The sequence below is a fragment of the Rathayibacter sp. VKM Ac-2805 genome (genome assembly GCF_009834265.1).
Lineage (GTDB): Bacteria > Actinomycetota > Actinomycetes > Actinomycetales > Microbacteriaceae > Rathayibacter.
The window spans coordinates 1,525,864-1,641,206 of sequence record NZ_CP047185.1; the positions used below are offsets into that span (position 1 = coordinate 1,525,864).

Sequence of the window (115,343 nt, forward strand, 5' to 3'; positions counted from 1 at the left end):
GCGAGGTCGGTGCACTGGTCCGCGCCGAACTCGCGGGCCGTCTTCTTGAGGACGTAGAACCAGGAGCGCTTGGTGATGTCGGTGACGTCGTCGGGCTTCCGGGAATCGTCGGGATCGGGCGCTGTCTTCTCGCGGGTCGTGCTCTGCTCGGCCATGCGGACACGCTACGGGGCCGACAGTCGTCGGACGGCCCCCTTGACGGCGCGGCCGGTCGTGTCGCGGGTCAGGCCCGGCGCTGGCGCGCGGCGGCGAGGGTGCCGAAGAGGAGGAAGGAGCAGGTCGCGGCGAGGACGGCCAGCAGGGGCGCCTCCCAGCCCCCGCTCGCGTCGTGCGCGAAGCCGATGACGGTCGGGGCGGTGGCGGCCACGGCGTAGCCGATCCCCTGCACAGTGGCCGAGAGCCGCGACGCGTGGGCGTCGGAGCGGGAGAGCCGCACGACGAGCACGAAGACCACCGTGAATCCTCCGCCCTGGGCCGCGCCGCCCAGCACGCACCAGAGCGCCCAGAGCTGCGGGGCGAGCAGCAGCCCCGCCGGCACCGTGCACCAGAGGAGGCCGACGAGCACGATGCTCCCCAGCGGTCCGAGCCTGCGGACCAGGAGCGGGACGCCGAGGGCGCCGGCGACCGCGGCGAGCTGGAACACCGAGGCGCTCGCGCCCGCGGTCGCGATCGAGAAGCCGTTGCGGTCGACGAGCAGCGAGGGGAGCCACGCCGTCACTCCGTAGTACGAGAACGCCTGGCTCGAGAAGCAGAGCGCGAGCGCCAGCACGGTCGCGCTGCGGAAGATCCGCGGAGCCGGTGCGGCCGGTGCGCGGTCGGCGCGGGACGGGCGGGGAGTCGGACGCAGGGCCGCCCGAGGCCCCACGGCCACGAGCCAGCCGGCCAGAGCGAGGGCGTTGAGGGCGAGCCAGACGAGCAGGGCGCCGCGCCAGCCGAGGGCTAGAGCGAGCGGAGCGGTGCCGAGCGAGGTGATCGTCGAGCCGATGTTGAGGGCCGCGGTGTAGACGCCCGTCGTGAGGTCGACGCGCTCGGGAGCGACGTCCCGCCGGATCACGACGGGGAGGACGACGTTGCCGATCGTGATGGAGACGCCGATCAGGATGGTGCCCGCCACGGCCGGTCCCACGTCGCCGATCGAGCGGACGATCGTGCCGAGCGCGACGCCGATCACCGTGACGGTCACGGCGGCGTCGGGTCCCGCGCGGCGGATCACCAGGAGGGCGAGCGGAGTCGCCAGGGCGAAGCAGAGCACGGGGATGCTGGTGAGGATCCCCGCCTGGCCCGCGGACAGCGCGAGGTCCTCGCGCACCGCGTCGATGATGGGCGCGACGGCGACGATCGGACCGCGCAGGACCAGCGCGACCAGGGCGACCGCCACGACGAGGAGCCAGGGAGCGCTCCGGCGCGCGGTCATCGGGGCGTCGAGGGCCGCGGCACCCCGGTCAGCCGGCCAGGCCGGGGACCCCGGCCGAGAGGTTGCCGACGATGGTGAAGACGCCCGACACCAGACCGAGGATCCCGGTGACGAGTCCGGCCGTCGCGAGCCCGCGACCGCCTCCGACGAGCGGTGCGGCCGCCCGGCCCTTCGCCGAGAAGACGATGGCGAGGATCGAGGGGATCAGCAGCGGATTGATCAGCAGGCTCAGGACGCCGAGCACGAGGCTCGCGATCGCCATGGGGTTGCGGCCCGCCGCGGAGGACGGGGCGGACGGATAGGCGTACAGCTCCTGCTCCGGAGCGCCCGGGGGCGTGCCGTAGGCGGGAGCGGGCGCCGAGGAGGACGGGCGGGACCGGTCGGTCCACGCCGCGCCGTCCCAGTAGAGCTCCGAGCCGAGGTCGGCCGGGTGCGGGTACCACCCGGGCGCGGGCAGCGGAGCGGAGTCGTCGGGCATGGGGCGAGTCTAGAGCGGCACCGATCAGCTCTTGGGCTGCTCGATGCCGAGCGCGTTCCCGTCGGGATCGAGGATCCAGGCCGCCCAGACGCTGCCGCGGTCGGCCACGCCGTTCTCGGTGCGCAGCTCGTCGCTGTCGTAATCTTGCGGAGCCACGCCCCGAGCCGCCAGCGCGTCCAGCTCGGCGCGCAGGTCGGCCACCCGCCAGGCGGCCTTGGTCTGCTCGTCCTTCGAGCCCGTGGTGCTGGCGGTGACGGTGAGCCGCGTGCCGCCGCAGGAGTAGGCGATCGCCGACTCGCTCTCCTCGAGGACCTCCAGCCCCAGGGAGCCGGCGTAGAAGGCGCGGGAGGCGGCGAGGTCGCGGGTGAGCAGAACGGGGCCGATGGGGGAGTCGGAGAGCACGGTGCGTCCTTTCGTCGGTGGGCCTCCAGTCGACGCCCGCTGCGGTTCGGCGCGGAAGGGGTTGCCACCGGGCGGGCCGGAGGGGGGCGGGCGCGGCAGAATGGCCTCGGCCGTGCCCGCCGCGCGGCCGGGAGGAGCCCTCATGAGCTGGACCATCGACGAGGTGGCGTGGACCCACCCGGACGCCGAGCGTCTGCGCGACGCGCAGCGGCGCGAGCTCGACGAGCGCTACGGCAACGACGACCACGAGCCCGGCACGCCGCCCTCGGCCGACGACGTGCCCGTCTTCCTCGTCGCCCGCGACGCGAGCGGCACGGCGGTGGCCTGCGGCGGACTGCGGCCTCTCGACGACGACGTCCTCGGACCGGGGGCGATCGAGGTGAAGCGGATGTTCGCCGACCCCGCCGCCCGCGGCACCGGAGCGGCCACGGCCGTCCTGCGCGCGCTCGAGGCGCGGGCGGCCGCTCTGGGCACGACGCGCCTGGTGCTGGAGACCGGGACGCTCCAGCCCGACGCGATGCGGTTCTACCTCCGGGAGGGCTACCACGCCATCCCGCCGTTCGGCGCCTACATCGGGTCCGAGCACTCGGTCTGCTACGCCCGCGATCTCGATCTCGGCGACTGAGCGTCAGCGGCGCAGGGTCTCCACCGGGTACTCGCCGAAGCGGCGGTGGTACGCCCCCGAGAAGCGGCCCTGGTTGAGGAAGCCCCAGCGCGCGGAGACGGCGCGCACGGTCTCCTCGCCCGGAGCGCCCTCGCGCAGCTCGACGCGCGCCCGGTCGAGACGCACGCCGCGCAGGTAGCCGAGCGGAGTGTCGCCGAAGTGCCTCCGGAACGCGGCCTGCAGCGCCCGCGGAGTGAGCCCCGCCGCTGTCGCGATGTCGGACACGGTGACGGGCGACGCGGCGAACGCGTGCAGGAACTCGGCGGCACGCAGCAGGTGCTCGAGCCCCGGCCGCAGCACCTGCGCCGGAACGACGACCGGCCGGTGCGCGAAGGTCGCGAGCAGGTGCAGAGCGACGCCGCGCTCCGCCGCCACGAGCTGCAGCGCGGTCGCCTCGCGGCCCGACCGCAGGACGCCCGCGAAGTCGTCGACCGCCCGCCACCAGCCCGGGAGTGCCGACGCGGAGGCGATCGAGCGGTGGTCGAAGACGAGCGGCAGCGGCACGCCGTCGCCGGCCTCGGACGCGACCTGCTCGAGGAGGCCGGCGGCCACGTGCACGAGCCGCTGCTGGAAGTCGCGGCTGACGAACTCGAACGGACGCGCGCTGGGGAACACGACCGGCCGCCCCGGCAGGTGGACGATCCGATCGCCCTCCGGGTCCACCACGCTCGTGCCGGAGAGGAACCACGAGACGACGTACTCGCCCTCCGGACGCAGCCCCCCGGACACGGAGCCCCGGAACACCGACGTCCGCAGGCTCACGCCCTCGCTCCCGGAGACGTCGTAGCGGAAGGAGAAGGGCCGCTCGACCGGTTCCGTCCGGAATCCCGACCCGCCGTAGCCGTCCGAGTAGAAGCGCTGCGCCTCCTCCAGGTCGGCCCCGGAGCGCGTGAAGCGCTGCAGCGCAGGACCGGCACCCATCGGACCAGGATGCCACCTGGACGGATTGCGCACCGGTCGCCCCCGCGCCCCTCTCCGGGGCACGTCCTGTCGGCAGGGTGACGGGGTCGGACGACACGGACGGAGACGCATGGAGATCAGCGCACGCAGACTCGCGGCACGCGACGCCGTGGCCGTCGTCGCCGTGCTCGCCGCACTCGAGGGGGCGCTCGCCGTGGACTCCCTGCCGCCCGGCCTGGAGGAGGTCCTCCTGCACCAGCTGGAGCGCAGCTCGCTCGTGCTGCCCGGCGCCGACCGGGACGAGCTCGCCTCCGCCCTGCGCGCGCTCGGCGCCCGCGTGCGCGACGCGCTCGGGTAGAGGCCGCCGCCGACTACAGTCGAGGGGTCAACCGAGCCCGAGGAGTGCCCGCACGTGTCGAACGAACCGTCGAATCCCGCAGAGAACGAGTCCCACTCGGTCGTCACCGAGGCGGGCACGGGATTCACGCACTTCACCGACCGGGCCGTGGTCGCGATCCGCGTCAACGGGGAGCTCAAGGACCTCGCCGCCGACGTCGTCCCGGGCGACCGCATCGAGCCGGTGCTCATCTCCTCGCCGGACGGGCTGAACATCCTCCGCCACTCCGCGGCCCACGTCCTCGCGCAGGCGGTGCAGCAGATCAACCCGGAGGCGAAGCTGGGCATCGGCCCGCCCGTCACCGACGGCTTCTACTACGACTTCGACGTCGAGGAGCCCTTCACGCCCGAGGCGATGAAGGCGCTCGAGAAGGCGATGGACCGCATCGTGCGCCAGGGCCAGCGGTTCGTGCGCCGCGTCGTCACCGAGGAGGAGGCGCGCGCCGAGCTCGCCGGCGAGCCCTACAAGCTCGAGCTGATCGGGATCAAGGGCGGGGGAGCCGAGGACGAGAGCGTCGAGGTCGGCGGCGCCGAGCTCACCATCTACGACAACGTCGACCCGCGCTCCGGCGAGACGGTCTGGAAGGACCTCTGCCGCGGCCCGCACCTGCCCAACACCCGCATGATCGGCAACGGCTACGCCCTGACCCGCAACGCGGCCGCCTACTGGCGCGGCTCGGAGAAGAACCCGCAGCTGCAGCGCGTCTACGGAACCGCGTGGCCCACGAAGGACGAGCTGCGCGAGCACCAGGCCCGCCTCGAGGAGGCGGCGCGCCGCGACCACCGCAAGCTCGGCCATGAGCTCGACCTGTTCTCCTTCCCGGACGAGATCGGCTCCGGCCTCGCGGTCTTCCACCCCAAGGGCGGGATCATCCGCTACGAGATCGAGCAGTACATGCGCGAGCAGCTTCTCGCCCACGACTACGAGCTCGTCTACACGCCGCACATCACCAAGGGCGACCTGTTCCTCACGAGCGGGCACCTGCAGTGGTACTCCGAGGGGATGTTCCCCCCGATGCACCTCGACGAGCTGCAGGACGAGGACGGCAACGTCACCCGCCAGGGCCAGGACTACTACCTCAAGCCCATGAACTGCCCGTTCCACAACCTGATCTTCCGCTCGCGCGGCCGCAGCTACCGTGAGCTCCCGCTGCGCCTGGCCGAGTTCGGCACCGTGTACCGCTACGAGAAGAGCGGCACCCTGCAGGGCCTCACCCGCGTGCGCGGCCTGACCCAGGACGACGCCCACATCTACGTCGCGCAGGAGGACGTGTCGGCCGAGCTGACCCGCAACCTCGAGTTCGTGCTGCAGGTGCTGCGCGACTACGGCCTCGACGACTTCTACCTCGAGCTGTCCACGAACGAGGAGGGCAACCCGAAGTTCGTCGGTGCGCCCGAGCAGTGGGAGGAGGCGATCGAGTCGCTGCGCGCGGTCGCCGTCGCCTCCGGTCTCGAGCTGGTGCCGGATCCGGGAGGAGCGGCGTTCTACGGTCCGAAGATCTCGGTGCAGGCGCGCGACGCCATCGGCCGCACCTGGCAGATGTCGACCATCCAGCTCGACTTCAACCAGCCCGAGCGCTTCGAGCTCGAGTACACGGCCTCGGACGGCTCGAAGAAGCGGCCCGTGATGATCCACCGCGCGCTCTTCGGCTCCATCGAGCGCTTCTTCGCGATCCTCACCGAGCACTACGCCGGGGCGTTCCCGGTCTGGCTGTCGCCGGTGCAGGTCGTGGGCATCCCGATCGCCGACGAGTACCTGCCCTACCTCGAGGAGGTCGTCGGCGAGCTCAAGCGGTCGGGCATCCGCGCCGAGATCGACTACTCCAGCGACCGGATGCAGAAGAAGATCCGCAACGCCACGCTGCAGAAGGTGCCGTTCCAGATGATCGTGGGGGAGAAGGACCGCGACGCCGGAGCCGTCAGCTTCCGCTTCCGCGACGGCACGCAGGAGAACGGCATCCCGGTCGCCGACGCTGTCGCGCGCATCCGCGAGGCCGTCGCCTCGAAGGCGCAGGTCTGAGCGTGAGCGACGGCGGGGACGGCTTCGTGCCCGAGGGTGCGGAGGGCTCGGCGCACCTCGCCGGGGTGCCCGACGAGTTCCAGCGCCTGTGGACCCCGCACCGGATGGTCTACATCCAGAAGGGTCAGCCCGGAGCCGACGACTGCCCCTTCTGCGTGGCGCCGACGCTGAGCGACGAGGAGGCCCTCATCGTCGCCCGCGGGGAGCACGCCTACGTCCTGCTCAACCTGTTCCCGTACAACTCCGGCCACCTCCTGGTCTGCCCGTACCGGCACATCCCGCTCTACGACGAGGCCACTCCCGAGGAAGTGGCCGAGATCGGAGCGCTCACGCAGACGGCGATGCGCGTCGTCCGCTCGGTCTCGAACAACGACGGCTTCAACCTCGGGATGAACCAGGGCGCGGTCGCGGGAGCGGGGATCGCCGCCCACCTGCACCAGCACGTGGTCCCGCGCTGGGCGACCGACGCGAACTTCTTCCCGATCATCGCCCGCACGAAGGCGCTCCCGCAGCTGCTGGGCGACGTCCGGGCGAGCCTCTCGGCGGCCTGGCCGAGCCTCTAGACCGCCGCCCGGCCCCCTGTCCAGCGCCGCGGACGGTGGGCGCCGTCTCGTAGACTCGGAGCTGCCGTCGGCGGAAGTCGCCGCACAGAACAGGACTCGCGAACATGACCGACACCACCACTCCGTCCTCGTCCGCTCCCGAGCAGTTCGGCTCGAGCCGCGTCAAGCGCGGTCTCGCCGAGATGCTCAAGGGCGGCGTCATCATGGACGTCGTCGACGCCGATCAGGCCCGCATCGCGGAGGACGCCGGCGCGGTCGCCGTCATGGCGCTCGAGCGCGTCCCCGCCGACATCCGCTCGCAGGGCGGCGTCGCACGCATGAGCGACCCCGACCTGATCGACGGCATCGTCTCCGCCGTGTCGATCCCCGTCATGGCGAAGGCGCGCATCGGCCACTTCGTCGAGGCGCAGATCCTTCAGGAGCTCGGCGTCGACTACATCGACGAGTCCGAGGTCCTCTCGCCCGCCGACTACGTGAACCACATCGACAAGTGGAACTTCACCGTCCCCTTCGTCTGCGGAGCGACCAACCTGGGCGAGGCGCTGCGCCGCATCACCGAGGGCGCTGCGATGATCCGCTCGAAGGGCGAGGCCGGTACCGGCGACGTCTCCGAGGCGACCAAGCACATCCGCACGATCTCCGGCGAGGTCAACCGCCTGAAGGCGATGACCAAGGACGAGCTCTACGTCGCCGCCAAGGAGCTGCAGGCCCCCTACGACCTGGTCGTCGAGATCGCCCGGACCGGCAAGCTCCCCGTCGTCCTCTTCACCGCCGGCGGGGTCGCGACTCCGGCCGACGCGGCGCTGATGATGCAGCTGGGCGCCGACGGCGTGTTCGTCGGCTCCGGCGTCTTCAAGTCGGGCGAGCCCGCCAAGCGCGCGGCCGCGATCGTGAAGGCGACCACCTTCTTCGACGACGCGAAGGTCGTCGCGGAGGCGTCCCGCGGACTCGGCGAGGCGATGGTCGGCATCAACGTGGCCGACGTGCCCGCGCCGCACCGCCTCTCCGAGCGTGGCTGGTAGCGCCGAGGCGCCCGTCGCGGGAGAGGGCGAGACGCGGGAGTCCCTCGAGGGGCTCCGCGTCGGCGTCCTCGCGCTGCAGGGCGACTTCCGCGAGCACGCGCACGTCCTGCGCGAGCTGGGCGCCGAGGTGGTGCTCGTGCGCCGCCCGGAGGAGCTCGCCACCGTCGCGGGGCTGGTCATCCCGGGCGGCGAGTCCACGGTGATGGACAAGCTGTCGCGACTCTTCGGCCTCGCGGAGCCGGTCGTCGAGGCGATCAGTGCGGGGATGCCCGTCTACGGGACGTGCGCCGGGCTGATCATGCTCGCCGACCGGGTCCTCGACCGCATCGACGGCCAGAGCAGCTTCGGCGGCCTGGACGTGTCGGTCCGGAGGAACGCGTTCGGCAACCAGCTCGACTCCTTCGAGACCGATCTCGACGTGCCGGCCATCGGCGATCCGCCGGTGCACGCGGTCTTCATCCGCGCACCGGTCGTGGAGGAGCTGGGGGAGCGGGCGACCGCTCTCGCCAGCGTCGCCGACGGGCGGGTGGTCGCGGTCGAGCAGGGCAACCTCCTCGGGACGGCGTTCCATCCCGAGATCACCGGCGACTACCGGTTCCACGAGCTGTTCCTGCGGAAGGTCGCGGCGACGCGCTTCGGCGACTGACCCGCTGCCGTCCCCTCCGCCAGGGGTGGACGGTACGGGACCCGCGGGCCAGGGTGGTCGCATGCCCGAACTCCCCGAGGTCCAGGCCCTCGCCCTCCATCTCGACGCGCGCCTGGGCGGACGCGTCCTCGAGCGGCTCGACGTGTTCGCGATCTCCGCGCTCAAGACCGTCGCCATCCCGCCGTCGGCTCTGTCCGGCGAGACCGTCCACGGAGTATCGCGGCACGGCAAGTTCCTCGACATCGCAGTCGGCGAGGCCCACGTCCTCCTGCACCTCGCCCGTGCCGGCTGGGTCCGCTGGCGGCCCGAGCGGCCGACGGCGCCGGCGAAGCCCGGCCGGGGACCGCTCGCTGCGCGGCTGGTCCTCGACGACGGGTCGGGGTTCGACGTGACGGAGGCCGGCACCAAGAAGAGCCTCGCGCTCTCGATCGTCGCCGATCCGCTCGACGTCCCGGGCGTCGCCCGGCTGGGTCCCGATCCGCTGGACCCGGAGTTCACGGAGGAGATCCTCGGCGCGATCCTCGCCACGGCGGGCCGGGCGCAGGTGAAGGGCGTCCTCCGCGACCAGTCCCGCATCGCCGGCATCGGCAACGCCTACTCCGACGAGATCCTCCACGTGGCGCGCATGTCGCCCTTCAAGCCCGCCGCGCTCACCGCCGACGAGCTGGACCGCCTCTATGCGGCCCTCCGCTACACCCTCGAGGAGGCGCTCGCCCGCGCCGAGGGCCTGCACGCGGCCGACCTCAAGCGCGAGAAGAAGCTCGGCATGCGCGTCCACGGCCGCACAGGAGAGGCGTGCCCCGTCTGCGGCGACACGATCCGCCAGGTGGTCTTCCACGACTCCACGCTCCAGTACTGCCCCACCTGCCAGACCGACGGCAGGATCCTCGCCGACCGGCTGCTGTCGCGGCTGATCAAGTAGCGAGCCGGTCCCTGCCCGGCTCGCCGCGGTCGGCTTCCGGAGATGGCGGGGCGGGTGGAGCGGGTCGCGTTCGCCTACAGCGATCCGCTGGCACGCGGATCACTGGTTCGGCTGTGCTTGTGGCGAGCCGGTCCGCGCCCGGCTCGCCGCGGTCGGCTTCCGGAGATGGCGGGGCGGGTGGAGCGGGTCGCGTCCGCCTACAGCGATCCGCTGGCACGCGGATCGCTCGTTCGGCGGTGCTTGTGGCGAGCCGGTCCCTGCCCGGCTCGCCGCGGTCGGCTTCCGGGGGTGGCGGGGGTGGGTGGAGCTGTGGAGCGGGTCGCGTCCGCCTAGCGCGATCCGCTGGGACGCGGATCGTGCGTTCGGCGGTGCGGGGGCGCGCCGGGAGGGCGGCTCGTCGTCGGCGAGACGGGCGCGGAAAGCTCGGTGCTCGGGCCGAGACGGGCGCGGACCGGCTCTCGAATAGACTGGCCCCTGCCATCAGCGGCGCCCTCGGGGGCCGCACGCAACGAGATTTCCGAGGGAGCACCGTGTCCGGGCATTCCAAGTGGGCCACGACCAAGCACCAGAAGGCGATCAAGGACTCGCGCCGCGCGAAGTCCTTCGCCAAGCTGATCAAGAACATCGAGGTGGCCGCCAAGATCGGCGGCGCCGACCTCTCCGGCAACCCGACGCTCGTCGACGCCGTGCAGAAGGCGAAGAAGACCTCGGTGCCGAACGACAACATCGACCGCGCGATCAAGCGCGGTGCCGGCCTCACCGGCGAGGTCATCGACTACACGACGATCATGTACGAGGCCTACGGCCCCAACGGCATCGCCCTGCTCGTCGAGTGCCTCACCGACAACAAGAACCGCGCCGCGGCGGACGTCCGCACCGCGATGACCCGCAACGGCGGCACCATGGCCGACCCGGGCAGCGTCGCCTACAACTTCGCGCGCAAGGGCGTCATCTCCGTGCCCCACGGAGAGAGCGTCACCGAGGACGACGTGCTCGGCGCGGTCCTCGACTTCGGCGTCGACGACGTGCTCGACCACGGCGAGAGCTTCGAGGTCCGCGTCGAGCCGAGCGAGCTCGTCCCGGCCCGCTCGGCCCTGCAGGAGGCGGGCATCGACTACGACTCCGCCGACATCGAGTTCGTCGCCTCCCTCCAGGTCGAGGCCGACGCCGAGACGGCTCGCAAGGTCTTCCGCCTGATCGACGCGCTCGAGGACTCGGACGACGTGCAGAACGTCTACACCAACCTCGACATCACCGCCGAGGTGCGCGCCGAGCTCGAGAACGAGGAGTGACGCGGTGAGCCCGGCCCGATCCCGGAGGGCGGCCTGATGCGCGTCCTCGGGATCGACCCCGGGCTCACCCGCTGCGGCGTCGGCATCGTCGACGTCTCGCGCGACCGCCGCGCGACCCTCGTGCACGTGACGGTCCTCCGGACACCGCCCGACGACGCGCTGGAGCGCCGCCTGCTGGCCCTGGGCGACGGGCTCGAGGCGCTGCTCGACGAGCACCGCCCCGACGCCGTCGCGATCGAGCGGGTCTTCGCGCAGAACAACGTCAGCACCGTGATGGGCATCGCGCAGATCAGCGGCGTCGCCCTCGTCGCGGCGGCCCGGCGCGGGCTCCCGGTCGGGATGCACACGCCGAGCGAGGTGAAGGCCGCCGTCACCGGCTACGGAGCTGCGGACAAGCGCCAGGTCACCGCGATGATCCAGCGCGTCCTCCGGCTCGACGCCCCGCCGCGGCCGGCCGACGCGGCCGACGCTCTCGCCCTGGCCGTCTGCCACGCCTGGCGGGCCCCTCTCGCGCCCTCCTCCGGGTCGGCCGGAGCCGGTGCCGACGGAGCGGCGGGAGGCACAGCAGCGCAGCGGGCATGGCGCGCCGCCGAGGCCGCGAGTCGAACGCCTGTTCGAGCATCTAGACTGACGCGGTGATCTCCTCCCTCCGCGGCACCGTCCTCTCCGCCCGCGGGAGTCTCGCCGTCCTCGACGTCCACGGCGTCGGCTACGCGGTGAACGTGACCCCGCAGCACGCGCTCGAGATGCGCGTCGGCGACGAGACCACGGTCAGCACCGTGCTCGTCGTCCGCGAGGACTCGCTCACCCTCTACGGCTTCCCCGACGAGGAGCAGCTCGAGATCTTCGAGCTGCTGATCGGCGTGACCGGCGTCGGCCCGAAGTCCGCCCTCGGCGTGCTCGGCGCGGTCGAGCCGGACCGGATCGCGCAGGCGGTCGCCGACGAGGACGACGGGGTGTTCCGGAAGGTCAGCGGCATCGGCCCGAAGACGGCCAAGCTGATCATCCTGTCCCTCGCCGGCAAGGTGACCGTCCGTCCGCGCGCCGCCCGCGGCTCCGGTCCCGCCGCCACCGCCGCGCAGAACGTGCTCGCGGCGCTCGTCGGCCTGGGCTGGCCCGAGCGCACCGCGGCCGATGTGGTCGACGAGATCCTGCTCGACGCGCAGGCCTCCGATGCCGCGAACGTGCAGGCGCTGCTCCGGCTCGCCCTCGCCCGCCTCGGTCCGGCGGCCCGCTCGTGAGCGACGACGTGCTGGGCGCGGAAGTCGCCTCGGAGGCCGAGGTCGCCTTCGAGGGCGCCCTGCGGCCCAGGAACCTCAGCGAGTTCGTCGGCCAGCGCAAGGTGCGCGGCCAGCTCGAGCTGCTGCTCAAGGCCGCGGCCATGCAGGGCCGGACCCCCGACCACATCCTGCTCGCGGGCCCGCCCGGGCTCGGCAAGACGACTCTCGCGATGATCGTGGCGGAGGAGAGCTCCTCGCCCCTGCGGCTCTCCAGCGGCCCCGCGATCCAGCACGCGGGCGACCTCGCCGCCGTCCTCTCGTCGCTGCTGCCCGGCGAGATCCTCTTCATCGACGAGATCCACCGCATGGCGCGCTCCGCGGAGGAGATGCTCTACCTCGCGATGGAGGACTTCCGGATCGACATCATGGTCGGCAAGGGGGCGGGAGCGACGTCCGTCCCGCTGGATCTCGCCCCGTTCACGCTCGTCGGCGCCACGACTCGCTCCGGCCTGCTGCCCAATCCGCTCCGCGACCGCTTCGGCTTCACCGCGCACCTCGAGTTCTACGCGGAGGACGAGCTGCGGCAGGTGCTCGCCCGGGCGGCACGGCTGCTCGAGCTCGACATCGACGCGGACGCGATCGCCGAGATCGCCGGCCGCTGCCGAGGCACCCCGCGCATCGCGAACCGCCTGCTCCGGCGGGTGCGGGACTTCGCCCTGGTCCACGGCGGACGGGCCGACGTGACCGCCGTCCGCGCGGCGCTGGAGCTCTACGACGTCGACGCGCTCGGACTCGACCGGCTCGACCGCGCGGTGATGGAGATCGTGCTGACCCGCTTCGACGGCGGGCCGGTCGGCCTGAACACCCTCGCCGTGTCGGTGGGGGAGGAGGCGGAGACGGTCGAGGCCGTCGTCGAGCCGTTCCTCGTGCGGATCGGATTGCTGACGCGGACGCCGCGGGGCCGCGTGGCGACCCCCGCCGCCTACCGCCACTTCGGCATCGACCCCCGGGGGACGGCGGCTCAGCCGCCCCTGTTCCCCGATGATCTATGATTCTCTAGGCCCGACGGGCCACTCGATCCGCTCCGCCTCGACCTGAGGCCGCGCGGCGGATCGCCCATCCACTCCGGAAGGCCCACCCATGGATCCGACGATCATCCTGCTCGTCCTGCTGCTCGCCGTGATGATCATCTTCATGTTCCGCAACAACAAGAAGCGCCAGCGCGACGCGGAGAGCATGAAGAACAACCTCCAGCCGGGGGTGGAGCTGATGACCGGCTCCGGCCTCTTCGGCACCGTCGTGTCGATCGACGACGAGGCGAACAAGATCGTCATCGAGTCGACCCCCGGCACGCTGCTGACCATCCACCGTCAGGCGATCGCCCGGCTCATCGACCCGAGCGAGAACGCCGTCGTCGTCGAGACCGAGGACGAGGCCGACCCGCTGACCGCGACCGGCTCGCCCGAGTTCGGCGAGCGCGACTCCGCGCACCGCGACCCGCTGGTGGACCCGGTCGAGCGCGACCGCCGCCCCGACGCGCAGTAGTCTCCTGGGCGGGCCGGGCGCATCGGCGCCCGCCCGCCCTTCTCCACGCCCGGGCGACCCCGGGCCGATCACCGTCGACCGAAGAGAAAGCTGAGCCCTGGGTGGCCGCATCAACCCCCGTCCGGAAGGCCCGCCGCTCCCTGAGCTGGCTCGGTGTCCTGATCCTCGCTCTCGTCGGACTCAACACGGCGGCCGTCCTCTGGGGCGGCGGCTCCTGGACGCCCAAGCTCGCCCTCGACCTCGAGGGCGGCACGCAGATCGTCCTGCAGCCGCAGCTGAACGACGGCGACACCGTCTCGTCGGAGCAGCTGACCCAGGCCGTCTCGATCATCCGCCAGCGCATCGACGCGTCCGGCGTCTCCGAGGCCGAGATCACGACCCAGGGCTCGAGCAACATCGTCGTCTCGATCCCGGGCACGCCCGACGACGAGACGCTCCAGCGCATCGAGGCCTCGGCGAAGCTCGACTTCCGCCCGGTTCTCGTCGCGAGCCAGGCCACCAACAGCTCGGTCGGCGGCGACGCGACGTCCTCGCCCACGCCGACGCCCGTCGACCCGTCGCTCTCGACGGAGCCGACCGCCTCGCCGACGAACGCGAGCGACCTCGCCTACCTCACGCCGGCGCTCGAGGCCCAGTACACCTCGTTCGACTGCGCGTTCCTCAACGGCCAGGACCCGAACCTCGCCCCGGCCGACCAGCCGCTCATCACCTGCGACGACAGTGGGACGGTCAAGTACGTCCTCGGCCCGGTGGAGATCACCGGCGAGGACATCTCGGACGCCTCGAACGGCCTGATGACGACCTCCTCCGGCGCCAGCACCGGCACCTGGGCCGTCAACCTCTCGTTCGACGACCAGGGCACGCAGGCCTTCGGCGACGTGACCTCGCGCCTCGTGGCGCTGCAGGGTGCGCAGAACCAGTTCGCGATCGTCCTCGACGGCCGGGTCATCTCGGCCCCGTCGACGAACGCCGCCATCACCGACGGCAACGCGCAGATCTCGGGCTCCTTCACTCAGGAGTCGTCGAAGACGCTCGCCGACCAGCTCAAGTACGGCGCGCTGCCGATCGGCTTCCAGGTCCAGAGCTCGGACAGCATCTCGGCGACGCTCGGCTCCGCCCAGCTCGCCAGCGGCCTGCTCGCCGGCCTCATCGGCCTGATCCTCGTCATCGTCTACTCCATCGCGCAGTACCGCGTTCTCGGAGCCGTCACGATCGCCTCGCTGCTCGTCGCGGCGATCGTCACCTACCTCGTCGTCACGCTGCTGTCCTGGCGGGAGGGACTGCGCCTCTCGCTCGCAGGAGTCGCGGGTCTCATCGTCGCGATCGGCATCACGGCCGACTCGTTCATCGTGTACTTCGAGCGCATCCGCGACGAGCTCCGCGACGGACGCGGCCTCGAGTCCGCCGTCGAGTCCGGCTGGCGGCGCGCGCTGCGCACCATCTTCGCGTCCGACATGGTGAATCTGCTCGCCGCGGTGGTCCTCTTCCTCCTCGCCGTCGGCAGTGTCCGCGGCTTCGCGCTCACCCTCGGGATCACGACGATCATCGACCTGATCGTGGTGGCGCTGTTCACCCACCCGATCCTGCAGCTGATGGCCACGAGACCGTTCTTCGCCGAGGGGCACAAGGCCTCGGGCCTGGATCCCCGGGCGCTCGGGGCCGTCTACCGCGGCCGTGCCGCCTTCCGTCCGCAGGACCAGGTGGTCGCCGGCAAGCGCGCCTCCGCGTCCCGCGAGGCGGCCAAGCGCCAGACCATCGCCGAGCGGAAGGCCGCCGAGGCGGCCGGCCTGCGCGACTCCAACGACTCGAACGGGAAGGACGCGTGATGGCCAGCTTCTCGCAGTTCGGAAACGACCTCTACACCGGTGCGCGATCGATCGACTTCGTCGGCCGGCGCCGCACGTGGTACCTCGTCTCGCTCGCCCTGATCCTGATCACGCTGCTCGGGACGGTCGCCCGCGGCGGCTTCAACTTCGGGATCGAGTTCACCGGCGGCTCGCAGTTCACGGTGTCCTCGCCGTCGAGCCTCGAGCAGGCGACGGCGACGGATGCGGTGACTTCGGTCGCTCCGGAGACCGTGCCGCGCGTGTCCATCGTCGGCGACGACTCCATCCGCGTGCAGACCGGGCAGCTCTCGACCGACGAGTCGACCGCGGTGCGGAACGCCCTGTCGGAGGCGTACGACGTGCCCACCGACCAGGTCGCCTCCTCCTTCATCGGAGCGGCGTGGGGCAACGACGTGACTCAGCAGGCCCTGCGCGGCCTGGTGATCTTCGTGGTCCTCGCGGCCCTGGCCATGTGGGCGTACTTCCGCACCTGGAAGATGTCGCTCGCGGCGATCGTCGCGCTCCTGCACGACCTCGTGATCGTGGCCGGCGTCTACGGCATCACCGGCACCGAGGTGTCGCCGGCGGCGGTGATCGGGCTGCTGACGATCCTCGGCTACTCGCTCTACGACACAGTCGTGGTCTTCGACAAGATCCGCGAGAACACCGTGGAGGCGCTCGGCAGCACGACGCGCACCTTCTCCGAGACGGTGAACCTGGCCGAGAACCAGACGCTCGTGCGCTCGATCAACACCTCGATCGTCGCCGCCCTCCCGGTGGCCGCGATCCTCGTGATCGGCGCGTTCGTCCTCGGCGCGGGCACCCTCCGCGACATCTCGCTCGCCCTGCTGATCGGCATCATCGTCGGCACCTACTCGACGATCTTCGTCGCGGCGCCGCTGTACGCGCAGCTGCGCAGCCGGGAGCCCGAGATCTCCAAGCACGACAAGCGCGTGGAGTCGGCCCGGGCGAAGGCGACCGCTCCGGCCGCGCCGGCCGTGCAGGGCTGAGCCGTGGCCGACTACGCACAGGTCACGGCGGCTGACGCCGTCGGGCTCGTCGAGCGCGACGAGGTCTGGCTGCTCGACGTCCGGGAGCCGCACGAGTGGGCGGCGGGGCATGCTCCGGCCGCCCACCACATCCCGATGGGGGAGATCGGCGCCCGGCAGGACGAGCTCCCGGCCGACACGGCGATCCTGGTGGTCTGCCACTCCGGAGTCCGCTCCGCGATGGTGACGCAGGCCCTCGACGGCGCCGGCTACGAGGTCGCCAACGTCGACGCCGGCATGACCGCCTGGGCCGCGGCGGGCGGCGACGTGGTCGACGGCGAGGGGCGCCCGGGACGCATCGGCTGACGCCGGCGCCGTCCGCCCCGGGCGGAACGGTCATCGGCACCGTCCGCACGGGCGATAATGGGGCGATGGAGATCCTCGCGTGACGGAAACGACGACGACGTCCTCGACCGCTGCCCTGCGCAGACTGGTCCCGCGGATCTTCTCGCGCGCGCAGCCCTCCGGTGCTGTCGACACCCTCGTCCGCACCGTCCGGATGCACCATCCCAAGAGCGACATCGCGCTGATCGAGCGCGCGTACTCGGTCGCGGAGCGGGCGCACGCGAATCAGAAGCGCCGCAGCGGCGAGCCCTACATCACGCATCCGCTGGCCGTCGCGCAGATCCTCGCCGACCTCGGCATCGGCTCGAAGACGATCGCCGCCGCGCTGCTGCACGACACCGTCGAGGACACCGACTACCAGCTCGACGAGCTCCGCGCGGACTTCGGCGACGAGGTCGCGATGCTCGTCGACGGCGTCACCAAGCTCGACAAGGTCAAGTACGGCGACAGCGCGCAGGCCGAGACCGTCCGCAAGATGATCGTGGCGATGTCGAAGGACATCCGCGTCCTGATCATCAAGCTCGCCGACCGCCTCCACAACGCGCGGACCTGGGGCTTCGTCCCCGCCGAGTCCGCGGCCCGCAAGGCCACCGAGACCCTCGAGATCTACGCGCCGCTGGCGCACCGCCTCGGCATCCAGGCCATCAAGTGGGAGCTCGAGGACCTGTCCTTCGCGGTGCTCTACCCCAAGATCTACAACGAGATCGAGAGCCTGGTGAAGCGGCGGACGCCGCAGCGCGAGGAGTTCGTGCAGAACGTCATCGACCTGATCAGCGAGGACCTGCGGGCCGGGCGGATCCGCGGTCGCGTCGTCGGCCGGCCGAAGCAGTACTACTCGATCTACCAGAAGATGGTCGTCCGCGGTCGCGAGTTCGACGAGATCTACGACCTGGTCGGCATCCGCGTCCTCGTGAACTCGGTGCGCGACTGCTACGCCGTGCTCGGCTCGATCCACGCCCGCTGGACGCCGATGCCGGGCCGGTTCAAGGACTACATCGCCACTCCGAAGTTCAACCTCTACCAGTCGCTGCACACGACGGTCGTCGGGCCGAAGGGCCGCGCGGTCGAGATCCAGATCCGCACCAACGAGATGCACCAGCACGCGGAGTTCGGCATCGCGGCGCACTGGAAGTACAAGGAGCAGATGGCCACCGGCAAGGTGCCCACCTCCGGATCGAACGACACCGACCTCGCCTGGCTCGCGCACCTCTCGGACTGGCAGTCGGAGACCACAGACCCGAACGAGTTCCTCGACTCCCTCCGCTTCGAGATCGGCGCCAAGGAGGTCTACGTCTTCACCCCGAAGGGACGCGTGATCGGCCTGCCGACCGGTGCGACCCCGGTCGACTTCGCCTACGCGGTGCACACCGAGGTCGGGCACCGGACGATGGGCGCCAAGGTCAACGGGCGCCTCGTGCCGCTGGAGTCGGCTCTGACGACGGGCGACGTGGTCGAGGTCTTCACCTCGAAGAACCCCGACTCGGGGCCGAGCCAGGACTGGCTCCACTTCGTGCAGAGCCCGCGGGCCCGCAACAAGATCCGGCAGTGGTTCACCAAGGAGCGGCGCGACGAGGCGATCGAGCAGGGCAAAGACTCCATCGCCCGGGCGATGCGGAAGCAGAACCTGCCGCTGCAGAAGCTGATGAGCCAGGACACCTTCACCGAGGTGGCCAGCCAGCTGCGCTACAACGACGTCGAGGCGCTCTACGCGGCCGTCGGCGAGGGCCACGTCTCGACCCAGTCGGTGCTCGAGAAGGTCGTCTCCTCCATCCAGGGCGATCCGGAGTCGGACGAGAACGAGGTCACCCTCCCGCGCTCGCCCCGGCCTCGGAGCCGGAGCAGCGAGTCGGGCGTCCTCGTGAAGGGCGCGCCGGACATCCTCGTGAAGCTGGCGAAGTGCTGCACTCCGGTTCCGGGCGATCAGATCGTCGGATTCGTGACGCGGGGAGCCGGCGTCTCCGTGCACCAGGCGAACTGCCACAACGTGCAGGAGCTGCTGAAGGAACCGGAGCGGATCGTCGACGTCGAGTGGGCGCCGTCCTCCAAGAGCATCTTCCTTGTGCAGATCCAGGTCGAGGCGCTGGACCGCTCGGGCCTGCTGAGCGACGTGACGCGCGTGCTCTCGGAGCACCACGTCAACATCCTCTCGGCGACGGTCTCGACCTCGAGCGACCGGCTGGCGATCAGCCGGTTCGTCTTCGAGATGGGCGACACCACCCACCTGGACCGCGTGCTGAACGCCGTGCGCCGGATCGACGCCGTCTACGACGTCTACCGGGTGAACGCGGGCTGATCCCCGGGCGGCGCCTCGCCGAGCGCCGCCCGCAGCCGTCGTCCGACGATCCTCCGTCCGGCGACGGCGCTGCCCTCCTCCAGCCTCGCGAGGACGGCGTCGAGGCCGGTCCGGGTGCTCCGAGAGAGCGCTCGGAGGATCGCGCCCGTGTCCTCCGTCCGGGCGAGGTCGATCAGCGTGCGAGCAGGCGACGTGACCGGCGCGCCGCCGAGGAGGACGACGTCGTCCTCGTCGAGCAGGACCTCGTGGCAGCGCAGGCGGGGGTTCGACGGCGCCTGTCGGCGCTTCCGCCGGTCGATCGAGGCGCTGTGCACCCGCGGCGGACGGTGCGTCGCTCCGTGCACCCACGCGGCGGAGAGACGATCGGCGACGGCGCCACGGGGGAGCAGCGAGCGCAGGGAGGCGGCCCGCTCGGACGCCCCCAGGGGCAGGTCCGCGACGAGGAAGCCCTCGTCGAGCGCGACCAGCTCGCCGTCGAGGCGGGCGGCGCACAGCTCCGCGAGAGGGAGGTGCCCGGGGAGGAGCACGGAGGGGAGGCGCATCCGGCCATGCTGGCCGATGCGCCTCCCCTCCGGAGCGTCGCGAGCGGATCTGTGGAGGGATCCGCCGGAGCGGGTCTAGCCGATCGCGTCGAGCCAGACCTTGCGGGCGTCGAGCGCCTCCTGAGCCTGGGCAATCGCGTCGCGGTCACCGCGCGCCTTCGCCTCGTCGAGCTCGTCCTGGAGCTTCTGGATCGCGGCGGTCAGCTGCGAGGCGAGACCCTCGGAGCGGGCCTTGCGCTCCGGGTTGCTGCGGTTCCAGTGCTCCTCGTCGAGCTTGCGGACGTGCGCCTCGACCTTGCGGAGGCGGTCCTCGACGGTGCGCACCTGCTCGCGCGGCACGCGGCCGACGGCGTCCCAGCGCTCCTGGATCGAGAGCAGCACCCGCTTGGCCTTCTCGCGGTCCTGCTCCTGCAGGAGCGGCTCCGCCTCCTCGAGGAGGGCGAGCTTGAGGTCGAGGTTCTCGGTGTACTCGACGCTCTCCTGCGCGACGATCTCGGCCTTGGCGCCGTAGATCGCGTCGCCGGCGGCCTTGAAGCGCGCCCAGAGCGCGTCGTCGAACCGCTTGCCGGCACGGCCTGCGACCCGCCAGCGCTCGAGCAGCGCGCGGTAGTCCGGGATGGCGTCGGCGCCCTGGGGCACCAGCGCCTCGGCCTGGTCGATGAGCGCCTGCTTGGCCTGCTTGGCCTCGCGGTGCGCGGAGTCGAGGTCGGCGAAGAACGCCTTGCGGTTCTGCTCGATCGTGGTGCGCGCTCCGCGGAACCGGCGCCACAGCTCGTTCGCGTCGTTCTTGGGAAGGCGCGGGCCCTGCTGCTGGTGGTTCTGCCAGCGGGCGAAGAGGTCGTCGATCGCGGCGCTGGCCTGCTTCCACTGCGTCTTCGCCGGGTCGACCGCCGCCAGGGCCTCGGCCTCGGCGACGATGGCCTCGCGGTAGGCGAGGGCCTCGGACAGCGCGGCCTTCGACTCGGCCGCCTGCTGCTCGGTCAGATCCTCGACGGAGCCGCTCAGCGCGTCGACCCGGGTCTGCAGCGACTCGAGGTCGCCGACCGCGTTCGCCTGCGCGATGGCCGCGGACAGCGACTGCACCGTGCGGGCGACGTCTCCGGCGGGTGCGCCCCGCTTGGCGCGCTGCTCGAGCAGGGAGACCTGCCCGGCGAGCTCCGTGTACTTGCGCTCGTAGTAGGCGAGCGCCTCCTCGGGAGTCGCATCGGGGTACTGGCCGACCTCTCGCTCCCCGTCGCCGACGCGGACGTAGACCGTCCCGTCGTCGCCGACCCGTCCCCACGGCTGCTGGTCACTCATCGCTCGGAGCCTCACCTTGCTGTTCGATGTCGTGCTTCTCGGTGCCCGTCGCGTCGTCGGCCGGTGGGGCTCGACGGCCGGAGGGCCGAAGACCGCGCTCGGCCGCGAACGGGCAGTGACGACAAGCCTATTGCACTCCCCGCGCGGGCGGACCGTGACGACGCCGCGGGTGCGGCTACTGGACGGAGACGGAGGTGATGGTCACGGGCTCGGCGGGGGCGCCGTCACCCGATCCGTCGGCCGTGCCCTTCGACACGACGTCGCTGACGAGGGCGTCGAGTCCCGAGGTGACCTGCCCGAGCACGGTGTACCCGCCGGCCGCGTCGGCGGGCAGGGTCGTGTCCTGGTAGACGACGAAGAACTGGCTGCCCTGGCTGTAGCCGTTGCCGCCCTGGCGGGCCATCGCGATGGTCCCGGCCGGGTAGACGCCGTCCTCGGGCGCGTTCTCGACGGGGCCGTAGCTGTATCCCGGTCCGCCGGTGCCGTCGCCGTCCGGGTCGCCGCACTGGAGGACGTAGAGGCCCTCCGTGGTGAGGCGGTGGCAGGAGACGCCGTCGTAGAAGCCGGACTGCGTCAGCGAGATGAAGGAGGACACCGCCTGCGGGGCGGCGGCGCCGGCGAGCGTGATGCCCAGCGGGTCCTCGCCGATCGTGAGCGTGCCCGTCCAGTCGCGGCCCTCGGCGATGTCGGAGGAGGGGACGTCGCCGGTGTTCGACCCCGTCGCCTCGGGCGTCGGGGTCGCGGAGGAGGAGGAGGTCGGCTCGGCGACCGGGGTGCCGGGGCCGCCGGAGAAGTAGAGGATCTGGGCGACGACCGCGAGCCCGATCACGACGACGGCGGCGATCGCCGCGATCACGTTGTCGCGCACGCGCCGCTTCTGCCTCGAGCGGTGGAGGCTCTGACGGGCCTGGTAGGCCCGGAGCCGGGTGCGCGCCTCGCGGTCGTTCGACTTGCCCTGGGCCACGTGTTCCTCCGACGTCCTCGTCCGCGCGGCTTCGGCGCGGCGGCCCGCGCACGCAGGCCGCGTCGAGCCTACGAGAACCGCCGGAGGCGCGACAAACGCCGCTCCGTCGCGCCGGGCAGTCGGGCCGGGGCTCTGTCGGAGGCCGTCGTTACGCTGGGGGCATGACCATGCAGCAGGCCGGACTCCGCTCCGGGGCGACTCCGCTCGCCGTGCGGATGCGGCCGCGCAGCCTCGAGGAGGTCGCCGGCCAGCGCCACCTCCTGACGCCCGGCTCGCCCCTGGTCGCCCTCGCCGCCGACACGACGGGGGAGCGGGGAGCGGTGTCCGTGATCCTCTGGGGCCCTCCCGGCACGGGCAAGACCACGCTCGCGCAGGCGGTGGCCCACTCCAGCGGCCGCCGCTTCGTCGAGCTCTCCGCCGTCACGGCGGGCGTGAAGGACGTGCGGCAGGTGATGGAGGAGGCACTCTCCACCCGCGACCTCTACGGCACGTCCACCGTGCTCTTCCTCGACGAGATCCACCGCTTCACCAAGGCGCAGCAGGACGCACTGCTGCCCGGGGTCGAGAACGGGTGGGTCATCCTCATCGCGGCCACGACCGAGAACCCCTCGTTCTCGGTGATCGCGCCGCTGCTCTCGCGCTCGCTCCTGCTGACCCTCGAGCCGCTCAGCGACGACGACCTGGGCGTCCTGGTCGACCGCGCCCTGCACGACGAGCGGGGTCTGCGCGACTCGGTGACGCTGGAGGAGGAGGCCCGGGCGAGCATCGTGCGGCTCGCCTCCGGAGACGCCCGGCGGGCGCTGACCGCGCTCGAGGCCGCCGCCACCTCCGCCCGCTCGGAGGCCCGCGAGGCCGACCGGGTCGCCCGCGCCGCCGCCGCGGAGGACCCGGACGAGGAGGACGAGGACGACGAGGACGACGAGGGCGCTCCCGTCGAGGCCGCCGCCGAGGAGCCCGCGCTCCCCGTCATCACGACCGAGGTCGTCGCGCGCGCCGTCGACCGCGCCCTGCTGCGCTACGACCGCAACGGCGACGAGCACTACGACGTCATCAGCGCCTTCATCAAGTCCATCCGGGGCTCGGACGTCGACGCGGCGCTGCACTATCTGGCCCGGATGATCGAGGCGGGGGAGGATCCGCGGTTCATCGCCCGCCGCATCATCGTCTCCGCGTCCGAGGACATCGGCATGGCCGACCCGCAGGCGCTCGTCGTCGCGATCGCCGCGGCGGACGCCGTGCAGTTCATCGGCATGCCGGAGGGGCGCATCCCGCTCGCCCAGGCGGTCGTGCACCTGGCGACCGCCCCGAAGTCGAACGCGTCCTACTCCGCCATCGACGCGGCCATCGCGGACGTGCGCGCGGGCCGCGCGGGCCGCGTGCCGGCGCACCTGCGCGACGCGCACTACCCCGGCGCCAAGAAGCTCGGCCACGGGAAGGGCTACCGGTACCCGCACGACGCCGACCTCGGCGTCCTCGAGCAGCAGTACCTCCCGGATCCGCTCCAGGGCGCGCGGTACTACCGGCCCACCGAGCACGGCAACGAGCGCGACGTCTCCGCGCGCCTGGCGAAGCTCCTGCGCATCATCCGCGGCGACCGGGGCTGACCGCGCCGACCACGAGCTCGCGCGACCCGCACGGGAGGCCGTGGCCTGATAGTCTTGCGAGGTTGCCCACCGCTCTGTAGCCGAGCGGAGCAGCGCATCCCTCTGAATCGCGCAGCCCGCCACTGCGGTCACCCTTCCCCCGCACCCGCGGAGGACACGACCGCGGCGACCGCCCTCCTCCCGGAGCCGGCGGTCGAGAGCTGCGACCGAACCTCTCAGACCTTGGAAGGACCACTGTGTCGACCACGTCCCGTACCCGCTCGAAGACGCGCCTCTCGCGCGCCCTCGGCATCCCCCTGACCCCGAAGGCAGCCCGCTACCTCGAGAAGCGTCCCTACGCTCCCGGCGAGCACGGCCGCTCGAAGCGCAAGGCCGACTCCGACTACGCGGTCCGCCTGCGTGAGAAGCAGCGTCTGCGCGCCCAGTACGGCATCCGCGAGAAGCAGCTCCGCATCGCCTTCCAGGAGGCGCGCCGCACCCAGGGCCTGACCGGTGAGAACCTGGTCGAGCTCCTCGAGATGCGCCTCGACGCCCTCGTCCTGCGCTCGGGCTTCGCCCGTACCACCGCGCAGGCCCGCCAGTTCGTCACCCACCGCCACATCATGGTGGACGGCAAGACGGTCGACCGCCCCTCCTTCCGCGTGAAGCCGGGCCAGGTCATCCACGTCAAGACCCGCTCCGAGGGCACCGAGCCCTTCCAGGTCGCCGCCGCCGGTGGACACGTCGACGTCCTCCCCAAGACCCCGGGCTACCTCGAGGTCGAGATCGACAAGCTGCAGGCGACGCTCCTGCGCCGCCCGAAGCGCGCCGAGGTCCCCGTGACCTGCGAAGTGCAGCTCGTCGTCGAGTACTACGCGGCCCGCTGAGTCCAGCCCCGCAGAGAAAGGCCCCGGTGTCCGCACCGGGGCCTTTCCCGTTCCCGGGGTCGCGATCCGGAGTACCCGCCGCGCTCCGAGAGTCGCGCGCTGCGCCCGATCCGGCCGTCGCGCCCGAGCCGAGCGCCCGTCCCCGCGTCCGACCCTCTCGCGGCCCGTCGGTAGGCTGGAGTGCCGCGCTGGGCGGCATCGAACGGAGGTCACCGTGACCGGTGGAGACATCGCAGGGCTCATCGCCGCGGGGGTGTTCGCGATCCTGGTGGCGATCACCGCCGTCCCGCTCTGGAAGCTCGGGCGCGTCTTCGACAGCACGAGCGAGGCCATCAAGCAGGCCAGCGACGGCCTGACGCCGATCCTCGACGAGTCGGCCTCCACCCTCCGCGAGGCCAACCACCAGCTCGCGCGGGTGGACACGATCACCAAGGACGTCGCCGAGGTCACCGGCAACGTCAACGCGCTCGTCGCCCTCACAGCCGCGACCGTCGGCGGTCCGCTCATCAAGCTCGCCGGCTTCACCGCCGGAGTCCGCGCCGTGCTCGTCGCCGGACGCACGGCCGACAAGGCCGGAGCCGCGGTCGGCCGCTCCGCCGCGAAGCGCACGAAGAGGCCGCGCTCGAAGTAGCGCCGCGCCCGCGCCCTAGAATCGAACGGGTCGTCGCGCCGTCGCGCCCGCCCCGCCGCTGTGGAAGGACACCCCGTGAAGAACATCCTCCTGATCGTCATCGGGATCGGCCTCGGATTCGCGGTCGCCCACCAGGTCTCGCGCACCGAGGCGGGCGCCCGGCTCTTCGCCGACATCAACCGCACCGCGAAGGAGCTCGGCGAGGCCGTCTCCGAGGGCTACCACCAGCGCGAGGCCGAACTGAAGGCCGCCATCGGCGAGGGCTGACGCCCCGCCGCCCGACATCCGCGTCGTCACCGACCGAACCGTAACGGAACCCATGCAGACCGCAGACATCCGCAACCGCTGGCTCGACTTCTTCGGGAGCCGCGGCCACACCGTGGTCCCCTCCGCCTCCCTCGTGAGCGAGGATCCGAGCCTCCTCTTCACCGTCGCCGGCATGGTGCCGTTCGTGCCCTACCTCACCGGAGTGGTCCCCGCGCCCTACCCGCGTGCCACCAGCGTGCAGAAGTGCATCCGCACCAACGACATCGAGGAGGTCGGCAAGACGCCTCGTCACGGCACCTTCTTCCAGATGAACGGCAACTTCTCTTTCGGCGACTACTTCAAGGAGGGGGCGATCGGCTACGCCTGGGAGCTGCTCACCGGCGCCGAGAGCGACGGGGGACTGGGCTTCGACGAGAAGGACCTCTGGGTCACCGTCTACAAGGACGACGACGAGGCGATCGCGCTCTGGAAGACGATCGCGGGGCTGCCGGACGAGCGCATCCAGCGCCTGGACAAGGACACCAACTACTGGTCGACCGGCCAGCCCGGCCCCGCCGGCCCCTGCTCCGAGATCTTCTTCGACCGCGGACCCGCCTACGGGATCGACGGCGGCCCGGCGACGGACGACGACCGCTACGTGGAGATCTGGAACCTCGTCTTCATGCAGTACCTCCGCGGCGAGGGCACGAGCAAGGTCGACTTCGACATCCTCGGCGAGCTGCCGCGCAAGAACATCGACACCGGCATGGGCCTCGAGCGCGTCGCCTTCCTCAAGCAGGGCGTCGAGAACATGTACGAGATCGACCAGGTCCGTCCTGTCCTCGATCGCGCCGCCGAGCTCTCGGGCCGCCGCTACGGAGCCGTCCACGAGGACGACGTCCGCATGCGCGTCATCGCCGACCACGTGCGCTCCTCGCTGATGCTGCTGTCGGACGGCGTGACGCCGTCCAACGAGGGGCGCGGCTACATCCTCCGCCGCCTGATGCGCCGCACCGTGCGCGCCATGCGCCTGCTCGGAGTGGACACCGCGACGTTCCCCGAGCTCTTCGCCGCCTCGCGCGACGCGATGGCGTCGGCCTACCCCGAGGTGTCCACGGAGTTCGAGCGCCTCTCGACCAGCGCCTACGGCGAGGAGGAGGCGTTCCTGCGCACCCTCGCGGCCGGCACCGAGATCCTCGACCTCGCGGTCCTGAAGACGAAGAAGGCCGAGTCGCCGACGCTGCCGGGCGACACCGCGTTCCTCCTGCACGACACCTTCGGGTTCCCGATCGACCTCACCCTCGAGATCGCCGAGGAGTCGGGTCTGACGGTCGACCGCGAGGCGTTCGACTCCCTCATGACCGCGCAGCGCACGCGTGCGAAGGCCGACGCGAAGTCGAAGAAGTCGGCGCTGGCCGATCTCTCGGTCTACGCCGACTTCCGCGCCCACGGCGAGACGCTGTTCACCGGCTACGACGTGCTCGACACCGAGACGCGCATCCTCGGCCTCATCGTCGGCGGGCACTCCGTCACGAAGGCGGTCGCGGGCGACATCGCCGAGGTGATCCTCGAGGCGACCAGCCTCTACGCGGAGTCGGGCGGCCAGGAGGCCGACGCCGGCCGCATCGTCGGCTCCGGCTTCGATCTCGAGGTCCTCGACGTGCAGAAGCCCGTCAAGGGGCTCATCAGCCACAAGGTCCAGGTCGCCAGCGGCGAGGTCGGAGTGGGCGACGCCGCCACCTCCGTCGTCGACCGCGACTGGCGCCGGGGCGCCACGCAGGCGCACTCGGGCACGCACCTCATCCACGCCGCGCTGCGCCAGGTGCTCGGTCCGCAGGCGCACCAGTCCGGCTCCTACAACAAGGCGGGCTACCTGCGCCTGGACTTCTCGTGGAACCAGGCCCTCTCGCTCGAGACCCGCAGCGAGATCGAGGAGATCGCCAACACGGCGATCCGGGACAACCTCGAGGTCGTCACGCGCGAGCTCCCGATCGACGAGGCGAAGGCGCTCGGCGCGATGGCCCTCTTCGGCGAGAAGTACGGCGACGTCGTCCGCGTGGTCGACATCGGCGGGCCCTGGTCGCGCGAGCTCTGCGCGGGCACCCACGTCGGGCGGTCGTCCGAGGTCGGCGTGATCAGCCTGGTCAGCGAGTCCTCGGTCGGATCGACCAACCGCCGCGTCGAGTCGCTCGTGGGCCGCGAGGCCTTCCAGGAGCTCGCCGCCGAGCGCGCCCTCGTCAGCACGATCTCGTCCTCGCTGAAGACCCCGCGCGAGCAGCTCCCCGAGCGGATCGGCGAGCTCGTCGCGAGCCTCAAGGCCGCTGAGAAGCGGATCGCCGCGTTCGAGGCCAAGGCCCTCGCCGACCGGGTGCCCGCCCTCGCCGCGACCCGCCGCACCGTGGGCGGCACGACCGTCGTCGCCGAGAGCATCGGCTCCGCCGGATCGACGGACGAGCTGCGCTCCCTCGTGACCTCCGTCCGCGAGCGGCTCGGCCAGGAGCCGGCCGTCGTCGCGCTGGCCGCCGACGTCTCGGGCAAGCCCGCGGTGATCGTCGCCACCAACCAGGCCGCCCGCGACCAGGGCCGCCGCGCGGGTGCGCTCGCCAGGCGCGCCGCCGGGATCCTCGGGGGCGGCGGAGGCGGCAAGGACGACCTCGCCCAGGGCGGCGGCTCCGACGTCTCCGCCATCGGCGCGGCGCTCGAGGCCGTGGTGCAGGAAGCGACCAGCTGAATGGGCCGGTTCGGCGTCCGGCTCGGCATCGATGTGGGCCGTGCCCGCATCGGGGTCGCCCGCTGCGACGCCGACGGCCTGCTCGCGGTGCCCGTCGAGACGGTCGCGCGGGCGGGCACTGACGGCGGATCCTCGGACGTCTCCCGGATCGCGCACCTCGCCGCCGAGTACGATGCCCAGGCGATCATCGTCGGACTGCCGTTGTCGCTGTCGGGGGCCGAGACGGCCTCGACGGAGGACGCGCGCGGATTCGCTCGACTGCTCGCCGAGGCGGTGCCCACCGCTCCGGTGCGGCTCGTCGACGAGCGGCTGTCGACGGTCACCGCTCAGAGCGCCCTGCACCGCTCCGGACGCACCACCCGCGGCTCCCGAGCCGTGATCGACCAGGTCGCCGCCGTGGTGATCCTGCAGCACGCCATCGATTCCGAGCGCTCGGCCGGCACCCCGGCCGGGGTCCTGCTCGAACCGAACGAAGGACCTCCTCGTGACCGACGTCCCCCCGAGCCGCCGCGACGCCCGCGCCGCCGAGCAGGCGCAGCCGACTCCGCCCGACCCGACTCCGGAGCAGCAGCCCGCGCCGACTGAGGCGCACGATCCGCTGGGCCGCCTCTTCACCGGGCCCGACGTGCCCGAGCCCCGTGGCCGCGACGACGCGGCCGCGTTCGACCCGGACGCGCGCCCGAAGCGTCGCCGCGCGGCTCGCGCGACGGGCGGCGCGAAGAAGCGCCGCAGCCGCCGCGGGCTCATCGGCGGGCTTCTGGCCTTCGGCGTCTTCGCCGCGCTCGTCGCCATCGCCGTCACGATCTTCCTCGAGCCCGTGCGCGGCCTGTTCGCCGAGCCCGAGCCGACCGACTTCACCGGCACCGGCTCGAGCGAGGTGCTGTTCACGATCCACCAGGGCGACGGCGGCAGCGACATCGCCAACAACCTCGTCTCGGACGGGGTCATCAAGTCGTACGACCCCTTCTACGACCTGCTCCTCGCCCAGAGCCCGGAGCCCGTCTTCCAGCCCGGCGCGTACTCGCTCAAGGCCGAGATGAGCGCCAAGGCCGCACTGTCGGCGCTGCTCGACTCCGAGTCGACGCGCCTCGCGAACACCTTCGTCATCCCCGAGGGGACGGCGCTCAAGGAGGCGCTGCCGCTCATCGCGGACGGTACCGGGGTCGCGCTGACGGACCTCGAGGCGGCCGCCGCCGACTGGGGCTCGTTCGGGCTCCCGGCCGGGGCGACGAGCCTCGAGGGGTTCCTGTTCCCCGCGACGTACGACATCGACCCGTCGACGCCGGCGCACGACATCCTGAAGACGCTGGTCGACCGGATGTACCAGTCGCTCGACCAGGCCGGCGTGCCGGTGGACGACCGCTACCGCGTCGTGGTGTTCGCGTCCCTCGTGCAGCGCGAGGCCCGCGTCGCCGAGGACTTCCCGAAGGTCGCGCGCGTGTTCCAGAACCGCCTCGACCAGGGGTGGCGCCTGCAGTCGGACGCGACCGTGGCGTACGGCACCGGCGCGACCGACCGCGTCTCGACCACGGACGCCGAGCGGAACGACGCCGGCAACGTCTACAACACCTACCAGCGCGACGGTCTGCCGCCCGCGCCGATCTCGAACCCGGGGGACGTGGCGATCGACGCGGTCATGCACCCCGCGGACGGCACCTGGATGTACTTCGTCACGGTGAACCTCGAGACGGGCGAGACGGTCTACTCCACCACCGACGCCGAGCACAACGCGGCCGTCGACCAGTGGCAGGCCTGGATGCGGGACCACCCGGAGTACCAGTGACGGCCGCCGGGTACCGCCTCGCGGTCCTCGGCGCGCCGATCGCGCACTCGAAGTCGCCCGCGCTGCACGCGGCCGCCTACCGGGTGCTCGGACTCGACTGGAGCTACCGTGCCGTCGAGACGACGGAGGCGACCCTCTCCGAGGTCGTGTCCGGTGAGCCCTGGCACGGCCTGTCGCTGACCATGCCGCTCAAGCACGCGGTGCGCCCGCTGCTGGCGGAGGAGGACGCGGTCGCCCGGGTCACCGGCGCGGTCAACACCGTGCTGGTCGACCGCTCCGGTCCGGCACCCCGCCTCCGCGGGTTCAACACCGACGTCGCGGGCATCGTGCGCGCCCTCGCCGAGGCGGGCGTCGTCTCGGCGGAGCGCGTCCAGGTGCTCGGCGGGGGAGCGACCGCCGCCTCCGCCCTGGCCGCCGCCGCCGAGCTGGGCGCGGCGCGGGTCGACCTCGTCCTGCGGACGGCGTCAAGGGCCGTCGAGCTCGCTCCGCTCGCGGAGTCGCTCGGCGTCCTGATCTCGGTCCGCTCCTTCGCCGACTGGTCCACCGGAGCGCCGCTGGTGATCTCGACGCTCCCCGGCGGAGCGGCGGACGGCCTCGACGTGCCCGACGCGGCGGTCGCGGGCTCGACCCTGTTCGACGTGGCGTACTCCCCGTGGCCGAGCGCTCTCGCCCGGCGCTGGGAGCAGGGCGGCTCCCCGGTCGTCTCCGGGCTCGGGATGCTGCTCCACCAGGCCCTCGTGCAGGTGCGGATCTTCGTCGGCGGCGACCCGGCCCTGCCTCTCGATCGCGAGGACGAGGTGCTCGCGGCGATGCGCCGAGCAGTCTCGGCGGGTCCGGCGCACTGACCTCGTGTGCCAGAATCGGAGGATGCTCCGTTGGCTCACGGCCGGGGAATCCCACGGTCCCGAACTCGTCGCCGTCCTCGAAGGACTGCCGGCGGGCGTCCCCGTCTCCCTCGACGACATCCGCGCCGATCTGGCGCGCCGGAAGCTCGGCTACGGCCGCGGAGCCCGGATGAACTTCGAGCAGGACGAGCTGACGATCTCCTCCGGCGTCCGGCACGGAGCGACGATGGGCAGCCCCATCGCCCTGCGCATCGGCAACACGGAGTGGCCGCGCTGGGTCGACGTCATGTCGGCGGAGCCCCGTGACCCCGAGAGCCTGCCCAAGGGCCGCGGCGCCGCGCTCACACGGCCCCGCCCGGGCCATGCCGACCTCGTCGGGATGCAGAAGTACGGCTTCCCCGAGTCCCGCAACGTGCTCGAGCGCGCCTCCGCCCGCGAGACCGCGGCCCGCGTCGCCCTCGGCGCCGTCGCCCGCCGCTTCCTCGGCGAGCTCGGCGTCTCGCTCGTCAGCCACACCCTCGCCATCGGGCCGGTCCGCGTGCCCGAGGGCTCGCCGCTGCCCGGCCCGGCCGACGTCGCCGCCCTGGACGCGGATCCGCTGCGCTGCCACGACGCCGCGACCAGCGCCCTCATGGTCGCCGAGGTGGATCGCGCCCACGACGACGGCGACACTCTCGGCGGCGTGGTCGAGGTCCTCGCGTACGGTCTCCCGCCCGGACTCGGCTCCTACGTGCACTGGGACCGTCGTCTCGACTCCCAGCTCGCGGCGGCCCTGATGGGGATCCAGGCGATCAAGGGCGTCGAGGTCGGCGACGGCTTCCTCACCACCACCCGCCGCGGCTCGGAGGCGCACGACGAGCTCTTCCAGTCCGACGCCGGCATCTCCCGGTCCAGCGACCGGGCCGGCGGCACCGAGGGCGGGATGAGCACGGGGACCGTGCTGCGGGTCCGCGCCGGCATGAAGCCGATCGCGACCGTGCCGCACGCGCTGCGCACCGTCGACGTCGCCACCGGCGAGGCGGCCGGCGCCCACCACCAGCGCTCCGACGTCTGCGCGGTGCCGGCGTCCGGTGTCGTCGCGGAGGCGATGGTCGCCCTGGTGCTCGCGAACGCCGTGCTCGAGAAGTTCGGCGGCGACAGCGTCACCGAGACCCACCGCAACCTGCAGGGCTACCTCGCCGCCATCCCCGACGAGCTCCGCACGGCCGCCGCGAGCGACCCGGCTCTCGGGCTCGCCTGATGGCCGCATCCGCGGCGGCCCGCTGATGGCGGGTCACGATACCGGCGCGGCCCGCGCCCGCCTCGTCCTGATCGGCCCGATGGGGGCCGGCAAGACGACGATCGGCAAGCGGGTCGCGAAGGCGCTGAGCGCCGGCTTCGTCGACTCCGACGCGGAGTTCGTGCGCACCCACGGCCCGATCGCCCCCTACTTCGACGCCCACGGCGAGCCGGCCTTCCGCCGCGAGGAGCGCCGTGTCGTCGAGCGCGCCGTCCGCCGCGACGTGGTGCTGAGCCTCGGCGGGGGAGCGGTGCTCGATCCCGCGACGCGCGCCGACCTCGCGGACGTCCCCGTCGTGCTCCTCACCACCACGGCCGAGGCCGTCCGCGACCGGCTCGGCTCCGGCTCCCGCCCGCTGGTGCGCGGCGGGGTCGGCGACTGGGTCCGCATCTTCGACGAGCGGCGCCCGGTCTACGAGTCCCTCGCGGACACCGTGGTCGACACCTCACGGCGGCCGATCACCCTGATCGCCGCCGAGATCGCGGAGTGGGTGCGCGCGCAGCGCCCCTCCGCCACCCCTGCACCATCGGACCCGGCGGCCGCGAGCCGCCCGAGCGGAAGACAGTCATGAACGACGGCACCACCGCCATCCCCGTCGCCGGAGAGAACGGCTACGACATCCACGTCGGGCGCGGACTCCTCGACGGCCTCGCCGACGCGATCGGCCCCCGGGCCGCGAAGGTGCTCATCGTGCACCCGCCGACCCTCGCTGTCCTCGCCGCCGAGATCCGCGAGAGCCTGCTCGAGCGCTACGAGGTGCTGCTCGCCGAGGTCCCGGACGCCGAGGCCGCGAAGCGCGTGGAGGTGGCGGCCTTCTGCTGGCAGGTGATGGGGCAGTCGGACTTCACCCGCACGGATGTGGTCGTCGGCTTCGGCGGCGGCGCGATCACCGACCTGGCCGGTTTCGTCGCCGCCACCTGGCTCCGCGGGGTCGACCTGGTGCAGGTGCCGACCACCGTGCTCGGGATGGTCGACGCGGCCGTCGGCGGGAAGACCGGCATCAACACGGCCGAGGGCAAGAACCTCGTCGGCGCCTTCCACGCGCCGCGGGCGGTCGTCGCCGACCTCGACGTGCTGACCAGCCTCCCGCGCAACGAGATCCTCGCCGGATTCGGCGAGATCGTGAAGTACGGGATGATCGCCGAGCCGCGCATCCTCGACATCATCGAGTCCGACATCGACCTGGCCACCGACCCGACGTCGGAGGAGTTCCGCAGCCTGGTCGAGCTGTCGATCGGGATCAAGGCGCGGGTCGTCGGCGAGGACTTCACCGAGAAGGGCCTGCGCGAGATCCTGAACTACGGGCACACCCTCGGGCACGCGGTCGAGCACGCCGAGCGCTACCAGTGGCGCCACGGCGCGGCCGTCTCCGTCGGGATGATGTTCGCGGCCGAGCTCTCGCGCCTGACCGGCTCGCTCAGCGACGCGGTCGTGGACCGCCAGCGCCGGGTCCTCGAGTCGCTGACCCTGCCGACGAGCTACCCGCTCGGACGGTGGGAGACGCTCCTCGCCGCGATGCAGCGCGACAAGAAGACCCGCGCGGGGATGCTCCGCTTCGTGGTCCTCGACGACATCGCCCGCCCGAGCATCCTGCAGGGGCCGGAGACGTCGCTGCTGTTCGCGGCGTACCAGGAGATCGGATCGTAGGTCCGTCTCGGCCGAGCCCGGGCGGCGCCGTCAGCCTCCACCCAGGGCGGCCCTCCGCGCCTGTGCGTACTCGGCCTCGGTGATCGTGCCCGCCGCTCGCAGCGCCTCCAGCTCGGCGAGCCGGTCCGCCAGCGGGCGGGCGGAGCCGGGACCCTCGCGCGCGAAGCGGGCCGCGACGTCGGTCCGAAGGGTCAGCGGATCCACTCCGAGCGAGCGCGCCCGGCGCACGTTCACGACGATCAGCACCACGACGAGCACGATCACGACGGCGATGACGATCGGCGCCGCGGTGAACGCGATCGAGTACCAGGGCGGCACGACGGTGTCGGCGGGAACGGCGTCCATGCGCTCCTCCTCGGGGTCGGTCCTCCACCGTCTCGCGCTCCGGCGGACCGGTGGGGCGATTCGCACGCGGCGTCCAGACTCCTCTGCCGACGGGGCCGCGTCGACTACACTCGACGGGTCAGCCGGACCGGCCGATATCGCCGCGCCCGCGTACCGGGCTCGCCGGCGCAGACTTCCACCGAAACGGATCCCCCTTCGCATGGCCTCTACCACCGACATCAAGAACGGCACCGTCCTCAGCATCGACGGCCAGCTCTGGAACGTCATCGACTTCCAGCACGTCAAGCCGGGCAAGGGCGGCGCCTTCGTCCGCACCAAGATGAAGAACGTCCTCACGGGCAAGGTCGTCGACAAGACCTTCAACGCGGGCGCCAAGATCGACACGGCCAACGTCGACCGCCGCGACTTCCAGTACCTCTACCGCGACGGCGCGGACTTCGTGTTCATGGACACCAGCGACTACGACCAGATCACCGTCCCCGAGGCGGTCGTCGGCGACGCGGCGAACTTCATGCTCGAGAACCAGAACGTGACCCTCGCCCTGCACGACGGCGACCCGCTCTACATCGACCTCCCCGCCTCGGTCGTCCTCGAGATCACCTACACGGAGCCGGGCCTCCAGGGCGACCGCTCGACCGGCGGCACCAAGCCCGCGACGGTCGAGACCGGCTACCAGATCCAGGTCCCGCTCTTCCTCGAGCAGGGCACGAAGGTCAAGGTCGACACCCGCACGGGCGACTACCTCGGCCGCGTCAGCTGAGCCGGGCCTCCCGTGAGTGCTCGCACGAAGGCGCGCAAGCGCGCCCTCGACATCCTCTACAACGCCGACGTCCGGCAGATCAGCTTCGCCCAGTCGCTGCGCGCCGAGGCCGAGCGGGCGGCGAACGAGCCGGCCCGTGAGGCCTCGTGGCTCTACGCCCGTGAGATCGTCGACGGGGTCATCGACCACGCCGACGAGATCGACGAGCTGATCGCCCGGCTCGCCCAGGGCTGGACCCTCTCGCGCATGCCCTTGGTCGACCGCGCGATCCTCCGGATCGGGGTGTGGGAGATCCTGCACAACGACGCGGTGCCCGACGGCGTCGCCATCTCGGAGGCCGTCGAGGCCGCCACGTCGCTGTCGACCGACGACTCGGCGGGCTTCATCAACGGGCTCCTCGCCTCCGTCGCGGAGTCCCGCACGACGGCCTGACCCGCCCCGGAGACCTGCTCGGCCCGCCGGATCCCCGTGATCGGGCGGGCCGAGGTCGTTCCCGGGCGCCCGTCCGGCGGGCCGCGCGACGGCCCCTATACTCGACACGGCTTTTCCTTTAACAGCCGTCCTGTGAGGCGGGGAAGGAGGTCGGTGTGACGGCACGAATCGTGCTCAACGGCGCTGACATCACGCGAGCGCTCACGCGCATCGCCCACGAGATCCTCGAGTCGAACCGCGGCCCCGAGTCGCTGGTCGTCCTCGGCATCCCGACGCGCGGCGTCGCCCTCGCGAGGCGCATCGCCGAGACGATCGCGCGGATCGAGCCGGACGGTCCCCCCGTCTTCGCCGGCTCCCTCGACGTGACCATGTACCGCGACGACCTCTCCCGGCACCCGGTCCGCACCCCCGCGCGCACCGCCGTCCCCGCGAGCATCGACGGCCGGACCGTGGTCCTCGTCGACGACGTCCTCTTCTCGGGCCGCACCATCCGCGCCGCCCTGGACGCCCTCAGCGACATCGGCCGTCCGCGAGCCGTGCGGCTGGCCGCGCTGGTCGACCGCGGACACCGCGAGCTCCCGATCCGGGCGGACTTCGTCGGCAAGAACCTGCCGAGCAGCCTGAGCGAGCGGATCAACGTCCGGCTCGTCGAGACGGACGGTGAGGACCTGGTCGCGATCGAGTCGCAGGCCACCGGCGAGGAGACGGCTCCGTGAAGCACCTGCTCTCGACCCGGGACCTCGACCGCGCGAGCGCGATCGCACTCCTCGACATCTCCGAGGACATGGCGGACGTGCAGAACCGCGAGGTCAAGAAGCTGCCGACCCTGCGCGGGAAGACCGTGGTCAATCTCTTCTTCGAGGACTCCACCCGCACGCGGATCTCGTTCGAGGCGGCGGCGAAGCGGCTCTCGGCCGACGTCATCAACTTCAGCGCGAAGGGCTCCAGCGTATCCAAGGGCGAGAGCCTGAAGGACACCGCGCAGACGCTCGCCGCGATGGGCGCCGACGGCGTGGTCATCCGCCACAGCGCCTCCGGAGCCCCCGCGGTTCTGGCGGCGAGCGGCTGGATCGACGCGTCGATCCTCAACGCCGGTGACGGGACCCACGAGCACCCGACCCAGGCGCTCCTGGACGCGTTCACCATCCGCCGGCGCCTGCACGGCGCCTCCGCGTCCCGCGGCAAGAGCCTCGACGGCGTCGCGGTCACGATCGTGGGCGACGTCCTGCACTCGCGGGTGGCGCGCTCGAACGTCTGGCTGCTGACGGCGCTGGGCGCCGAGGTGACCCTGGTCGCACCGCCGACCCTCGTGCCGGTCGACACGCGCGACTGGCCCGCGACCATCCGCTTCGATCTGGACGAGGCGATCGACACCGGGCTCCCCGACGTCGTGATGCTCCTGCGCATCCAGCTCGAGCGGATGTCGAGCGGGTTCTTCCCCAACGGCCGGGAGTACGCGCGGATCTGGGGCCTCGACGACGAGCGGCTCGCCCGGCTGGGTCCCGATACCATCGTCATGCACCCCGGACCCATGAACAGGGGCGTCGAGATCTCCTCGGCGGCCGCCGATTCGAGCCGCTCCACGGTGCTCGAACAGGTCACGAACGGAGTGTCCGTCCGGATGGCCGCGCTCTACCTGCTGCTGTCCGGCGAACGGGAGGTCCACTGATGAGCACTGCCCAGCCGCTTCAGAGCACGGCGCCGGAGCGGATCCTGATCTCGGGAGCGACGCTCGCCGACGAGTCGACCGCCGACCTGCTGATCGACGGGGGCGTGATCGTCGAGATCGGCGCCGACCTCGACTCGCGCGGGGCCCGCGTGATCGACGCCGACGGCCTGCTGGCGCTGCCCGGCCTGGTCGACCTGCACACCCACCTGCGCGAGCCGGGGTTCGAGCAGAGCGAGACGATCCTCACCGGCACGCGAGCTGCGGCCGCCGGAGGCTTCACCGCCGTCTTCGCGATGGCGAACACCTCGCCGGTGCAGGACACCGCGGGCGTGGTCGAGCAGGTGCAGAGCCTGGGCGAGGACGCCGGCTACGCGACGGTCCGCCCGATCGGCGCGGTGACCGTGGGTCTGGCGGGGGAGTCGCTCGCCGAGCTCGGCGCGATGGCCCGCAGCCGCGCGGCCGTGCGGGTCTTCTCGGACGACGGGAAGTGCGTCTCGGACGCGCTGCTGATGCGCCGCGCTCTCGAGTACGTCAAGGCGTTCGACGGGGTCGTCGCCCAGCACGCGCAGGAGCCGCGGCTCACCGTGGGCGCGCAGATGAACGAGGGCGCCGTCTCCAGCGCCCTCGGCCTGCAGGGCTGGCCCGCCGTGGCCGAGGAGGCGATCATCGCCCGCGACGTGCTCCTCGCCGAGCACGTGGGCTCCCGCCTGCACGTCTGCCACGTCTCGACCGCGGGCTCGGTCGACGTCATCCGCTGGGCGAAGGCCCGGGGGATCGACGTGACCGCCGAGGTCACCCCCCACCACCTGCTCCTCACCGAGCAGGCCGTCGCCGGCCAGGACGGGCCGAGCTACGACGCCCGCTTCAAGGTGAACCCGCCGCTGCGCCGCGACGAGGACGTGCTCGCCCTCCGCGAGGCCCTCGCCGACGGCACCATCGACATCGTCGCCACCGACCACGCGCCGCACCCGGTCGAGGCGAAGGACTGCGAGTGGGACGCCGCGGCGTTCGGCATGGTCGGCCTCGAGAGCGCGCTGAGCGTGGTGCACGCCGCCGTCGTCGAGGACGGGCGGATGAGCTGGTCCGACGTCGCGCGCGTGCTCTCCTCCGCCCCCGCCCGCATCGGCCGGCTCGACGGCTACGACCGCGGCCTCGCCGTCGGGGCCGCCGCGAACGTCGTGCTCTACGACCCGGAGGCGCGACGCCGCTTCTCCGTCGAGGACCTGCGCGGCCGCAGCGGCAACTCCCCGTACCTCGGTCGCGAGCTGCCGGGCCGCGTCGTCGCCACCCTCCACCGGGGCTTCCCGACCGTGCTGGACGGCGAGCTCGTCGACGCGGCGGTCGTCGCCGCCTCCGCGAAGGCCTCCCGTGGATAGGGCCGCGATCACGATCGTCATCGCCGCGGTCGTCGTCCTCGTCTTCGTCGGCATGCTGCTCTCCTGGCGCGCGCGGCGCCGCCGCTCGGCCGCCCTCGCGCCGGAGCCCGTGCCCGCGTCCTCGCTGGGCGCCGAGGTCGAGCGCGTCGACCTCCCGTACGTGGCCACGACCCGCTTCGAGCAGCCGCTCGAGCGCGTCGTGCTGCCGGGGCTCGGCTTCCGCGGCAACGCGGTGCTGCGCCTCCACGAGCGCGGCGTCGTGATCGCCCCCGTCGGCGAGCGCGAGACGGTGATCCCGGCCTCCCTCCTGCGCGGAGCGGGCCAGGGCAGCTACGTGATCGACCGCGTCGTCGAGGAGGGCGGCCTGCTCGTGATCTCCTGGTCGCCCCGCGGCGACGAGACCGTCGACAGCTACCTCCGCGTGGCCGAGCCCGCCCTCCGGGCGCACCTGGTCGCCGAGCTGCAGCGCCTCGCCGGCCCCCGTTCCTCCCCCTCCCACCCCGGAGCCGCCGACGGCGGCCCCGACACGACCCAGAAGGGCTCCTAGTCCGTGCCAACGACACGCCTCAGCACCGAACCCACCGCCGTCCTCGTCCTCGAGGACGGACGACGATTCCGGGGACAGGCCTACGGCGCCCGAGGCCGCACCCTGGGCGAGATCGTCTTCGCCACCGGCATGACCGGCTACCAGGAGACGCTGACCGACCCGAGCTACGCCGGCCAGATCGTCGTGCAGACCGCGCCTCACATCGGCAACACCGGGACCAACGACGAGGACATGGAGTCGCGCCGCATCTGGGTCGCCGGCTACGTCGTCCGCGACCCCTCCCGCGTCGTCTCCAACTTCCGCGCGCAGCGCTCCCTCGGCGACGACCTGGAGACCGACGGCATCGTCGGGATCTCCGGCGTCGACACCCGGGCGATCACCCGCCACATCCGCTCGGCCGGCTCGATGCGCGCCGGCGTGTTCTCCGGCGAGGACCTCGCCCTCCCCGAGGAGGAGCAGCTCGCGCTGGTCCTCGGCGGCCGGCAGATGCAGGGGCTCAACCTGTCCTCCTCGGTCTCGACCGACGAGCAGTACACGGTGCCCGCCCGCGGCGAGCGCGTCGGCTCGGTCGCGGTCATCGACCTGGGGGTGAAGACCTCGACGGTCAACTACCTCGCGGAGCGCGGCTTCGACGTGCACGTGCTGCCCGAGTCGGTGACCGCCGAGCAGGTGCTCGCGCTCGACCCGTCCGCGCTCTTCTTCTCCAACGGCCCCGGCGACCCCGAGGCCTCGGACCGCCACGTCGAGCTGCTGCGCACCACCCTGCGCGCCGACCTGCCGTTCTTCGGCATCTGCTTCGGCAACCAGCTGCTCGGGCGCGCTCTCGGCTTCGGCACCTACAAGCTCCCGTTCGGCCACCGCGGGATCAACCAGCCCGTGCTCGACAAGCTCACCGGCCGCGTGGAGATCACCTCGCAGAACCACGGGTTCGCCGTGGACGCGCCGATCGAGGGCGAGCTGGACTCGCCCGAGGGCTTCGGCCGCGTCGAGGTCAGCCACTACTCCCTCAACGACTCGGTCGTGGAGGGCCTGCGCTGCCTCGACATCCCCGCCTTCTCGGTGCAGTACCACCCGGAGGCGGCGGCCGGCCCGCACGACTCCAACCACCTCTTCGACCGCTTCCGCGAGATGGTCGTGCAGCGCACGGCCGGGCGCGGGGCCTCGGAGCCCACCGACATCCCCACGACCAGCAGCATCGGAGAGCAGAAGTAATGCCGCGCAGGGAAGACATCCAGAGCGTCCTGGTCATCGGCTCCGGCCCGATCGTCATCGGACAGGCCGTCGAGTTCGACTACTCCGGCACCCAGGCCTGCCGCGTGCTGCGCGCCGAGGGGGTGCGCGTGATCCTGGTCAACTCCAACCCGGCGACGATCATGACCGATCCCGACTTCGCCGACGCCACCTACGTGGAGCCGATCACGCCCAAGGCGATCGAGGCGATCATCGCCAAGGAGAAGCCGGACGCCATCCTGCCGACCCTCGGCGGGCAGACGGCCCTGAACGCGGCCATCCAGCTGCACGACCTCGGGATCCTCGAGAAGTACGGCGTCGAGCTCATCGGCGCGAGCTTCGAGGCGATCAACCGCGGCGAGGACCGCCAGATCTTCAAGCAGCTGGTGCTGGACGCGGGCGCCGACGTCGCGAAGTCCTACATCGCGCACACCGTCGACGAGGCGATCGAGTACGCCGAGGACCTGGGCTACCCCCTCGTCATCCGCCCGTCGTTCACCATGGGCGGCCTGGGCTCCGGCTTCGCCTACACCCGCGAGGAGCTGGTGCGGATGGTCGGCGACGGCCTGCACCAGAGCCCCACCACCGAGGTTCTCCTGGAGGAGTCGATCCTCGGCTGGAAGGAGTACGAGCTCGAGCTCATGCGCGACACGGCCGACAACACGGTCGTCGTCTGCTCGATCGAGAACGTCGACCCCGTCGGCGTGCACACGGGCGACTCGATCACCGTCGCACCGGCGCTGACCCTCACCGACCGCGAGTACCAGAAGCTGCGCGACATCGGCATCCGGATCATCCGCGACGTGGGCGTGGACACGGGCGGCTGCAACATCCAGTTCGCGATCGACCCGGCGGACGGCCGGATCATCGTGATCGAGATGAACCCGCGCGTCTCCCGCTCCTCCGCCCTCGCCTCCAAGGCGACCGGCTTCCCGATCGCCAAGATCGCCGCGAAGCTCGCCATCGGCTACCGCCTGGACGAGATCCCGAACGACATCACCAAGGTGACGCCGGCGAGCTTCGAGCCGACGCTGGACTACGTGGTCGTGAAGGTCCCGCGGTTCGCGTTCGAGAAGTTCCCGGCCGCCGACAAGACGCTGACCACGACCATGAAGTCGGTGGGCGAGGCGATGGCGATCGGCCGCAACTACGCGCAGGCCCTGCAGAAGGCGCTCCGCTCGCTCGAGAAGCGCGGCTCGTCGTTCCACTGGGGCGCGCAGGAGCGCTCGGTCGAGGAGCTCCTCGAGATCGCGAGGACCCCGACCGACGGCCGCATCGTCACCGTGCAGCAGGCGCTGCGCCTGGGAGCCACGGTCGAGCAGGCGTTCGAGTCCACGAAGATCGACCCCTGGTTCCTCGACCAGATCGTGCTGATCAACGAGATCGCCGACCTGGTGCGCGAGCACGACGGCCTCGACGCCGGACTCCTCCGCCTGGCGAAGGACCACGGCTTCTCGGACGCGCAGATCGCCGAGCTCCGCGGTCTCGACGAGGCGGAGGTCCGCCGCACCCGCTACGCGCTGGACGTGCGCCCGGTCTACAAGACCGTCGACACCTGCGCGGGCGAGTTCCCGGCGCTCACGCCGTACCACTACTCCTCGTACGACGAGGAGACGGAGGTCGTCGCCGCCGACCGCCGCAAGGTCGTCATCCTGGGCTCCGGTCCCAACCGCATCGGCCAGGGGGTCGAGTTCGACTACTCCTGCGTGCACGCCTCGTTCGCGCTCTCGGACGCGGGCTTCGAGACGATCATGATCAACTGCAACCCCGAGACGGTCTCGACCGACTACGACACCTCGGACCGCCTCTACTTCGAGCCGCTGACTCTCGAGGACGTGCTCGAGGTCATCCACGCGGAGTCGCAGTCCGGCGAGCTCGTCGGCGTCGTCGTGCAGCTGGGCGGCCAGACGGCGCTCGGGCTCGCCGCGGGCCTCGAGGCGGCCGGCGTGCCCATCCTCGGCACCACCCCCGCGAACATCGACCTCGCGGAGGAGCGCGGCGCGTTCTCGCGGATCCTCGACGAGGCGGGGCTTCTCGCTCCGCGCAACGGCACCGCGACCGACCTCGACGGCGCCCGCGAGGTCGCGGTGGAGATCGGCTACCCGGTCCTCGTCCGTCCGTCGTTCGTCCTCGGCGGGCGCGGCATGGAGATCGTCTACGGCACGCCCCAGCTCGAGGACTACTTCGAGCGGATGGCCGGCGAGGGGATCATCGACGAGGCGCACCCGCTGCTGGTGGACCGCTTCCTCGACGACGCGATCGAGATCGACGTCGACGCGCTCTTCGACGGCGAGCAGCTCTACATCGGAGGAGTGATGGAGCACATCGAGGAGGCCGGCATCCACTCCGGCGACTCGGCGTGCACGCTCCCGCCGGTGACGCTCGGCCGCCGCCAGATCGACCAGGTGCGGGAGGCGACCCTCGCGATCGCGCAGGGCGTCGGCGTCCGGGGACTGCTGAACGTCCAGTTCGCGATCGGCCAGGGCGTGCTCTACGTGCTCGAGGCGAACCCCCGGGCCTCGCGCACCGTGCCGTTCGTGTCGAAGGCGCTGGGCATCCCGCTCGCGAAGGCCGCGTCGCGCCTGATGGTGGGCGAGACCATCGCCGCGCTGAAGGCCGAGGGCCTGCTGCCCGAGCGCGACGGCTCCGACGTCCCGATGGACTCTCCCATCGCGGTGAAGGAGGCGGTCCTGCCGTTCAAGCGCTTCCGCACCAAGGAGGGCCAGATCGTCGACTCGCTGCTCGGGCCCGAGATGCGCTCCACCGGCGAGGTCATGGGGATCGACCGCGACTTCCCGCGCGCCTTCGCGAAGAGCCAGGACGCCGCGTACGGCGGCATGCCGGCGAGCGGGACCGTCTTCATCTCGGTCGCCGACCGCGACAAGCGCTCGATCGTCCTGCCCGCGCTGCGCCTGCGCCAGCTCGGCTTCGACATCCTCGCGACCGAGGGCACGGCCGAGGTGCTGAACCGGAACGGGATCCAGGCCCGCGTGGTCCGCAAGTACAGCGAGACCGCCGAGGGCGACGCGCCCTCCATCGTCGAGCTGATCGCCCGCGACGAGGTCGACGTGGTGATCAACACGCCCAGCGGAGGAGCGACCCGTGCCGACGGCTACGAGATCCGCGCCGCCGCGGTCGCCGCGGACAAGCCGCTGTTCACCACGATCGCCCAGCTCGCGGCCGCGGTCGCCTCGCTCGACGCGGCGAACGAGCCCTTCGAGGTGACGAGCCTGCAGGACTACGCCCTGCGCCGCGCGGAGCGCACCGCGTGAGCGGCGGCGCGGCGGGCACCGCCTCCTTCGGCTCGCGCCTCGAGGCGGCGTTCGCCGCGCATGGCCGGCTCTGCGTCGGGATCGACCCGCACGCGTACCTGCTCGACGCGTGGGGCCTCGCCGACGACGCGGCCGGGCTCGAGAGCTTCGGCCGAACGGTCGTCGAGGCGGCGGCCGGCCGTGCGGGCGTGGTGAAGCCGCAGGTCGCGTTCTTCGAGCGGCACGGCTCGGCGGGCTACGCCGCGCTCGAGCGCGTGCTCGCCGACGCCCGCGAGGCCGGACTGCTGGTGATCGCCGACGTCAAGCGCGGCGACATCGGCACGAGCGTCACCGCTTACGCCGAGGCGTGGCTCCGGCCGGGCTCGCCGCTCGAGGCGGACGCCATGACCGCCGCGGCCTACCAGGGGCTCGGCTCCCTCGAGGGGATGCTGACCCTCGCCGAGGAGGCGGGCAAGGGCGTGTTCGTCCTCGCAGCCACCTCCAACCCCGAGGCCCGTCCCGTGCAGCGCGCCCTCGTGCAGGACGGCGGCCGGGCGGGATCCACCGTGGCACGCGCGGTCGTGGCGGACGTGGCATCCTGGAACGACGCTCACGCTCGCGCGTCGATCGGCTCGATCGGCGTGGTGCTCGGCGCCACGGTCGCCCTGGGCGACTTCGGCATCGGCATCGACGAACCTCTGCACCCCGCACTCCCGGTGCTCGCGCCCGGCTTCGGCCACCAGGGCGCGGCCGTCGCGGACGCGCAGCGGCTGTTCGGCGCGCTGAGCGCCGCCACCATCGTCAGCGAGTCGCGCAGCGTGCTCGGCGCCGGCCCCTCGGGGATCGCGGCCGAGATCACCCGCCGCGCGACCGACATCCAGGAGACCCTTGTCCGCTGAAACCGTCAGCCCCGATCCCGGCGCCTCCTCGCGCCCGGAGGCCGTGCGCCGTCCCTCGCCGCCCGAGGTCGACCGGCGCGCCGCCTCCGAGGCCGCGATCGCGGCGCGCCGTGCCCGCGCCGCCGTCAAGAAGGCCGTCGCCGCCGGACGCCGCCCCGCGACCGCCGTGCTCGCGGCGGCCCAGGCCGAGCCGCTCGGAGTCGAGGGGCGGATGCGCGTCAGCGAGCTGCTCCGCGCCGTGCCCGCGCTCGGCGTGGTGAAGACGCCCCGGGTGATGGACCAGCTGCGGATCGCCGAGTCGAAGCGCCTCGGCGGGCTCGGCCGGCGCCAGGTCGAGGGCCTGGCGTCGTTCCTGGAGGAGCGGGAGTCGCGGCAGCGCCGCCCCGGCCGCAACCGCCTGCTCGTCCTCGCCGGTCCGACCGCGGTCGGCAAGGGCACCGTGTCGACCTACATCCGCGAGAACTACCCGGACGTCCTGCTCTCGGTCTCGGCCACCACCCGGGCCCCGCGTCCGGGCGAGGAGGACGGCGTCAGCTACTACTTCGTCGACGACGCCGAGTTCGACCGGATGGTCGCGGCGGGGGAGTTCCTCGAGTACGCCGTCGTCCACAACGCTCACCGCTACGGCACGCCCCGCGGCCCCATCGACGCCGCGCTGGAGCAGGGCCGGCAGGTGATGCTCGAGATCGACATCCAGGGTGCCCGCCAGGTGCGCGAGCGGATGCCGGACGCGCGGCTGGTCTTCCTCCTGCCGCCGAGCTGGGACGAGCTGGTCCGCCGGCTGGTCGGCCGCGGCACCGAGAGCGCGGAGGAGCAGGAGCGCCGTCTGGCCACCGCGAAGGTGGAGCTGGCCGCGCAGGACGAGTTCGATTTCGCCGTCGTCAACAGCACCGTGCCCGAAGCGGCCCGCGAGGTCGTAGAATTGATGTCGCCTCGTGCCGACGGCGCGCCCGCTGACCCGGGCCGCTGACACCGGGCCACCGACCACCTCCGGGCCGACGCCCCGGGCCCCATCGGGCACACGCCCCTCGGAGCCCGCGCGCCGTGTTGCTCCGGAGCCGCAGATCGGCGCTGATGCGCCTGCAAGGAGACACCCATGGCCAACAACCTCGGCATCATCGACCCGCCCATCGACGAGCTCCTCTCGAAGGTCGACTCCAAGTACGCGCTGGTGATCTTCGCCTCCAAGCGCGCCCGCCAGATCAACGACTACTACGCCGACCTCCACGAGGGCAGCCTGTTCGACAACGTCGGCCCGCTGGTCGACTCCACCATCGACGACAAGCCCCTCTCGGTCGCACTGCACGAGATCAACGAGGACAAGCTCGTCGCCAAGCCCCTCGCCGAGTAGTCCCCTCCGGGTGGGCTCCTCTCTCGATGCCGGCCGACGGCTCAACGTCGTCGTCGGCATCACCGGCGGCATCGCCGCGTACAAGGCCGTCGGAGTCGTCCGCGCGCTGGTCCTCGCGGAGCACGACGTGCACGTCGTCGCGACCGAGGCCGCGCTGCGCTTCGTCGGCAAGCCCACCCTCGAGGCCATCTCGCGGAACCCGGTGCACACCGAGCTCTACGAGGGCGTCGCCGAGGTCCGGCACGTGGCCATCGGCCAGGCCGCCGACCTCATCGTGATCGCGCCCGCGACGGCGCACACGCTCGCCAAGCTCGCCGCCGGCCTCGCCGACGACCTGCTCGGCAACACGGTGCTCGCGAGCACCGCCCCGCTCGTGGTCGCCCCCGCGATGCACACCGAGATGTGGGCGAACGCCGCCACCGTCGCGAACACGGCGGTGCTCCGCTCCCGCGGCGTGCACGTCGTCGGCCCCGCGGTCGGCCGCCTCACCGGCGCCGACTCGGGCCCCGGCCGCATGGAGGAGCCCGAGACGATCGTGGCGGAGGCCCTCGCCGTCCACGCCCGCTCCGCCTCCGCCCGCCGCGACCTCGCGGGCGTGCGCGTCCTCGTGACCGCCGGCGGCACCCGCGAGCCCCTCGACCCGGTGCGCTTCGTCGGCAACCGCTCCAGCGGCAGGCAGGGCGTCGCGCTCGCGCTGGCCGCTGCGGCCCGGGGCGCGGAGGTCACCCTCCTCGCCGCGAACCTCGACGTGCCGGCGCCGGAGGGCGTCACGGTCCTCCCGGTGGGCACCGCGCTCGAGCTGCGCGAGGCCGCCCTCGCCGCGGCCCCCGGCGCGGACGTCGTGATCATGGCCGCGGCCGTCGCCGACTACCGGCCCGCCGCGGTCGCCGACGCGAAGATCAAGAAGGAGCAGCAGGGCGACCGTCTCGTCCTCGAGCTCGTCAAGAACCCGGACGTCCTCGCCGAGATCTCCGCCTCCCGGCGGGAGGGGCAGATCGTCGTCGGCTTCGCCGCGGAGACCGAGCCGGACCGGGACGCGATGCTCGCGCTCGGCCGCGCCAAGATCGCCCGGAAGGGCTGCGACCTGCTCGTCCTCAACAGGGTGGGCTGGGCCGAGGGTTTCCAGAGCGACAGCAACGCCGTCGTGGTCCTCGATCGGGCCGGCGATATAGTTGGCGAGGCCTCGGGCAGCAAGGCGGAGGTGGCCGATCGCGTCCTGGACGCGGTCGTGCGCTAGCCCCGCCGGTCCGCCCGCCCAGGCGCCGATCGCCTGCCGCCCGGCATCGCGCCCGCCAGGCCACTCCCGGTACGAACGACCCCGGTCCGCACGAGCCGGGACGAGAAGAGAAGCATGACCTCCGGTCCCCTCCGCCTGTTCACCTCCGAGTCCGTCACCGAGGGCCACCCGGACAAGATCTGCGACCAGATCTCGGACCGCATCCTCGACGCCCTGCTCCGCGAGGACCCGCACAGCCGGGTCGCCGTCGAGACGCTGGTCACGACGGGGCTCGTGCACGTCGCGGGCGAGGTCTCCACGAGCGGCTACGTCGAGATCCCCAAGATCGTGCGCGACACGATCGTCGAGATCGGCTACGACTCCTCGGAGAAGGGCTTCGACGGCCGCTCCTGCGGCGTCTCGGTCTCGATCGGCCAGCAGTCGCCCGAGATCGCGGCGGGCGTCGACACGGCGCTCGAGGTCCGCTCCTCCGAGGCGGGCGAGGACGCCTTCGACCGCCAGGGCGCGGGCGACCAGGGCCTGATGTTCGGCTTCGCGACCGACGAGACCCCCGAGTACATGCCGCTGCCGAGCTGGCTCTCGCACCGCCTCGCCGAGCGCCTGGCCGCCGTCCGCAAGTCGGGCGAGCTCGACTACCTCCGGCCCGACGGCAAGACCCAGGTCACCATCGGCTACGACGGCACGACGCCGTCCACCATCGACACCGTCGTCCTGTCCACCCAGCACGCCGAGCACGTCAGCACCGAGACGATCCACGCGGACATCGCGGCGCACGTCATCCGCCCCGTCCTCGAGACGGTCGACCTCGACTCCTCCGCCGTGCGCCTGCTGATCAACCCGACCGGCCGCTTCGAGATCGGCGGGCCTCAGGGCGACGCCGGGCTCACCGGCCGCAAGATCATCGTCGACACCTACGGCGGAGCGTCCCGCCACGGCGGCGGCGCGTTCTCGGGCAAGGACCCGTCGAAGGTGGACCGCTCGGCCGCCTACGCCATGCGGTGGGTCGCCAAGAACGCGGTCGCCGCGGGGCTCGCCTCGCGGCTGGAGGTGCAGGTCGCCTACGCCATCGGCAAGGCGGCCCCGGTCGGCCTCTACGTCGAGACCTTCGGCACCGGCACCGTCTCCGACGAGACGATCACCGAGGCGATCCGCTCGGTCTTCGACCTGCGCCCGGCCGCGATCATCCACGCACTCGACCTGCTCCGCCCGATCTACGCGCAGACCGCGGCCTACGGCCACTTCGGCCGGGAGCTCCCCGACTTCACCTGGGAGCGCCTCGACCGGGTCGACGACCTGCGCTCCGCCGCGGGCCTCTCGTAGCGGGCGCGGCGGCGATGGCGACGAGCGGAGCCGTCGCGCGCGTGCTCCTGGACTCGCCCCTCCCGCAGCTCGACCGGCTCCTGGACTACGCGGTGCCGGAGGCGCTGCGCGGCGAGGTGGTCCCCGGCGTGCGCGTGCGGGTGCCGTTGCGGACCGGAGGCCGGATCGCCGACGCGTTCGTCGTCGAGACGGGGGAGGGGACCGAGCACGCCGGAGCGCTCAGCGGCATCGAGGAGCTGGTCTCGCCGCTCGTCGTGCTGACCCCGGAGGTCTGGGCCCTCGCCCGCCGGGTGGCCGACCGCGCCTCCGGGGGCGCGAGCGACGTGCTGCGCCTGGCCGTGCCGCGCCGCCACGTCCGCGTCGAGAAGGCGCGACTCGCCGCGGGTCCCGCTCCTGCGGCGCCCGCGGTCGAGGCGGGCGGCGTGACGGGCTACCCCGACGCCTCCTTCGCGGGACTCGCCGAAGGGGCCCGGCTGGCGGTCGGCGCCGTGCCGGCTCCGGTGAGCCTCGACTCGGGCGCGTGGGTCGGCGGCTGGGCCGTCACGCTCGCCGAGCTCGCCCGGGACACGCTCGCCGCGGGCCGCGACGCGATCCTGGCCGTCCCCGACTACCGCGACCAGGAGCAGCTGGAGCTCGCTCTCGCCGCCCTCGTCCCCGCGGAGGCGGTGGTGCGCCTCGATGCGCGGCAGAAGGGCGCCGAGCGCTACTCCGCGTTCGTCCGCTGCCTCGATCCCGGGCCGCGGGTCGTCGTCGGCAACCGCTCCGTCCTCTACGCGCCCTCCTCCGCCCTCGGCCTGATCGCGCTCTGGGACGACGGCGATCCGCTCTTCGCCGAGCCGCTCGCGCCCTACGCGCACGCCCGCGACGTCGCCCTGGTGCGGCAGGAGCAGAGCGGCGCCGGCCTCGTCCTGCTCGGCAACACGCGCACGGTCGAGGTCGAGCGGCTCGTCGAGATCGGCTTCGCGACCGAGGTGGAGCCGCGGCCGAGCCGCCGCCCGCACGTCGTGCCGACCGCCCAGCAGTGGGCGGCCGACGAGCACGACGCGGCAGCGCGCATCCCCTCCTCCGCCTGGCGGGAGGCGCGGAAGGCCCTCGACTCCGGTCCCGTGCTCGTCCAGGTCGCGCGCCCCGGCTACGCGCCGGTGGTCGCCTGCGCCCGCTGCCGGACCGTCGCACGCTGCAACCGCTGCCAGGGTCCGCTCGGCGTGCACTCCGAGGGCGGGCGGCCGAGCTGCGGCTGGTGCGGCCTGATCGCGGCCGACTGGACCTGCTCCGTCTGCGAGGCGACGGCTCTGCGCCTCGTCTCCCTCGGCGCGGGCCGCACCGCGGAGGAGCTCGGACGCGCCTTCCCGGGTGCCAAGGTGATCGTCGCAGACGGGCAGCGCCCCGTGCTCACCCTCCCCGACGAGCCCGCGCTCGTCGTGGCTACGCGCGGGGCGGAGCCGCGGGCCGACGGCGGCTACCACGCCGTCCTGCTGCTGGACGGCGAGCGGATGCTGGCCCGCGAGAGCCTGCGGGTCGCCGACGACGCGCTCCGCACCTGGTCGAACGCCGCGGCGCTGGCCCGCCCGGGCGCGCCGGTCCTCCTGGTCGGGGTCGGCGGCCGGCTCGCGACCGCCCTGGCGACCTGGCGGCAGGCCGAGTACCTCCGGGCCGAGCTCCAGGAGCGGCGCGCTCTGCGCTTCCCGCCCGCGGTGCGCCTGGCCACGGTGAGCGGCGACGCGCACGCGGTGGAGGAGGCGCTCGACGCGCTCGACGAGGACGACCGGCACGAGGTCCTCGGTCCTGTCGGGCTCGAGGACGGCTCCGTCCGGGCGATCGTCCGGTTCGACTACGCTCGCGGTGCGGATGTGGCCGCGCGCCTCCGCTCCGCCGTGATCCGCAACGCCACGCGCCGTCGTCGCCCGCCGACCACGCCCGGCCGCTTCCGGCCGGCCCCCCGGCTCCGGGTCCGTCTCGACGACCCCGACATCCTCTGACTCCCCAGGAGACCCCCGTGCGCCTCGTCTTCGCCGGCACGCCCGCCGCCGCCGTTCCGACCCTCCGCGACCTCGCCGCCTCCGCGCACGAGGTCGTCGCCGTGGTCACCCGGGAGGACGCCCCGGTGGGCCGCAAGCGCGTGCTCACCCCCTCGCCGGTCGCCGTCGCGGCCGAGGAGCTGGGGATCCCGGTGATCCGGGCGAACCGCCTCGACGAGGACGTGACCGACCGGATCGCGGGCCTCGCCCCCGACCTCGGCGTGATCGTGGCCTACGGCGGCCTCGTCCGGCAGCGCCTGCTGGCGGTGCCGCGCCTGGGCTGGATCAACCTGCACTTCTCCCTGCTGCCGCGCTGGCGCGGGGCGGCTCCCGTCCAGCGGGCGCTGATGGCGGGCGACACGCGGATCGGCGCGAGCGTCTTCCAGCTGGTCGCCGAGCTCGACGCCGGTGACGTGTACGCCGAGCTCGCCGTCGACGCGGGGGAGCGCACCGCGGGCGAGCTGCTGACGGAGCTGGCCGGGAGCGGCGCCGGCCTCACCCTCGGCGTGGTCGACGCGCTGGAGGAGGGCACGGCCGTCGCGACTCCGCAGGCCGGACAGGCGACCCCCGCTCCCAAGCTCGACGCCGCCGACGGCCGGATCGACTGGAGCCTCCCGACCGCGCGGGTCCTCGCGCTCGTGCGCGGAACGACTCCCGAGCCCGGAGCCTCGACCGCGGTGGGGGACGCGCGCCTCAAGGTGCTCGCGGTCCGCGCGGCCGAGGGGGACCTCGCTCCCGGCGTCGTCCGCCTCGACTCGGGGCGCGCCCTCGTCGGCACCGCGGACGGAGCGGTGGAGCTGGTCACCGTCCAGCCCGCCGGCAGGACCCCGATGGCCGGCGCCGCCTGGGCCCGCGGCCTGCGCGAGAGCACGGTGCTCGCGTGAGCGCCCGGCGCGAGGCCGCTCCCGCCCGCCGGGTCGCCTACGACGTCCTGCTCGCGGTGAGCGGGTCGGACGCCTACGCCAACCTGGTCCTGCCCGCGCGGATCAGCGCCGCCGGCCTCTCGCCCGCCGACGCGGGACTGGCCACCGAGCTCTGCTACGGCACTCTGCGGATGTCCGGCTACTACGACCGCGTGATCGCCCTGGCGGCCGGCCGGTCCGTCGAGAGCATCGATGCGCCCGTGCTCGACGCGCTGCGCCTGGGCGTGCACCAGCTGCTCGCGACCCGTGTGGCCCCGCACGCCGCGGTGAACGAGAGCGTCGCGCTCGTCGCGGCCGGCTCCTCGCGGGGAGCGGTGGCCTTCGCCAACGCCGTGCTGCGCGCGGTCTCGCGCTCGAGCGCCGGCGAGTGGCGCGAGCGGGTCTCCGCGGCCGCGGTCTCCGGGGACGACCGGATCGCCGCGCTGAGCTCCCACCCCGTGTGGATCGTGCGCGCCCTGCGACGGGCGCTGGCGGCGGAGGGGGCGGCCGACGAGCTCGACGCGCTGCTCGCCGCCGACAACGCGGCTCCGCGGGTGAACCTTGTGGCTCTGCCGGGCCTGGCGTCTCCCGGCGAGATCGCCGACGCCGAATCCGACCGGTTCTCGCCGGTCGGCATGACCAGCACCGGCGGCGACCCGGAGGCGTTCCCCGCGGTGCACGAGGGCCGCGTGCGCGTGCAGGACGAGGGCTCCCAGCTCGCCGCTCTGGCGCTCTCCCGGGCACGGCCGGTCCGCCCGGGCGAGCGCTGGCTCGACCTGTGCGCGGGACCCGGCGGCAAGGCGGCGCTGCTCGCGGCGGAGGCGCGCGCAGGCGGGGCGGCGCTGCTCGCCAACGAGGTGGTCCCGGGCCGCGCGGGCCTGGTGCGGCAGGCGCTGGCCGCCGTCGACCCGTCGGTCGAGGTGCGCACCGGCGACGGGCGCGACCTGGGCGACGAGCGGCCGGGATCGTTCGACCGCATCCTCCTCGACGCGCCGTGCACCGGTCTCGGTGCGCTGCGGCGTCGGCCCGAGGCGCGCTGGCGCAAGTCCGCGGCCGACGTGGAGCCGCTGGCCGCCCTCCAGGGCGAGCTGCTCGACTCCGCGGTGAGGGCTCTCGCTCCCGACGGGCTGCTGGCCTACGTGACCTGCTCGCCGCACCTCGGAGAGACCCGGCGCGTGCTCGCCCTCGCGCAGGAGCGGCACGAGCTCGAGCTCGTCGACACGCCGGCCGTGCTGCGCGCGGTGACGGCGGACCCGCTCCCGCTGCCGGACGGCCCCCTCCACGTGCAGCTCTGGCCGCACCGGCACGGCACCGACGCCATGTTCGTGCAGCTCCTCCGCCGCCGGCCCCTCGAGGCGGCGTCCGGGAACGCCTGACCCCTCCGGAGCGGGAGCGTGCTCGGCCGGGCGGACGCGGAGGACGCTCCGATCTAGGCTGGAGGCATGCCCGCACGGATCAACCCCAGCATCCTCTCCGCCGACTTCGTGAACTTCGAGGCCGAGCTGCAGCGCATCGCCGGAGCCGACCTCGTGCACGTCGACGTGATGGACAACCACTTCGTGCCGAACCTCACCTTCGGGCTGACCATGGTCCAGCGCCTCCAGGACGTCTCGCCCCGGCCGCTCGACCTGCACCTGATGATCGACGACCCCGACCGGTGGGCCCCCGACTACGCCGAGACCGGCGCCTACTCCGTGACCTTCCACGCCGAGGCCGCGCGCGACGCCGTGGCCCTCGCGCGGCGCCTGCGCGAGATCGGCTCGCGAGCGGGGATCGCGCTCAAGCCGGGCACGATGGTGGACGACTACCTCGACCTCCTGCCCGAGTTCGACCAGGTCCTCGTGATGACGGTCGAGCCCGGCTTCGGGGGCCAGTCCTTCATGGAGGAGACGATGCCCAAGCTGCGCACCCTCCGGAACGTGGTGGACCGCACCGGGCTCGACGTCTGGCTCCAGGTCGACGGCGGGATCGCACCCGGCACGATCGAGATCGCAGCGGAGGCGGGAGCCGACACCTTCGTCGCGGGCTCCGCGGTCTTCGGCGCGGACGACCCGGAGGCCGCGATCGCGTCGCTGCGCGAGACGGCGACCGCTCACCTGCACCGGCACTGAGGCGGCCCGCGCCCGGCCGCCGTATAGACTTCCCCGGTGAAAACTTTCGACGACCTCTTCGCTGAGCTGGGCGAGAAGGCCGCCGCCCGTCCCGAGGGTTCGGGCACCGTCCGCGAGCTCGACGCCGGCGTGCACTTCATCGGCAAGAAGATCGTCGAGGAGGCCGCCGAGGTGTGGATGGCCGCCGAGTACGAGGGCGACGAGCGCACCGCCGAGGAGATCTCGCAGCTGCTCTACCACCTGCAGGTGCTCATGCTCGCCAAGGGACTGACGACGGCCGACGTCTACCGGCATCTGTGAGCCCCGCCCCGCTCGCCGGGGTGCGCCTCCGCTCCGCGCCGTCGCGCCCGCACGCTCCCCGAGGAGCCGTGCCGCCCCCTGAACAGCCGTCGAGTCATGAAGGACGTCCCGTGACCACCACCCCCGCCCCGGCGCTCCTGCGCGTCGCCGTCCCCAACAAGGGCTCCCTCTCGGAGACCGCCGGTCAGATGCTCGCGGAGGCCGGCTACACCGGCCGCCGCGACCCGAAGGAGCTGCACGTCGTCGACGAGCGCAACGGGGTGGAGTTCTTCTACCTGCGCCCGCGCGACATCGCCACCTACGTCGGCTCCGGCGCTCTCGACGTCGGGGTCACCGGCCGCGACCTCCTGATCGACTCCGGCTCCGAGGCGCGCGAGATCGCGAGCCTCGGCTTCGCGAACTCCACCTTCCGCTTCGCCGGGCCCGCCGGCCGCTACGACGAGCTCGCGCAGATCGACGGCCTCCGCGTGGCGACCAGCTACCCGGGCCTCGTGGGCCGCTTCCTCCGGGAGCACGGCGTCGAGGTGACGCTGATCCGCCTCGACGGCGCGGTCGAGTCCGCGATCCAGCTCGGCGTCGCCGACGTCATCGCGGATGTCGTCGAGACCGGCACCACGCTCCGCAAGGCCGGACTCGAGATCTTCGGGCCGGTCATCCTGGACTCGACCGCCGTCCTGGTCTCCGCCGCGGGGGAGCCCGAGGGCATCCCGGTGCTGCTGCGCCGCCTCCAGGGCGTGCTGGTCGCGCGCGAGTACGTGCTGCTCGACTACGACTGCCCCGTCGCGCTCCTGGAGAGCGCCACGGCGATCGCCCCGGGCTTCGAGTCGCCGACGGTCTCGCCGCTGCACGACGCCGAGTGGGTGGCCGTCCGCGTGATGGTGCCGCGCTCGGACATGAACCAGGTGATGGACCGCCTGTACGACCTGGGCGCCCGCGCGATCCTGGTCACCTCCATCCACGCCGCGCGCCTGTAGAGGGGGAGCCGATGAGTCTCGCCGTCCGCGTCATCCCCTGCCTCGACGTCGCCGCCGGCCGCGTCGTGAAGGGCGTCAACTTCCAGAACCTGCGCGATGCGGGCGACCCCGTCGAGCTCGCCCGCCTCTACTTCGAGCAGGGCGCCGACGAGCTGACCTTCCTCGACGTCACCGCCACGGTCGACGACCGCTCGACCACCTACGACGTGGTGCGGGCGACCGCCGAGCAGGTCTTCATCCCGCTCACGGTCGGCGGAGGCGTGCGCAGCGCCGAGGACGTCTCGCGACTGCTCGCGCACGGCGCCGACAAGGTGGGCGTCAACTCCGCCGCGATCGCCCGGCCCGAGCTCCTCGGCGAGATCGCCGACGTCTTCGGCGCGCAGGTGCTCGTGCTCTCGCTCGACGTCAAGCGGAGCGACGCCACGGCGTCCGGCTTCGTCGTCACCACTCACGGCGGACGCCGCGAGACCGAGCTCGACGCCCTGGCCTGGGCGGCCGAGGCCGTCGAGCGCGGCGCCGGGGAGCTGCTGGTCAACTCCATCGACGCCGACGGCACCAAGCAGGGCTTCGACCTCGAGCTGATCGCCGCGATGCGCGAGCTGAGCTCCGTGCCGGTCATCGCCTCCGGAGGCGCCGGCGCCGTCGAGCACTTCGCTCCGGCCGTCGACGCGGGAGCCGACGCCGTGCTCGCCGCCTCCGTCTTCCACAACCGCGAGCTGACGATCGGCGACGTCAAGCGCGCGCTCGCCGCCTCCGGGATCGAGATCCGATGACCCCCGCCGAGCTCGACGCCGTCCTGGACCGCGCCGCCTTCGATCCGACCGGGCTCCTGCCCGCGATCATCCAGCAGCACGACACCCGCGAGGTGCTCATGATGGGCTGGATGGACCGCGAGGCGCTCCGGCGGACCCTCACCGAGGGCCGCGTCACCTTCTGGTCGCGCTCGCGCGAGGAGTACTGGCGCAAGGGCGACACGTCCGGGCACGCGCAGTACGTGCGGGGTGCCGCCCTCGACTGCGACGCCGACACCGTGCTGGTCCAGGTCGAGCAGATCGGCGCCGCCTGCCACACGGGCGAGCACGCCTGCTTCGACGTCGACCCCCTCGTGCCGTTCACCGGCCTCGGTCCGGCGGAGTGAGCATGAGCGGACGGCGGCTGAAGTACACGGCGATCCTCGGGGTCGTGCTGCTCGCCGCGCTCGAGCTGACCTCCTCCACCCAGACCTGGTCCACGCTGACCCTGGCCGCGATCGAGGGGGAGGGCCAGCGGATCGACGTGGCCGGGACCGTCGCCGCGCCCGCGCTCTCCGCCCTGGCGCTCGCGGGCCTCGCCCTCGCCGCGGCCCTCGCCATCGCCGGCCCCGTCTTCCGGATCGTGCTCGGTGTGCTCCAGGCCGTCCTCGGCGCCTCGGTGGTGCTCGCGGCCGCGACGGCACTGGGCGACCCCGTGCGCGCCGGCGCTTCGCTCGTCACCGAGGCGACCGCCATCGCGGGGGAGCAGTCCGTCGCGGCGCTCGTGGCCTCGTCCTCCGCGACGGCCTGGCCCGTCGTCGCCCTGGTCTGCGGCGTGCTCACCGCGCTGCTCGGGATCGGCGTCCTCGCGACCTCGGGCCGCTGGCCGGGAGCGGCGCGGAAGCGCGCCTCCCGCTTCGAGCCCGCCGACGGCTACGGCCACGGCGCGTCGACCGTGCAGACGGACGACGGCGACATCGACCCGGTCGTCTCGTGGGACGAGCTCTCGCGCGGCGACGACCCCACCTCGGGCCGCTGACAGCGGCCGGGGACGTGTCCGGCGGTCCGGCATCCCCGCCTCCTGCAGGGGGCTGCGCAGGCGAGTCCGGGCCGGGCGCTCAGGCGCCTCACGCTAGACTGCTCTGGTCCCGATGCACCCCCAGGAGGAGACCCATGAGCACCGAGCACGACGACGACAACCACGGCCACTCGCCCGCAGCGTGGACGGCCGTCGTCATCATGCTGGTCGGATTCACGATCGGCACGATCGCGTTCTGGTTCGACGTGCCCCTGGTGGTCTGGCTCTCGGCCGGCCTGGTCGTGGTGGGTCTGCTCGTGGGCATGGGCATGGCCAAGGCGGGCTACGGCGTCAACGGCGCGAAGGCGAACCCGAAGGCGCGCGCCTAGGTGCTCGCCGACCTCACCGCCGGCGCCCTGGCCGACGCGGCCCGGCGCCGCGAGAGCGCCCCGCTCGAAGCCGTCGAGCGCCGCGCGCTCGCCCAGGCGCCCGCCCTCGACGCCCTGGCCGCTCTGGCCCCCGCCGAGCGCGTCAGGATCATCGCCGAGGTGAAGCGCGCCAGCCCGTCGCGCGGAGCCCTCGCCGACATCCCCGTCCCCGCCGAGCTGGCCGGACAGTACGAGCTCGGGGGAGCGAGCGCGATCAGCGTCCTCACCGAGGAGCGCCGCTTCAAGGGGTCCCTCGCGGACCTCGAGGCGGTCCGCGAGCGCGTGTCGATCCCCGTCCTGCGCAAGGACTTCGTCGCCGAGCCGTACCAGGTCCTCGAGGCCCGCGCGGCCGGAGCCGACCTGGTCCTCCTCATCGTCGCCGCGCTCGAGCAGCCCCTGCTCGCCGAGCTGCACGCCCTCGTGCTCGAGCTGGGGATGACCCCGCTCGTCGAGACGCACTCGGCCGACGAGCTCGAGCGGGCCGCCGACCTCGGCGCGCGGCTCATCGGCGTGAACGCCCGCGACCTCTCCACCTTCCAGCTCGACCGCGACCTCTTCGGCCGCCTCTCCGAGCGCTTCCCCGACGATGCGGTGAAGGTGGCCGAGTCGGCCGTCCTCACCGCCGACGACGTCGCGCACTACCGCGGCTCCGGAGCCGACGTCGTCCTCGTGGGCGAGGCTCTCGTCACCGGCGGCGACCCCGTCTCCACCCTCGCCGGCTTCCTGGCGCACTGACCACTCCGATAGGCGGTACCCCCATGGCACTCCGGGATGAACTCGGCCCCTACTTCGGCGAGTTCGGCGGACGCTACGTCCCCGAGTCCCTCGTCGAGGCCCTCGACGAGCTGAGCGCCGAGTACGAGCGCACGAAGGTCGACCCCGCGTTCGCGGCCGAGCTGATGGAGCTGCACCGCAGCTACACCGGTCGTCCGTCGATCATCACCGAGGTGCCGCGGTTCGCCGAGCACGCCGGCGGTGCGCGGATCATCCTCAAGCGCGAGGACCTCAACCACACCGGCTCGCATAAGATCAACAACGTGCTGGGCCAGGCGCTGCTCACCAAGCGGATCGGCAAGACCCGCGTCATCGCCGAGACGGGAGCGGGCCAGCACGGCGTCGCGACCGCCACGGCCGCCGCCCTGTTCGGCCTCGACTGCGTGGTCTACATGGGCGAGGTCGACACCGAGCGCCAGGCCCTCAACGTCGCCCGCATGCGCCTGCTCGGCGCCGAGGTGATCCCCGTGACGACCGGCTCGCGCACCCTCAAGGACGCGATCAACGACGCGATGCGCGACTGGGTGACGAACGTGGGCACCACGAACTACATCTTCGGCACCGTCGCGGGCCCGCACCCGTTCCCGGCCCTCGTCCGGGACTTCCAGAAGATCATCGGCGAGGAGGCGCGCGAGCAGGTCCTCGAGCTCACCGGCTCGCTGCCCACCGCGGTCACCGCCTGCGTCGGCGGCGGCTCCAACGCGATGGGGATCTTCCACGCCTTCCTCGACGACCCCGAGGTCCGCCTCGTCGGCTTCGAGGCCGGCGGCGACGGGATCGAGACCCCCCGCCACGCGGCGACCATCAGCAAGGGCCGCCCCGGCGTCCTGCACGGCGCCCGCAGCTTCCTCCTCCAGGACGAGGACGGCCAGACCGTCGAGTCGCACTCGATCTCGGCCGGCCTCGACTACCCGGGCATCGGCCCGGAGCACGCGTGGCTCTCGAGCATCGGCCGCGCCGACTACCGCGCGGTCACCGACTCGGCCGCGATGGACGCGCTCATGCTGCTCAGCCGCACCGAGGGGATCATCCCGGCGATCGAGTCCGCGCACGCGCTGGCCGGCACGCTGGAGCTCGGGCGCGAGCTCGGCCCCGAGGCCACCATCCTGGTCAACCTCTCGGGCCGCGGCGACAAGGACATGACGACCGCTGCGCACTACTTCGGCCTCATGGACCAGGGCGCGGTGCAGTCGTGAGCGGCCGCGGACCGAGCGTCGCCGAGACCGTCCGGCGCCGGAACGAGGAGGCGGCGGGCGCCCTGATCGGCTACCTCCCCGTCGGCTTCCCCGACCTGCCGACCAGCATCGACGCCGCCGTGGCCATGGCCGAGAACGGCGTCGACGCGATCGAGCTCGGTCTGCCCTACTCCGATCCGGTGATGGACGGACCCGTCATCCAGGAGGCGACCCAGGCCGCCATCGCGGGCGGCTTCCGCCTCCGCCACGGCTTCGAGGCCGTCCGCGAGATCCGGGCGCGCGTCGACGTGCCGGTCCTGGTGATGACCTACTACAACCCCGTCCTGCAGTACGGGGTCGAGCGCTTCGCCACCGATCTGGCCGAGGCCGGCGGGTCCGGCCTCATCACGCCCGACCTGATCCCGGACGAGGGCGCCGAGTGGCTCGCCGTCTCCGAGCGGCTCGGACTCGACCGCGTGTTCCTCGCGGCGCCGTCCTCGACGGACACTCGCCTGCGCCAGGCCGTCGACTCGAGCCGTGGATTCGTCTACGCGGTCTCGACGATGGGCATCACCGGCGCGCGAACCGACGTCGACTCCGCGGCCCGCACCCTGGTCGACCGCCTCCGCGCCGCCGGCTCCGAGAGCGCGTGCGTCGGCCTGGGCATCTCGACCGGCGAGCAGGTCGCCGAGATCCTCGCCTACGCGGACGGCGCCATCGTCGGATCCGCCCTGGTGCGGGCGCTGGCGTCCGGCGGGGTCGACGCGGTCGCCGAGACCTCCCGCGGCCTCGCCGAGGGCACCCGCCTGCGCTCCGCGCGCTGACACCCTCCCGCTACAATCGGGATGCCCACCGGGGCGCGGCCGAGCCGTGCCCGGGGGACCCCCTCCTTCGAAAGGTCGAGTACCGGTGTCCGTACCGCTGAGCATTCCGAGCCCCCCCGACGCGTGGAGTCAGTACGACCTCACGATCGGCAACTGGACGCTCGCGATCCACACCTACGCGCTCTGCATCCTCGCGGGGATCATCGTGGCGACGATCATGACGAACCAGCGCCTCAAGCGCCGCGGCGCCGAGCCGTGGGTCGTCCTCGACATCATCATCTGGGCGGTGCCGCTCGGCATCGTCGGCGCCCGCGCCTACCACGTGCTCACCCACCCCGGCGACTACTTCTACGACGGCGCCGACCCGTGGGAGGTCGTCCGCATCTGGAACGGCGGCAATGCCATCTTCGGCGGGCTGATCGGCGGAGCGGTCGGGGCCTACATCGGCTGCCGCTGGACGGGCGTGCGGTTCTGGACCTTCGCCGACGCCCTCGCACCCGGGATGCTCGCCGCGCAGGCGCTCGGGCGCCTGGGCAACTGGTTCAACCACGAGCTCTTCGGCCTGCCCACCACGCTGCCCTGGGGTCTCGAGATCGAGACCACCAACCCGGCCTTCCCCGTCGGCCTCCCGGCGGGCACGCTCTTCCACCCGACCTTCCTCTACGAGATCCTCTGGAACGTCGTCGGCATCGCGGTCATCCTCCTGCTCGAGCGCCGTCTCAAGCTGCAGTGGGGCACCGTCTTCGCCGCCTACCTGATCTGGTACGGGATCGGCCGCGTCTGGTTCGAGTCCATCCGGATCGACCCGAGCGAGTTCTTCTGGGGCATCCGCACCAACGTCTGGGCCGCGCTCATCGCCGTGGTCATCGGCCTGGTCCTCGTGGTGATCCAGAAGCGCGAGCACCCGGGCGCCGAGCCCTCGGCCTACCGGCCGGGTCGCGAGTGGACGCCCGCCCCGGCTGCGGTAGAATTCGAGGACGTCGAGTCCGACTCCGACGACACCACCACCCCTGCTTCCGGCACCGACGCCGAGAAGCCGACGGTCTCCCGCACCTGACGGAGGTCGCGGAGCCTCCGCGACCGCCTCCCGGGTGCCCGACACCTCCACGACCGCCCCATCGCGGCGCAGCCACGAGCGCTGCCGCGGGCGGGTCGTCGTGCAGGCACCGCCGACGGCGCGCGACGCTCGCGCCACGGCAGAACCCTGCGGCCCTCCCGATCGGGGAGCCGCTCCTCCTCCACCACCGCGGGCCAGTGACGTCCCGATCAGCCATCACCCCCGTGAGGACGGTTCCCATGGCCTCCGCCCAGCCCTCGACCCCGGCCCGCGCCGTGCCCTTCCTGGGCATGCCGCCGGCGCAGGGGATGTACGATCCGGCCGCCGAGAAGGACGCGTGCGGTCTCGCGATGGTCGCCACCATGCGCGGCACCGCCGGCCACGACATCATCGACGCCGCGCTGAACGCGCTGCGCAACCTCGAGCACCGCGGCGCCGTCGGCTCCGACGCGGGAACGGGCGACGGCGCCGGGATCATCACGCAGATCCCGGACGAGTTCCTCCGCGCGGTCGCTCCCTTCGAGCTCCCGCCGCTGGGCCAGTACGCGGTGGGCAACGCCTTCCTCCCGGTGGACGTGTTCGAGCGCGAGCGGGTCAAGTCGACGATCGCCGACATCGCCCGCGAGGAGAACCTCGCCGTGGTCGGCTGGCGCTCCGTGCCCGTGCAGCCCGACGAGATCGGCACGCTCGCCCGGGCCGCCATGCCGGCGATCGAGCAGCTGTTCATCCGGAGCGAGCTGACCGACGAGAGCGGCACGCCCCTCTCCTCCGTGCGCCTGGACCGCCTGACCTTCCGCCTGCGCAAGCGCGTCGAGCGCGAGCTCGAGGTCTACTTCATGTCGCTCTCGAGCCGCACGCTCGTCTACAAGGGCATGGTGACGACGCTCCAGCTGGAGCCGTTCTACCCGGACCTGTCCGACGAGCGCTTCGCGTCGAAGCTCGCGCTGGTGCACTCCCGGTACTCCACCAACACCTTCCCGTCGTGGCCGCTCGCTCAGCCGTTCCGGATGATCGCGCACAACGGCGAGATCAACACGGTGCAGGGCAACCGCAACTGGATGCGCGCACGCCAGTCGCAGCTGAAGAGCCGCGAGCTGGGCGACCTGGCCCCGCTGTTCCCGATCGTCTCGCCCGGCCGCAGCGACTCCGCCTCGTTCGACGAGACCGTCGAGCTGCTCAACCTGGCCGGCCGGTCGCTCCCGCATGCGGTCATGATGATGGTGCCGGAGGCCTGGGAGAACCAGGACGGCGCGCTCGACCCGAAGCGCCGCGCGTTCTACGAGTACCACTCGATGCTCATGGAGCCGTGGGACGGCCCGGCCGCGATCGTCTTCACCGACGGCGAGCTCGTCGGCGCCACCCTCGACCGCAACGGGCTCCGCCCCGGCCGCTACGTCGTCACCGACGACGGGCTCGTGGTGCTCGCCAGCGAGATCGGCGTGCTCGACATCGACCCCGCGAAGGTGGTCCGCAAGGGACGCCTGCAGCCCGGCCGCATGTTCCTGGTCGACACCGAGCAGGGCCGCATCGTCGAGGACGAGGAGATCAAGGGGCAGCTCGCCGCCTCCGGTCCGTTCGAGGAGTGGCTCGAGAAGGGCCGCATCAACCTCAAGGACCTCCCCGAGCGCGAGCACATCGTGCACACGCCCGCCTCGGTCAACCGCCGCCAGCGCACCTTCGGCTACACCGAGGAGGAGGTCCGCCTCCTCCTGCTGCCGATGGCGCGCGCCGGTGCGGAGCCGCTCGGAGCGATGGGCTCGGACACCCCCGTGGCCGTCCTGTCCAAGCGCCCCCGCCTGCTCTTCGACTACTTCACGCAGGCCTTCGCGCAGGTGACGAACCCGCCGCTGGACTCGATCCGCGAGGAGGTCGTGACCTCGCTCCGCCTGGGCCTCGGCCCCGAGCGCAATCTGCTGACCGCCGGTGCCGAGCATGCGCGCCAGGTCGTCCTCGACTTCCCGGTCATCGACAACGACGAGCTCGCGAAGATCCAGCACATCGCGCCGCGCCCGCTGAGCCACATCACCACGACGATCCGCGGCCTGTACCGCGTCGACGCGGGACCCCGCGCGATGCAGGACCGCATCGACGAGATGTGCGACGAGGCCGACGAGGCCATCGCCGCGGGAGCGCAGTTCCTGGTGCTCTCGGACCGCGACTCCACCAAGGACCTCGCGCCGATCCCGTCGCTGCTGATGCTCGCCGCCGTGCACCACCACCTCATCCGCACCGAGAACCGGATGCGAGTGGGGCTCGTGGTCGAGGCGGGCGACGTCCGCGAGGTGCACCACGTGGCGACGCTCATCGGCTACGGCGCCTCCGCGGTCAACCCGTATCTGGCGATGGAGACCTGCGAGGACCTCGTCCGCAGCGGCATGCTGTCCGACGTCTCGCCGGAGAAGGCCGTGAAGAACGTGATCAAGGCGCTCGGCAAGGGCGTGCTGAAGATCATGTCCAAGATGGGCATCTCCACCGTGTCGAGCTACGCCGGGGCGCAGACCTTCGAGGCCGTCGGCCTCAGCCAGGCGTTCGTAAACCAGTACTTCACCGGCACCGTCTCGAAGCTCGGCGGCATCGGCATCGACGTCGTCGCCGAGGAGAACGCCGCGCGTCACCGCGCCGCCTATCCCGAGGACGGCGCGATCGTCGCGCATGAGCGCCTGGCGGTCGGCGGCGAGTACCAGTGGCGCCGCGACGGCGCCCCGCACCTGTTCAACCCGGACACGGTGTTCCGCCTGCAGCATTCGACGCGCAACCGCCGCTACGACGTCTTCCGCGAGTACACGAAGATGGTCGACGACCAGGCGAGCTCGCTGATGACCCTCCGCGGGATGTTCAAGCTCGACACCGCGGGGCGCACGCCGATCCCGATCGACGAGGTCGAGCCGGTCGAGGCGATCGTCAAGCGCTTCTCGACGGGCGCGATGAGCTACGGCTCCATCTCGCCGGAGGCGCACGAGACGCTCGCCATCGCGATGAACCGCCTCGGCGCCAAGTCGAACACCGGCGAGGGCGGCGAGGACACCGAGCGGCTGCTCGACCCGGAGCGCCGCTCCGCGATCAAGCAGGTCGCCTCGGGCCGCTTCGGCGTCACGAGCATGTACCTCACCCACGCCGACGACATCCAGATCAAGCTCGCCCAGGGTGCCAAGCCCGGCGAGGGCGGTCAGCTCCCGCCCACGAAGGTGTACCCGTGGATCGCGCGCACTCGGCACGCGACCGCCGGTGTCGGCCTGATCTCGCCGCCGCCGCACCACGACATCTACTCGATCGAGGACCTGAAGCAGCTGATCTTCGACCTCAAGCGGGCGAACCCGTCGGCGCGCATCCACGCGAAGCTGGTCAGCCAGTCGGGCATCGGAGCGGTCGCCGCCGGCACCGCGAAGGCCCTCGCCGACGTGATCCTCGTCTCGGGTCACGACGGCGGCACCGGCGCGAGCCCGGTGAACTCGCTCAAGCACGCGGGCACGCCCTGGGAGCTCGGCCTGGCCGAGACCCAGCAGACGCTGATGCTCAACGGCATGCGCGACCGTGTGGTCGTGCAGGTCGACGGCCAGATGAAGACCGGTCGCGACGTCGTCATCGGCGCGCTGCTCGGAGCCGAGGAGTTCGGCTTCGCGACGGCCCCGCTGATCGTCGAGGGCTGCATCATGATGCGCGTCTGCCACCTCGACACCTGCCCGGTGGGCGTCGCGACGCAGAACCCGGAGCTGCGCCAGCGGTTCTCCGGAAAGCCGGAATTCGTCGTCAACTTCTTCGAGTTCATCGCCCAGGAGGTGCGCGAGTACCTCGCGCAGCTCGGCTTCCGGAGCGTCGACGAGATCGTCGGACACCGCGAGCTGCTCGACGTCGACCAGGCGATCGAGCACTGGAAGGCGAGCGGGCTCGACCTGACGCCGATCCTCGTCGGACCGGTCTTCACGGCGGAGGAGCCGCGCCGCCACGGCCGCGCGCAGGAGCACGAGCTCGAGCACCACTTCGACAACGAGCTGATCCGCCTCGCGGCGAACGTGCTCGACCACCGCGGCACCGTGCGGATCGAGCGCGAGATCAAGAACACCGAGCGCGCCGTCGGCACCATGCTGGGCCACGAGGTCACCGTCCGATTCGGCGAGAACGGCCTGCCGGCCGACTCCATCGTCGTATCGCTCCGCGGCTCGGCCGGGCAGTCGCTCGGAGCGTTCCTCCCCGCCGGCATCACGCTGCGGCTCGAGGGCGACTCCAACGACTACGTCGGCAAGGGCCTCTCGGGCGGCCAGATCGTGGTGCGGCCGGACCGCCGCAGCACCTTCGACGCCTCGACGAACGTGATCGCCGGCAACGTGATCGGCTACGGGGCGACCCAGGGCACGATGTTCATCCGCGGGATGGTCGGCGAGCGCTTCCTGGTCCGCAACTCCGGCGCCACCGCGGTGGTCGAGGGAGTGGGCGACCACGCGCTCGAGTACATGACCGGCGGCCTGGCGGTGATCCTCGGCGAGACCGGGCGGAACCTCGGCGCCGGCATGTCGGGCGGCACGGCCTACATCCACGGCCTGCGCCGCGAGCTCGTGAACCGCGACGCGATCGCCTCCGGCGAGCTGACCCTCTCCGAGCTCGGAAGCGCCGACGTGGAGATCCTGCGCGACCTGCTCGAGCGGCACGTCGCCGAGACCGAGTCGACCCTGGCCCAGGGGATGCTCGACGATTTCGACGGAACGGTCTCGCGTTTCGTCAAGGTACTGCCCCGCGACTTCGCCGCGGTGCTCGCGACGCGCGCATCCGCTGTGGAGGAGGGGCTCGACCCCGACGGCGACGTCGTCTGGGGACGGATTCTGGAGGTGACCGGTGGCTGATCCCAAGGGGTTCCTGAAGGTGCAGGACCGGGAGCTGCCCAAGCGGCGTCCCGTGTCCGTCCGCCTGATGGACTGGAAAGAGGTCTACGAGCAGGGCGACTCCGCCGTGCTGCGCCGGCAGGCGGGCCGCTGCATGGACTGCGGCATCCCGTTCTGCCACAAGGGCTGCCCGCTGGGGAACCTGATCCCCGAGTGGAACGACCTGATGTGGCGCGGCGAGGGCCGCCAGGCGATCGAGCGCCTGCACGCGACGAACAACTTCCCGGAGTTCACGGGCCGGCTCTGCCCGGCGCCGTGCGAGTCGTCCTGCGTGCTCGGCATCAATCAGCCCGCCGTCACCATCAAGCAGATCGAGGTCTCGATCATCGATCAGGCCTTCGGCAACGACTGGGTGCAGCCGCACCCGCCGGAGCGCCTGACCGGCAAGACCGTCGCGGTCGTCGGCTCCGGCCCGGCGGGGCTCGCCGCCGCTCAGCAGCTCACCCGCGCCGGGCACACCGTCGCGGTCTACGAGCGCGACGACCGCATCGGCGGCCTCCTGCGCTACGGGATCCCGGACTTCAAGATGGAGAAGAAGCACCTCGAGCTCCGCCTGAACCAGATGAAGGCCGAGGGCACCCGGTTCCGCGCGGGCGTCGACATCGGCTCCGACATCACCTGGGACGACCTGCGGGCGCGCTACGACGCGGTCGTGGTCGCCACCGGCGCTCTCGTGCCGCGCGACCTGCCGATCCCGGGGCGCGACCTCGACGGCGTGCACTTCGCCATGGAGTACCTCGTGCAGTCGAACCGCGCTATCGCGGGCGACCGCGTCTTCGAGCAGATCTCGGCCGAGGGCAAGCACGTCGTCGTCCTGGGCGGAGGCGACACCGGAGCGGACTGCATCGGCACCGCCCACCGCCAGAAGGCCGCGTCGGTCACGAACCTGGCGATCGGGCAGCAGCCGCCGTCGCAGCGCCCGGACAGCCAGCCCTGGCCGATGGACCCGACCGTGTTCGAGGTCTCGAGCGCCCACGAGGAGGGCGGGGAGCGGATGTTCCTCGCGTCGACCGTGGAGTTCCTCGCGAACGAGGGCGGCGAGGTCCGCGCGGTGCGCGTGGCCGAGACCGAGTACCTCGACGGACGCCGCGTCCCCAAGGCGGGCACCGAGCGCGAGATCCCGGCCGACCTGGTCCTGCTCGCCCTCGGCTTCACCGGCCCGGAGGCGGACCACCTCGGCCGCCAGCTCGACGTCCCCTTCACCGAGCGCGGCAACGTCGCGCGCGGCGACGCCTTCGAGACCAGCGTCCCCGGCGTCTTCGTGGCCGGCGACGCCGGGCGCGGCCAGTCCCTGATCGTCTGGGCGATCGCGGAGGGCCGCTCCGTCGCGGCCGAGGTCGACCGCTACCTCGAGGGCACGACCCAGCTGCCGGCGCCGGTCGGCCCGAACGACCGGGGCTTCACGCTCTAGTCCGCGGGACGCGATAGTCTCGGCCCGCCAGCAATCAGCTCACCCTCCCCGCTAACGACGCGCCTCCGGGCGCAGAACAACGGAGCACCCCCTCAATGAGACGAGCGAAAATCGTCGCCACCCTCGGCCCGGCAACGTCGTCGTACGAGACCATTCGTGCGATCATCGACGCCGGCGTGGACGTGGCCCGCATGAACCTCAGTCACGGAAGCTACGACGTCCACGAAGGCATCTACCGCATCGTGCGGAAGGCCGCGGACGACGCCGGGCGCGCGGTCGCGATCCTCGTCGACCTCCAGGGTCCGAAGATCCGACTCGGCAAGTTCGAGGGCGGCCCGTACGCTCTCGCCGAGGGCGACGTCTTCACCATCACCACCGAGGACGTCCTCGGCACGCGCGAGCTCTCGGGCACCACGTTCAAGGGCCTCCCGGACGACGTGAACCCGGGCGACATGCTCCTCATCGACGACGGCAAGGTCGCTGTCCGCGTCACCGCCGTCGAGGGCCCCCGGGTCGTCACCGAGGTCGTCGTCCCCGGCAACGTCTCGAACAACAAGGGCATCAACCTGCCCGGTGTCGCGGTCAACGTCCCCGCCCTCTCCCAGAAGGACGAGGACGACCTCCGCTGGGCGATCCGCCTCGGCGCCGACATCATCGCCCTCTCCTTCGTGCGCAACGCCAGCGATATCGAGCGCGTGCACGAGATCATGGCGGAGGAGGGCCGCAAGGCTCCCGTCATCGCCAAGATCGAGAAGCCGCAGGCGGTCGACAACCTGCAGGAGATCATCGACGTCTTCGACGGCATCATGGTCGCCCGCGGCGACCTCGGCGTCGAGCTGCCCCTCGAGGCGGTGCCGATCGTGCAGAAGCACGCCGTCGAGCTCGCCCGCCGCTGGGCGAAGCCGGTCATCGTCGCGACCCAGATGCTCGAGTCGATGATCGAGAGCCCCCGCCCCACCCGGGCCGAGGCCTCGGACGTCGCGAACGCCATCCTCGACGGCGCGGACGCGGTCATGCTCTCGGGCGAGACCAGCGTCGGAGCCTGGCCCGTCGTCACCGTGCAGACCATGGCCCGCATCGTCGAGTCCACCGAGGAGCACGGCCTGGAGCGCATCCCCCCGCTGGGGAGCAAGCCCCGCACCCAGGGCGGATCCGTCACGCTGGCCGCCGCCGAGGTCGCCGAGTTCGTCGAGGCGAAGTTCCTCTGCGTGTTCACCGAGTCGGGCGACTCGGTCCGCCGCATGACGCGCCTGCGCCACGGCATCCCGATCATCGGCTTCACCCCCGAGCCCGCCGTCCGGCGCCGCATGGCGCTGAACTGGGGCGTCCAGTCCTTCGTCACGCCGCGCGTCAACCACACCGACGCGATGTTCGCGCAGGTGGACGCGGTGCTGCTCCGCGAGGGCCTCGCCCAGGCGGGCGAGACCGTGGTCGTCGTCTCCGGATCGCCCCCCGGGCGCGCCGGCACGACGAACGACATGCGGGTGCACATCGTCGGCTCGTCCAGCTCGGCCGACAGGGCCGAGAACTGGGACCACTGAGTCCAGCACCCCCGGAGGGCCCGGTCGCGCGAGCGGCCGGGCCCTCCGGCGTTCCCCGGCGGTCCGCGTGGCAGGACGCGCCTCCGCGGGCGGATACCGTGGACCCATGCGACTCGGCGTGCTCGACATCGGCTCCAACACGGTCCACCTGCTCCTCGTCGACGCGCACCCCGGCGCCCGCCCGGTGCCCTACCGCTCGCACAAGCGGAGCCTCGCTCTCGTGGCGCACCTCGACGAGGCGGGGGAGATCACCGAGCGTGGCCAGCGCGAGCTGATCGCGTTCGTGACCGAGGCCGCCGAGGTCGCCCGCGAGCACCGCGCGGAGGACCTGCTGGCGTTCGCGACCTCGGCGATCCGCGAGGCCGGCAACGGCGCGGCGGTCCTCGACCGGGTCCGCGCCGAGACGGGCGTGCACCTCCAGGAGCTCGGCGGCGAGGCGGAGGCGTCGGCCACCTTCCTCGCCGTGCGCCGCTGGTTCGGCTGGGGCGCGGGCTCGATCCTGGACCTCGACATCGGCGGCGGCTCGTTCGAGCTCTCGATGGGCGTGGACGAGGTGCCCGAGCTCGCCGTGTCGGTCCCGCTCGGAGCGGGGCGGGTGACGCGGGACCTGCTGGTCGGCGATCCCGCTTCGGCCACGAGCGTGAAGGCCGCCCGGCGTCACGCCCGCGAGGTGCTCGCGGAGCCCGTCCGCGGCTTCCTCGCCCTGGGGCGCCCCGACCTGGTCGCAGGCACGTCGAAGACCTTCCGGTCTCTGGCGCGGATCACCGGCGCCGCTCCGAGCGCCGCCGGTCCGCTGGTGCGCCGCGAGCTGCACCTGGTCGACCTCCGGCTGTGGTCCGCCCGCCTCGCCGCGATCAGCGCGGCCGATCGCTCAGCGCTGCCCGGCGTCTCCGCTCTGCGGGCTCCGCAGCTGCTCGCGGGCGCTCTCGTCGCGGAGGCGGCCATGGACGCCCTCGGCATCGAGACGCTGGTGATCTGCCCCTGGGCCACCCGCGAGGGGCTGATCATCCGCCGCTTCGAGCTGCTCGACGCGCAGATCCAGCGTGCGGACGTTCAGCTCAGCGCGATGCTGTAGGACAGCGACCGCCGGCCGCCCGGCTCGAGGACGATCTGGCGCGGCTTGTCGACGATGTCGCCGTCCCAGCCCTCGGGGGTCGGGACGCTCCGCCACGGCTCGAGGCAGACGAACGGGGCCCCGACGGGCTTCCACACGCCGACCACGTCGAAGTCCCCGGTGTCGACGACGATCGCGCGGGCGGCGCCGTCGGCCTCGAGCCGGAGGGTCCGCCGGCGCGGCTCGTCGAAGATCACCACGCCCTCCTCGAAGTGCGCGTCGTCCACTGTCAGGACCCCGTCCTCGAGCGGCGCCGGGTGGCGCGCCTCGAGCAGCAGGTTCTCCGGAGCGCGGCGGTACCCCTCCGGCTCGGGCTGCGCGAAGCGGATGCGGTGCTCGCCGCGGCCCTCGGGCAGCGGCAGCGCGAAGGCCGGGTGGTTCCCGAGCGAGAAGCCCAGCGGAGAGGGACCCCTGTTCTCGACGGTCTGGGTGATCCGGAGCGAGGCGCCGGTCACGGCGTAGGCGATGAGGAGCGTCCAGTCGAAGGGGAACACCGCGCGCGTGGCGTCGTCGCTCCGGAGCCGGAACACCGCCTCGTCCGCCGAGACGCCCGCGAGCTCGAAGACCCGGTCCCGCGCGAAGCCGTGCTGCCCCATCCGGTGGTCCGCGCCGTCGTGGTGCAGCGTGTCGCCGGGGAGGCGGCCGATGATCGGGAACAGGACGGGAGCGTGCCGGCGCCACTCCGGGCCGGCCTGCCACAGGTACTCGCGGCCCTCGTCGTCGCGGAGGGACGTCATCTCGGCCCCGGCGGTCGTCAAGGCGAGGCGCAGGCTCTCGCTGCCGAGGGTGAGGACGGTGGGCGCGGGGGAGTCGCTGCTGGTCATCCTCCGATTCTGCCCGTCACGCGGTGCGGGCGGGGGTGTCGGCGGCGCGTGGCAGCATGGGGCGGTGCCTCCCGAGTCGACCCCTTCCTCCTGGCGCGCCCGCGTCGGCGAGCTCAGCGGACCCGCCGAGGCCGAGTCGCCGCCCGTCCTCACTCCGATCGGGCTGCAGTTCGAGCTGCGCCGGCTGGTGCGCCGGGCCGACGATCCCTGGCGGGCGCCGGCGAGCGAGCGCGTCACGGCGAAGACCTACGACGCCGCCGAGCGCCGCGACCACCGTCTGGCCACCCGCCCCGTCGTCCGCGGGCGCGGGGGCGCCTGGAACCGCACCACCCTCACCTGGAAGTCGCTGAACTTCCAGACCCACCGGCTCTCGCTCGACCCCGCTCACCAGCGCTGGTTCGCCGAGTTCGCGGCCCTGCACCGCGCCACGCGCACCGTCCACCTGGGGCAGGACCCCGACTGGATCCACCTCGACGACTACGAGAGCCCGCTGCTCTGGCGGCTGCTCGAGCAGGCGCAGGCCGTCGGGATCCCGCTGCTCGCCCCGGAGAAGGGCGCGGTCCGCCTCGCCGGTCCCGCCCATGTGGCGGTGACGGTCTCGGCGGAGGCGGGAGGCCTGCGGCTGCGGCCCGTCCTGCGGATCGACGGCGCGGAGCACTTACCGGAGTCCGCGCGTCCGGTCGCCCGGCACGGCGTCTACGCGGTCGAGGGCGGCGATCCGTCCTCGCTCCTGCTCGCGCCCGCGTCCCTGCCCTTCGACGACGAGGAGCTGCGGCTCCTCGACCACCCCGGGGAGACGGAGGTCCCGGCGGAGGACGTGCTCGAGTTCGTCGGCGAGCACCTCCCCGCCCTCCGCGGCCGCGTCGCGGTCCGCGAGGAGGGCGTCGATCTCGTCCTGGACGATCCGGAGCCTCCGCGCCTGGTCTGCACGGTCTCGTTCGAGCCGCGGCGAGCCGTCGGAGTGGGCTGGCACTGGCGCCGCGCGCCCGATCGCGCGGGCGAGCTCGACGGCACGGCCGACGCGGCTCTCGAGCGCGCGGTGCTCCGCCGGGTGCGCTCGGTGCTCGGCGAGGCCGGGTCCGCTCTCGTGCCGGAGCCGGGGACGAGCGCGGTCCTGCGCGGAGCCGAGGCGGCGGTGTTCGTGGTGGAGCAGCTCCCGCAGCTGGAGGGGATCGGCGGGGTCCGGATCGAGCGCGAGGGCGCGGCCCCGGACTACCGCCTGCTGACCGGACCGCTCACGCTCACGATCTCCGCGGTCGACACCGAGAGCGCCGACTGGTTCGACCTCGGCGTCGTCGTGACGATCGGCGACGCGACCGTGCCGTTCCTGCCCCTCTTCCGCGCTCTGGCGGCGGGCGGCGACCGCATCCGCCTGGTCGATCACTCCTACCTCTCGCTCGCGCACCCCGGCCTCGACCGGCTCCGGGAGCTGCTGACCCGGGCGGACGAGCTCGCGGAGTGGGAGACGGGACCGCGGCTCGGCCGGCACCAGACCGGGCTGTGGAACGAGCTGGAGGAGCTCGCCGACGAGAGCGTCCCCTCCGACGCGTGGCGCGCCGTGCTCGACTCCGCGCTGGCCGCCGGGTCGCCGGAGGACGTGGAGCCACCGGAGGGCCTGACCGCCCGGCTGCGTCCGTACCAGCGGGCGGGCTACGCCTGGCTCGTGCACCGCCTCCGTCACGGGCTCGGCGGGATCCTGGCCGACGACATGGGTCTCGGCAAGACCCTGCAGGCGCTGGCCATGATGCTCGACGCGGTCGAGGAGGCGGGCCGCGCCGGGATCCGCCGCGCGCCGTTCCTCGTGGTCGCCCCCACCTCGGTCGTGCCGGGCTGGCGCTCGGAGGCCGAGCGCTTCGCGCCCGCCCTGCGCGTCCACGTCGTCGCGAGCTCGCGGGAGGGCGCGCTCGACGCGATCCCGGCCGACGCGGACGTGGTCCTCACCAGCTACGCGGTCCTGCGCCTCGGCGGCGAGCGCTGGGCGTCGAGGACGTGGTCGGCGCTGATCCTCGACGAGGCCCAGTTCGTCAAGAACCCCGCCTCGCAGACGCACCGGGCCGCCCGCGGGGTCGGCGCGCCCGTCACGCTCGCGCTCACCGGCACACCGCTGGAGAACTCGCTCGACGAGCTCTGGGCGGTCCTCGCCCTGGTGGCGCCCGGGCTCCTGCCGCCGCTGCGCCGCTTCCGCGAGGAGTACACCCGGCCGATCCTGCACGCGGAGGCGCCCGTCGGCATCGCCTCGCCCGATCTGTCCGAGGGACGGACCGTCAGCCACACCGAGGGCGCGCGCCGCCGCCTCGAGAGACTGCGCCGACGACTGCGTCCGTTCCTGCTCCGCCGCACCAAGGAGGCGGTGGCGCCGGAGCTCCCCGAGAAGCAGGAGCAGACGATCGAGGTCGCGCTGACCCCCGCCCACCGGGTGCTCTACGACGGCTACCTCCAGCGCGAGCGGCGGAAGCTCCTGGGTCTGGTCGACGACCTCGACCGGCAGCGCTTCACGGTGTTCCGATCGCTCACCCTCCTGCGCCTGCTCGCGCTCGACGCGTCCCTGGTCGACCCGGCCTACCGGCACGTCCCGTCCGCGAAGCTCGACGTGCTCGTCGAGCAGCTCGACGACGTGATCGCGGAGGGCCGCCGGGCGCTCGTCTTCAGCACCTTCACCTCGTACCTGGAGCGGGCGGGGGAGCGACTGCGCCGGCGCGGCATCCCCTTCGTGCAGCTCGACGGCTCCACGCGGGACCGTGCGGGCGTGATCGAGGAGTTCCGCTCGGGAGCCGCGCCCGTCTTCCTGATCAGCCTCAAGGCGGGCGGCACCGGACTCACGCTCACCGAGGCCGACCACGTCTTCATCCTCGACCCGTGGTGGAACCCGGCGGCCGAGGCGCAGGCCGTCGACCGCGCGCACCGCATCGGCCAGGACCGGCGGGTGAACGTGTACCGGCTGGTGGCGACGGACACGATCGAGGAGAAGATCGTGCGCCTCCAGGAGCGCAAGGGCCGCCTCAGCACGGCGGTGCTCGACGAGGGCGAGCTCTTCGCCCGGGCGCTGTCGGCCGACGACGTCCGCGAACTGCTGGCCGAGTGACCACGGCCCCACGAAGGGTGACAGAACGGCCAGGCGCGGCCCAGGATCCGAGCGCACACTGAGCGGATGAGACGCCGCCGCCCCCGCCCCCGCGCCGACTGGATCGTGGCCCTCGAGAAGGGCGACGACGCCGGGCTCTTCGGACCGGGCAGCGCGGTCTGGGCGGTCAACGGCGGCCTGCCCACGATGATCGCCGGAGTGCGGGCTCTGCTCATGCAGACCCTCCACGCCGGAGCGATGGCCGGTGTCCACGACCACTCCCGCTACCGCGAGGACCCGATGGGCCGGCTCGACAACACGGTCCGCTGGGTCCTGACCACCAGCTTCGGCGACACCGCCGCGGCGAGCGGAGCGGCGCGCTGGGTGACCGGCGTGCACGAGCGGATCGTCGGCTCCTACGAGGACGCCGGCGGGCGCGAGCGCTCCTACTCGGCGCAGGACCCCCGCCTGCTGCTCTGGGTGCACGACGCCTTCACCGACGCGTTCCTCGGCGCCCACGAGATCTGGGGCGGACGGATCCCCGGCGGCCCCGACGCCTACGTGCGCGAGTGGGCCGCCTCCGGCCGGCTGCTCGGAGTGCAGGATCCGCCCGAGAGCGTCGCGGAGCTCCGCGCGCAGCTCGCCGGATTCGCGGGCGAGCTCAAGCCCGACGCACGCGTGCAGGAGGCGGTCGGGTTCCTCCGCGACATCCGGCTGCCGGGCGAGGCGGGCGTGGTCTACCCGCTGCTGTTCGCCGGCGCGGTCGCCTCGCTCAGCCCCGAGGTGCGGAGGCTCCTGGGCCTCCGGCGCCCGTGGTGGCCCGCGATCACGGCGAACCGCCTGCTGTTCGTGTTCCTGGGCCGGTATCTCGGCCGGGTCTCGCCGAGCGAGCAGGCCGCGATCGACCGCATCGCCGGCCTCGACCAGGTTCGCACCGGCGCCTGACGCTCTTCCCGTACACCTGTCCGGGAAGTGGTAGACTGACGTCGATGACTCCCGCCCGCCTCGCCTCCGTGCCCGCGGCGGAGTCCCCCTCGGCGCTCGGCTCCGCTGATCCGCGAGCCCGGCGCACCCGCCGCCGCGTGTTCGACGCGGTCGAGCGGCTGGTCATGCAGAGCGACGGCGAGAGGGCCGAGGGCATCGCGGTGAGCGACATCGTGCGCGAGGCCGGGATCAGCCGCAGCTCGTTCTACGCCCACTTCGACGACGCGGCGGGAGTCGCCTCCGCGCTGCTCCGCCAGGACCTCGTGGTCGCCGACGTCGCCGAGGGCGATCCCGCCGACCGCTCCGGAGCCGACGCCCTGCAGCGCGGCTACTCGCGGCTCGTCGAGCGGCTGGTCGACCGCCACGCCTTCCATGCCCGGCTCCGCGCGCGGGCCTCCGCCCGGGTCGCCTCCGACGACGCCGTGCTCGACACGGCGCTCGCCCTGCACCGCGAGGTGCTCGCCCGGGTCGACGTCCCCGCAGCGGTCGACCCCGAGCTCACCGCGGTCTTCGCGGCCGGCGGCGTCCTCTCCGTGGTCGGCGCCTGGCTCGCCGGCTCCCTCGACGGCACCGACGAGGAGCTGGTCGAGCACCTCGTCGCGCTGCTCCCGGCCTGGCTCGCCGCGGCGCCGCTGCGCCCCCTGGACTCCTCACTCCCACCACGCCCCACGACGAAAGGCACGACATGATGACATTCGAGGTCGGCGAGACCCTGGTCTACCCGCACCACGGAGCGGTGACGATCACCGGGCTCGAGAAGCGCTCGGTCAAGGGCGTCGAGAAGACGTTCATGACGATGAACGTGCACACCAGCGAGCTCACCATCACCCTCCCCGTCGAGAACGCCGAGCTCGTCGGCGTCCGCGAGATCATCGACGACGCCGGAGTCCAGGCGGTCTACGACGTCCTGCGCAGCGACGTCGCGGAGGAGGCCAGCAACTGGTCCCGCCGCTTCAAGGCCAACCAGGAGAAGATGGCCAGCGGCAGCGTGTATCGCGTCAGCGAGGTCGTCCGCGACCTGTGGCGCCGCGAGCAGGCGGGCGGCGTCTCGGCCGGCGAGAAGCGGATGCTCCTCAAGGCGCGTCAGATCCTCGTGTCGGAGCTCTCGCTCGCCCTGAAGGGCACCGACGAGGAGGCCTCGGCCAAGCTCGACGAGGTCCTCGCCTCGGCGATCTGACCCCGCGTCGCGGCGGGCCGGCTCACTCGGGCCGGCACGCCGCGATGATCCTCGCGGCGACCTCGTCCTGCGAGGCGGAGCCGTCGATCCGCACCAGGAGCTCGCGCTCGTCGTAGACCTCCGCCAGAGGAGCCGTCTCGCGCTCGTAGACCTCGATCCGGTTCCGCACCACCTCGGGGTCGTCGTCGGCGCGGTCCTGCTCCTGCGCCCGCACGTGCAGCCGCTCGAGGACCACGTCCGCGTCGGCCGTCAGCAGCACGACGCACGAGAGCGGCGTGCCCCGCTCCTCGAGGAGCTCCGCCAGCGCGTCCACCTGGGCGAGCGTGCGCGGGTAGCCGTCGAGGATGAACCCGTCCCGGGCGTCCTCCTCGGCGATGCGCTCGGCGACCAGGGCGTTCGTCAGCTCGTCCGGCACGTACTCGCCGGCCTCCACAAGCGCCCGCAGACGCCGTCCGAGGTCGGTGCCGTCGGCGACGTGCGCGCGGAACAGATCGCCGGTGGAGATCGCCGGCACCCCCAGCTCGCGCGACAGCACGGCCGCCTGGGTGCCCTTGCCCACGCCGGGCGGGCCCATCATGATGACGCGCATCGCTCGTCCTCCTCGGTGTCGTCAGGCGATGCTAGCGGTGCGGAGCGGGGTGGCCGGTGCACACCGCGCCCGTAGGCTGGCGGGACGAGCCGAGGAGGAGCGATGCCCGCAGCACCCGGGGCCGAGCAGGCCGCCGCCGATCTGGCCGCGCTCCTGCGCGAGGTCTCCGCCGAGCTCGACGCCCGCGGCATCGCCGACCAGGCCGTCGCCGAGCTGCGGACGCCGCGCGCGATCCTCGGCTTCCGCCGCAAGCCGGTGATGGCGCCGGTGACCCGCGCGTGGCGCCTCGGCGTGGTGCTCCTCGGACGCGAGGGCGAGCTCCTCGCGACGGGCTCGGTCACTCGTGCCGTCGCTCCGCTGCACGCCAACAACCAGTCCGAGTCGCAGGAGGTGCGCCGCGAGATCCGGCGCGCCGCCTTCGACGGTCCGTTCCAGGAGGGCGAGATCGTCAACTACGGCTGGCGGCGCCTCGCGCTGGACGCCGCAGCGCTCGAGTCGGGCCAGGAGCCGCTGGCACTGCGCGACTCCGAGGTGCTCGTGCGCTGGGCGCCCGGTCTGGGAGAGCAGGGACTGATGCCGCTGCGCCGGTACCTGGCCGACCGCCTCGACCTCCTCGAGGCCGACTAGCGCCGGGTCACTCCTCCTCGGCCACCGGGTGGAACCACGGCGGGTAGACGGCGACGCGGGGAGAGGCGTCGATCCCCTCGAAGAGAGCCTTGACGCGGTTGCGGGCGGCGACCGACGCCACGCCGACCGTCGCGACGCCCTCGAGCGGGAAGCGCTCGGGCACGAGCGCCTCGGCGCTGCGCAGGGCCGGCTCGTCGACCAGGAGGCGCGCGAAGGTGCGCACGAGCGCATCGCCCTCGGTGAAGCGCGTGAGGACGTGGGAGGCGTCGCCGTCGCTCAGCACCGGGGCTGAGGCGAGCGAGCCCACCAGGACGACGTACTGCGAAGCGGTGGTCTCGTGGGCGCTCGGCGACCAGTGCGGAGCGACCCGCTCGCCGCGCAGGTCGGCCCAGAGGGCGGCGTCGGGGGAGAGGAAGAAGGGCACGAAGCCGGCGACGCTGACGCCGTCCTTCACCTGCACGGCACGGCGGTGCTCGCGGGTGGTCTCGGCGCTGACGTCGATCGCGGGGCGCTCCTGGAGCTGCTGGTCCGCCAGGATCGCGCCGGCGGCGACGATCGCCTCGAGGTTGTCGAGGTGGGTGACGTGGTAGATCCGCTGCGCGGCGATGTCGACCTTCGGCAGGGGCTTCTCGCGCGCCGTGCCGCGGGCGGCGGCACGGGCGGTGGCCGCACGGGAGGTCCCGGGCACGCGCGCGGGGGCGCGGGTGGCACGGCCGACCTGCTCGGGGAGCTTCTTCGGGGTGCAGACGTCGCAGAGCGCGATGTCGAGGCCGTGGATGCATTCGGTGGGCACTCTGGATTCCTTCTGCGCGCGGGCTCGGGGTTCCGCCGCAGGGACGACGTTACGCGACCGGGGCCCCCGCGCGTCCCGGCGGCGGCGATCCGCGGGGCCGCGGCGTCCGCCCGGGCATCCTCTGGGAGGCGCCGGAGCACCGCTTGCCGCCGCGTAGCGTGAGCGGGATGAAGCGCGTGCCGCCCGCCGAGGGCCAGGAATCCGTCTGGGACTACCCGCGACCCCCGAGGGTCGAGACCACCACCGAGCACGTGGTCGTGCGGCTGGGCGGCGTCGTCGTCGCCGAGTCCCGCGACGCTCTCCGCGTCCTCGAGACGAGCCACCCTCCCGTCTACTACCTCCCCGTGTCCTCGTTCGCGCCCGGGGCGCTCGAGCCCGCGCCCGGCCGCAGCATCTGCGAGTTCAAGGGCGCGGCCTCCTACCTGACCGTGCGCGGGGGAGGAGGAGCGGTCGCGGAGGCGGCGGGCTGGACGTACCCCGAGCCGATGGCCGGCTTCGAGGCCCTCGTCGACACCGTCGCCCTCTACCCCGGCCGGATGGACTCCTGCACGGTCGACGGCGAGGCGGTCCAGCCGCAGCCGGGCGACTTCTACGGCGGCTGGATCACCTCGCGCGTGGTCGGTCCGTTCAAGGGCTCGCCGGGCACGATGTTCTGGTGAATCAGACGGGGGAGGGCGGACCGAGCGGATCCTGGACGAGGACCGCTCGTGCGGCGTCGACCCCCGAGGCATCCAGCGTCCATTCCGGCCGCACCAGGGTCTCCGGTGTGACGCGGAACCGCAGCTCCTCGACCGACATACCGTCCGGACCGACGATCCGGTGCGTCCCGTTCGGCCGGTAGCCGAGGGCCTCCGAGACCCGGATCGAGCGGGTGTTCCAGGCGAGGGCGGCGCTCTCGGCGACCTCGGCTCCGAGGTGGTCGAAGGCGAGGAGGAGGACGGCGGCGCGCATCTCCTGCCCGAGGCCGCGGCCCTGCGCCGAGCGGGTGAGCCACGAGCCCGAGGTCAGGGTGCGGGTGGTGGCGAAGGACTCGGCGACCACGTCCTGGCAGCCGACGACCCGGCCGTCCTCGACCACGGCGAACGCGACGCGCCACGACTCCCGCGTCGTCTGCGCGCGCTGCGACCAGTGGAAGCGGGCGAGCTCGCCGGGCAGGCGCTCCGCCGGCGCCTCGGCCCAGGGGGAGGGGAACGGCGAGCGGCCGCTCTCGTGCACGCCCGCGAGGGCTGCCTCGGCGAGAGGGCCGAGGTCGGCGTCGCGGACCGGATGCAGCTCGAGCCGCGGCGTGCGCAGCTCCAGCGAGAACAGGGGCCAGGGGTCGGTGCTCATCCGACGACGCTAGCGAGCGGAGGCGCGCACCGCGCGACCAGGCGGGTACCGGTGGTGGGACTCGAACCCACAAGCCCTCTCGGACAGAGCATTTTGAGTGCCCCGCGTCTGCCATTCCGCCACACCGGCTCATCACCAGCCCGTCGAGAATACCGTAGGCTCATCGGCGTGACTGACCAGGAACCCTCGTCGACCGCACCCCGTCGGGTCGTCGTCGCCGAAGACGAATCCCTCATCCGCCTCGACATCGTGGAGATCCTCCGCGACAACGGCTTCGAGGTCGTCGGCGAGGCCGGCGACGGAGAGACCGCTGTGGCCCTCGCCACCGAGCTGCGCCCCGATCTCGTCATCATGGACGTCAAGATGCCCCAGCTCGACGGCATCTCGGCGGCCGAGCGCCTCTCGAAGGCGCACATCGCGCCCGTCGTCCTGCTCACCGCCTTCAGCCAGAAGGAGCTCGTCGAGCGCGCCAGCGAGGCCGGAGCGCTCGCCTACGTCGTGAAGCCCTTCACGCCCAACGACCTGCTGCCCGCGATCGAGATCGCCCTCTCGCGGTACGCCCAGATCCTCACCCTCGAGGCCGAGGTCGCCGACATGGTCGAGCGCTTCGAGACCCGCAAGCTCGTCGACCGCGCCAAGGGCCTGCTCAACGAGAAGATGGGGCTCACCGAGCCCGAGGCGTTCCGCTGGATCCAGAAGGCCTCCATGGACCGCCGGCTCACCATGCACGACGTCGCGCAGGCGATCATCGAGCAGCTGAGCACGAAGAAGGCCTAGCGCGAGGCCGGGCCCGAGGGCCCACGGCCTCAGGGCCAGAGGCGGGTGCGCTCCCACGGGGAGCCGCCCGCCTCCTTCGTTCCCGGGCGGTACTCGAGACGGGTGTGATCCTGCTCCGGCGCGGTCGAGCCCTGCCAGAACTCGATGCGCTCGGGCACGACGCGGTAGACGGCCCACTCCCGGTCGAGCGTCGCGGGCGAGCAGCCCACGGCGACGCTGGTCTGGAGCGTGACGAGGCCGAAGTCCTGCGCGCTGCGCATCGGCTCGCTCTGGCGTCCGACGAGCAGGGCGGTGCGAGCGGCCTCGGAGCGGCGGCGGAAGTCGTCGGCCGACTCCTGCGCGGAGGCGCGCTCGACCCGGCCCTCGACCCGGACCTGACGGCCCTGGACCGGCCAGAAGAAGGTCAGCGCGGCGTGCGGGTTCTCCTCCATGGCGCGTCCCTTGGGGCTGGTGGCATGGGTGGAGAACGCCCAGCCCGCCTCGTCGATCTCGCGCAGCACAAGCACGCGCGCCGAGACCGTGCCGTCGTCGGAGGCGGTGGAGAGCGTGGCGCCGTGGGGGAGGAGCTGCCCCGCGTCCCCCGCCTCCTGGAGCCACTGCGCGAACAGCTCGAGAGGATCGGCCGGAGCCGCCTCCGCATCGAACGAGGGCAGCTCGGAGGGCATGGACGGGAGGCTCTTGAGGAGTTGGCGAAGGCTCATCCGATCAGTGTCGCCCTTCGTGCGCCGCCGGGCACAGTCGCGCGGAGTCGCTTGACAGTGCCGCTCGCCGCGGTGCCGGGTCCCCGAGCGGCGCGGCAGACCGGTCGATCTCGGGTCGCTCGCAGGCGCGGGCGGTCCCGACGAAGGTCGCGGTCCTGGGCGCGGTCCTCGCGCACCGCTCCCGCGAGGGGGACCCGTCCGCTCCCGTCAGCGGGCGTCGCGGATGATGTTGGTGATCCGCACGGTGGAGAGGCGGCGCCCCTCCTGGTCGCGCACGACGATCTCGTGGGTGGTGAGGGTGGAGCCCAGGTGGATCGCGTCGCAGGTGGCGATCACGAAGCCCGAGTGGACCGACCGGCTGTGGCTCGCGTTCAGCTCGATGCCCATCGCCAGGCGGCCCGCGCCGGCGTGCACGTTCGCCGCGATCGAGCCCATCGATTCGGCGAGCACGACGTGTGCGCCGCCGTGCAGGATGCCGACCGGCTGCCGGTTGCCCTCGACGGGCATCGAGGCCACCGAGTGCTGCGGGGTGAGCTCGTGCCAGAGGATCCCCATCCGCTCGGCGAGCTCGCCCATGCCGCGGCCGATCCCGGCGACCAGGTCGAGCGCGGGCGGGCGGATCCAGGCGGTCGTGGTGGGGGTCGGCTCGGTCACGTCGCTCCTCGCGCTGGAGCCTCGGAGCGGCCCTGACCGGCGGGCGCGAGCGGGCCGATCCGGTGTCGGAGGCGCTGTGTAGTCTGGCCCTGTGTCAGATCCGGAACAGCCTACCCTCCTGCTCGTCGACGGCCATTCCCTGGCGTTCCGGGCGTTCTACGCGCTCCCGGTCGACAGCTTCCAGACCCGCGAGGGCCAGCACACGAACGCCATCCACGGCTTCCTCTCGATGCTGATCCTGCTGCTGAAGAACGAGAAGCCGACCCACCTCGGCGTCGCGTTCGACATCTCCCGCTACTCGTTCCGCACCCGCGAGTACCCGGAGTACAAGGGCACCCGCGGCGAGACGCCGCCCGAGTTCAAGGGCCAGGTCCCCCTCCTCGAGGAGGCGCTGCACGCCATGAACATCCGGACCGTCTCGAAGGAGGACTTCGAGGCCGACGACATCCTCGCGACGCTCGCGCGCCAGGGGGCCGAGGCCGGCTTCCGCGTGCTGGTCGTCTCGGGCGATCGCGACACCATCCAGCTGGTGACCCCGGACGTCACCCTGCTCTACCCCTCCACCCAGGGCGTCTCGCAGCTCACCCGCTACGACCGCGACAAGGTCTTCGAGAAGTACGGCGTCGAGCCGCACCAGTACCCCGAGATCGCCGCGCTCGTCGGCGAGACCAGCGACAACCTGCCCGGCGTCGACAAGGTCGGCCCCAAGACGGCCGCGAAGTGGGTCAACCAGTACGGCACGGTCGCCGACATCATCGCCCACGCCGACGAGATCAAGGGCGTGGTCGGCGAGAAGCTGCGCGAGCAGAAGGAGAACGCGCTCCGCAACCGCCGCCTCAACCGGCTGGTGACGGACGTCGAGCTCCCCCTCGGGCCGCACGATCTGACGCGCCGTCCGATCGATCCCGACGCGGTCCGCGAGATCTTCAGCCGCCTCGAGTTCAAGACCCTGCAGGAGCGGGTCCTCACGATCGCCGCGGAGGAGGGCGTCGACGGCGCCGCCGCGGCCCTGGCGGGCGACGTGGTCACGACCTCAGCGCCCGCCGTCCGCACCCTGGTCGACGAGGAGCTCGCGCACTGGCTCGACCGCGTGTCGGCGAAGGGCACCGCGCCCGTCGCCGTGCAGGTCCTGCTCGGAGCCGGCGGGCTCGAGGGTGTGGGTCTCGCGGTCGAGAAGGAGACGGCGTTCGTCCCGTGGGCCGCCGAGCGGCCCGACTACACCGCGCTCGAGCAGTGGCTGGCCGGGCCCGCCCCCAAGTACTTCGCCGACGCGAAGCCCCAGATCAAGGCGCTGCGGAGGGCCGGACTCCCCGTCGCGGGGCTCGCGTTCGACACCCGCGTCGCCTCCTGGCTGGTACAGCCCACCGGGCACCCGGCCACGCTCGCGGCGCAGGTCGCGCAGCACCTCGACGAGACCATGGCGCAGGGCGACCCGAATCAGCTGGTCCCCACCGTCGAGCCGATGGGGCCCGCCACCGAGGCCTGGTACGCGTACCGGCTCGTCGCTCCGCTGCGCGAGCGGCTGGGCGAGGGGATGCTCTCGGTGCTCGTCGACATCGAGCTGCCGATCGTCCAGGTCCTCGCGACGATGGAGCTCACCGGCGTCGCGATCGACGCCGACGTCCTGGCGCGCCTCCGCGCCGAGCTGACCGTCTCGGCCGCCGACCTCGCGAGCCGCGCGTTCGCCGAGATCGGCCACGAGATGAACCTCGGCTCGCCCAAGCAGCTGCAGCAGGTCCTCTTCGAGGAGCTCGACATGCCGCGCACCCGGGCCACGAAGACGGGCTACACCACCGACGCCTCCGCCCTCGCCGACCTGCAGGAGTCGCACCCGCACCCGTTCCTCGGGCTGCTCCTCGAGCACCGCGACGCGACCAAGCTCAAGCAGATCATCGAGACGCTCGAGAAGTCGGTCACCGCCGACGGCCGGATCCACACCAGCTACGACCAGACCGGCACGGCCACCGGCCGGATCTCCTCCAACGACCCGAACCTGCAGAACATCCCCGTCCGCAGCGAGGTGGGCCGCCGCATCCGCACCGCCTTCGTCCACGGAGCGGACGCGAGCACCCTCCTCACTGCCGACTACTCGCAGATCGAGATGCGGATCATGGCGCACCTGTCCGGCGACGCCGGGCTGATCGAGGCCTTCCACTCCGGCGAGGACCTGCACCGCTTCGTCGGATCGCGGATCTTCGGCGTCGATCCGGGTGACGTCACCTCGGCCATGCGCAACAAGGTCAAGGCGATGTCGTACGGCCTCGCCTACGGCCTGAGCGCCTTCGGCCTGTCGAAGCAGCTGCGCATCTCGAGCGCCGAGGCGAAGCAGCTGATGACCGACTACTTCGTCCGCTTCGGCGCGGTGCGCGACTACCTCCGCAGCGTCGTCGAGCAGGCCCGCGAGACCGGCTACACCGAGACGATCTTCGGTCGCCGGCGTCCCTTCCCCGACCTGCAGAGCGCGAACCGCGTCCTCCGCGACAACGCCGAGCGGGCGGCGCTCAACTCGCCGATCCAGGGCTCGGCCGCCGACATCATGAAGCGGGCGATGATCGGCGTGCAGGCCGACCTCGACGAGCAGGGGCTCGGCTCGCGGATGCTCCTCCAGGTGCACGACGAGCTCATCTTCGACGTCGCCCCCGGCGAGGAGGAGCCGCTCGAGGCGGTCGTCCGCGGCCGGATGGCGGGTGCCGCCGACCTGAGCGTCCCGCTCGAGGTGCAGGTGGGCCACGGGTCCGACTGGGACGTCGCCGCGCACTGAGCCGGCCGCAGGGCCTGGCTAGGCTCGGAGGCATGAGCACCGACACCCCCCGCGAGCCCACCGCCGTCGACGCCGTCGCCGAGCGCTGGGTCGACACGCTCGTCGACCTCGACCCCACCCTCGGCACCGCGATCGGACGCAGCGGCGCGAACGGCCGCCTGGGCGACTACTCGCCGGCCGGTCTCGAGCGCGCCCGGGCGGCGACCGCCTCGGCCCTCGCCGAGCTCGAGGCAGCCGACCCCGTGGACGACGTCGACCGCGTCACGGTCGCCGACCTCGGCGCCGAGCTCCGGCTCTCCCTGGAAGGGCACGACGCCGGTCTGCCGCTGCGGGACCTCAACGTGATCGCGTCCCCGGCGCAGGAGCTGCGCGACGTCTTCGACCTGATGCCGACGGACGAGGTCGCCGACTGGGAGGCGGTCGCCGAGCGGCTGCTGGCCGTGCCGGCCGCCCTCGAGGGCTACGCGGAGACCCTGCGCGAGGGGATCCGCACCGGCGTGGTCCCCGCCCGCCGCCAGGTCGAGCTCGTCGCCGAGCAGGCGCGGAAGATCGCCGCTCCCCGCGGGTTCTTCGCCGAGCTGGCCGCGGAGGCCGCTCCCGCCGCCGGATCCCTGCCCGCGTCGCTCGCCCAGCGGTTGGAGGACGGCGCCCGCCGTGCCTCGGCCGCCTACGGGTCGCTCGCGCAGTTCCTCCGGGGCGAGCTCGCCCCCGCCGCGACCGAGCAGGACGCCGTCGGCCGGGAGCTGTACGCGCTGCACTCCCGCCGCTTCCTCGGCGCTGTCGTCGACCTCGACGAGACCTACGAGTGGGGGATCGAGGAGCTGGCCCGCATGACGTCCGAGCAGGAGGCGATCGCGCGCGAGATCCTGCCCGGCGCCTCCGTCGCCGAGGCGATCGCCCACCTCGAGGCGGACCCGGCCCGCACTCTGCACGGCGTCGACGCTCTGCAGGCGTGGATGCAGGAGACCAGCGACCGCTCCGTCCGCGAGCTCGCCGGCACCGCCTTCGACATCCCGGAGGAGGTGCGCCGCCTCGAGTGCAGGATCGCGCCGACCCAGGAGGGCGGCATCTACTACACCGGTCCGAGCGACGACTTCTCGCGCCCGGGGCGGATGTGGTGGTCGGTTCCGGCCGGAGTCACCGAGTTCGCCACCTGGCGGGAGCTGACCACGGTCTACCACGAGGGCGTCCCGGGCCATCACCTGCAGATCGGCCAGGCCGTCCACAACCGCGCCCGCCTCAACACCTGGCGCCGTCAGCTCGCCGGGACCTCCGGCCACGCCGAGGGCTGGGCGCTCTACGCGGAGCGGCTGATGGAGCGCTTCGGCTACCTCGACGACCCGGCCGACCGCCTGGGCATGCTCGACGGCCAGCGGATGCGCGCGGCGCGCGTCGTGCTGGACATCGGCGTGCACCTCCAGAAGCCGATGCCGGGCTCCGGCACCGTCTGGACCGCCGAGTCGGCCCTCGACTTCATGCGGGCCAACGTGAACATGGACGACGCGTTCGTGCGCTTCGAGGTGAACCGGTACCTCGGGTGGCCGGGGCAGGCTCCGTCCTACAAGATCGGGCAGCGGATCTGGGAGCAGCTGCGCGACGAGGCGGAGGTGCGCGAGGGCGCCGCGTTCTCGCTCGCGGCCTTCCACCGGAGGGCGCTCGACCTCGGCGGCGTCGGTCTCGACACCCTCCGCTCCTCCCTCGCCGGCTGACTCCGGAACCCGCGCCTGGACGGGCGCGGCGAGATTGCCGTGCGCCTCCCGGGGCGTCTAAGCTGGGGTGTCACATCTGTGGCGCCGCCGTGCCCGCGGCGCGCGAGGAAGGCCGGTCCTCCGGCCGGCCGAGCGCGGCTCCCGGGCCGGAGGCACATCCCTCACCACCGCAGTGGTCACCACTCCGCCGAGCCGCGAGGCCCGCAGGCGGCCGCCGCCCGAGACCCATCCATCCTGGAGCATCCCTTAATGACAACCGCAACGACCGACAAGGCAACCAAGCAGGTCGCGATCAACGACATCGGGTCTGCTGAAGACTTTCTTGCCGCGGTCGAAAAGACTCTGAAGTTCTTCAACGACGGAGACCTCATCGAAGGCACCGTCGTGAAGATCGACCGCGACGAGGTCCTCCTCGACGTCGGCTACAAGACCGAGGGCGTCATCCCCTCGCGCGAGCTCTCCATCAAGCACGACGTCGACCCCTCCGAGGTCGTCAACGTGGGCGACAGCGTCGAGGCCCTCGTCCTCCAGAAGGAGGACAAGGAGGGTCGCCTGATCCTGTCCAAGAAGCGTGCGCAGTACGAGCGCGCGTGGGGCGACGTCGAGAAGATCAAGGAGTCGGACGGCGTCGTCACCGGCTCGGTCATCGAGGTCGTCAAGGGCGGTCTCATCGTCGACATCGGCCTCCGCGGCTTCCTCCCGGCCTCGCTCATCGAGCTGCGCCGCGTCCGCGACCTCACGCCGTACCTCGGCCAGGAGATCGAGGCGAAGATCCTCGAGCTCGACAAGAACCGCAACAACGTGGTCCTGTCGCGTCGCGCGCTCCTCGAGCAGACCCAGTCCGAGAGCCGCACCACGTTCCTGAACAACCTGCACAAGGGTCAGGTCCGCAAGGGCGTCGTGTCGTCGATCGTCAACTTCGGTGCGTTCGTCGACCTCGGCGGCGTCGACGGTCTCGTCCACGTCTCCGAGCTCTCCTGGAAGCACATCGAGCACGCCTCCGAGGTCGTCGAGGTGGGCCAGGAGGTCACCGTCGAGATCCTCGAGGTCGACCTCGACCGCGAGCGCGTGTCGCTCTCGCTCAAGGCGACCCAGGAGGACCCGTGGCAGGTCTTCGCCCGCACCCACGCGATCGGACAGGTCGCGCCGGGCAAGGTCACGAAGCTGGTCCCGTTCGGTGCCTTCGTCCGCGTCGCGGACGGCATCGAGGGCCTCGTCCACATCTCCGAGCTGTCGGGCAAGCACGTCGAGCTCGCCGAGCAGGTCGTGTCGGTCGGCGAAGAGGTGTTCGTCAAGGTCATCGACATCGACCTCGACCGTCGCCGCATCTCCCTCTCGCTCAAGCAGGCGAACGAGAACGTCGACCCCGAGGGCACCGAGTTCGACCCGGCGCTCTACGGCATGGCCACGGAGTACGACGACCAGGGGAACTACAAGTACCCCGAGGGCTTCGACCCCGAGACCAACGAGTGGCGCGAGGGCTTCGAGTCGCAGCGCGAGGCCTGGGAGCAGGAGTACGCCGCTGCTCAGGCGCGCTGGGAGGCCCACAAGGCCCAGGTGGCGAAGTCGCAGGAGGAGGCGGCCACCGTCTCCGAGGGCGTCTCGGTCGGCGCCGGCTTCACCAGCGAGTCGACCACCGGCGGCACCCTCGCCGACGACGAGTCGCTCGCCGCGCTCCGCGAGAAGCTGTCCTCGAACAACTGATCGCGAGCACATCGCATCGAACGGCCGGTCCCCTCGGGGGCCGGCCGTTCGGCGTTCCGGGCGACGGCGCTGGGTAGGGTGGCCGGGTGCATCTCGTCGCCCTCACCGGAGGCATCGCCTCGGGCAAGTCCACCGTCGCCCGCCGTCTCGCCGAGCACGGAGCGGTGGTGGTCGACGCCGACGTCCTCGCGCGCGAGGTCGTCGAGCGTGGGGAGCCGGCGCTGGCGGCGATCGCCGAGCGCTTCGGCCCGTCCGTGATCGGCGCGGACGGCGCGCTCGACCGCCCGGCGCTCGGCGCGATCGTCTTCTCGGACGCGGCGGCCCGCGCCGACCTCAATGCGATCACCCATCCGGCGGTGACGCTCCGCTCGCAGCGGCTGTTCGCGGAGGCCGCGGCGGCGGACCCGGCAGCGGTGGTCGTCTACGACGTCCCCCTCCTCGCCGAGGGCCGCGGAGCGGGGGAGTTCGACGAGGTGGTCGTCGTGCACGCGCCCCAGCACCTCCGCATCGAGCGTCTCGTCGCCCTCCGGGGACTGACCGAGGAGGAGGCACGTGCGCGGGTCTCGTCGCAGGCGAGCGACGAGGAGCGCCTCGCCCTCGCCGACGTCGTGATCGACTCCTCCGGCACGCTGGAGGAGACGCTCGCTCGGACCGACGCGCTGTGGGAGCGGCTCGCCCACTGACGGTCCCTCCCGGACACCCGCCCTCGTGCCCGAGCGGCCCGGTCGGGGAGCGCACCCCCGTTCGCCGCCAGCGCACGCGCCGTCCGGTGTCGGTGGTCGCGGCTACGCTTCGAACCATGGAGCCAACCCGTGCCGTGCACCCGTTCGAGGTCATCAGCGAGTACAAGCCGAGCGGTGACCAGCCCGGCGCGATCGCCGATCTGAGCGCCCGCATCAACGCCGGCGAGACCGATGTCGTCCTGCTGGGCGCCACCGGAACCGGCAAGTCCGCGACCACGGCCTGGCTCGTCGAGGCCGTGCAGCGCCCCACGCTCGTGCTCGCGCACAACAAGACCCTCGCCGCGCAGCTCGCCAACGAGTTCCGCGAGCTGTTCCCCAACAACGCCGTCGAGTACTTCGTCTCGTACTACGACTACTACCAGCCCGAGGCCTACGTCCCGCAGACCGACACCTTCATCGAGAAGGACAGCTCGGTCAACGCCGAGGTCGAGCGGCTGCGCCACTCCACCACGAACTCGCTCCTGAGCCGCCGCGACGTGATCGTGGTGTCGACCGTCTCGTGCATCTACGGCCTCGGCCAGCCCGAGCAGTACCTCGAGGCGATGGTGGCGCTCCAGGTCGGCCAGCGGGTCGACCGGGACCGCCTCATCCGCAAGTTCGTGTCGATGCAGTACGCGCGCAACGACGTCGACTTCGCCCGCGGCACCTTCCGGGTGCGGGGCGACACGATCGAGATCATCCCGATGTACGAGGAGCTCGCGATCCGGATCGAGATGTTCGGCGACGAGATCGAGGCGCTCTACACGCTCCACCCGCTCACCGGCGACATCGTCCGGAAGCTCGACTCCGTGTCGGTCTTCCCCGGCTCGCACTACGTCGCCAGCCAGGACGTCATGCACCGTGCGATCGACACCATCCAGCAGGAGCTCGAGGTGCGCCTGGCCGACCTCGAGAAGCAGAACAAGCTCCTCGAGGCGCAGCGCCTGCGGATGCGCACGACCTTCGATCTCGAGATGATGCAGCAGATCGGATTCTGCTCCGGCATCGAGAACTACTCCCGCCACATCGACGGCCGCGAGTCGGGCGAGGCCCCGCACTGCCTGCTCGACTACTTCCCGGACGACTTCCTCGTCGTGATCGACGAGTCGCACGTGACGGTGCCGCAGATCGGTGCGATGTACGAGGGCGACGCGTCCCGCAAGCGCACGCTGGTCGAGCACGGCTTCCGCCTGCCCTCGGCGATGGACAACCGGCCCCTGAAGTGGGAGGAGTTCAAGTCGCGCGTCGGTCAGACCGTCTACCTCTCGGCGACCCCGGGCCGCTACGAGATGGGCATCGCCGACGGCATCGTCGAGCAGATCATCCGCCCGACCGGCCTGATCGACCCCGAGATCGTCGTCAAGCCGACGAAGGGCCAGATCGACGACCTGCTCGAGGAGATCAAGCGCCGCACCGAGCGCGACGAGCGCGTGCTCGTCACGACGCTGACGAAGCGCATGGCCGAGGAGCTCACCGACTTCCTCACGGAGGCGGGCGTCCGCGTCCGCTACCTGCACTCCGACGTCGACACCCTGCGCCGCGTCGAGCTCCTCTCGGAGCTGCGGGCGGGCGTCTACGACGTCCTGGTCGGCATCAACCTGCTGCGCGAGGGGCTCGACCTGCCCGAGGTCTCGCTCGTGGCGATCCTCGACGCCGACAAGGAGGGCTTCCTCCGCTCGTCCACGTCGCTCATCCAGACGATCGGCCGTGCGGCGCGCAACGTCTCGGGCGAGGTCCACATGTACGCCGACAAGGTGACGGACTCGATGCGGCTCGCGATCGACGAGACCGACCGCCGACGCGAGAAGCAGGTCGCCTACAACCTCGACCACGGCATCGACCCGACACCGCTGCGGAAGAAGATCGCCGACATCACCGACGCCCTCGCCCGCGAGGGGGCCGACACCGCCAAGCTGCTCGCCGGGCGCGATGCCAAGAAGAAGAGCCCGACGCCGAACCTGCGCCGTCAGGGTCTCGCCGCGAACGGCGGCAACGACCTCGAGGCGATCATCTCCGACCTCAACGGGCAGATGCTCCAGGCGGCGGGCGAGCTCAAGTTCGAGCTCGCGGCCCGGCTGCGGGACGAGGTCCAGGAGCTCAAGCGCGAGCTCCGCCAGATGGAGAAGGCCGGGCACCTGTCCTGATCGGGGGCGCTGATCCGCAAGGGGAGGGGCCCGCGGATCAGCGCCCAGCGAACGCCACGGGCGATGTCGGTGGCTCCGCATACACTTTCCGAGTGTCGATCCTGAACGCCGTTACGGACCCCTCCTCCACCCCCTCTCCCTCCTTCCACCGCTTCGTCTCCTCGCTCGACGAGTCGTCCTCGAAGCTGGTGGTGAGCGGCGCGCGGGTGCACAACCTGCAGAACGTCGACCTCGAGATCCCGCGCGACTCGATGGTGGTGTTCACCGGTCTCTCGGGCTCGGGCAAGTCCTCCCTGGCCTTCGACACGATCTTCGCGGAGGGCCAGCGGCGCTACGTCGAGTCCCTCTCCGCGTACGCCCGCCAGTTCCTCGGGCAGGTGGACCGGCCGGACGTCGACTTCATCGAGGGCCTCAGCCCCGCGGTCTCGATCGACCAGAAGTCGACGAACCGCAACCCGCGCTCGACCGTCGGCACGATCACCGAGATCTTCGACTACATGCGTTTGCTGTGGGCGCGCATCGGCGTCCCGCACTGCCCCATCTGCAGCGAGCGGATCTCCGCGCAGACCGTGCAGCAGATCGCCGACCAGCTGATGGAGCTCGAGACCGGTACCCGCTACCAGATCCTCAGCCCCGTCGTCTCCCAGAAGAAGGGCGAGTTCGTCGACCTCTTCAAGGAGCTGACCGCGGGCGGCTACTCCCGCGCCATGGTGGACGGGAAGCTCGTCCAGCTGAGCGAGCCGCCGGTGCTCAAGAAGCAGTACAAGCACGACATCTCCGTCGTGGTCGACCGGCTCGTGGCCGGCCCCGACATCCTCGGGCGCCTCACCGACTCGCTCGAGACGGCCCTGCGGCTCACCGACGGCATCGTGCAGATCAACTACGTCGACGGCGAGGGCGACGGCGCCTGGACCACCTACTCCGAGAAGCTGTCCTGCCCCAACAACCACCCGATCTCGCTGACCGAGATCGAGCCGCGGACCTTCTCCTTCAACGCGCCCTTCGGCGCCTGCCCGGAGTGCTCGGGCCTCGGCACGCGCATGTCGGTCGACGACGAGCTGCTGCTCGGCGACCCCGACCTGAGCATCGCCGAGGGCGTCATCATCCCCTGGACCACCCAGGGCAAGGGCCTGTTCCAGTACTACGAGAAGCTGCTCGACGGCCTCTCCCGCGACCTCGGCTTCACGCTCACCACCCCGTGGAAGCGCCTCAGCACCGAGGTGCAGCAGGCCGTCCTCCACGGCGACAACTTCGAGGTCAAGGTCAAGTGGAAGAACCGCTACGGCCGCGAGATGAGCTACACCTCGGGCTTCGAGGGCGTCGTGCCCTACATCGAGCGCCAGTTCGTCCAGGCCGAGACCGACGTCCAGCGCACCCGCTGGTCCGAGTTCCTCCGCGAGGTGCCCTGCCCCGTGTGCAAGGGCTCCCGCCTGAAGCCGGAGGTGCTCGCCGTGCTCGTGCACGGGGCGAGCATCGCGGACGTGGCCGACCTCAGCCTCGGCGACGCCCAGGACTTCATGAGCCGGCTCGAGCTGACCGACCGCGAGGCGCACATCGCCGCGCAGGTGCTGCGCGAGATCCGCGCGCGCATCGACTTCCTCATCGAGGTCGGGCTCAACTACCTCAACCTCTCGCGCGCCGCCGCCTCCCTGTCGGGCGGCGAGGCGCAGCGCATCCGCCTGGCGACCCAGATCGGCTCCGGGCTGACCGGCGTGCTCTACGTGCTCGACGAGCCGAGCATCGGCCTGCACCAGCGCGACAACCGCCGCCTGATCGACACCCTCATCAAGCTGCGCGACCTGGGCAACACGCTGATCGTGGTCGAGCACGACGAGGACACCATCCGCACCGCCGACTGGATCGTCGACATCGGCCCGGGCGCCGGGGTCAACGGCGGCAAGGTCGTGCACTCCGGCTCCTACGAGTCGCTGCTCGAGAACACCCACTCGCTGACCGGCGACTACGTCTCGGGCCGCAAGGCGATCGAGGTCCCGAAGAAGCGGCGGAAGATCGACCGCAAGCGGATGATCAAGGTCGTCGGGGCGAACGCCAACAACCTCCGCAAGGTCGACGCGGAGTTCCCGCTCGGCACGTTCGTCGCGGTCACCGGGGTCTCCGGCTCCGGCAAGAGCACCCTCGTCAACGACATCCTCTACCGCGTGCTCGCCAACCAGCTCAACGGCGCCCGCAAGGTGCCGGGCAAGCACACGCGCGTCACCGGCCTCGAGAACCTCGACAAGGTCGTGCACGTCGACCAGAACCCGATCGGCCGCACGCCGCGCTCGAACCCCGCCACCTACACGGGCGTGTTCGACCGCATCCGCAACCTCTTCGCCGAGACCACCGAGGCGAAGGCGCGGGGGTACCTGCCCGGACGCTTCAGCTTCAACGTCAAGGGCGGCCGCTGCGAGGCCTGCTCGGGCGACGGCACCATCAAGATCGAGATGAACTTCCTGCCCGACGTCTACGTGGCGTGCGAGGTCTGCGGGGGAGCGCGCTACAACCGCGACACACTGACCGTGCACTACAAGGGCAAGAACATCGCCGAGGTGCTCGACATGCCGATCGCCGAGGCGGCCGACTTCTTCGAGCCGATCACGGCGATCCACCGCTTCCTCCGCACGCTGGTGGAGGTGGGCCTCGGCTACGTCCGCCTCGGCCAGAGCGCGACCACGCTCTCCGGCGGCGAGGCGCAGCGCGTCAAGCTGGCCACCGAGCTCCAGCGCCGCTCCAACGGCCGCAGCGTCTACGTGCTCGACGAGCCGACGACGGGCCTGCACTTCGAGGACGTCCGCAAGCTCCTCCTCGTCCTCAACGGCCTGGTCGACAAGGGCAACACGGTGATCACCATCGAGCACAACCTCGACGTCATCAAGTCCGCCGACTGGCTGATCGACATGGGTCCCGAGGGCGGCGCCGGCGGCGGACAGGTGGTCGCGGTGGGCACCCCCGAGCACGTGGCGAAGGTCGAGGGCAGCCACACCGGCATGTTCCTCGCCGAGATCCTCGGCTGACGCGAGCGAGAGGCATGGCGCAGACAGTCGACTTCCGGCCGAAGCCGGGTGAGATCCCGACCCTCCCGGGCGTGTACCGCTTCACGGACGCCCGAGGGCGGGTGCTCTACGTGGGCAAGGCCAAGAACCTCCGCGCGCGGCTGAGCAACTACTTCGCCCCGCTGCCGAGCCTGCACGAGCGCACCCGGCGGATGGTCACCTCGGCCTCCGGCGTCGAGTGGACCGTCGTCGGCACCGACGTCGAGGCCCTGCAGCTCGAGTTCACCTGGATCAACGAGTTCGATCCACCCTTCAACGTCAAGTTCCGCGACGACAAGTCCTACCCCTACATGGCGGTGACGCTCGGCGACGAGGCCCCGCGGGTGATGGTCACGCGGAACGCCAAGATCAGGAAGGCCCGCTACTTCGGGCCCTACCCCAAGATCTGGGCGATCCACGAGACGATCGACCTGATGATCAAGGCGTTCCCGATCAGGACCTGCAACGACTCCAACTACAAGCGCGCCATGCAGAGCGGCAAGCCCTGCTTCGCGTCGCAGATCGGCCGCTGCGGCGGGCCCTGCTCCCACCGCGTCACCTTCGCCGAGCACCGCGAGATGGTCGACCGCTTCGTCGCCTTCATGGGCAGCCACGACCGCCGGATGATCGGCGAGCTCGAGAAGGAGATGCGCGAGGCCGCGGCGGCGATGGAGTACGAGCGCGCCGGCAAGCTGCGCGATCAGGCCGCCGCCCTCGACGCGGTCCTCGCCAAGAGCGCGGTCGTGCTCAAGGACAACGTGGACGTCGACCTCTACGCGATCGTCCACGACGAGCTCGCCGCCTCCGTGCAGCAGTTCCGGGTCCGCGGCGGGCGCATCCGCGGCGAGCGGGGCTGGGTCGTCGACAAGGAGCTCGACATGAGCACGGCGGAGCTCGTCGACACGGCACTCCAGGCCGCCTACGAGACCGGCGACGTCCCGCCCCGGGAGGTCGTCGTGCCGGAGCTGCCCGAGGACACCGAGGCGCTCGAGGAGTGGCTGAGCGGACTGCGCGGCACGAACGTGCGCCTCCGAGCGGCCCAGCGCGGAGACAAGGCCGCCCTCCTCGAGACGGCGACGCAGAACGCGAAGCACTCGCTGATGCTCTACAAGACCCGCCGCTCCGCCGACTTCACCGCTCGGACGCAGGCCCTGGAGGACATCCGCGACGCCCTCGGCATGAGCGAGGCGCCGCTCCGCATGGAGTGCTACGACGTCTCCCACCTCAGCGGCACCAACATCGTCGCCTCGATGGTGGTCTTCGAGGACGGGCTCGCGCGGAAGGACCAGTACCGGCGGTTCTCCATCGCGGAGTCGACGGACGACACCGAGTCGCTGCACCAGGTGCTCACCCGCCGCCTCGCCTACCTCCGCGAGCCGGTCGAGCCCGCGGCGGTCGACCCCGAGACCGGCGAGGCCAAGCGGCGCAAGTTCTCGTACCCCCCGCAGCTGCTGATCGTCGACGGCGGCCAGCCGCAGGTCGCAGCCGCGCAGCGCGCGCTCGACGAGTCCGGGGTGACCGGCATCACCCTCTGCGGGATCGCCAAGCGCCTCGAGGAGATCTGGCTGCCGGACTCCGACTTCCCCGTCATCCTGCCGCGCAACAGCGATGCGCTCTTCCTCTTCCAGCGCATCCGCGACGAGGCGCACCGCTTCGCGATCACCCACCAGAGGACGCGTCGCAAGCGCGACATCTCGTCGCAGCTGGCCGAGGTGCCCGGGCTCGGAGGCACGCGAGTCCGCGACCTGCTGAAGCACTTCGGATCCGTCGCCCGGCTCCGCGAGGCGGGCGAGGCCGAGATCGCCGAGGTCAAGGGCATCGGCCCGACGCTGGCGGGCGCGATCCACGCGCACCTGCATCCGGACGGGTCCGCCGTCGGGGGCACGCCCTAGGCTGGAGGCCCGCGCTCCGGGGGAGAGCGGCCGGTGCCCGGCACCGAGGACACGAGCAGACACGAGCACGGAGAGCGCATGAGCACGGAGAGCGAGCAGCAGGACGTGCTGATCGTCACGGGGATGTCCGGAGCGGGCCGGTCCACGGCCGCGAACGCGCTGGAGGACCTCGGCTGGTACGTCGTCGACAACCTGCCGCCGCAGATGCTGCGCCCGCTGGTCGACCTGGCGCAGCGTGCAGGGGACACGCTGCCGAAGATCGCGGCGGTCGTCGACGTCCGCGGACGCGACTTCTTCGAGGACCTCGGCGACATCGTCCGCGAGCTGCGCGCCGGGGTCGACCTCCGAGTGGTGTTCCTCGAGGCCACCGACGCCGCGCTCGTCCGCCGCTTCGAGCAGGTGCGCCGTCCGCACCCGCTGCAGGGCCGGGGGACCCTCCTCGACGGCATCTCCGCCGAGCGGACGCGCCTCGCTCAGCTGCGGGAGTCGGCCGACATCGTCATCGACACCTCGGACCTCAACATCCACCAGCTGGCCACCAGCATCACCGAGCGCTTCGCCGAGGCCGGCCGCGCGGGCCTCCAGGTCACGGTGATGAGCTTCGGCTTCAAGTACGGGCTGCCGACGGACGCCGACATGGTGGCCGACGCGCGGTTCCTGCCGAACCCGTACTGGATCCCGGAGCTGCGTCCGCACACGGGTCTCGACGAAGAGGTGAGAGACTACGTGCTGGCCCAGCAGGGCGCCGAGGAGTTCATCGACTCCTACTCCCGGGCCCTGCGGCCCGTGCTCGACGGCTACCAGCGCGAGAACAAGCGCCACGCGACCATCGCGATCGGCTGCACGGGAGGCAAGCACCGCTCCGTCGCGGTCGCGGGCCGTGTCGCGGCCCGTCTGGCCGAGCTGCCGGGCGTCGCCGTCAACGTGGCGCACCGCGACCTCGGCCGAGAATGATCCCCGCGCGCTCAGCCGCGCACCCGACGTAAGGAAGACTCCGTGGCCCTCACCGCAGACGTCAAGGGCGAACTGGTCGCGATCGTCTCGCGCAAGAACACCGTCCGTGCCGCCGAACTGGCGACCATCCTCCGCTTCTCCGGAGGACTGCACATCATCTCCAACCGCCTCGCGGTCGAGGTCGAGCTCGACTCCGCCCCGCTCGCGACCCGCGTGCGCCGCGACCTCGCCGAGCTGTACGGCGTCCGCAGCGAGGGCAGCATCGTCTCGGCCGGCGGATCCCGGAGGACCACGAGCTGGCTGGTGCGCGTCGTCGAGGGCGGGGACACCCTCGCCCGGCAGACCGGCCTCCTCGACCAGCGGGGCCGGCCCGTCCGCGGCCTGCCCAACCGCCTCACGACCGGCTCCCGCGAGGAGCTCGCCGCCCTGTGGCGCGGCGCCTTCCTCGCCCAGGGCTCGTTGACCGACCCGGGCCGCTCCGCGGCGCTCGAGATCATCTGCCCCGGCAACGAGGCGGCCATGGCGATCGTCGGAGCCGCCGGACGCCTGGGAGTCCAGGCCAAGTCCCGCGAGGTGCGCGGCGTCCACCGGGTCGTCATCCGCGACGGCGAGAGCATCAGCGCGATGCTCACCCTGATGGGCGCGACCGCGACCGTCGCGAGCTGGGAGGAGCTGCGCCAGCGCCGCGAGGTGCGGGCGACCGCGAACCGCCTCGTCAACTTCGACGACGCGAACCTCCGCCGCTCCGCCCAGGCCGCCGTCGCGGCGTGCGCCCGCGTCGAGCGCGCGATGGAGATCCTGGGCGACGACATCCCCGAGCACCTCCGCTACGCCGGGCGCCTGCGCCTCGCGCACCGCGACGCGAGCCTCGACGAGCTCGGCCACCACGCCGATCCGCCGATGACGAAGGACGCCGTCGCCGGCCGCATCCGCCGCCTCCTCGCGATGGCCGACAAGCGCGCGTCCGACCTCGACATCCCGGGCACCGACGCGAACCTCCCGGCAGAGCTGCAGGACCTGTAGGCCCGGCCGCACGGCGCGCCCCGCCCGGCGAACGCTGAGTGTCTCCTGGTCGAACAACGCAAGCCCTCCGAACGCGGAGGGGCCCCCTCGCTAGACTGATCGGGTCGCTCAGGACACTCCCGGCCCTCCTCCTCCGCCTCGCGGAGGACGCCGAGACGCCGGCGGGTCGCACGGGAGCGACGACCACGAACAGGAGATCGCACATGGCTGACTACACGCTCGCCGAACTGCCCTACGACTACTCGGCCCTCGAGCCGAACATCAGTGGGCGGATCATGGAGCTCCACCACGACAAGCACCACGCGACGTACGTGGCCGGGGCGAACACCGCCCTCGCCTCGCTGCAGGAGGCTCGCGACAGCGAGAACCTCGCGAACGTGAACAAGCTCCAGAAGGACCTCGCCTTCAACCTCGCCGGTCACGTGAACCACACCGTGTTCTGGAACAACCTCTCGCCGGACGGCGGCGACAAGCCCGTCGGCGAGCTCGCCGCGGCCATCGACGACAACTTCGGGTCGTTCGACAAGTTCCGCGCCCACTTCACCGCCTCGGCCCTCGGCATCCAGGGCTCCGGCTGGTCGATCCTCGCCTGGGACTCGCTCGGCGAGAAGCTCATCATCGAGCAGCTCTACGACCACCAGGGCAACCTCGCCGCGGCGACCGTCCCGGTCCTCCTCCTCGACATGTGGGAGCACGCCTTCTACCTCGACTACGTCAACGTGAAGGCCGACTACGTCAAGGCGTTCTGGAACATCGTGAACTGGGCCGACGTCTCCGCGCGCTTCGAGAAGGCCCGCGAGAAGACTTCGGGCCTGCTGCTACTGTCGTAGCGATCTCGGCGTCCCGGGCCCCGCGTCCGGGACGCCCTGTCGTCGGCTTCCACCCCTCCACTGCACCGTCGAGGTGCCTTTCCTCACCAGGAGATATCTGTGTCCGTCAAGATCGGCATCAACGGCTTCGGCCGTATCGGCCGTAACTTCTTCCGTGCAGCCCTCGCCAAGGGCAGCGACCTCGAGATCGTCGCGGTCAACGACCTCACCGACAACAAGGCCCTCGCGCACCTCCTGAAGTACGACTCCATCACGGGCCGCCTCGACGCGACCGTCGAGCTCGACGGCGACCGCATCGTCGTCAACGGCAAGCCGATCATCGTCCTCGAGGAGCGCGACCCCGCGAACCTCCCCTGGGGCGAGCTGGGAGTCGACGTCGTCATCGAGTCGACCGGCCGCTTCACCAAGTCGGAGGACGCGCGCAAGCACATCACCGCGGGTGCCAAGAAGGTCATCGTCTCCGCTCCCGCCACCGGCAGCGACGTCGCGACCCTGGTCCTCGGCGTGAACGAGAACACCTACGACCCCGCGACGCACGACGTCATCTCGAACGCGTCCTGCACCACGAACTGCCTCGCGCCGCTCGCCAAGGTGCTGCTCGACAACTTCGGCATCGAGCGCGGCCTGATGACCACGGTCCACGCGTACACCGCCGACCAGAACCTCCAGGACGGCCCGCACAGCGACCTGCGCCGCGCCCGCGCCGCCGCCGTCAACATCATCCCGACCTCGACCGGTGCCGCCAAGGCGCTCGGCCTGGTCATCCCGGAGCTCGTCGGCAAGCTCGACGGCTACGCCCTCCGCGTCCCGGTCCCGACCGGCTCGATCACCGACCTCACCGTCGAGCTGACCAAGCCCGCCACCGTCGAGGAGATCAACGCGGCGTACAAGGCGGCCTCCGAGGGAGACCTCAAGGGCATCCTCAAGTACACCGAGGACCCGATCGTCTCGAGCGACATCGTGACCGACCCGCACTCGTCGATCTTCGACGCGGGCCTCACGAAGGTCATCGGCAGCCAGGTCAAGGTCGCCTCCTGGTACGACAACGAGTGGGGCTACTCCAACCGCCTCGTCGACGTCACCGAGTTCGTCGCCGGCAAGCTCTAAGGGCTGCGCGCAGTGACGCTCCGCACTCTGGACTCACTGGGCTCCCTCGCAGGCAAGCGCGTCGTCGTCCGCTGCGATCTGAACGTCCCCCTGAAGGACGGAACGATCACGGACGACGGCCGCGTGCGCGCGTCGGTGCCCACGCTCCAGCGTCTGGTCTCCGAGGGCGCCCGAGTCGTGGTCGTGAGCCACCTCGGGCGCCCCGAGGGGAAGCCCGAGGCGAAGTACAGCCTCGCTCCCGTCGCCGCCCGCCTCGGCGAGCTGCTCGACGCTCCGGTGGCCTTCGCCGAGGACACCGTCGGGGAGGCGGCCTCGGCCGCCGTCGACGCCCTCGAGGACGGCCAGGTCGTCGTCCTCGAGAACCTCCGGTTCAACGCCGGCGAGACGAGCAAGGACGAGGCCGAGCGCCGCACCTTCGCCGAGAAGCTGGCCGCCTACGGTGACGCCTTCGTCTCCGACGGGTTCGGCGTCGTGCACCGCAAGCAGGCGAGCGTCTACGAGCTCGCCGAGCTTCTCCCCAGCGCCGCCGGCACGCTGATCGCGGCCGAGCTCGAGGTGCTGGAGCGGCTCACCGAGAAGCCCGAGCGCCCCTACGCGGTCGTCCTCGGCGGCTCGAAGGTCTCGGACAAGCTCGGCGTGATCGAGCACCTGCTGCCGAAGGTCGACTCGATCCTCATCGGCGGCGGAATGCTCTTCACCTTCCTCAAGGCCCAGGGCCACGAGGTCGGCGCCAGCCTGCTGGAGGCGGACCAGGTCGACACCGTGCTCGGCTACCTCGCGAAGGCGAAGGAGCTGGGCGTGGAGATCGTCCTGCCGACGGACGTCGTCGTGGCGTCGGAGTTCGGCCCCGACGCCGAGCACCAGGTCGCCTCGGCCGACGCGATCGAGGGCACGCCCTTCGGTGAGAAGGGCCTCGGCCTGGACATCGGACCGGACACCGCCGCGCACTTCGCCGAGATCATCGCGGCGTCCGAGACGGTGTTCTGGAACGGCCCCATGGGCGTCTTCGAGCTCGAGCCGTTCGCGGCGGGCACCAAGACCGTCGCGCAGGCGCTCACCGAGGTCGACGGTCTCAGCGTCGTCGGCGGAGGCGACTCCGCCGCGGCCGTCCGCGCCCTCGGGTTCCGCGACGACCAGTTCGGCCACATCTCGACGGGAGGCGGAGCGAGCCTCGAATTCCTCGAGGGCAAGCGCCTCCCCGGACTGGAGGTCCTCGGATGGTAGACACCGCCGCCCGCACCCCGCTCATCGCCGGCAACTGGAAGATGAACCTGGACCACCTCCAGGCCATCGCCTTCGTGCAGAAGCTGGCGTGGAGCCTCAAGGACGCCGATCACGACTTCGACGGTGTCGAGGTCGCGGTGTTCCCGCCCTTCACGGACCTCCGGCCCGTGCAGATCCTCGTCGACTCGGACAAGCTGCCGCTCAAGTACGGCGCGCAGGACGTCTCGAAGTTCGACAGCGGCGCCTACACCGGCGAGATCTCGGGCCAGTTCCTGAAGCAGCTCGACTGCGACTACGTGATCGTCGGCCACTCGGAGCGTCGCACGCTCCACGGCGAGACGGACGCGGACATCGCCGCCAAGTCGGCTGCGGCCGTCAATCACGGCGTCGCTCCGATCATCTGCGTCGGCGAGACCGCGGAGGACCTCGAGAAGCACGGCCCGTCGGCCGTGCCGGTCGCCCAGCTGAAGGAGGCCCTCACCGGCCTCCCAGCGGACGCCGACCTCGTCGTCGCCTACGAGCCGGTCTGGGCCATCGGCTCCGGACAGGCCGCGACGCCCGAGCAGGCCCAGCAGGTCTGCAAGGCGCTCCGCGGAGTCGTCGCCGACGTCCTCGGCGCCGACACCGCCGCGAAGACCCGCATCCTCTACGGCGGCTCCGTGAAGTCCGGCAACATCGCCGGCTTCATGCGCGAGCCCGACGTCGACGGAGCACTCGTCGGAGGTGCCAGCCTCCAGGTCGACGAGTTCGCGGCGATCGCGCGATTCCGGAACCACGTCGGGGTCTGAGCTGCTGCGACGAGAGGGCGGGCCCATCGGGCCCGCCCTCTCGTCGTCCACGCCGCTCCCCGCGCGGCGTGGCGCGGTCGGCTTCGCGACGGGGCGCGGTTCCGAGAGCGGGATGCGTTCGGCTACGTCGATCCGCTCGGACGCGGATCGCCGGTTCGCCTCGCTGTCGTCCACGCCGCTCCCCGCGCGGCGTGGCGCGGTCGGCTTCGCGACGGGGCGCGGTTCCGAGAGCGGGATGCGTTCGGCTACGTCGATCCGCTCGGACGCGGATCGCCGGTTCGCCTCGGAGATCCCACACCGGCATCACGCGTTGGCCGGCCCGGGGCTGTCGGCTCGTTGCGGGGTGCCCTCCGAGAGCGTGGCGCGTTCGGCTCGATCGATCCGAAAGTACGTGGATCACAGGCTCGCGGTCAAGCGACTGGAGAGGTTGTCGAGGGCACGTTGACGAGGCCACCCGCTCCGCCCATCGACGGACACTCGTATACATCGCCCCGAACACGGGACGACGCATTCCTCGCGGATTCGCAGGCGCCGTTATACTCGTCGGGGCGCGCAACGCGCCAGAACTTCGAAAGGTACCGCGTGGACATCCTCCAGGTCGTGCTCCAGGTCATCCTGGGCATCACGAGCCTCCTGCTCACCATGCTGATCCTGCTCCACAAGGGGCGCGGCGGCGGTCTGTCCGACATGTTCGGGGGCGGAGTCACCTCCAACCTCGGCGCGTCGGGCGTCGCCGAGCGCAACCTGAACCGCATCACCGTGATCCTGGGCGTCGTCTGGCTGGCCTGCATCGTGGTTCTCGGACTCATCACCAAGTTCACCACCGGAGCATAGGGGTACTCGCAATGGCATCAGGCGGCAGTGCAATCCGCGGTTCGCGCGTCGGCGCAGGACCCATGGGCGAGCAGGACCGGGGCTTCCACGCGGAGCGCGTCGCGGTCTCCTACTGGGACGCTCTCGGCAACGAGACGGTGCGCCACTTCTCGGCGGCCCTCCCCGAGGACGAGATCCCCGAGGTGATCGACTCCCCGCAGTCCGGTCTCCCCGCGGGCCGCGACCGGGCGAACCCGCCCCAGGTCGCGAAGACCGAGCCCTACAAGACGCACCTCGCTTACGTGAAGGAGCGCCGCACCGAGGCCGAGGCGGCTCAGCTCCTCGAGGAGGCGCTGCAGCAGCTGCGCGCCCGACGAGGTACCGCGACCCCGTCCTGATCCTCACCGCACGACGAACGACGGAAGGCCCGCCCCCTCGGGGGACGGGCCTTCCGTCGTTTCCGGACCGGGCTCAGTAGCTCGGAGCGATGAGCGACTCGGGGACCTCGGCCGCAGCCTCCTGGTCGACGAAGAACACCGTGCGCTTGCGACCGAACGCGCCCGACGCGGGAACCTCGTTCGTGCTGGCACCCGCGAGCGCGAGGCCCAGGGCCGAGGCCTTGTCGGCGCCGGCGAGCACCATCCAGATGCGGTCCGACTGGTTGATCAGCGGCAGCGTGAGGGTGAGGCGCTCGGGCGGCGGCTTCGGCGAGTTGCGGACGGCGAGGACGCCGGGCGTCGTGGAGCGGATCGCGGAGCGCTCGGGGAACAGCGACGCGATGTGCCCGTCCGGCCCGACACCGAGGAAGGTGATGTCGAAGCGCGGGTAGTCGCGCCCCTCGGAGGCGTGCTCGCGCAGCTCCGTGTCGTAGGCAGCGGCGGCACCGTCGAGGTCCAGACCCTCGTCCGAGGCGGGGTAGGAGTGCACGTTCGCCGCCGGCACGTCGAGGACGCTGAAGAGGTCCCCCGCCTGGACGTCGTTGCGGTCCTCGTGGCCGCGGGGCACCCAGCGCTCGTCACCCCACCAGAAGTGCACGCGCGACCAGTCCACGTTGCCGGCGGCGGAGGAGGAGCCGATCTCCTTGAGCGTGGCGGCTCCCATCGTCCCTCCGGTGAGCACGACGTTCGCCGAACCCAGGTCGTCGAGGACGTCGATCGTCTTGGTGAGGAACCGGGCGGCGACCGAGCCGGCGAGGGTCTGCTTGTCGCGGTGGACCAGCACGCGGCGTTCGGTGGTCATCTCAGGGGACTCCTTCGGGTTCGGGTGCCGATCGGCGGGGTTCGGCTCCGTGTCGGGAAGCTCTGAGGTGCGGGCGCCCTGGACGGGCGCCCACACCTCAGGAGGCGCTGCGGGCCTCGGCCTTCTCAGTGAGCATGTCGACCCCGCGCGAGATCACTTCACCGTACAGGTCATCCGGGTCGAGCCGGCGCAGCTCCTCCGCCAGGCAGTCCCGGAGGCTGCGGCGGGGGAGCGAGATGTCGTGGACCGGCTGATCGGGCTGCGTGAGCGTCGCGACGTTGGGCACCGAGCGCTCGAGCTCGATCACTCCGGACTCGCGGATGAGCCGGACGCCGTGGATCCCGCTGGACCCGGTCGCGCTGATCGTGAGCTCGTGGTCGACGGGGATGTCGAGCTCGAGCTGCAGCCAGGCGGCGAGCAGGATCGTGGAGGGGGAGTCGGGCGCGCCCGAGACCTCGACGGCCGTGATCGGCTCGTAGGGCGGCTGGTCGAGCACGGCGGCGAGCTGCGCGCGCCAGAGGGTGAGGCGGGTCCAGGCGAAGTCGGTGTCGCCGGGGGCGTAGGTGGACGCGAGGTGGTGCAGCGCTTCCGCCGGGTTCGACTGGGCCGACGCGTCGGTGATCCGCCGGGTGGCGATCCGGCCGATCGGGGACGCGGAGGCGTTGTCCGGAGCGCTGTTCGGCCACCAGGCCACGACGGGGGCGTCGGGGAGGAGCAGGCCCGTGACCAGGCTCTCCTCGTCCTCGGCCGCGTCTCCGTAGGGACGGAGCACGACGACCTCGCTCGCGCCGGCGTCGCCTCCGACCCGGATCTGCGCGTCGACCCGCGCCGTCGCGTCGACCGGGACCGTGGTGGTGCCGTCGTCCTTCGAGACCACGATGACGCGCATCGGGTGCTCGCGGGACGCGTCGTTCGCGGCCTCGATGGCCTCCTCCTCGTGACCCCGGGAGGTCGCGATGATGAGGGTGAGGACGCGGCCGAGGGCGACGGCGCCGCCCTCCTCGCGGATCTTGACGAGGGTCTTCGAGACCTCGCTCGTCGTGGTGTCGGGCAGATCGACGATCATGGACGCCTCCAGGTGCGGCCGTCGCGGGCGAGGAGCTCGTCGGCGGAATCGGGGCCCCAGGTTCCGGGGCGGTACTGCTCGGGCTGGCCCTGCGTGGCCCAGAACTCCTCGATCGGGTCGAGGATCTTCCAGGACAGCTCGACCTCCTCGTGCCGGGGGAAGAGCGGCGGCTCGCCCAGGAGGACGTCGAGGATGAGGCGCTCGTAGGCCTCGGGGCTCGCCTCGGTGAACGCGTGGCCGTAGCCGAAGTCCATCGTCACGTCGCGCACCTGCATGCCGGCGCCGGGCACCTTCGAGCCGAAGCGCATGGTGACGCCCTCGTCGGGCTGGACCCGGATGACGAGCGCGTTCTGGCCCAGCGACGTGGTCTGGCTCTCGGCGAAGAGCTGCTTCGGTGCCCGCTTGAACACGACCGCGATCTCGGTGACGCGGCGGCCGAGGCGCTTGCCGGCCCGCAGGTAGAACGGCACGCCGGCCCAGCGTCGGGTGCCGATGTCCAGGCGCATGGCGGCGTAGGTCTCGGTGGTCGAGGTGGGGCTCATGCCGTCCTCCTCGAGGAAGCCGAGCACCTTCTCGCCGCCCTGCCAGCCGCCGGCGTACTGTCCGCGGGCGGTAGAAGTGGAGAGGTCGGCGGGGAGGCGGACGGCCGCGAGGACCTTCTCCTTCTCCGCACGGAGGTCGGCCGCGTCGAACGAGATCGGCTCCTCCATGGCGGTCAGGGCGAGCAGCTGCAGCAGGTGGTTCTGGATGACGTCGCGCGCCGCTCCGATGCCGTCGTAGTAGCCCGCGCGCCCGCCCACGCCGATGTCCTCGGCCATGGTGATCTGCACGTGGTCGACGTAGTTCGAGTTCCAGAGCGGCTCGTACATCATGTTGGCGAAGCGGAGGGCCAGGATGTTCTGGACCGTCTCCTTGCCGAGGTAGTGGTCGATCCGGAAGACGGAGTCGGGCGGGAAGACCGACTCGACGACGTCGTTCAGCTCGCGAGCCGTCTTCAGGTCGCTGCCGAACGGCTTCTCGATGACGACGCGGCGCCACTGGCCGTCCTTCTGCTCGGCGAGGCCGGAGCTGCGCAGCTGCTCGGTGACCTGCGGGAAGGACTTCGGGGGGATCGAGAGGTAGAAGGCGAAGTTGCCGTTCGTGCCGCGCTCGCGGTCGAGGTCGTCGACGGTCGTCTTCAGGCGGGCGAACGCCTCGGGGTCGTCGAACTCGCCCTGCACGAACCGGATGCCCTGCGCGAGCTGCGCCCAGACCTCCTCGTGGAACTCGGTGCGGGCGTGCTTCTTCACGGAGTCGTGGACGACCTGCTCGAAGTCCTGGTCGTCCCAGTCGCGCCGGGCGAATCCGACAAGGGCGAAGCCGGGAGGCAGGAGGCCGCGGTTGGCGAGATCGTAGACCGCGGGCATGAGCTTCTTGCGGGAGAGGTCGCCGGTCACGCCGAAGATGACGAGGCCGCTGGGCCCGGCGATCCGGTTCAACCGGCGGTCGAAGCTCAACCTCAGCGGGTTGAACTCGGGGGTGATGTCCACAGACATGTGCAGTGTCCTTCTGTGTGCCGGTGGGACCGGCGCACTGCTATCGGTGAGGGAGGGGGAGGAGCGGGCGGGCCCGGCTGCTGCCCCGGGAAGTGGTCGCGGGACGACCGCGGGCACGCCGCCGCGCGCTCGAGAGCGCAGCGGCGGCGTGCCCGTCGGATCAGGTGTTGAGGGCCTCGAAGAGCGCCTCGAGGTCGGCCTCGGGGTCGGTCAGCGTGAGGGTCAGCACCGGCCGGCCGTGCTCGGCGAGCACGCTCGCGTCGCCGGCGGCCTGCGCCAGGATGAGCTGGCCGAAGGTGAACGGGCTGTCCGGGATCTCGAGGTCCACGTCGGAGCGCTCGGTGATCTGGAGGAACACGCCGGTCGGCGCCCCGCCCTTGTGGTACTGCCCGGTCGAGTGCAGGAAGCGCGGGCCCCACCCGAAGGTGACGGGGCGCTGGGCCTGCGCGGCGAGGAGGTCGCGCACGCCCTCGAGCTGCGGGAGCGCGAGGCGGTCGACGTACGCCTGGATCGAGACGTAGCCGCCGTCGCCCAGCTGCGCGAGGAGGCGGTCGACAGCGGCGGCGACGGTCGAGACGCCCTCGGTGACGCTGCTGCTGCCGGTGACCTCGATGCCCGCGTCGGTGAACGCGGGCGCCTCGGGCTCGGGGCGCTTCTCGAGCAGGGCCCGGGTCGCGACCTTCGCCGACTCGACGTCGGGCTGGTCGAACGGGTTGATGCCCAGGAGGCGACCCGCGACGGCGACGGCGTACTCCCACGTCAGCATCTGAGCGCCGAGCGAGCCGGAGAGGAGGATCTCGCCCTCGTGGCGGTCGCGCGGGAACAGGTGCAGCGCCGTGGCGTCCTCGACCAGGCGGACGACCTGCACGTCGGGCAGGTCCTCCGAGAGCTCGGGGGCCAGCGTGCCGAGGACGACGGGGAGGATGCCCGTGCCGTCCTTGCCGGTGGACTCGGCGATGAGCTGCTCCGCCCAGTCGGCGAAGCCGACGATGTCGGTCCCGTCGGCGACGATCGCGAGCTTGTCGCGGCGCGGGCTGGTCGCGGCGATCGCCGCTCCGAGGATCAGGCCCGGGTTCTCGGGGGAGTCCACGGCGAGCCCGAGGGAGGCCTCGGCCGCCTCGTCGAGGAGGGCCTCGATGTCGGCGCCGGCGAGCCCGGACGGCACGAGGCCGAAGGCGGAGAGCGCCGAGAAGCGCCCGCCGATGTTCGGGTCGGCGTTGAACACGCGGTAGCCGGCCTCGCGGGAGGAGGTGTCCAGGGGCGAGCCCGGGTCGGTCACGATGACGATGCGGTCGAGCGGATCGATGCCCGCCTCCGTGAACGCCTTCTCGTAGGCCTTCTTCTGGCTCGCGGTCTCGACGGTCGAGCCGGACTTCGAGGAGATGACGACCGCGGTCGACGCGAGCCGGTCGTTCAGGGCCGCGAGCACCTGGCCGGGCGCCGTCGAGTCGAGCACGGTGAGCTCGACGCCGGCGGTGCGGGTGATGACCTCGGGCGCGAGCGAGGAGCCGCCCATGCCGCCGAGGACGATGTGGTCGACGCCCTTGGCCTGGAACTCCTCGCGCAGGGCGAGGATCTGGGGGATCAGGGGGCGGGAGACGGTGGTCGACTCGGTCCACCCGAGGCGCTTGGCCGCCTCCTCCTCCGCCGCGGCGCCCCACAGGGTGGGGACCTGGGCGGTGATGCCGGACGCGACCTCGTCGGCGACGAGCTCCGGGACGACGCGGTCGACGGCCTTCTCGGCGTCTCCGCTGACGTGGATCTGGATGGCCATGATCAGGCCTGCGCCTTCGCGCCCTCGAGCGCCGCGGTGACGGTGTCGAGCAGCTCGTTCCAGGAGACGATGAACTTCTCCACGCCCTCCTTCTCGAGCAGCTCGGTGACGTCGGCGTACGAGACGCCCTGCGCCGCGACGGCGTCGAGGACGGCGTTCGCGTCGGCGTACGAGCCCGTGACGGTGTCGCCGGTGATGACGCCGTGGTCGAAGGTCGCCTCGAGGGTCTTCTCGGGCATCGTGTTGACCACGCCGGCCGCGACGAGCTCGGTCACGTAGAGGGTGTCGGGGAGGTCGGTCGACTTGACGCCGGTCGAGGCCCAGAGGGGGCGCTGGCGGTTGGCGCCGGACTCCTGGAGCAGCAGGGCGCGCTCGGTGGCGAACGCCTCGACGAAGACCTCGTAGGCCAGCTGCGCGTTGGCGACGCCGGACTTGCTCTTGAGGGCGCGGGCCTCGTCGGTGCCGACGGCCTCGAGGCGCTTGTCGATCTCGGTGTCGACGCGCGAGACGAAGAACGAGGCGACGGAGTGGATGGTCGACAGGTCGATGCCGGCGTCCTTGGCCTTCTCGAGGCCGGCCAGGTACGCGTTGATGACGGCGCGGTAGCGGGCGAGCGAGAAGATCAGGGTGACGTTCACCGAGATGCCGGAGCCGATGACCTCCGTGATGGCCTCGAGGCCCTCGACGGTCGCGGGGATCTTGATCATCGCGTTGGGGCGGTCGACCTTGGCCCAGAGGGCCTTGGCCTGCTCGATGGTGCCCTGGGCGTCGTGCGCCAGGCCGGGCTCGACCTCGATCGACACGCGGCCGTCGTAGCCGTTGGTCGCGTCGTAGATCGGGCGGAAGATGTCGGACGCCGCGGCGACGTCGTCGGTGGTGATCTCGAAGACGGCGTCGGTCACCGAGGTGCCGGCGGAGGCGAGCTCGCGCACCTGGGCGTCGTAGGACTCGCCGTTGGTCAGGGCCGCGGCGAAGATCGTGGGGTTCGTGGTGACTCCGACGACGTTCTTCTCCTCGATGAGCTTCTGCAGCCCTCCGGTGGAGATGCGCGAGCGGGAGAGGTCGTCGAGCCAGATGCTGACGCCGGCGGCGGAGAGCTCTGCGGTGGGGGTGTTCTCGGTCATGTCTCTTCTTCTTCTGCGTAGGTGGTGCGTGGTGTGAGGGGGAGCCGCTGCTCCGACGGCGAAGGCCGCGTCCGTGGTGGACGCGGCCTTCGGGTCAGGAGGCTGCGAGCGACTCCTTGGCGGCGGACAGTGCCGCCTCGGTGGTGATCCCGAACTCGCGGAACAGGGTCTTGTAGTCGGCCGAGGCGCCGAAGTGCTCGATCGAGACGGAGCGGCCGGCGTCGCCGACGTACTTCTGCCAGCCCAGGCTCAGGCCGGCCTCGATCGAGACGCGGGCCTTCACCGAGGAGGGCAGGACCTTCTCGCGGTACTCGGCGTCCTGCTCCTCGAACCACTCGAGGGACGGAGCCGAGACGACGCGGGCGTTGACGCCCTCGCTCCTCAGGGCCTCGCGCGCCTCGACGGCGATCTGGACCTCGGAGCCGGTCGCGATGAAGATCACGTCCGGGGTGCCGCCCGGCGCCTCGGCCAGGATGTAGGCACCACGGGCGACGTTCGCGGCGGAGGCGAAGGTCTCGCCCTCCGCGTCGCCCTCGCCGCGCTCGAACACCGGGATGTTCTGACGGGTGAGCGCGAGGCCGGCGGGGCCCTCGCGCCGCTCGAGGATGGTCTTCCAGGCGTAGGCGACCTCGTTCGCGTCGCCGGGGCGGACGATGTCCAGGCCCGGGATCGCGCGGAGGGTCGACAGCTGCTCGACCGGCTGGTGCGTCGGGCCGTCCTCGCCGAGCGCCACGGAGTCGTGGGTCCAGACGTAGATGGCCGGCGCCTTCATGAGCGCGGCGAGACGGACCGCCGGGCGCATGTAGTCGGAGAAGATCAGGAAGGTGCCGCCGAAGGGGCGGGTGTTGCCGTGCAGGACGATCCCGTTGAGGATCGCGCCCATGGCGTGCTCGCGGATGCCGAAGTGCAGCACGCGGCCGCCCTTCTTCCCGGTCCACTCGTGGGTCGAGAACTCCGTCGGGACGAAGGAGCCGGCTCCCTCGATCGTCGTGTTGTTCGACTCGGCGAGGTCGGCGGAGCCGCCCCACAGCTCGGGGATCACGCCGGCGAGGGCGTTGATGACCTTGCCGGACGCGGCGCGGGTCGAGACCTCCTTGCCGGGCTCGAAGACGGGGAGCGCCTCCTGGACGCCCTCGGGCAGCTCGCCCGAGAGGACCCGGTCGAGCAGCTCCTTCTTCTCGGGGTTCGCGGACGCCCAGGCGGCGAGCTGCTCGTCCCACTCGGCGTGCTGGGCCTGGCCGCGCTCGACGGCCTTGCGGGTGTGCTCGATGACCTCGTCGGCGACGTCGAAGGTCTTCTCGGGGTCGAAGCCGAGCACCTCCTTGAGTCCGCGGAGCTCGTCGGCGCCCAGGGCGGAGCCGTGGATCTTGCCGGTGTTCTGCTTCTTCGGCGACGGCCAGCCGATGATGGTGCGCAGGATGATGAGCGACGGCTTGTCGGTCTCGCCCTTCGCGGCCTCGATCGCGGCGTGCAGCTCGGCGACGTCCTCGTGGTACTCGCCGGTCTTCTTCCAGTCGACGACCTGGACCTGCCAGTCGTAGGCCTCGTAGCGCGCCTTGACGTCCTCGGTGAAGGCGATGTTGGTGTCGTCCTCGATCGAGATCTGGTTGGAGTCGTAGATGACGACCAGGTTGCCGAGCTTCTGGTGGCCGGCCAGCGAGGAGGCCTCGCTGGTGACGCCCTCCTGCAGGTCGCCGTCGCCGGCGATCACGTAGACGAAGTGGTCGAACGGGGAGGTGCCCGCGGCGGCCTCCGGGTCGAACAGGTCGCGCTCGAAGCGCGAGGCGTAGGCGAAGCCCACGGCGGAGGCGAGGCCCTGGCCGAGCGGCCCGGTGGTGATCTCGACGCCGTCGGTGTGGCCGTACTCCGGGTGGCCCGGGGTCTTCGAGCCCCAGGTGCGCAGCGCCTTGAGGTCGTCGAGCTCGAGTCCGTAGCCGCCCAGATAGAACTGGACGTACTGGGTCAGCGAGGAGTGGCCGACCGACAGGATGAACCGGTCGCGGCCGATCCAGGTCGCGTCGGACGGATCGCGGCGCATGACCTTCTGGAACAGGAGGTAGGCGGCGGGCGCGAGGCTCATGGCGGTTCCGGGATGGCCGTTGCCGACCTTCTCGACCGCATCCGCGGCGAGAACCCTCGCCGTGTCGACTGCCTTCTCGTCAATGGATTCCCATTGCAGTTCTGACACTTGGTACTGACCCTTCTCGAGACGTGGGGCAGACGGGGACCGTCCGCCCTCTCGCATGGTGGAGCACGCCGCATGACGACTTCGACACGATGCTCCGGCGACGGCCCTCTCGGCCCCGTGCCGACGATCGTCGGGCGGGCTCGGGTGCGTGCCGGGCGCTCTGGCGAGCAGTCCCGAGTATACGGAGGGGGGTGCGCCGCCGACCGGGGGTTGCGTGGTCGCATATGTCTGCGTCCGATTGGACAAGCGTGCACGCCGGGCCCGGCTCCCGGACGGGCGCATTACACTCGTTCGGGATCATCGAATCGTTAGAGGAGCAATGGACGCAGTCGTGGAGACCACCGCCGTCGAGCGGGACGGGGCGTCGCCGACGACCCTCTCGCGCAAGGTGAAGGCCTTCGTCGCTCTGACGAAGCCGCGCGTGATCGAGCTGCTCCTCGTGGTGACCGCTCCGACGATGATCCTGGCGCAGGGCGGGATCCCGAACCTGCTGCTGGTCCTCAACGTCCTGATCGGCGGCGCCCTGAGCGCCGGGTCGGCGGGCGCGTTCAACTGCTACTTCGACCGCGACATCGACCGGATCATGAACCGGACGAAGAACCGGCCGCTCGTGACCGGGGAGATCTCGGACCGGTCCGCGCTCGTCTTCGCGACCACGATCGGCGTCCTGTCGATCGTCTGGCTCGGCCTCACGGCCAACTGGCTCTCCGCGGGCCTCTCGCTCGCCGCGATCCTGATCTACGTCGTGTTCTACACGCTCTTCCTCAAGCGCCGGACGCCGCAGAACATCGTGTGGGGCGGCATCGCGGGCTGCATGCCGGTGCTGATCGGCTGGGCGGCGGTCACCGGCTCGCTCGACTGGGCCCCCGTCATCCTCTTCTCCGTCATCTTCCTCTGGACGCCGCCGCACTACTGGCCGCTGTCGATGAAGTACCGGGACGACTACCAGGCCGCCGGCGTGCCGATGCTGGCCGTCGTGCGCGGACGCACGATCGTCGGGCTCCAGGTCATCCTCTACGCCTGGGCCACCGTCGCCTGCTCGCTCCTGCTGATCCCCGTCGCCGGAATGGGGGTGCTCTACACGGTGGTCGCGCTCGGCAGCGGAGTCTGGTTCATCGCCGAGACGCACCGCCTCTACAGCCTCGCGATCCGCCACGAGCACGTCTCGCCGATGCGGGTGTTCCACGGGTCCATCGGATACCTCACCCTGCTCTTCCTCGCCGTCGGCATCGACCCGCTGCTGCCCTTCTGATGGTGACGCCGTTCTCCTTGCTCGCCGAGCGGGTGACCCTCGGTCCGCGCGCACTGCGCTGGGGGACCACCGCGGCGCTCGTCGCGAGCATCCTGATCATCTTCTTCGGGGGCGTCGTCCGGCTGACCGGCTCGGGCCTCGGCTGCCCCACCTGGCCGGCATGCGAGCCGGGCTCGCTCACCTCGACCCCCGAGCTCGGGATCCACGGCTTCATCGAGTTCACGAACCGCGCGTTCACCGGCGTCCTCGTGGTCGCGGTGGGCTGGGCGATCACGGCCGCGCGCCTGCAGAAGCCGCGGGACCGCACCATGACCCGGCTCGCCTGGTCGCAGTTCTGGCTCGTCGTCGCGAACGCCCTCGCGGGCGGCGCGACCGTGCACTCGGGCCTCAACCCGTACATCGTGGCCGGGCACTTCGTTCTCGCCATCGCCCTCCTCACCACCACCGCACTGACGTGGCACCGCGCCCACCGCTCGCAGTCCGTGGCCTTCGAGCCGGACCGCGCGACGCGGGGGCTCAGCATCGGGCTCGTCGGCCTGACGCTCCTCGTGATCCTCGTGGGGACCCTCGTGACGGGGACCGGCCCGCACGCCGGCGACTCCGCGGAGGTGCCCCGCATGCAGTTCCACTGGGAGAGCGTGACCGTCGTGCACGGCGTGCTCGGCACAGCGGTGCTCGTCGTGGGCGCCGCGCTGCTCCTGCGCCTGTCGCGGGCGGCGGGCTCGGAGCTCGCCCGGCGGCGCGTGATCGCCTTCCTCGTGGTCGTCGTGCTGCAGGCGCTGGTCGGGGTGGCGCAGTCGCTCACCGCGCTGCCCGAGACGCTCGTCGCGGTGCACCTCCTCGGCTCGGCGCTCATCTGGGTCGGCGCGGTCCGCGTGCTGCTCGACGTGAACCCGAGGCTGTTCACCGTGCGCGCCCAGCGCCGGGACGCCGCCCAGGAGCTCCAGCCCGCCGCCTGACCGCGGGCTCCGGCTCGGCGGAGAGCAGGTGCCGCCGGAGGCGCAGGAGCACGCGGGGGAGCGCCCGCAGCGGGAGGTCGGCCGCGATCGCGCGGGCGAGAGGGCCGAACGCCCGTGCGGGTCCGGCCGGCAGGCGGGCGCCCATCAGTGCGGTCACGAGTCGGGCGGGGATCGGGGTCGATGCGTCGTTCGTCATGGCGGAACCGAATCACGGACCACCGACACCGGTATGGCCATGCGCGTGTGGAGGTGCGCCGCCGGCGCCCGGCCGACACCCAGGTGCGGAGGTTCCGCTGAACGGCGGACGCCGGTAGAATGAGAAGCTGGTCACGGTTCGACGCACCCTGCGCACGTGATCCGCACACGGCCCGATGGAGCGCCGACGCACACCTCCGGAATCCAGGGACGCACATCATCCGCTCCGCGCATCAGATCGATCGCGCGACCGGCCGGAGAGCACCCGCGGGCCACCCCCGGGGGAATGACTCCGGGACCCGACCGGTTAGCAGTGGGTAGGAAACGAGGTACACATGTCAGACATCCTGATCGACCGCCCCGAGCTCGAGAGCCTGGGCGTCTACGAGTTCGGCTGGTCCGACTCGGACTCCGCCGGAGCCTCCGCACGACGCGGCATCTCGCCCGAGGTCGTCTCCGACATCTCCGCGCTCAAGAACGAGCCCGCCTGGATGCGCGACCGCCGCATGAAGGCCCTGAAGCTCTTCGAGCGCAAGCCCATGCCGACGTGGGGCGCCGACCTGTCGGACATCGACTTCGACAACATCAAGTACTTCGTCCGCTCCACCGAGAAGCAGGCGCAGACCTGGGACGACCTCCCGGACGACATCAAGAACACGTACGAGAAGCTCGGCATCCCGGAGGCGGAGCGCCAGCGCCTCGTCGGCGGTGTCGCGGCCCAGTACGAGTCCGAGGTCGTCTACCACCAGATCCGCGAGGACCTGGAGGAGCAGGGCGTCATCTTCATGGACACCGACACGGCGCTGCGCGAGCACCCCGAGATCTTCGAGGAGTACTTCGGCACCGTCATCCCCGCGGGCGACAACAAGTTCGCGGCGCTGAACACCGCGGTCTGGTCCGGCGGCTCCTTCGTGTACGTCCCCAAGGGCGTCCACGTCGACATCCCGCTGCAGGCCTACTTCCGGATCAACACCGAGAACATGGGCCAGTTCGAGCGGACCCTGATCATCGCGGACGAGGACAGCTACGTCCACTACATCGAGGGCTGCACGGCTCCGATCTACAAGTCGGACTCGCTGCACTCGGCCGTGGTCGAGATCATCGTGAAGAAGAACGCCCGCGTGCGCTACACGACGATCCAGAACTGGTCGAACAACGTCTACAACCTCGTCACCAAGCGCGCGATCGCGCACGAGGGCGCGACGATGGAGTGGATCGACGGCAACATCGGCTCGAAGGTCACGATGAAGTACCCGTCGATCTTCCTGGTCGGCGAGCACGCCAAGGGCGAGACCCTCTCCGTCGCGTTCGCGGGCCCCGGCCAGCACCAGGACGCCGGCGCGAAGATGGTCCACATGGCGCCGTACACGCAGTCGTCGATCGTCTCGAAGTCGATCGCCCGCGGCGGCGGTCGCGCCGGATACCGCGGCGAGGTCCGGGTGGACGCGAACGCGCACCACTCGGCGAACACCGTGCGCTGCGACGCCCTCCTGGTCGACACCATCTCGCGCTCCGACACCTACCCGGCGATCGACATCCGTGTCGACGACGTGCAGCTCGGCCACGAGGCGACGGTGTCGAAGGTCAGCGAGGAGCAGCTCTTCTACCTGATGTCGCGCGGCCTGCCGGAGGACGAGGCGATGGCCATGATCGTCCGCGGCTTCATCGAGCCGATCGCGCGCGAGCTGCCCATGGAGTACGCCCTCGAGCTGAACAAGCTCATCGAGATGGGGATGGAGGGCAGCGTCGGTTGACGCCCGCCTCCCCCCTCGAAGGGGCGCCCGGACGGGGCGCCCCGCACCCATCGAAAGGAACCACCGCCAGATGACGGTCCCCACGAGCGCCGCGACCCCCGAGATCGACGGCACGGCCGCCGCTGAGCGCCTGGGCATCAGCGCCCACTCCGACGGGGCGTTCACGCCCGTGCAGACGCGCTCCGAGCGCTTCGCGTCGGCCGACGTCGAGGCCTTCGAGGCCGTCACCGGCCGCGAGATCGCCTGGAAGCTGACGCCCGTCGCGCGCCTCGGTGATCTGATCGACGGCGCGCTGGACGGCTCGCCCGCCCCCCTCGAGCACGCGGCGGTGGACGGTGTGGACGTCTCGTGGGTCGGCCGCGACGACCAGCGGATCGGCACCGCCGGCCTCCCCGAGGACCGCGCCGCCGCGAACGCCTGGTCGAGCTTCGAGAAGGCCCTCGCCGTCCGCGTGACGGGCGAGGACGAGAAGGTCGCCACCCTCGTCCGCTCGGGCCTCGGCTCCGCACCCCGCGCCGCGCACACGATCATCGAGGCGGCGCCCTACGCCCGCGCCGTCGTCGTGTTGCAGAACGAGGGGGAGGCCTCCCTCGCGGAGAACGTGGAGATCCTCGTCGGCGAGGGCGCGCAGCTCACCGTCGTCACCGTGCAGGAGTGGGCGGACGACGCCCGGCACCTGGCCAACCACTTCGTGCGGGTCGGACGCGACGCGAAGGTGAAGCACATCGTGGTCACGCTCGGCGGCTCCATCGTCCGGGTGAACCCCTCGGCGCACCTCGTCGAGCGCGGAGCGGACGGCGAGCTCTTCGGTCTGTACTTCGCCGACGGCGGCCAGCACCTCGAGCAGCAGGTGTACGTCGACCACGACGCCCCCGACACCCGCAGCCGCGTGACCTACAAGGGCGCTCTGCAGGGCGAGGGCGCGCGCACCGTCT

General features: G+C 72.0%; 104 protein-coding genes, 1 tRNA gene and 1 pseudogene (2 of these 106 only partly in view). 84 read left to right on the forward strand and 22 right to left on the reverse strand.

What is annotated here, in order from left to right; all coding sequences use genetic code 11:
* From GSU40_RS07125 to GSU40_RS07140, 4 genes are all read right to left on the reverse strand, one after another.
* A protein-coding gene (locus tag GSU40_RS07125; RefSeq protein WP_104239455.1) for a YihY/virulence factor BrkB family protein crosses the window boundary here: on the reverse strand, positions 1 to 155 show its 5' end (the start). Its footprint begins 940 nt before the window's first position; the window shows 155 of its 1,095 coding nt (coding positions 1-155); its start codon is at positions 153 to 155; its stop codon lies beyond the left edge, outside the window.
* A gap of 68 nt (positions 156 to 223) precedes the next feature.
* On the reverse strand, positions 224 to 1,414 hold the full coding sequence (locus GSU40_RS07130) for an MFS transporter (RefSeq protein WP_160034250.1): 1,191 nt from the start codon (positions 1,412 to 1,414) through the stop codon (positions 224 to 226).
* A gap of 28 nt (positions 1,415 to 1,442) precedes the next feature.
* Positions 1,443 to 1,892 carry a DUF2510 domain-containing protein gene (locus GSU40_RS07135; protein WP_104251081.1) on the reverse strand — a complete coding sequence of 150 codons (450 nt, stop codon included), beginning with the start codon at positions 1,890 to 1,892 and terminating at the stop codon, positions 1,443 to 1,445.
* 24 nt (positions 1,893 to 1,916) lie between these two features.
* Positions 1,917 to 2,294 carry a VOC family protein gene (locus tag GSU40_RS07140; RefSeq protein ID WP_160034252.1) on the reverse strand — a complete coding sequence of 126 codons (378 nt, stop codon included), beginning with the start codon at positions 2,292 to 2,294 and terminating at the stop codon, positions 1,917 to 1,919.
* A 142-nt stretch (positions 2,295 to 2,436) separates the two neighbouring features.
* Here GSU40_RS07140 and GSU40_RS07145 point away from each other — a divergent pair, with 142 nt between their 5' ends.
* Positions 2,437 to 2,919: a GNAT family N-acetyltransferase gene (locus tag GSU40_RS07145; protein WP_160034254.1), complete on the forward strand. Its 483-nt coding sequence runs from the start codon at positions 2,437 to 2,439 to the stop codon at positions 2,917 to 2,919.
* Positions 2,920 to 2,922: 3 nt separating this feature from the next.
* Here the strand turns inward: GSU40_RS07145 and GSU40_RS07150 are convergent, their stop codons facing one another.
* Complete coding sequence (locus GSU40_RS07150; protein ID WP_208543370.1) at positions 2,923 to 3,879, reverse strand: AraC family transcriptional regulator; 957 nt, start codon at positions 3,877 to 3,879, stop codon at positions 2,923 to 2,925.
* A gap of 109 nt (positions 3,880 to 3,988) precedes the next feature.
* Between GSU40_RS07150 and GSU40_RS07155 the strand changes: the two genes are divergently transcribed.
* The 15 genes from GSU40_RS07155 (at position 3,989) to GSU40_RS07225 (ending at position 18,997) form a co-directional block, all read left to right on the forward strand.
* Positions 3,989 to 4,216, forward strand: coding sequence for a hypothetical protein (locus GSU40_RS07155; RefSeq protein ID WP_160034256.1), 228 nt, complete (start codon positions 3,989 to 3,991; stop codon positions 4,214 to 4,216).
* 147 nt (positions 4,217 to 4,363) lie between these two features.
* Entirely contained in the window at positions 4,364 to 6,274 is a 1,911-nt protein-coding gene (gene thrS, locus GSU40_RS07160; RefSeq protein ID WP_244229656.1) for a threonine--tRNA ligase, read from the forward strand.
* 2 nt (positions 6,275 to 6,276) lie between these two features.
* On the forward strand, positions 6,277 to 6,837 hold the full coding sequence (locus tag GSU40_RS07165) for an HIT domain-containing protein (protein ID WP_244229625.1): 561 nt from the start codon (positions 6,277 to 6,279) through the stop codon (positions 6,835 to 6,837).
* A 104-nt stretch (positions 6,838 to 6,941) separates the two neighbouring features.
* The gene (gene pdxS / locus GSU40_RS07170) at positions 6,942 to 7,859 is read left to right on the forward strand and encodes a pyridoxal 5'-phosphate synthase lyase subunit PdxS (RefSeq protein WP_160034258.1); all 918 of its coding nucleotides are present in this window, start codon (positions 6,942 to 6,944) and stop codon (positions 7,857 to 7,859) included.
* Positions 7,849 to 8,505, forward strand: coding sequence for a pyridoxal 5'-phosphate synthase glutaminase subunit PdxT (gene pdxT, locus GSU40_RS07175; protein ID WP_160034260.1), 657 nt, complete (start codon positions 7,849 to 7,851; stop codon positions 8,503 to 8,505). The genes pdxS and pdxT overlap by 11 nt, the downstream gene beginning before the upstream one ends.
* 61 nt (positions 8,506 to 8,566) lie before the next feature.
* Entirely contained in the window at positions 8,567 to 9,427 is an 861-nt protein-coding gene (locus GSU40_RS07180; RefSeq protein WP_160034262.1) for a DNA-formamidopyrimidine glycosylase family protein, read from the forward strand.
* A gap of 530 nt (positions 9,428 to 9,957) precedes the next feature.
* Entirely contained in the window at positions 9,958 to 10,719 is a 762-nt protein-coding gene (locus tag GSU40_RS07185; protein WP_104224772.1) for a YebC/PmpR family DNA-binding transcriptional regulator, read from the forward strand.
* Positions 10,720 to 10,755: 36 nt separating this feature from the next.
* Complete coding sequence (gene ruvC, locus GSU40_RS07190; RefSeq protein WP_104225338.1) at positions 10,756 to 11,358, forward strand: crossover junction endodeoxyribonuclease RuvC; 603 nt, start codon at positions 10,756 to 10,758, stop codon at positions 11,356 to 11,358.
* Positions 11,355 to 11,960, forward strand: a complete 606-nt coding sequence (gene ruvA / locus GSU40_RS07195; RefSeq protein WP_104225337.1) for a Holliday junction branch migration protein RuvA — start codon at positions 11,355 to 11,357, stop codon at positions 11,958 to 11,960. Before ruvC ends, ruvA begins: the two co-directional genes overlap by 4 nt.
* Positions 11,957 to 12,991, forward strand: coding sequence for a Holliday junction branch migration DNA helicase RuvB (ruvB, locus tag GSU40_RS07200; protein ID WP_159913883.1), 1,035 nt, complete (start codon positions 11,957 to 11,959; stop codon positions 12,989 to 12,991). Before ruvA ends, ruvB begins: the two co-directional genes overlap by 4 nt.
* An 88-nt stretch (positions 12,992 to 13,079) precedes the next feature.
* Positions 13,080 to 13,484: a preprotein translocase subunit YajC gene (yajC, locus tag GSU40_RS07205; protein ID WP_104233318.1), complete on the forward strand. Its 405-nt coding sequence runs from the start codon at positions 13,080 to 13,082 to the stop codon at positions 13,482 to 13,484.
* 101 nt (positions 13,485 to 13,585) lie between these two features.
* A complete protein-coding gene (gene secD / locus GSU40_RS07210) occupies positions 13,586 to 15,310 on the forward strand; it encodes a protein translocase subunit SecD (protein WP_104261519.1) in 1,725 nt (574 codons plus the stop codon).
* Positions 15,310 to 16,320 (forward strand): protein translocase subunit SecF, encoded by a 1,011-nt coding sequence (gene secF / locus GSU40_RS07215; protein WP_104233316.1) that lies wholly within the window; start codon positions 15,310 to 15,312, stop codon positions 16,318 to 16,320. Before secD ends, secF begins: the two co-directional genes overlap by 1 nt.
* A 3-nt stretch (positions 16,321 to 16,323) precedes the next feature.
* Entirely contained in the window at positions 16,324 to 16,665 is a 342-nt protein-coding gene (locus GSU40_RS07220; protein ID WP_104224765.1) for a rhodanese-like domain-containing protein, read from the forward strand.
* Positions 16,666 to 16,744: 79 nt separating this feature from the next.
* The gene (locus GSU40_RS07225) at positions 16,745 to 18,997 is read left to right on the forward strand and encodes a bifunctional (p)ppGpp synthetase/guanosine-3',5'-bis(diphosphate) 3'-pyrophosphohydrolase (RefSeq protein WP_104225334.1); all 2,253 of its coding nucleotides are present in this window, start codon (positions 16,745 to 16,747) and stop codon (positions 18,995 to 18,997) included.
* Here GSU40_RS07225 and GSU40_RS07230 read toward each other — a convergent pair.
* The 3 genes from GSU40_RS07230 to GSU40_RS07240 form a co-directional block, all read right to left on the reverse strand.
* Positions 18,976 to 19,539 carry a type IV toxin-antitoxin system AbiEi family antitoxin gene (locus tag GSU40_RS07230; protein ID WP_160034264.1) on the reverse strand — a complete coding sequence of 188 codons (564 nt, stop codon included), beginning with the start codon at positions 19,537 to 19,539 and terminating at the stop codon, positions 18,976 to 18,978. The genes GSU40_RS07225 and GSU40_RS07230 overlap by 22 nt on opposite strands.
* 75 nt (positions 19,540 to 19,614) lie before the next feature.
* On the reverse strand, positions 19,615 to 20,838 hold the full coding sequence (locus GSU40_RS07235) for a DUF349 domain-containing protein (protein WP_104224762.1): 1,224 nt from the start codon (positions 20,836 to 20,838) through the stop codon (positions 19,615 to 19,617).
* Positions 20,839 to 21,013: 175 nt separating this feature from the next.
* Positions 21,014 to 21,802 carry a peptidylprolyl isomerase gene (locus tag GSU40_RS07240; protein ID WP_104239055.1) on the reverse strand — a complete coding sequence of 263 codons (789 nt, stop codon included), beginning with the start codon at positions 21,800 to 21,802 and terminating at the stop codon, positions 21,014 to 21,016.
* A 161-nt stretch (positions 21,803 to 21,963) separates the two neighbouring features.
* On the opposite strand from GSU40_RS07240, the gene GSU40_RS07245 reads away from it, so the two are divergent.
* The 11 genes and pseudogenes from GSU40_RS07245 (at position 21,964) to aroB (ending at position 33,434) form a co-directional block, all read left to right on the forward strand.
* On the forward strand, positions 21,964 to 23,406 hold the full coding sequence (locus tag GSU40_RS07245; protein WP_160034266.1) for a replication-associated recombination protein A: 1,443 nt from the start codon (positions 21,964 to 21,966) through the stop codon (positions 23,404 to 23,406).
* A 236-nt stretch (positions 23,407 to 23,642) separates the two neighbouring features.
* Positions 23,643 to 24,272 (forward strand): 30S ribosomal protein S4, encoded by a 630-nt coding sequence (gene rpsD / locus GSU40_RS07250; protein WP_068210518.1) that lies wholly within the window; start codon positions 23,643 to 23,645, stop codon positions 24,270 to 24,272.
* A gap of 214 nt (positions 24,273 to 24,486) precedes the next feature.
* Positions 24,487 to 24,903: a DUF948 domain-containing protein gene (locus GSU40_RS07255; RefSeq protein WP_104224759.1), complete on the forward strand. Its 417-nt coding sequence runs from the start codon at positions 24,487 to 24,489 to the stop codon at positions 24,901 to 24,903.
* A gap of 75 nt (positions 24,904 to 24,978) precedes the next feature.
* Positions 24,979 to 25,170 carry a hypothetical protein gene (locus GSU40_RS07260; protein ID WP_104225329.1) on the forward strand — a complete coding sequence of 64 codons (192 nt, stop codon included), beginning with the start codon at positions 24,979 to 24,981 and terminating at the stop codon, positions 25,168 to 25,170.
* 52 nt (positions 25,171 to 25,222) lie between these two features.
* Positions 25,223 to 27,880 (forward strand): alanine--tRNA ligase, encoded by a 2,658-nt coding sequence (alaS, locus tag GSU40_RS07265; protein WP_104261517.1) that lies wholly within the window; start codon positions 25,223 to 25,225, stop codon positions 27,878 to 27,880.
* A pseudogene (ruvX, locus tag GSU40_RS07270) lies at positions 27,881 to 28,342 on the forward strand (Holliday junction resolvase RuvX); the annotation flags it as partial. It lies immediately after the preceding gene.
* A gap of 22 nt (positions 28,343 to 28,364) precedes the next feature.
* A complete protein-coding gene (gene mltG, locus GSU40_RS16915; protein ID WP_104313171.1) occupies positions 28,365 to 29,663 on the forward strand; it encodes an endolytic transglycosylase MltG in 1,299 nt (432 codons plus the stop codon).
* Complete coding sequence (locus GSU40_RS07280; protein WP_244229626.1) at positions 29,660 to 30,508, forward strand: shikimate dehydrogenase; 849 nt, start codon at positions 29,660 to 29,662, stop codon at positions 30,506 to 30,508. The genes mltG and GSU40_RS07280 overlap by 4 nt, the downstream gene beginning before the upstream one ends.
* A 22-nt stretch (positions 30,509 to 30,530) precedes the next feature.
* Entirely contained in the window at positions 30,531 to 31,748 is a 1,218-nt protein-coding gene (gene aroC, locus GSU40_RS07285; RefSeq protein ID WP_160034268.1) for a chorismate synthase, read from the forward strand.
* Positions 31,749 to 31,773: 25 nt separating this feature from the next.
* The gene (locus GSU40_RS07290) at positions 31,774 to 32,358 is read left to right on the forward strand and encodes a shikimate kinase (RefSeq protein WP_104327533.1); all 585 of its coding nucleotides are present in this window, start codon (positions 31,774 to 31,776) and stop codon (positions 32,356 to 32,358) included.
* Positions 32,355 to 33,434, forward strand: coding sequence for a 3-dehydroquinate synthase (gene aroB, locus GSU40_RS07295; protein WP_104224752.1), 1,080 nt, complete (start codon positions 32,355 to 32,357; stop codon positions 33,432 to 33,434). The genes GSU40_RS07290 and aroB overlap by 4 nt, the downstream gene beginning before the upstream one ends.
* 30 nt (positions 33,435 to 33,464) lie before the next feature.
* Here aroB and GSU40_RS07300 read toward each other — a convergent pair whose 3' ends face one another.
* Complete coding sequence (locus tag GSU40_RS07300; RefSeq protein WP_104296195.1) at positions 33,465 to 33,779, reverse strand: SHOCT domain-containing protein; 315 nt, start codon at positions 33,777 to 33,779, stop codon at positions 33,465 to 33,467.
* A gap of 199 nt (positions 33,780 to 33,978) precedes the next feature.
* Between GSU40_RS07300 and efp the strand changes: the two genes are divergently transcribed.
* The 31 genes from efp to GSU40_RS07455 all read left to right on the forward strand — a co-directional run bounded on the left by efp (position 33,979) and on the right by GSU40_RS07455 (position 69,064).
* Positions 33,979 to 34,539, forward strand: coding sequence for an elongation factor P (efp, locus tag GSU40_RS07305; RefSeq protein WP_068210208.1), 561 nt, complete (start codon positions 33,979 to 33,981; stop codon positions 34,537 to 34,539).
* Positions 34,540 to 34,551: 12 nt separating this feature from the next.
* The gene (gene nusB / locus GSU40_RS07310; protein WP_104224751.1) at positions 34,552 to 34,971 is read left to right on the forward strand and encodes a transcription antitermination factor NusB; all 420 of its coding nucleotides are present in this window, start codon (positions 34,552 to 34,554) and stop codon (positions 34,969 to 34,971) included.
* Between the two features lie 155 nt (positions 34,972 to 35,126).
* Positions 35,127 to 35,687, forward strand: coding sequence for a bifunctional pyr operon transcriptional regulator/uracil phosphoribosyltransferase PyrR (pyrR, locus tag GSU40_RS07315; protein ID WP_104224750.1), 561 nt, complete (start codon positions 35,127 to 35,129; stop codon positions 35,685 to 35,687).
* The gene (locus GSU40_RS07320; protein ID WP_160034270.1) at positions 35,684 to 36,640 is read left to right on the forward strand and encodes an aspartate carbamoyltransferase catalytic subunit; all 957 of its coding nucleotides are present in this window, start codon (positions 35,684 to 35,686) and stop codon (positions 36,638 to 36,640) included. The genes pyrR and GSU40_RS07320 overlap by 4 nt, the downstream gene beginning before the upstream one ends.
* Positions 36,640 to 38,016 (forward strand): dihydroorotase, encoded by a 1,377-nt coding sequence (locus GSU40_RS07325; protein ID WP_104224748.1) that lies wholly within the window; start codon positions 36,640 to 36,642, stop codon positions 38,014 to 38,016. The genes GSU40_RS07320 and GSU40_RS07325 overlap by 1 nt, the downstream gene beginning before the upstream one ends.
* Positions 38,009 to 38,563, forward strand: a complete 555-nt coding sequence (locus GSU40_RS07330) for a hypothetical protein (protein WP_104255383.1) — start codon at positions 38,009 to 38,011, stop codon at positions 38,561 to 38,563. The genes GSU40_RS07325 and GSU40_RS07330 overlap by 8 nt, the downstream gene beginning before the upstream one ends.
* A gap of 3 nt (positions 38,564 to 38,566) precedes the next feature.
* Positions 38,567 to 39,775, forward strand: coding sequence for a glutamine-hydrolyzing carbamoyl-phosphate synthase small subunit (gene carA / locus GSU40_RS07335; RefSeq protein WP_104225321.1), 1,209 nt, complete (start codon positions 38,567 to 38,569; stop codon positions 39,773 to 39,775).
* Entirely contained in the window at positions 39,775 to 43,065 is a 3,291-nt protein-coding gene (carB, locus tag GSU40_RS07340; protein WP_104221829.1) for a carbamoyl-phosphate synthase large subunit, read from the forward strand. The genes carA and carB overlap by 1 nt, the downstream gene beginning before the upstream one ends.
* Positions 43,062 to 43,943: an orotidine-5'-phosphate decarboxylase gene (pyrF, locus tag GSU40_RS07345; protein ID WP_160034272.1), complete on the forward strand. Its 882-nt coding sequence runs from the start codon at positions 43,062 to 43,064 to the stop codon at positions 43,941 to 43,943. Before carB ends, pyrF begins: the two co-directional genes overlap by 4 nt.
* 43 nt (positions 43,944 to 43,986) lie before the next feature.
* The gene (gmk, locus tag GSU40_RS07350) at positions 43,987 to 44,913 is read left to right on the forward strand and encodes a guanylate kinase (protein WP_160036179.1); all 927 of its coding nucleotides are present in this window, start codon (positions 43,987 to 43,989) and stop codon (positions 44,911 to 44,913) included.
* A 126-nt stretch (positions 44,914 to 45,039) separates the two neighbouring features.
* The gene (gene rpoZ, locus GSU40_RS07355) at positions 45,040 to 45,294 is read left to right on the forward strand and encodes a DNA-directed RNA polymerase subunit omega (RefSeq protein ID WP_104221835.1); all 255 of its coding nucleotides are present in this window, start codon (positions 45,040 to 45,042) and stop codon (positions 45,292 to 45,294) included.
* A 10-nt stretch (positions 45,295 to 45,304) separates the two neighbouring features.
* Positions 45,305 to 46,531, forward strand: coding sequence for a bifunctional phosphopantothenoylcysteine decarboxylase/phosphopantothenate--cysteine ligase CoaBC (gene coaBC / locus GSU40_RS07360; protein WP_160034274.1), 1,227 nt, complete (start codon positions 45,305 to 45,307; stop codon positions 46,529 to 46,531).
* Between the two features lie 114 nt (positions 46,532 to 46,645).
* Positions 46,646 to 47,851 (forward strand): methionine adenosyltransferase, encoded by a 1,206-nt coding sequence (metK, locus tag GSU40_RS07365; RefSeq protein WP_104221839.1) that lies wholly within the window; start codon positions 46,646 to 46,648, stop codon positions 47,849 to 47,851.
* A 14-nt stretch (positions 47,852 to 47,865) separates the two neighbouring features.
* Positions 47,866 to 49,830 carry a hypothetical protein gene (locus GSU40_RS07370; protein WP_104329061.1) on the forward strand — a complete coding sequence of 655 codons (1,965 nt, stop codon included), beginning with the start codon at positions 47,866 to 47,868 and terminating at the stop codon, positions 49,828 to 49,830.
* Between the two features lie 17 nt (positions 49,831 to 49,847).
* Positions 49,848 to 50,753, forward strand: a complete 906-nt coding sequence (locus GSU40_RS16920; RefSeq protein WP_160034276.1) for a methionyl-tRNA formyltransferase — start codon at positions 49,848 to 49,850, stop codon at positions 50,751 to 50,753.
* Complete coding sequence (locus tag GSU40_RS07380; protein ID WP_244229627.1) at positions 50,750 to 52,147, forward strand: transcription antitermination factor NusB; 1,398 nt, start codon at positions 50,750 to 50,752, stop codon at positions 52,145 to 52,147. The genes GSU40_RS16920 and GSU40_RS07380 overlap by 4 nt, the downstream gene beginning before the upstream one ends.
* Before the next feature lie 66 nt (positions 52,148 to 52,213).
* A complete protein-coding gene (rpe, locus tag GSU40_RS07385; protein ID WP_104232661.1) occupies positions 52,214 to 52,882 on the forward strand; it encodes a ribulose-phosphate 3-epimerase in 669 nt (222 codons plus the stop codon).
* Between the two features lie 36 nt (positions 52,883 to 52,918).
* Entirely contained in the window at positions 52,919 to 53,182 is a 264-nt protein-coding gene (locus GSU40_RS07390) for a phosphoribosyl-ATP diphosphatase (RefSeq protein ID WP_055791842.1), read from the forward strand.
* Positions 53,183 to 53,292: 110 nt separating this feature from the next.
* Entirely contained in the window at positions 53,293 to 54,156 is an 864-nt protein-coding gene (hisG, locus tag GSU40_RS07395) for an ATP phosphoribosyltransferase (RefSeq protein WP_104221851.1), read from the forward strand.
* Between the two features lie 11 nt (positions 54,157 to 54,167).
* On the forward strand, positions 54,168 to 54,929 hold the full coding sequence (hisF, locus tag GSU40_RS07400) for an imidazole glycerol phosphate synthase subunit HisF (RefSeq protein ID WP_104221853.1): 762 nt from the start codon (positions 54,168 to 54,170) through the stop codon (positions 54,927 to 54,929).
* On the forward strand, positions 54,926 to 55,294 hold the full coding sequence (gene hisI / locus GSU40_RS07405; RefSeq protein WP_160034278.1) for a phosphoribosyl-AMP cyclohydrolase: 369 nt from the start codon (positions 54,926 to 54,928) through the stop codon (positions 55,292 to 55,294). Before hisF ends, hisI begins: the two co-directional genes overlap by 4 nt.
* A 2-nt stretch (positions 55,295 to 55,296) precedes the next feature.
* A complete protein-coding gene (locus tag GSU40_RS07410; protein WP_104287918.1) occupies positions 55,297 to 55,926 on the forward strand; it encodes a Trp biosynthesis-associated membrane protein in 630 nt (209 codons plus the stop codon).
* A 134-nt stretch (positions 55,927 to 56,060) separates the two neighbouring features.
* Positions 56,061 to 56,294 (forward strand): DUF6704 family protein, encoded by a 234-nt coding sequence (locus GSU40_RS07415; protein ID WP_104221860.1) that lies wholly within the window; start codon positions 56,061 to 56,063, stop codon positions 56,292 to 56,294.
* On the forward strand, positions 56,295 to 57,068 hold the full coding sequence (trpC, locus tag GSU40_RS07420; protein ID WP_104221862.1) for an indole-3-glycerol phosphate synthase TrpC: 774 nt from the start codon (positions 56,295 to 56,297) through the stop codon (positions 57,066 to 57,068).
* Positions 57,069 to 57,091: 23 nt separating this feature from the next.
* Positions 57,092 to 58,303, forward strand: coding sequence for a tryptophan synthase subunit beta (trpB, locus tag GSU40_RS07425; RefSeq protein ID WP_104225310.1), 1,212 nt, complete (start codon positions 57,092 to 57,094; stop codon positions 58,301 to 58,303).
* Positions 58,300 to 59,106 carry a tryptophan synthase subunit alpha gene (gene trpA, locus GSU40_RS07430; protein ID WP_104232657.1) on the forward strand — a complete coding sequence of 269 codons (807 nt, stop codon included), beginning with the start codon at positions 58,300 to 58,302 and terminating at the stop codon, positions 59,104 to 59,106. Before trpB ends, trpA begins: the two co-directional genes overlap by 4 nt.
* Positions 59,107 to 59,191: 85 nt before the next feature.
* Entirely contained in the window at positions 59,192 to 60,163 is a 972-nt protein-coding gene (gene lgt, locus GSU40_RS07435) for a prolipoprotein diacylglyceryl transferase (protein WP_279630845.1), read from the forward strand.
* 290 nt (positions 60,164 to 60,453) lie between these two features.
* Positions 60,454 to 64,998, forward strand: a complete 4,545-nt coding sequence (gene gltB / locus GSU40_RS07440; protein WP_244229660.1) for a glutamate synthase large subunit — start codon at positions 60,454 to 60,456, stop codon at positions 64,996 to 64,998.
* On the forward strand, positions 64,991 to 66,448 hold the full coding sequence (locus tag GSU40_RS07445) for a glutamate synthase subunit beta (protein WP_104221867.1): 1,458 nt from the start codon (positions 64,991 to 64,993) through the stop codon (positions 66,446 to 66,448). Before gltB ends, GSU40_RS07445 begins: the two co-directional genes overlap by 8 nt.
* A gap of 95 nt (positions 66,449 to 66,543) precedes the next feature.
* Entirely contained in the window at positions 66,544 to 67,989 is a 1,446-nt protein-coding gene (gene pyk, locus GSU40_RS07450; RefSeq protein ID WP_104221869.1) for a pyruvate kinase, read from the forward strand.
* Positions 67,990 to 68,095: 106 nt separating this feature from the next.
* Positions 68,096 to 69,064, forward strand: a complete 969-nt coding sequence (locus tag GSU40_RS07455) for an exopolyphosphatase (RefSeq protein WP_104225306.1) — start codon at positions 68,096 to 68,098, stop codon at positions 69,062 to 69,064.
* Here GSU40_RS07455 and GSU40_RS07460 read toward each other — a convergent pair.
* The gene (locus GSU40_RS07460; RefSeq protein ID WP_160034282.1) at positions 69,043 to 69,927 is read right to left on the reverse strand and encodes an aldose 1-epimerase family protein; all 885 of its coding nucleotides are present in this window, start codon (positions 69,925 to 69,927) and stop codon (positions 69,043 to 69,045) included. The two genes, GSU40_RS07455 and GSU40_RS07460, sit on opposite strands and share 22 nt — an antisense overlap.
* 64 nt (positions 69,928 to 69,991) lie before the next feature.
* On the opposite strand from GSU40_RS07460, the gene GSU40_RS07465 reads away from it, so the two are divergent.
* The 4 genes from GSU40_RS07465 to GSU40_RS07480 all read left to right on the forward strand — a co-directional run bounded on the left by GSU40_RS07465 (position 69,992) and on the right by GSU40_RS07480 (position 75,149).
* Positions 69,992 to 73,009 carry a DEAD/DEAH box helicase gene (locus GSU40_RS07465; protein ID WP_160034284.1) on the forward strand — a complete coding sequence of 1,006 codons (3,018 nt, stop codon included), beginning with the start codon at positions 69,992 to 69,994 and terminating at the stop codon, positions 73,007 to 73,009.
* Between the two features lie 66 nt (positions 73,010 to 73,075).
* Positions 73,076 to 73,933: an oxygenase MpaB family protein gene (locus GSU40_RS07470; RefSeq protein WP_160034286.1), complete on the forward strand. Its 858-nt coding sequence runs from the start codon at positions 73,076 to 73,078 to the stop codon at positions 73,931 to 73,933.
* Between the two features lie 44 nt (positions 73,934 to 73,977).
* Positions 73,978 to 74,661: a TetR/AcrR family transcriptional regulator gene (locus GSU40_RS07475; RefSeq protein WP_104221877.1), complete on the forward strand. Its 684-nt coding sequence runs from the start codon at positions 73,978 to 73,980 to the stop codon at positions 74,659 to 74,661.
* The gene (locus GSU40_RS07480; RefSeq protein ID WP_068257183.1) at positions 74,661 to 75,149 is read left to right on the forward strand and encodes a CarD family transcriptional regulator; all 489 of its coding nucleotides are present in this window, start codon (positions 74,661 to 74,663) and stop codon (positions 75,147 to 75,149) included. The genes GSU40_RS07475 and GSU40_RS07480 overlap by 1 nt, the downstream gene beginning before the upstream one ends.
* Positions 75,150 to 75,171: 22 nt before the next feature.
* Here the strand turns inward: GSU40_RS07480 and GSU40_RS07485 are convergent, their stop codons facing one another.
* Positions 75,172 to 75,738 carry an adenylate kinase gene (locus GSU40_RS07485; protein ID WP_104221879.1) on the reverse strand — a complete coding sequence of 189 codons (567 nt, stop codon included), beginning with the start codon at positions 75,736 to 75,738 and terminating at the stop codon, positions 75,172 to 75,174.
* 102 nt (positions 75,739 to 75,840) lie between these two features.
* On the opposite strand from GSU40_RS07485, the gene GSU40_RS07490 reads away from it, so the two are divergent.
* Positions 75,841 to 76,365, forward strand: a complete 525-nt coding sequence (locus tag GSU40_RS07490; protein WP_160034288.1) for a hypothetical protein — start codon at positions 75,841 to 75,843, stop codon at positions 76,363 to 76,365.
* Positions 76,366 to 76,372: 7 nt separating this feature from the next.
* Here the strand turns inward: GSU40_RS07490 and GSU40_RS07495 are convergent, their stop codons facing one another.
* The gene (locus GSU40_RS07495; protein ID WP_104221883.1) at positions 76,373 to 77,158 is read right to left on the reverse strand and encodes a DarT ssDNA thymidine ADP-ribosyltransferase family protein; all 786 of its coding nucleotides are present in this window, start codon (positions 77,156 to 77,158) and stop codon (positions 76,373 to 76,375) included.
* Between the two features lie 167 nt (positions 77,159 to 77,325).
* Here GSU40_RS07495 and GSU40_RS07500 point away from each other — a divergent pair, with 167 nt between their 5' ends.
* Positions 77,326 to 77,817, forward strand: a complete 492-nt coding sequence (locus tag GSU40_RS07500) for a DUF427 domain-containing protein (RefSeq protein ID WP_104221885.1) — start codon at positions 77,326 to 77,328, stop codon at positions 77,815 to 77,817.
* A gap of 1 nt (position 77,818) precedes the next feature.
* Here the strand turns inward: GSU40_RS07500 and GSU40_RS07505 are convergent, their stop codons facing one another.
* Positions 77,819 to 78,487 carry a GNAT family protein gene (locus tag GSU40_RS07505; RefSeq protein ID WP_160034290.1) on the reverse strand — a complete coding sequence of 223 codons (669 nt, stop codon included), beginning with the start codon at positions 78,485 to 78,487 and terminating at the stop codon, positions 77,819 to 77,821.
* A gap of 46 nt (positions 78,488 to 78,533) precedes the next feature.
* Positions 78,534 to 78,616, reverse strand: a tRNA-Leu gene (locus GSU40_RS07510).
* Positions 78,617 to 78,655: 39 nt separating this feature from the next.
* Here GSU40_RS07510 and GSU40_RS07515 point away from each other — a divergent pair.
* Entirely contained in the window at positions 78,656 to 79,264 is a 609-nt protein-coding gene (locus GSU40_RS07515; RefSeq protein WP_104221889.1) for a response regulator, read from the forward strand.
* Between the two features lie 29 nt (positions 79,265 to 79,293).
* Here GSU40_RS07515 and GSU40_RS07520 read toward each other — a convergent pair whose 3' ends face one another.
* Positions 79,294 to 79,965, reverse strand: a complete 672-nt coding sequence (locus GSU40_RS07520; protein WP_160034292.1) for a pyridoxal 5'-phosphate synthase — start codon at positions 79,963 to 79,965, stop codon at positions 79,294 to 79,296.
* A 207-nt stretch (positions 79,966 to 80,172) separates the two neighbouring features.
* Entirely contained in the window at positions 80,173 to 80,541 is a 369-nt protein-coding gene (locus tag GSU40_RS07525; RefSeq protein WP_104222132.1) for a hotdog fold thioesterase, read from the reverse strand.
* Between the two features lie 169 nt (positions 80,542 to 80,710).
* Between GSU40_RS07525 and polA the strand changes: the two genes are divergently transcribed.
* The 15 genes from polA to GSU40_RS07600 all read left to right on the forward strand — a co-directional run bounded on the left by polA (position 80,711) and on the right by GSU40_RS07600 (position 101,720).
* Complete coding sequence (gene polA / locus GSU40_RS07530) at positions 80,711 to 83,380, forward strand: DNA polymerase I (RefSeq protein WP_104347762.1); 2,670 nt, start codon at positions 80,711 to 80,713, stop codon at positions 83,378 to 83,380.
* A 32-nt stretch (positions 83,381 to 83,412) separates the two neighbouring features.
* Complete coding sequence (locus GSU40_RS07535) at positions 83,413 to 85,089, forward strand: DUF885 domain-containing protein (RefSeq protein WP_160034294.1); 1,677 nt, start codon at positions 83,413 to 83,415, stop codon at positions 85,087 to 85,089.
* Between the two features lie 249 nt (positions 85,090 to 85,338).
* Entirely contained in the window at positions 85,339 to 86,793 is a 1,455-nt protein-coding gene (gene rpsA, locus GSU40_RS07540; RefSeq protein WP_104221897.1) for a 30S ribosomal protein S1, read from the forward strand.
* Between the two features lie 86 nt (positions 86,794 to 86,879).
* Positions 86,880 to 87,476, forward strand: coding sequence for a dephospho-CoA kinase (gene coaE, locus GSU40_RS07545; protein WP_160034296.1), 597 nt, complete (start codon positions 86,880 to 86,882; stop codon positions 87,474 to 87,476).
* Between the two features lie 116 nt (positions 87,477 to 87,592).
* Positions 87,593 to 89,659, forward strand: a complete 2,067-nt coding sequence (gene uvrB, locus GSU40_RS07550) for an excinuclease ABC subunit UvrB (RefSeq protein ID WP_104221901.1) — start codon at positions 87,593 to 87,595, stop codon at positions 89,657 to 89,659.
* A 188-nt stretch (positions 89,660 to 89,847) separates the two neighbouring features.
* Positions 89,848 to 92,673 carry an excinuclease ABC subunit UvrA gene (gene uvrA / locus GSU40_RS07555; protein WP_244229661.1) on the forward strand — a complete coding sequence of 942 codons (2,826 nt, stop codon included), beginning with the start codon at positions 89,848 to 89,850 and terminating at the stop codon, positions 92,671 to 92,673.
* A 14-nt stretch (positions 92,674 to 92,687) separates the two neighbouring features.
* Positions 92,688 to 94,583 (forward strand): excinuclease ABC subunit UvrC, encoded by a 1,896-nt coding sequence (gene uvrC, locus GSU40_RS07560; RefSeq protein WP_104268633.1) that lies wholly within the window; start codon positions 92,688 to 92,690, stop codon positions 94,581 to 94,583.
* 78 nt (positions 94,584 to 94,661) lie between these two features.
* Positions 94,662 to 95,537, forward strand: coding sequence for an RNase adapter RapZ (rapZ, locus tag GSU40_RS07565; protein WP_097166020.1), 876 nt, complete (start codon positions 94,662 to 94,664; stop codon positions 95,535 to 95,537).
* 42 nt (positions 95,538 to 95,579) lie between these two features.
* On the forward strand, positions 95,580 to 96,560 hold the full coding sequence (whiA, locus tag GSU40_RS07570) for a DNA-binding protein WhiA (RefSeq protein WP_104221905.1): 981 nt from the start codon (positions 95,580 to 95,582) through the stop codon (positions 96,558 to 96,560).
* 203 nt (positions 96,561 to 96,763) lie between these two features.
* On the forward strand, positions 96,764 to 97,390 hold the full coding sequence (locus GSU40_RS07575) for a superoxide dismutase (protein ID WP_104221907.1): 627 nt from the start codon (positions 96,764 to 96,766) through the stop codon (positions 97,388 to 97,390).
* Positions 97,391 to 97,489: 99 nt separating this feature from the next.
* Positions 97,490 to 98,497 carry a type I glyceraldehyde-3-phosphate dehydrogenase gene (gene gap / locus GSU40_RS07580; protein ID WP_160034298.1) on the forward strand — a complete coding sequence of 336 codons (1,008 nt, stop codon included), beginning with the start codon at positions 97,490 to 97,492 and terminating at the stop codon, positions 98,495 to 98,497.
* 12 nt (positions 98,498 to 98,509) lie between these two features.
* Positions 98,510 to 99,721, forward strand: a complete 1,212-nt coding sequence (locus tag GSU40_RS07585) for a phosphoglycerate kinase (protein ID WP_104263177.1) — start codon at positions 98,510 to 98,512, stop codon at positions 99,719 to 99,721.
* Positions 99,715 to 100,509, forward strand: a complete 795-nt coding sequence (tpiA, locus tag GSU40_RS07590; RefSeq protein WP_104221913.1) for a triose-phosphate isomerase — start codon at positions 99,715 to 99,717, stop codon at positions 100,507 to 100,509. Before GSU40_RS07585 ends, tpiA begins: the two co-directional genes overlap by 7 nt.
* 582 nt (positions 100,510 to 101,091) lie before the next feature.
* On the forward strand, positions 101,092 to 101,343 hold the full coding sequence (gene secG, locus GSU40_RS07595; protein WP_104221915.1) for a preprotein translocase subunit SecG: 252 nt from the start codon (positions 101,092 to 101,094) through the stop codon (positions 101,341 to 101,343).
* 11 nt (positions 101,344 to 101,354) lie between these two features.
* The gene (locus tag GSU40_RS07600; protein ID WP_055791968.1) at positions 101,355 to 101,720 is read left to right on the forward strand and encodes an RNA polymerase-binding protein RbpA; all 366 of its coding nucleotides are present in this window, start codon (positions 101,355 to 101,357) and stop codon (positions 101,718 to 101,720) included.
* A gap of 73 nt (positions 101,721 to 101,793) precedes the next feature.
* Here the strand turns inward: GSU40_RS07600 and pgl are convergent, their stop codons facing one another.
* From pgl to tkt, 6 genes are all read right to left on the reverse strand, one after another.
* A complete protein-coding gene (gene pgl, locus GSU40_RS07605) occupies positions 101,794 to 102,561 on the reverse strand; it encodes a 6-phosphogluconolactonase (protein ID WP_160034300.1) in 768 nt (255 codons plus the stop codon).
* A gap of 97 nt (positions 102,562 to 102,658) precedes the next feature.
* Positions 102,659 to 103,627 carry a glucose-6-phosphate dehydrogenase assembly protein OpcA gene (locus GSU40_RS07610; protein WP_104329050.1) on the reverse strand — a complete coding sequence of 323 codons (969 nt, stop codon included), beginning with the start codon at positions 103,625 to 103,627 and terminating at the stop codon, positions 102,659 to 102,661.
* Positions 103,624 to 105,162, reverse strand: a complete 1,539-nt coding sequence (gene zwf / locus GSU40_RS07615) for a glucose-6-phosphate dehydrogenase (protein ID WP_104225293.1) — start codon at positions 105,160 to 105,162, stop codon at positions 103,624 to 103,626. The genes GSU40_RS07610 and zwf overlap by 4 nt, the downstream gene beginning before the upstream one ends.
* A 160-nt stretch (positions 105,163 to 105,322) precedes the next feature.
* The gene (locus GSU40_RS07620; protein ID WP_104221922.1) at positions 105,323 to 106,936 is read right to left on the reverse strand and encodes a glucose-6-phosphate isomerase; all 1,614 of its coding nucleotides are present in this window, start codon (positions 106,934 to 106,936) and stop codon (positions 105,323 to 105,325) included.
* 2 nt (positions 106,937 to 106,938) lie between these two features.
* On the reverse strand, positions 106,939 to 108,060 hold the full coding sequence (tal, locus tag GSU40_RS07625; protein WP_104221924.1) for a transaldolase: 1,122 nt from the start codon (positions 108,058 to 108,060) through the stop codon (positions 106,939 to 106,941).
* A gap of 94 nt (positions 108,061 to 108,154) precedes the next feature.
* The gene (gene tkt / locus GSU40_RS07630) at positions 108,155 to 110,248 is read right to left on the reverse strand and encodes a transketolase (RefSeq protein WP_104221926.1); all 2,094 of its coding nucleotides are present in this window, start codon (positions 110,246 to 110,248) and stop codon (positions 108,155 to 108,157) included.
* Between the two features lie 319 nt (positions 110,249 to 110,567).
* On the opposite strand from tkt, the gene GSU40_RS07635 reads away from it, so the two are divergent.
* The 4 genes from GSU40_RS07635 to sufD form a co-directional block, all read left to right on the forward strand.
* Positions 110,568 to 111,500, forward strand: coding sequence for a heme o synthase (locus tag GSU40_RS07635; RefSeq protein ID WP_104232635.1), 933 nt, complete (start codon positions 110,568 to 110,570; stop codon positions 111,498 to 111,500).
* Complete coding sequence (locus GSU40_RS07640) at positions 111,500 to 112,459, forward strand: COX15/CtaA family protein (protein WP_160034302.1); 960 nt, start codon at positions 111,500 to 111,502, stop codon at positions 112,457 to 112,459. Before GSU40_RS07635 ends, GSU40_RS07640 begins: the two co-directional genes overlap by 1 nt.
* Positions 112,460 to 112,989: 530 nt before the next feature.
* Positions 112,990 to 114,408 (forward strand): Fe-S cluster assembly protein SufB, encoded by a 1,419-nt coding sequence (gene sufB, locus GSU40_RS07645; RefSeq protein WP_104221933.1) that lies wholly within the window; start codon positions 112,990 to 112,992, stop codon positions 114,406 to 114,408.
* Between the two features lie 70 nt (positions 114,409 to 114,478).
* Positions 114,479 to 115,343, forward strand: partial view of a Fe-S cluster assembly protein SufD gene (gene sufD, locus GSU40_RS07650; protein WP_160034304.1) — the 5' portion only. Its footprint extends 374 nt past the window's final position; only the first 865 of its 1,239 coding nucleotides appear in the window; the start codon lies at positions 114,479 to 114,481; its stop codon lies off the right edge, out of view.

Coding starts and splice junctions, on each gene's coding strand:
- GSU40_RS07130 (WP_160034250.1), bottom strand. CDS start 1,414: ATGACCGCGCGCCGGAGCGCTCCCTGGCTCCTCGTCGTGGCGGTCGCC.
- GSU40_RS07135 (WP_104251081.1), bottom strand. CDS start 1,892: ATGCCCGACGACTCCGCTCCGCTGCCCGCGCCCGGGTGGTACCCGCAC.
- GSU40_RS07145 (WP_160034254.1), top strand. CDS start 2,437: ATGAGCTGGACCATCGACGAGGTGGCGTGGACCCACCCGGACGCCGAG.
- GSU40_RS07150 (WP_208543370.1), bottom strand. CDS start 3,879: ATGGGTGCCGGTCCTGCGCTGCAGCGCTTCACGCGCTCCGGGGCCGAC.
- GSU40_RS07155 (WP_160034256.1), top strand. CDS start 3,989: ATGGAGATCAGCGCACGCAGACTCGCGGCACGCGACGCCGTGGCCGTC.
- pdxS (WP_160034258.1), top strand. CDS start 6,942: ATGACCGACACCACCACTCCGTCCTCGTCCGCTCCCGAGCAGTTCGGC.
- GSU40_RS07180 (WP_160034262.1), top strand. CDS start 8,567: ATGCCCGAACTCCCCGAGGTCCAGGCCCTCGCCCTCCATCTCGACGCG.
- ruvC (WP_104225338.1), top strand. CDS start 10,756: ATGCGCGTCCTCGGGATCGACCCCGGGCTCACCCGCTGCGGCGTCGGC.
- yajC (WP_104233318.1), top strand. CDS start 13,080: ATGGATCCGACGATCATCCTGCTCGTCCTGCTGCTCGCCGTGATGATC.
- secF (WP_104233316.1), top strand. CDS start 15,310: ATGGCCAGCTTCTCGCAGTTCGGAAACGACCTCTACACCGGTGCGCGA.
- GSU40_RS07230 (WP_160034264.1), bottom strand. CDS start 19,539: ATGCGCCTCCCCTCCGTGCTCCTCCCCGGGCACCTCCCTCTCGCGGAG.
- GSU40_RS07235 (WP_104224762.1), bottom strand. CDS start 20,838: ATGAGTGACCAGCAGCCGTGGGGACGGGTCGGCGACGACGGGACGGTC.
- GSU40_RS07245 (WP_160034266.1), top strand. CDS start 21,964: ATGACCATGCAGCAGGCCGGACTCCGCTCCGGGGCGACTCCGCTCGCC.
- alaS (WP_104261517.1), top strand. CDS start 25,223: ATGCAGACCGCAGACATCCGCAACCGCTGGCTCGACTTCTTCGGGAGC.
- aroC (WP_160034268.1), top strand. CDS start 30,531: ATGCTCCGTTGGCTCACGGCCGGGGAATCCCACGGTCCCGAACTCGTC.
- GSU40_RS07290 (WP_104327533.1), top strand. CDS start 31,774: ATGGCGGGTCACGATACCGGCGCGGCCCGCGCCCGCCTCGTCCTGATC.
- aroB (WP_104224752.1), top strand. CDS start 32,355: ATGAACGACGGCACCACCGCCATCCCCGTCGCCGGAGAGAACGGCTAC.
- GSU40_RS07300 (WP_104296195.1), bottom strand. CDS start 33,779: ATGGACGCCGTTCCCGCCGACACCGTCGTGCCGCCCTGGTACTCGATC.
- efp (WP_068210208.1), top strand. CDS start 33,979: ATGGCCTCTACCACCGACATCAAGAACGGCACCGTCCTCAGCATCGAC.
- GSU40_RS07325 (WP_104224748.1), top strand. CDS start 36,640: ATGAGCACTGCCCAGCCGCTTCAGAGCACGGCGCCGGAGCGGATCCTG.
- carB (WP_104221829.1), top strand. CDS start 39,775: ATGCCGCGCAGGGAAGACATCCAGAGCGTCCTGGTCATCGGCTCCGGC.
- rpoZ (WP_104221835.1), top strand. CDS start 45,040: ATGGCCAACAACCTCGGCATCATCGACCCGCCCATCGACGAGCTCCTC.
- metK (WP_104221839.1), top strand. CDS start 46,646: ATGACCTCCGGTCCCCTCCGCCTGTTCACCTCCGAGTCCGTCACCGAG.
- GSU40_RS07370 (WP_104329061.1), top strand. CDS start 47,866: ATGGCGACGAGCGGAGCCGTCGCGCGCGTGCTCCTGGACTCGCCCCTC.
- rpe (WP_104232661.1), top strand. CDS start 52,214: ATGCCCGCACGGATCAACCCCAGCATCCTCTCCGCCGACTTCGTGAAC.
- hisF (WP_104221853.1), top strand. CDS start 54,168: ATGAGTCTCGCCGTCCGCGTCATCCCCTGCCTCGACGTCGCCGCCGGC.
- hisI (WP_160034278.1), top strand. CDS start 54,926: ATGACCCCCGCCGAGCTCGACGCCGTCCTGGACCGCGCCGCCTTCGAT.
- GSU40_RS07410 (WP_104287918.1), top strand. CDS start 55,297: ATGAGCGGACGGCGGCTGAAGTACACGGCGATCCTCGGGGTCGTGCTG.
- GSU40_RS07415 (WP_104221860.1), top strand. CDS start 56,061: ATGAGCACCGAGCACGACGACGACAACCACGGCCACTCGCCCGCAGCG.
- trpB (WP_104225310.1), top strand. CDS start 57,092: ATGGCACTCCGGGATGAACTCGGCCCCTACTTCGGCGAGTTCGGCGGA.
- gltB (WP_244229660.1), top strand. CDS start 60,454: ATGCCGCCGGCGCAGGGGATGTACGATCCGGCCGCCGAGAAGGACGCG.
- pyk (WP_104221869.1), top strand. CDS start 66,544: ATGAGACGAGCGAAAATCGTCGCCACCCTCGGCCCGGCAACGTCGTCG.
- GSU40_RS07455 (WP_104225306.1), top strand. CDS start 68,096: ATGCGACTCGGCGTGCTCGACATCGGCTCCAACACGGTCCACCTGCTC.
- GSU40_RS07460 (WP_160034282.1), bottom strand. CDS start 69,927: ATGACCAGCAGCGACTCCCCCGCGCCCACCGTCCTCACCCTCGGCAGC.
- GSU40_RS07470 (WP_160034286.1), top strand. CDS start 73,076: ATGAGACGCCGCCGCCCCCGCCCCCGCGCCGACTGGATCGTGGCCCTC.
- GSU40_RS07475 (WP_104221877.1), top strand. CDS start 73,978: ATGACTCCCGCCCGCCTCGCCTCCGTGCCCGCGGCGGAGTCCCCCTCG.
- GSU40_RS07480 (WP_068257183.1), top strand. CDS start 74,661: ATGACATTCGAGGTCGGCGAGACCCTGGTCTACCCGCACCACGGAGCG.
- GSU40_RS07485 (WP_104221879.1), bottom strand. CDS start 75,738: ATGCGCGTCATCATGATGGGCCCGCCCGGCGTGGGCAAGGGCACCCAG.
- GSU40_RS07490 (WP_160034288.1), top strand. CDS start 75,841: ATGCCCGCAGCACCCGGGGCCGAGCAGGCCGCCGCCGATCTGGCCGCG.
- GSU40_RS07500 (WP_104221885.1), top strand. CDS start 77,326: ATGAAGCGCGTGCCGCCCGCCGAGGGCCAGGAATCCGTCTGGGACTAC.
- GSU40_RS07505 (WP_160034290.1), bottom strand. CDS start 78,487: ATGAGCACCGACCCCTGGCCCCTGTTCTCGCTGGAGCTGCGCACGCCG.
- GSU40_RS07520 (WP_160034292.1), bottom strand. CDS start 79,965: ATGAGCCTTCGCCAACTCCTCAAGAGCCTCCCGTCCATGCCCTCCGAG.
- GSU40_RS07525 (WP_104222132.1), bottom strand. CDS start 80,541: ATGGGCGAGCTCGCCGAGCGGATGGGGATCCTCTGGCACGAGCTCACC.
- GSU40_RS07535 (WP_160034294.1), top strand. CDS start 83,413: ATGAGCACCGACACCCCCCGCGAGCCCACCGCCGTCGACGCCGTCGCC.
- rpsA (WP_104221897.1), top strand. CDS start 85,339: ATGACAACCGCAACGACCGACAAGGCAACCAAGCAGGTCGCGATCAAC.
- uvrB (WP_104221901.1), top strand. CDS start 87,593: ATGGAGCCAACCCGTGCCGTGCACCCGTTCGAGGTCATCAGCGAGTAC.
- uvrC (WP_104268633.1), top strand. CDS start 92,688: ATGGCGCAGACAGTCGACTTCCGGCCGAAGCCGGGTGAGATCCCGACC.
- rapZ (WP_097166020.1), top strand. CDS start 94,662: ATGAGCACGGAGAGCGAGCAGCAGGACGTGCTGATCGTCACGGGGATG.
- GSU40_RS07575 (WP_104221907.1), top strand. CDS start 96,764: ATGGCTGACTACACGCTCGCCGAACTGCCCTACGACTACTCGGCCCTC.
- tpiA (WP_104221913.1), top strand. CDS start 99,715: ATGGTAGACACCGCCGCCCGCACCCCGCTCATCGCCGGCAACTGGAAG.
- GSU40_RS07600 (WP_055791968.1), top strand. CDS start 101,355: ATGGCATCAGGCGGCAGTGCAATCCGCGGTTCGCGCGTCGGCGCAGGA.
- pgl (WP_160034300.1), bottom strand. CDS start 102,561: ATGACCACCGAACGCCGCGTGCTGGTCCACCGCGACAAGCAGACCCTC.
- GSU40_RS07610 (WP_104329050.1), bottom strand. CDS start 103,627: ATGATCGTCGATCTGCCCGACACCACGACGAGCGAGGTCTCGAAGACC.
- zwf (WP_104225293.1), bottom strand. CDS start 105,162: ATGTCTGTGGACATCACCCCCGAGTTCAACCCGCTGAGGTTGAGCTTC.
- GSU40_RS07620 (WP_104221922.1), bottom strand. CDS start 106,936: ATGGCCATCCAGATCCACGTCAGCGGAGACGCCGAGAAGGCCGTCGAC.
- tal (WP_104221924.1), bottom strand. CDS start 108,060: ATGACCGAGAACACCCCCACCGCAGAGCTCTCCGCCGCCGGCGTCAGC.
- GSU40_RS07635 (WP_104232635.1), top strand. CDS start 110,568: ATGGACGCAGTCGTGGAGACCACCGCCGTCGAGCGGGACGGGGCGTCG.
- GSU40_RS07640 (WP_160034302.1), top strand. CDS start 111,500: ATGGTGACGCCGTTCTCCTTGCTCGCCGAGCGGGTGACCCTCGGTCCG.
- sufB (WP_104221933.1), top strand. CDS start 112,990: ATGTCAGACATCCTGATCGACCGCCCCGAGCTCGAGAGCCTGGGCGTC.